The sequence below is a fragment of the Enterococcus sp. DIV1937 genome, assembly GCF_050535975.1.
Lineage (GTDB): Bacteria > Bacillota > Bacilli > Lactobacillales > Enterococcaceae > Enterococcus > Enterococcus faecalis.
Genome location: NZ_CP172909.1, coordinates 247,501 through 362,843, shown reverse-complemented (window position 1 = coordinate 362,843; position 115,343 = coordinate 247,501). Strand labels below are relative to the sequence as shown.

Below are 115,343 nucleotides of genomic sequence, written 5' to 3'. Positions count from 1 at the left end.
CCATTAGCCGCTTTCTCGGCGTTAAACGATCAACTGGGTTATCTTTAAAGCCATCTGGCACCCAAAAGTTATTGACAGCTACTTGTCCTAATTCTCTTCCAAAATATTCAGCAATTCTTCGTGAACGTTTCCCATGCTCAATCCAAAAGTCTCGAACTTGCGGATTCGGATGAGCTAAAGTAAAGCCATCGCGGTACATTGGATGCGAGAAAAAGGTTGGATTAAAGTCCAATCCTAAGCCATTTTCTTTTGCCCAAGTCACCCATGGTTCAAAATGCTTTGGTTCCAGTTCGTTTAAATCCACCCTTTCCTCTGTGTCTAAATAAATAGCATGCAAATTCAATTTGTGTTTTCCTGGAATTAAAGAAAACGCTTTTTCTAAATCTTGACGTAGTTGCTGGGGACTTCGAGCAACGCCTGGATAATTCCCTGTAACTGAAATACCACCAGAAAGTTCATCCTCACTTAAGAAGCCTCTCACATCATCTCCTTGCCACACATGCATTGAAATTTTGACATCAGCCATTTTTTCCAATACAGCTTCGGTATCTACGTCAATGCTGGCATATTTTTCTTTCGCTTCTTCATATTTTTGTGTAATGGTTGTCATAATGAGCTCCTTTTCATAAATGCTTGATAGCGATTTTTTATTGTTGAATCAATTGGATTTGCTTGATAGATTTCCGTGGGAAAAGATGTTTGGATACAAGTACGAGCTGCTGGAATATCTTTAAGTTCACCTGTTGCAATCATCTGCATCAAAAGATTACCTAAAGCAGTTGCTTCCCCAGGTCCCGCTTTCACTGTAACATTAGCAACATCCGCAGTTAGCTGGTTCAATAAACGATTATTGGAACCACCACCGACAACATGTAAAGTTGTAATTTTCTGTTCGATTCCTGTTAATTGAGCTAATTTTTCTAGTTCTACGCTGTAACACAATGCTAAATTATCATAAATACAACGAGCGAGTTCACCAGGGCTTTCAGGAACTGTTTGTTGTGTTTCACGGCAATAGGCTTGTAATTCAGTAATCATATTTCCCGGATTTAAAAAACGAGGATCATTTACATCAATAAATTGTTGAAATGCTGGTTCTTTTTCAGCTAAGGCGGCCAATTCAGCATAGCTATATTGGTAGTTTTGGTGCCGTGCCACTTCTTGAATTAGCCACATACCCATAATATTTTTTAAGAAACGAATTGTGTTCTGGGCGCCCCATTCATTCGTGTAATTTTCTTGGAAAGCTTCAGCAGAAATTGTTGTAACAGTCGTTTCAATGCCTAATAAAGACCAAGTACCACTGCTAATGTACGCCCAGTCATCGCCAATGCCTGGCGTACCTAAAATTGCTGAAGCTGTATCATGACTAGCTATCGTAATCAACGTTGCATTTGGTAAATCATAGTCTGGAAAAGCCGCTGTTTGCAGGTCGCCTAAAATCGTGCCCGGCTCTACTAATGTTGGAAATAGTGTTTCATCAATTCCTAGGAAATCCAGTAATTCACTTTCCCATTGTTTCGTTCCAGCATTCAACAGTTGCGTGGTGGAGGCGTTGGTTGCTTCGATGACTGCTTTTCCAGTAAAGACATAACCTAAGTAATCAGGGATTAACAACAATTGACTGGCTGCAGCCAAACGTTCCTTTTCCTCTACAAATAACTGAAAAATGGTATTAAAAGGTTGAACTTGAATCCCCGTTTGTTGGTACAATTTTTCTAATGAATAGCCTTTTGAAAAATTTTTTACAGCTGCTTCTGTCCGTCCATCTCGATAAGCAATCGGTTCGTCCAAAAGTTGTCCAGATTGATCCAGCAGACAATAGTCAACACCCCAAGTATCAATTCCAATAAAGCATTCCTTGATACCTAATTGTTTAACTTTTTGCAGACCAAGCAGTAACTCATGAACTAAACTAGCCATATCCCAACGCTGATACCCATCTTTTTGATGAAAACCATTTTTAAAACGATGAATTTCTTCTATTGTTATCTGACCATTCGCTAAGCGTTGACTTTTCATTATGCGACCGCTAGAAGCGCCAATATCAACCGCTAAATAGGTTCGTTTTTCAACTTGTTCTTTTTTCACTTTGTTGATAGTTGTCAATCCTTTCACTATTTTTATTTTTTGTACGTTAGACTAACTTTATGTATTCATCATAAACAAAAAATAGCGCTTTCACCTCTCACAATTTTGAGATATAATTGTACTATCTTGGTAATTAGGAGGTTCTTATGGATTATTGGGAAAAAGCCGACTACTCTTGGTCAGACGATTCTAAGCGACATATTTTGACACCTAGCAGCAAAAGTCGCACACTTTTTTATTACATACAGGAAATTGGACAGTTTAAAGCCTCGCGCCCTTATTATACGGAGCGGGCACATTTACCATCATACTTAATTAAATTCACGCTAAATGGTACTGGGGAATTACGCTATCGTTATCATACATACAGCTTACAGAGAGGTGATTTATTCTTTATTGACTGTCGGGATTATCAATACTATCAAGCAACCAGCGAAGATCCTTGGGAAATGGACTGGATTCATTTTGAAGGAGGAAATTCTGGTGCTTTTTTCCAAGAATTTATGAAAAATGGTTCACCAGTTTTCTCCACTAATCAGCTTCCAGAAGATAATCCTATTCATTTAATCATTCAGCAATTATTACAATTACAAGATTTACAACATGCGCAAACTGATTACCAATCTTCCGTCTTAATTCATCAATTACTGAACGAATTATTGTTGCAAAAGTATCGTCAAGACTTTACCTACGAAACGATTCCATCATTGGTTTTGGAAATGAAAGCTTACATTGATCAACATTTCAAAGAAACAATTTCTTTAGAAGACTTGGCTCAACTCTTTCATTTAAATAAATATCAATTGAACAAAGAGTTCTCCAAATACATTGGATTACCGCCAATTAAATATCAAATTAGTAAAAAAATTTCTTATTCAAAAGATTTACTACGCTATTCTAATCAAACAGTGAAAGAAATTGCTGTAGATGTTGGTTTAGAAAACTATGCCTACTTTAGTCGATTATTTAAAAAGCGAACTGGATTAACTCCTAGTCAATACCGTAAAAGTGGCTTCTAAAAAATCTCTCTATGACACATAATGTCATAGAGAGATTTTTTATTTCTATGCCTCCTAAACTCAATATTTTATAGTAAATTACCAAATCTAGTTGATTGAACAACTTATATTTCGCTCAATTGGGGTTGTTAGACAATTTGTATTGAATTAAGAAATTAGATTTGGTAACCACATGACAAGTTCAGGTACATATGTGATTAAAAGTAAAATTGCTAAGATTACCAGATAAAATGGAACTAGTGGTTTCAGCATTTGCTCAGCTTTAACACCCCCAACACTAGCACCAACATATAATCCTGTTCCAACAGGTGGTGTAATTGAACCAACACACAAGTTCATAATCGCAAATAAACCAAAATGAACTGGATCCACCCCAACATTCATAACAATTGGTAAAAAGATTGGCGTAAAAATCAAAATAGCTGGACCAACATCCATAAACATTCCCACAAACAATAGGACAACGTTTACTAATAGTAGAATTAAGTATTTATTGTCTGTGATTCCTAAAATAGCTGTACTGATTGCTTCTGGTATCCCTGTAAAAGCCATCGCAAAAGACATCATTGAAGAAGTTGCCAACAAGAACATAATGGTTCCACTCATCAAGACAGCCTCTTTTAACATTTTAGGTAAATCGTTTATTTTCACTGTTTTGTAGTAAAACATTGAAATCAATAATGAGTATGCAACAGCAATTGCTGATGCTTCAATCGCTGTAAATAACCCCGTCAAAATACCACCAATAATAATGACAATTAACAATACACTGGGAACCGCTTCTCGCAGAACCTTGCTGACTTCTCCTTTTTTTGCTTTTGCCACAGTAGGATAATTATGACGTTTTGCAATAACATAAGCTACCACCATAATTCCTAACGCCCACAAAGAACCTACCAAATAACCTCCTAAAAATAAAGAAGAAATAGAGGCCCCACCAGCCACCAATGAATACATAATAAACGCTGTACTTGGTGGAATAACCATTCCTGTAGGAGCAGAGGCAATATTTACAGCCGTTGCAAATTTCCGATCATAGCCCTCATTTACTTGTTGCGGAATTAGTACGCCACCAATAGCAGTAGATGCTGCAATTGCAGAGCTAGAAATCGAACCAAATAATGCATTCCCTAACACATTAGTATGTGCTAGCGCGCCGGGAACACGACCAACAAATAACATAGAAAAATTTACCAACTTTTGGGCAATTCCCCCATTATTCATAATCACACCAGAAAAAATAAAAAACGGAATTGCTACGAGAGAGAAACTATTTAAACTAGAGACCATTTTTTGAGCTGAGGTAAATGCAGCTGCTTCAAAAGGAATTACTAATAACAATGTTGCAATTGAAGATGCCGCAATGCTCATACCAATTGGCATACCAACTACCAATAAGACTGCAAAAACTACAAATAAGATAATGCCTGCTTCTAAAGCCATATTTTTACTCCTATTCTTTTTCTTCTATAAACGCATTAAGAATCTTTTGATTGCGTGAATAACTCTAGCAAATTCATCAAACTATAAATAAACATCAAAACACCTGCTACTGGAACGGCTAAATAGACATAACCCATAGGAATTGCCAAAGATGGTGAAATTTGTCCTAACGTAATTACTACACCATTCCAACCGCCAAATATCATAATCACTCCTGCAAAAAGTAGGAACAACAATTGAACAATAAATTCTAAAAAGCGTTTTTGTTTCCCTTGTAATTTTTCACTTAACAAAGTTACTGCTAAATGTCCCTTTTTTCCAACCACATAAGCAGAAGCTAACATCGCCAGCCAGACCAATGCAAAGCGAACAAATTCTTCTGTTAAGGTACTAGGATTTTTTAACACTGTCCGGGCAAACACTTGGTACAAAACGACCAAAACCATTGCAGCAAGAATGATTGATCCAAGTATTTCTAAAAGTCGATTTAAAAATTTTCTAAAACCTTTCATAATTACCTCCTTAATTAGTCCGCCAACTGGCGAATAGCCTGATACAGTTCGCCATGTTCTGAGCTATTTTTGAATGATTCATGCAACGGTTGAACAAGTTTTTGGAATGGTTCACTGTCTACTTGATTGAACACAACACCATATTCTGCTTGTGCTTTTTTCTTTTCTTCTTCAACCGCTTCTTTAAAGACCGTTTTTTCAAAAGCGGTCGATTCTTTTGCTGCTTCTTCAATCGCTTGTTCTTGTTTCGCTGTCAAACGTTCTTTTGTCCCCTCGTTCATAATCACAATATCTGGCACTCGAGTATGCTCATCATAAGAATAATACTTAGCCACACCACCATGACCAGCTGTATATAAAACGAACTCATTATTCTCTGCACCGTTGATTAGATTAGATTGTAGAGAAGTATATACTTCCGAACTACCCATAGGTACTGGCGAACCCCCTAAAAGTTCTACCATTTTGATGGCGGTTTCACTTTGCATGACCCGAATTTTTTTACCTTTCAAATCATCTGGAGATGTAACAGGCCCTTTGCTCATATAAAAACTTCGTTGACCAGAGTCATAATAAGTTAAACCAACAAATCCTAATTTTTTTGTAGAATCATACACTGGTTGCATTAGCGCTTGATTATCCATTACTTTAAAAAAATGTTTTTCATTATCAAAAATATACGGAATGGCAAATACAGAATAATCTTTAGAAAAACTTTCTAATGCTGATCCACTGACCTTTGCAAAATCAATTGCTCCTGTTTGTGTTAATTCAATTAGTTCTGTTTCTCCCCCTAACTGACCATCTGGAAAGTATTCAATTTGAACTTTACCATCTGTTTTTTCCTCTACCAATTCCCCGAATTTCTTCATAGAATCGATAACTGGTTGGCTATTACTAGCATACGCATAGCGCAAGACTACCGTATCATTTGCCGAAGCTTCTGTTTTGCCGCAACCACTTAGCAACTGTAATCCTGCCAATACCATAACTGCTGTAAATAAAACCTTTCTTTTTTTCATGAACTTTTCTCCTTACTTTTCTAGCAATAAGAAACAAGCAATTCAGTCAAACATAGGATTGTTAATGATTGACCATAAGGCATCGCTGTCATTCCAATTGTGCGATAAAAATCTAAATTATCACCCATTCCTGTACCAACTGACACATGTTGTACTTCTCCCGTTTCATCAATCTCATTTAGTAAGCCAGCAATTGCTTTGTTTGCCACTTCTTCATATTCAGAAGAAATATATTTTTTATGAACCGCTTTTAAAATCCCATAAGCGAATCCCGCTGTCGCAGAAGATTCTAAATACGAATTTGAATCATTAATTAATGTATGCCATAAACCAGATTCATCTTGGTATTTCGCTAAAGCTGCCACTTGCGCATTGAGGGTACTTAATAAAAATTCCCGTAAACTATCACCTTTTGGCAACTCTAAGATTTCAATAATTTCTGGAATAGCAATCGTAATCCAGCAGTTTCCTCTTGCCCACAGTGCTTCCGCATAGTTATGATTTCCCTCAAAAGTCCAACCGTGATACCATAGACCACTTTTTTTATCTTGTAAATATTTAATATGGATTAAAAATTGATGCTTTGCTTCTTCCAAATAATCGAGTCGATTCAACAACTTACCAATTTTTGCCAAAGGTAAGACAGTCATCATTAACGTATCATCCCATAATTGATTTTTATTTTCTGGTCCATATGTCGCATGTTGCAAGCCCCCTTCATTCGTTCGGGGCATTTCTTCCATCACCCATTCCGCCCATTGCTCTAAGTAAGGTATATATTTAGAGTCTTTAGTGTCTTCATATAGATAAGCCATTGTTAAAAGCGGAGCCATCGTATTCACATTCTTAGGCGGCGCGCCTTCTTGCATCCGACCTTCAAACCAGTCGTTAACTACTTGTAAAGCTTTTTCACTTTTAGTATTTCGATAATTCTTATATATACCATACAACCCAACGCCTTGCGGCCAGTTCCAAATCGTCCAACTTTTGTCATCAACTTTTAAACCATCAAAATCTAACAGAAATTCACCTGTGTTATCTTTAATCGTTGTTAAATTTCTAATTAATAAGTCAATCGTTGTTTCTACTGTATCTTTTGGTATGAATTGTTCCTGTTTAATAATCATCGGCAATCAAAACTCCTTTTCCATCCCACTAGCGCAAATGAAACGCTTTCATTTTTTTGTAATTTTAGTTTAGCAAGGAATGTTAGCAAATTATATAGTTAATCTTGACGAATTACTGTCAAAAATTGACTTTTTTAAAAATTAGATACGGTTTTTACCAATTCAATCAATGAGTAAATAACAAAAAACGGACATCCTTTTTAGGTATGTCCGCTTTTTGTTACTTATTTATGGTTGTTTTCCAATATAAGCTAAAATTCCACCATCGACATATAAGATATGTCCGTTAACAAAGTCAGAAGCGTTAGATGCTAAGAAAACTGCTGGGCCAGCTAAGTCTGCTGGTGTGCCCCAACGATTAGCAGGTGTTCGTCCCAAGATGAATTCGTTAAATGGATGCCCTGGTTCTCTTAATGGCGCCGTCTGTGGCGTTTCAATGTAGCCAGGTCCAATCCCATTACATTGAATATTATATTGTCCATATTCAGAAGCAATATTTTTCGTTAACATTTTTAGTCCGCCTTTTGCTGCCGCGTACGCACTAACTGTTTCACGACCTAGTTCACTCATCATTGAACAGATATTGATAATTTTGCCATGACCCTTTTCAATCATATCTGGAATAACCGCTTTTGCCATAATAAATGGCGCATTCAAGTCAACATCAATCACTTGACGGAACTCTTCTGCTGACATCTCCACCATTGGAATTCGTTTAATAATTCCCGCATTATTGACTAAAATATCAATAGAGCCGACTTCTTCTTTAATCTGAGCAACCATCGCTTGAACTTGCTCTTCATCAGTGACATCACACACATAACCACGTGCTTCAATCCCTGCGGCCCGATAATTTTCCAAGCCTTGTTCAACTGATTCAGGAGATAAGTTATTAAAAACAATTGTTGCTCCTGCTTCAGCTAGGGATTTCGCAATCTCAAAGCCAATCCCATAAACAGCACCTGTAATTAACGCTACTTTTCCATCTAATTGAAAATCATTCATTTTAAATTCCATGTTTTCTCCTCTTTCTTTGGTTTATTTTAATTGATCCATTGCAACCATATCCATGTCTGTGTACGTAATATTTTCTCCGCACATGGCCCAAATAAAGGAATAATTACTTGTACCAACCCCAGAATGAATTGACCAGCTTGGTGAAATAGCTGCTTGTTCATTACTCATTACTAAATGTTTCGTTTCGTCTGGTTTACCCATCATGTGGAAAATCCGCGTATCTTCTTCCATATCAAAATAAACATACGCTTCCATACGACGTTCATGTGTATGACAAGGCATTGTATTCCAAGCGCTACCTGGTTCTAAAATGGTGTAGCCCATTTGTAACTGGCAACTTTCACAAACGTTTGGATGAATGTATTGGTAAATTTTACGTTGGTTCAATGTTAATGGATCACCCGTTTCCATTGGGGTAATTTCATCAATACTAATTTTTACGTTGGGATATTTATGATGTGCTGGGACACAACTAATGTAAAATTTCGCTGGATTATCAGGGTTTTCTGAAGAAAAACGAACATGTTTTGTTTCTTTCCCAATATAATAGCCATCTTGTTTTTTCATTGTTTCTTTGGCGCCATCAATTTCAATAAAGCCTGGTCCCCCAATATTAATAACCCCTAGTTCACGGCGTTCTAAGAAATAGTCAACCCCTAATTCTTTGTCCAAAATAATTTCTAATTCTTCTGTGGTCGGTGTCACACCACCAAAAATCATCCGATCATTATGTGTGTAGGTTAAGCTGATTGCACCTGGAATAAAAACTTTCTCTACTAAAAATTCATCTCTCAATTGTTCTGTTGAATAGTGACGGATATCCGCCGGACTATGTGTATAACGTGTTTCCATATTTTGCATAACTAAAATCTCCTATCTATTTATTTTTCCTGAGCCCGTTGCCAAAAAAGCAAGGACTTCTTTTTGACTAAATTGATTACAATCACCATGGACAGTATGTTTTAACGCACTAGCCGCTGTCGCAAAATCAATGCAGGTTTGTGGATCATAGGCAGCTAATATGCCATGTAAAACCCCACCAGCAAACGCATCACCGGCACCGACACGGTCAACAATCGGTTGTAATCGATGACATTTGGACGTATAATACGCACCTTTGTACCATAGCGTTCCGATTAATTCATTATCTGTCGCTGAATGAACTTGACGTTTGGTTGAATAAAATACTTGAATGTTGGGATAACGTTCTTGCATTTTTCGGTAGTACCACGTTAATGCGTCTTCAAGTTCTTCCTCTGGTTCTGGAATCTCCAGTAAATAACGAGCATCTAATACCCCAGCTGAACAAATATCAACAAATGGAAGAATGGCCTTCAATGCCACGCTCGCTTCTTTCTGGGACCAAAGTTTCCCTCGATAATTAATGTCAAAACTTACTTGGCACCCTGCTTGCTTCGCTGCTTTAACTAACGCAACCGTCATACTTTGCCAATTTTTTGATAACGCCGCTGTAATCCCTGAAATATGAAAGATCTCTACTCCTGAAAACAGCTCATGTAAGTCCCATTCCATTTCTTCGATTTGAGCAAAGCTTGAATAGGCGCGATCATAGACAACACTGGCTGCTCGTTCTCCTGTACCAGTTTCCAAGTAATACGTTCCTAGACGTGTTCCGCCAGTTCGTACAAATTCCGTTGAAACCCCATAACGACTTAAATGCTTTTTGGCGGCTTCTCCTAATGAATTATCGGGCACTTTACTAGCAAAAGTCACTTGGTGGCCATAGTTCGCTAACGAAATCGCTACATTCGCTTCACCACCGCCGTAATGTACAGCGAAATTTTCTGTTTGTGCTACGCGTATTCCGACAGGCGTTGACAAACGCAACATGATTTCTCCCAATGTTACGACTTTCCCCATGTGCCTACACCCCTTTGATTGCTTGGAATTTTTCCATATAGGCTTGGGCAACCTCACGAACTTTTTCAAAATCCCCAGTTGCTGCTGGCGCTAACAGATTGCCACCAACACCGACGGCCGTCACACCTGCGTCAAACCACTCGGCCATATTTTCCAAACTGACACCACCCGTTGGCATAATATTTAACTGAGGCAATGGCGCTTTAAATGCTGAAATAACACTCGGTCCATAAACACTTCCTGGAAATAGTTTAATAATATCTGCTCCGCTTTTCAGTGCTTCTTTCATTTCTGTGATGGTCATACAGCCTGGCAAGTAAGGAACTTGATATAAATTGCAAATTTTAGCGGTTTCTTCATCGAAGCTTGGACTCACAATATATTCAGCCCCTGCTACAATAGCTAAACGAGCAGTCGTAGCATCCAAAACTGTCCCCGCACCAATGACTACGTCAGGATTCTCTTGGTATAACGCAACTAATTCCTGAATCACTTCTGTTGCTTGAGGAACAGTAAAGGTTAACTCAATCCCCCGCATACCGCCTGCTACAATGGCTTGACTAGCTTTTAGCGCTTCCTCTTTTGTCTTTCCGCGAACCACAGCAATCACGCCAGCATTTTCTAATTTTTGTAAAATTGATACTCGCTTCAACAGACTCCCTCATTTCTTATTTAGAAATATATATTTATTATAAAGAAATTCACAACTTCATTATACAGATAAAAAAAGAAAATGCAAACGTTTTTACAAAAATAAAAAAAGAAAGACAAACAGAAATCCCAATCGACTTTTGTTTGTCTTTCTTTTTCTACTATAATTTCGCTTCAATCGCTGCTTTTGTTGCTAAAAGTGCTTGATTAATCGTCGTTTTATTTTCCTCTGTCAAACGATATTTCGGCATGCTTACACTAAAAGCACCCGCAATTTCGCCATCTTTCATTAAAGATACTCCGCTACAGAAAATATCTTGTTCAATTTCTTCATCATCGTAAGCAACCCCCGTTTGTTGCACTTGTTTTAATTCTTTTTTCAAACGCAAGGGATTGGTAATCGTATTTTCGGTATAGGGAATTAATGTCTGCGTGTCTAAATATTGTTGCACTTGTTCTTCCGAAAATTCTGCTAAAACGGCTTTACCCATTGCCGAATTATACAAAGGTCGAGTAATTCCCACTTTTGAGGACATGCGAATCGTTTGATTTTTCGGTTCTAATTTATTGATATACAGAATTTCATTATTATTTAAAATCCCTAAATGAATGGTTTCATCGACCGTATTTTGAAGGTTTTCTAAATAAGGTACCGCAATTTCAGCTAAATCGATTTGCTCCACACTTTGATTCGCATAGCGAATCAATTTTGTTCCTAAGCGGTACGTCTTGTTCGTGTCTTTTTGAACATAGCCAATTAATGTTAAGGTTTCTAAAATTTTGATTGCCGTTGATGCCGTCATTTCGGTATTCTTTGCAATTTCCTGTAAGGTTTGATCGGGTTGTAAACTTAGACAGTCCATGATTTTAGCCGCTTTTAACAAGACTGTTCCGTAAGGTTTTGTTTCTTTCATCGAAACCCTCCTTTTCCATATAAGAAATTATATAGAAAAATAAAGAAATTGCAAGAAAAAAAGAACTCGAAGATTCATTCAGTAACGTTTTACTTTCACTTCAGGTCTTTCTCCCAGTCCTATTTCATTCTTATTTTCTTTTCTTTAACTCATCAGAAACATCTGCATCCTTAGGAATTAAAAGATACTCACTGACTTCTGTGGTTTCATTAAATACAACATATAATTTTTGTTCTTCATCGAAATCGCCCAAATCAATCGCTACGTAATTGGGACAAACTTCTGAGATACCATGAAACATTTGACTAAAGATTTTTTTCGTCATCCCCACATTACGATGCTGCTCTTCTGCTTTTTCCACCGCACTTTGTAACGTATATCCTTCATCTAAAAAACGCTTGATCCAATGCACTTTGACGACTGTATGTAACCGATATTTCCGTGGACCGTTTGCGTCTTTCGCAATAGAAGAAATATACCCTTTTTCTTCCCAATAACGAAGTTGACGTGGCGAAACTTCAGCAATTTCACTTAGTTCACTAATTCCTATCAACAAATTTTCTTCATTTAACAAACGCTGAATCATTTTTGACCACATTAGTTTAACTTCCTTTCCCTTATCCTTTCCTTAATTGTAGTTTTTTTTACACCTTTGTCAAGTAAGTTGACAAAGATTCTAATTAGTTGTAAAGTAGTTAATGCAATTTAATTTGAAACTTACAGAAAAAGGAGCGATATATGTGACTTCACAACAACCTGTGGATATTCACGGAAAACCTTATAACCGGTCGTTACTAGTCGGTGTTTTACTAATCGGAACATTTTGTACGATTTTAAACCAAACGCTTTTAACGACGGCCTTACCTACATTAATGAAAGAATTTGATATCTCAGCTTCAAGTGTACAGTGGCTAACCACTGGATTCCTACTTGTGAACGGCATTATGATTCCCATCAGTGCTTGGTTGATTAACAAATTCAGTTCAAAAAAATTATACATAACAGCGATGTCAACGTTCTTAATCGGAACCATCATCTGTTTTGTAGCGCAAGACTTCGGCATGTTATTGACTGGACGTCTTGTTCAAGCCGCAGGGGTCGGTGTATCTATGCCTCTTTTACAAACAATTATGCTTTCAATTTTCCCGCCTGAAAAACGTGGCGCTGCCATGGGCACAACGGGAATTGTTATCGGATTAGCACCCGCTTTAGGTCCAACATTATCTGGTTGGATTATTGATTCTTATACATGGCGTGACCTTTTTGGGATGGTCATTCCAATTGTCGTTTTAGTCCTAATTTTAGCTTCATTTTTAATGAAAAATGTCATTCAATTATCTAATCCAAGTATCGATGTCTTATCGGTCATTCTTTCTACTCTCGGCTTTGGTAGCTTACTTTACGGTTTCTCAAGCGTTGGTGATAAAGGTTGGGGTAGCCCGCAAGTCTATGGATTCTTAATTGTTGGTGCGATTGTTTTATGTCTTTTTACATATCGACAATTGCATTTAGAACAACCTTTCTTAGAACTACGCGTTTTTAAATCAAAAGTCTTTACTGTTGCGGCCATTTTATCTGGCGTAACCAACATGGCAATGATTGGCGCCGAAATGGTTTTACCTTTGTATATCCAAAATATTCGTGGCGAATCTGCCTTCCATTCAGGGTTAATGCTTTTACCAGGAGCGTTAGTCATGGGACTTATGATGCCAGTAACTGGTCGCATTTTTGATAAAATTGGTGCCCGTCGTCTTGCGATTACTGGGATGTTTATTTTAACAGCTGCAACGTTACCGTTTGCTTTCTTAACAAAAGCAACACCTATTATTTATATCATTGTCCTATATGCGATTCGGATGTTTGGTATTTCGATGGTCATGATGCCTGTGACAACTTCTGGCATGAATGCTTTACCAATGAATTTATTAAGTCACGGGACTGCTGTAAACAACACCTTCCGACAAGTAGCCAGCTCAATTGGAACAGCTGTTTTGATTAGTGTTTTAACAAATGTTACCAAAGACGGCTTACCTGCATCGGACTTATTAAAAACAGCCCCACTCACTTATCGCGACCAAGCAACAAACGCAACACTAAACGGTTATCACGCAGCCTTCTTCGTGGCAACAATCTTTGGCGTTCTCGGCTTGGCGATTACTTTCTTCTTAAATAAAAAAGAAGCGATGCCTGTTAAGGAAGTAGGTGCAATGAAATAATGATTATTTTCCTTTTAATCCTTTGCGTGTTAGGCTTTGCCTATACGAATGTATTTGGCCGAAAAGTTTGGCATAAATGCTGTATGGTTATTTTTGGTTTAGGGTTCTTAGCTTCGTTAAGTCTTATCGTTTTAAACGATAAAGATCATTTTGGTATGACCGAAGTTACTCAGGACAAAACGTTTGAACTAAAAAGCAGTAGTTCAAGCAAAGATGGCCCCAACATGTTATTGTACCAGCCGTTGGGCGATGGTTCCGAAAAAGTTTATTTATATAACACACCAGATAAAAAGAAACTACAAAAAACAGGAACGGAAAACGTCACAAACACGGTTCAAAAAGATGCTCAAAAAGCCACATTAGTCCAAAAAACGACGAAATGGTCCTATCAAGAGTCTTGGGCCAAAACACTATTTGGCCTTGCTGACAACGATAACCAATTTGCAAAACAAGAAAACACCTTCAACGTTGCTAGTGACTGGCTAGTTTTAAGTGCTGATCAAGCCAAAAAATTAGGCGAATATATGGAACAACATGCCGCTGATATCAAAAAAGAAGGGACTGAAACAGTTGGCAAAAAAATGATGGCTGCTATGATGGCGAATCCATCAATGTCCCAAGAAGAACAAGCGAAACTCACCGAACAATATACCAAAGAGTTTCAACAAGAATTGATTCAGAAAATTCTTAGTGACATGAAATAAAAAAGCGAGCTTGATAGGATCATCAAACAAGATGTGACTACCAAGCTCTTCTTTTTAATTATAAATCGCTTTAATCGGATCCATCCTCGAGGCACCAATGGCTGGAATAATTCCGAAAAAGATACCTGTGAAGACCGAAACCAATGTTGAAATGGCAAAGATGGACGGCGTAATAATTGGCGTAATCGAAATATACCCACCGACCACAGTTGCCAATAAGTAGCCGCAGCCGACACCAATCAAACCACCAATCAATGTGATAAACGCTGCTTCCATTAAAAATTGGAATAAAATGACTCGTGGTTTAGCACCAATGGCCCGACGAATCCCAATTTCTCGTTTCCGTTCCGTGACAGACACATACATGATGTTCATGACGCCAATTCCCCCGACTAATAGGGAGATTGCAGTAATTGCCATCAGAAACATTGTCATACCCGTGACCATTTCTTCCATTTGTTGTTGGAGTTGTTGGTCTTGGTCGTTTTCTTTAAACGTTCCTTTCACTTCAGGATGATTTTCACTTAAAATGGTGATTGCCTGTCCTAAAATTGCTTCACGGTCCGCTCCCTCACGAACCTTAATATTGATGCCACTAATTGCTTTTGTTTTCGCTAATTTATTGTATGATTCTCGAGAAACAAAACTACTCATAGCAGTTGCCCAATCATCGTTCATACCCAAACTATCTAAATCTTTTGGTGCTAAAATACCAATCACCTTGTACATATAACCACCAATTGAAACAGCTTTTCCAATGAGTTGGCTAGGATCATCAAGCCGAATTTGCGCTTCAAAGATATCATGATTTAAGACAATCGCATCTGTATTTGCATCGCTCGGTTGAAAATCACGACCATATAAAATATCATTCTGCCCTTTAGTCGACGTAATGGATAAATTCGCTTGCGCCCCAAAATAATCCATTGGTACAAACAAATTGTCTCCGCCCCCCATCATTGATTCACCATATTGAGGATAAATACTTTCAATTCCTTGAATGTCTTGTAATTTTTTCAAGTCCACTCGGCTAAACGTATAATCTGGCTCTTCATAGGACATAAAATTGTCACTGCTACCATCCGACATTGTATAATGAATCTTCAAAACATCCGCGTTCACTGCACTGGATGCCTTCACAACTTGACGCTTCATCCCTTCACCTAGCGCAGAAATCGTTACGACTGATGTAATCCCAATAATAATCCCGACCATCGTTAAAAATACCCGCAACTTATGTGCCTTTAAGCTTAAAAAAGTACTAACAAATAAATTAGCAATCATCTAATCACCTCTTCTTCCAAAAAGCGACCATCTTTCATATGAATCACTCGTGAGGCATATTTTTTCATATCTTCATCATGTGTCACCATGACAATTGTTTTGCCTTGTTCATTCAATTCTTTCAATAATTCCATAATTTCTGTACCCGTTTCACTATCCAATGCCCCAGTCGGTTCATCAGCCATAATCAATAATGGATCATTCACCAAGGAACGAGCAATGGCTACTCTTTGTTGCTGTCCTCCAGAAAGTTCAGTAACTTTTGATTTGGCTTTTGTTTCCAAACCGACAATTTTTAGGTATTTTTCAGCAATCGCTTTTTTCTCAGCGCGGCTTTTTTTCCCTTCATAAACACAGGGCAATTGAACATTTTGACTAACATTTAAGGAATTAATCAAGAAAAATTGTTGAAAAATAAACCCTAGATATTCATTGCGAAAGGCTGATTTTTTATTTTCAGACAATTTTGAAACATCTGTTCCTGAGAAATGATAACTTCCGTCTGTTAAGCGATCCAAGAAACCAATAATGTTCATCAGCGTTGTCTTACCGCTACCGGACTTCCCCATGATTAAAATGAACTCTCCTTGATGGATGGTCAAGTTCAATTCTTTTAAAACATGTAGTTTTTCCTTACCTACTGGATAGAACTTGTTAATGTCCCGCAATTCAATGAGGGGTTGATTTGTATTGTTTGCTTCCACCATCAAGCCCTCCTATTTCGACGCATCTGTCATTGATTCGTTGGTTGCTGATTCATCAGAAGCAATCGCTGCATCTGATTCCACAATATCACCGACTTTTACTGGTTTTTTTGAAGAAATAACCACTCGGTCGGCTGATTCTAAGCCAGATTCAATCGCCATTTTGTCGCCATTTTCTTGCCCGACTTGGACATCACGACGAATGATGGTTCCAAAATCATTCACTAAAACGTAGGCCTGTTCACCCTCTTTTTGAATTGCTTTTTTCGGTAACTCAATCGCCCCTAAATCGCCTAAATCAATGGTTGCTTGCATATGATAGCCATTTTTGACTTTGTCTAAATTGGCCAACGCAATTTTGACGCTATAACTAGACATCGTTGTGCCGCCCTCTGGATTGCCACTCGCGGCATCGCTGTTGCCTTCAGGAGGATTATCATCGATGTAAGAAATTGAGCCATCCACAACCACATTGTTGGAAACAGAAGTTAGTTTAGCTTTTTGCCCAACACTAATTTTAGTCAAGTCCTTTTCATTCACTTTTCCAGCTAAATAAAGATCTTCTGAAGTTAACCGTAAAATCGGTGAATTGGCATCTTTTACTTCTGGAATTGATACGCGACCTTTGAAATTAGCCTTTGTGGAAATATATTGCTTCGCTCCTAAATCCGCTAAGGTTTCATTGGTAAAGGTAATCTCTTCATCTACCGCATCGACTTCTGTTTGATATTGTTCATTTAAATCATCACCAGACATCGTGCGGTCTTCTTCTTTAGTTTTATTAAATTTATCAATGGCCCGATTCCACTTATTATAGATATTCGCCCGCTTCGTTTCTAATTTGGCTAAGCTATTTTGTTGTGCCTCAATTTCTTTAGTGACCGCCTCATCTTCATAAGTAAATAATTCTGTGCCTGCATCTACGACATCGCCGTTTTTCACCTTAATCTCTGGATCCTTTGTTATTTTTTGATCACGCGCAAAGGCTTCCATTTGTTCCGGTTGGATGACACCGTTAATATAAATTTGTTGCAAGTCGGGAACGTCAAAATAGTCAATTCCCCAGTCATCTTTAGGCGCTTGCTTGACAGCTACTTGTTGTGCATTTTTATTTAACGCATTCACAGTTACGATGCCCCCAACCGCAATTACCGCAACTGCCCCCAATATAATTATCGTTTTCTTCTTCATTTTCTTCGTTTCATCTCCTCATTCTGTCTATTTTCCCCAACAAACTAAATTGCTCGGTCGTTCACTTATAACTATTTAACCATGCTTGAATTCAAGAAACAAGGGCATTTCTCTAGGCCTTTAGTCTGATTTATTTCATTTTTGTTCATTTTTTTATTTATTTCACGACAATAAATAACCATTGTTGGGTCTTTGTATTTCAACAATCTAAAAAGGTTATTTTTATGTTATTTATAACTAAACTATACGCAATCGAGATTTTTTGCTTCTTTTTTTATTTAAGGTACACTAGAAGAAACAATTGAAAGTGAGGGCTTGCCATGAAAGTCATTATTTTTGGCGGTAGCGGTTTTTTAGGTCAACAAATCGCGAAAATTTTAGTCCAACGCCAACATCAAGTCATCAGTGTTTCACGTCATGGAAAGCCTGCCACGCTCTCCGCATCTTGGAGCCACCAAGTGCAGTGGGTATGCTCCGATGTTACTCGTGACACGAATTGGCAAGAACAAGTCCAGCGTGCTGACTGGGTCATTGATACAGTAGGTATTTTATTTGAAAATCCACGAAAAAAGAAAACCTATCAACGGCTAATTCTGACGCCAGTGAAAAAAATCAGCTCTTTTTTAGCACAACAAAAAAAGCCAGCTAAGTTTTTATTTATTTCAGCCAATACTGTTCCTTTCCCTTTGAGAAAATATATGGATGCCAAATTAGCAGCGGAGGAACTAATCCACCAAGAAGTCGCCGAAGCAGTGATTTTTTATCCTAGTTTACTTGTAGGTCAAGAACGTACCGGCACCATACTTTTTAGTAAATGTATTTATTTTTTTAAGAAAATCCCCTTTTTAAAGAACTTATTTATTGGCTATGATCCTGTGCCTGTGGCAGAAATGGCACAAGAAATTGTTCACGTTTTAGAAGGCGGCAATTCTATTTACACACACAGAAGGACCCGTTAACAAGTTATCTCCCAATCGTCTCTGTCTAGAGGCGGTTTTTTTGTGTTACAATACAACTGTTCGAAGGAGAGAAGAAGCATGAAAAAAATTGCCATTATTGGCGGCGGCATTATCGGAATGACGTTAGCTAATTATTTAGATCCACAAAAATTTGACATTACCGTTTATGATGAAGGGCTCGGCCAAGCGACTAAAGCGAGCGCTGGGATTATTTCCCCTTGGCTATCCAAACGTCGGAATAAGAAATGGTACCAATTAGCGCGAGAGGGCGCTTCCCTATTTCCAAAGCTAGTCAAAGATTTTCAGCTGACGGAGGATATTTATCGTCAATCAGGGACAGTCATTTTGCGCCCGGCAGCCGCTTTGGCAGACTTAGCCCATTTGGCAGAAGAGCGTAAGCAAACTGCACCTGAAATTGGAGAAATCACGATGTTGTCAGCGGTTCAAACAGCGAAGTTCTTACCGCTACTTAAGGAAACTCCCTCACTTTTTATTTCTGGCGGCGGTCGCCTAGATGGACCAGCTTATCTAAACCATCTTCAGAAACGCGCCGAAGCTAAAGGGGTCACTTTTTGCTCACAACGGGCGCACTTTCGACAACTGAATCAAGGGTGGGAAATTGTCACAAATTCAGAAAAAAAGAGCGTTGATTTTCTCGCTTTAACACCTGGTCCTCATTTAAAGGAATTACTAGCTACTTTAAATTTATCTGTGGACATTCGTCCCCAAAAAGGACAATTATTAGTTTTCGAGACCCCTTTTACAAACAGTCAGCAATGGCCTGTTGCTATGTTAGATGGCGAAGCCGATTTAATTCCTTTTAATCAAGGAAAAATTTTATTAGGTGCCACCCACGAAAATGAACAAGCCTGGGATTTAGAAGAGACTGTTAGCGCTTTTCAACAACTAACTTCTGGGACTGCACCATTTCTAAAAGAAGCAGAGCAGCTTTTTAAGCAACCCATGCATTACCGCGTCGGTACACGTGCTTATACATCTGATTTCGCTCCGTTTTTTGGCCCTTTGCCAGAAATGCCCCACCTTGTGGTTGCTAGCGGACTTGGTTCATCAGGACTCACTACTGGCCCATTCATTGGTTACCAATTAGCTGAATACTTCAATACAGGTGCCTTCAAAGGAGAGCTTTATCAAAAACCACTTAGTCAATATGTTAAAAACAACCCCTCACTTTAATCAGCGAGCGGTTGTTTTTTTCCTTTAAATTAAGAAATGTGAAGTATCTTGGTAGAAGGATTTTGTTATTATGCTACTTGTGGTCGCGCATAGCGTTCTACGTTTTGTTTAATATTTTTAACCGTTTCTGGATCTTCAATGCCCGTTACTTCAGCGATCACTGTATCAACGCTTTCTTGGTCAAGCATTTCCTGTAATTGACGGCTTTGTTCATCTTCTGGATCATGATAATTAAAAACAATACCAATCATTGCTAATAAATGCGGCGACACTAGATTGCGTTCCTGTAATTCACGGATTGGTCGAATAAACCGTTCTTGCGCACCTAATTTTCTGATTGGTGTCCGTGCTACACGTGTAATAGCATCTGAAATATATTTATTTTGGAAACGTTGAATAATTTTTTCAATATAGGCTGCATGTTCTTGTTCATCAAAATTCCATTTGGCCACTAAAAGTTTACCGGTTTCCTGCAAAACTGATTTGAGTTGTGCTACTACTAAGGCGTCCTGCATCGCTTCGTCAATGGTTTGATAGCCTAACAACGCCCCTGTATAGGCAACTGTAGCATGGCCAGTGTTTACACTAAATAATTTTCGTTCAATATACGGCTCTAAATCAGCAACGTAATGAACGCCTTCTAACTGAATCTCTTTGGCTTTTCGGTTGGTATCATCAATGACCCATTCACAAAAAGGCTCAACTTGAACAAAAAGTGGGTCTTCATGTTTTTGTAATGGAACAATCCGATCAACTGCCGCATCAGGAAAACCAATCCATTGTTCAGCATAAGCTGGATTTTTCAAATATTTGGCCACTTCTTCTGCTAAAAAGGTTGAACCACCAATCATATTTTCACAAGCGATAATATCCAGCGGCTTTTGACAATTTGCTTCAGCACGTGCATCAATTCCTTGGGCAATTAATTCAGCAATTCTTGGTAAAATATTGGGACCAATCGCCGTCGTGACTAAATCAGCTTCCGCAATTGCTTCTACTACTTTTTCTGGTTCTGTCATGTTATTTAACCCGGTCACATTTTCAACGTTAATTTGTTGATGTGAGGCATCGGCCAATTCAATTGTATAACTTTTACGTTCTTTTAACGCTTGAATGATGGTTTCATTAACATCCACAAACGTAATATGAAACCCGTTTTTAGCTAAAATTTCGCCGATAAAGCCGCGTCCAATATTTCCTGCTCCAAAATGTACTGCGTTCATTCTTATTCTCTCCTTTAAGCAATGGCTAAATTTTCTGTTATTTCTTCTTTACTTAATGCGTCGGCAAGTTGCACCACGTTATCCATATCACTACAATAAAGTGCAATTTGTTGGACTAATTGCAAATGTTCTTCACCGACTCCGGCAATCCCAAATAATACGGTAGCAATTTTTTCATCTTCTTCGGTGCCAAAATTAACGCCTTCTGGGACTTGCACTACACAGATTCCTGATTTTTTCACTAATTTTTTGGCTTCTTCTGTTCCATGAGGAATGGCAATAAAATTCCCCATATAAACAGATAGCAATTGGTCTCTTTCAATCATTGCTTCGATATAAGCGGGCTCAACACAGCCTGCCTCTACTAGTTTTTCGCCGCAAAAGCGAATAGCTTCTTCTTTTGTATTAAACTGTTGATTTAATTCAATTGAAATATTCGTAAGATTTTCCATTGTTTTCTTCCTCTCTAGGCACTTTCTTTTAAGAGCGAAACTACTGTTTCATATTTTTTGGGATTAACCATACTTTTTACTGATAAGTGTGTCGCTTTCGGTGCTTTTTTACGGGCTTGTTCCGTTAGTTCAGCTTTTGTGACAATTAAAGCCTGTGTTTGTTGAGTTAATTCATTAATATTAATTTTTCGAATCGGCATTGAAATTTTCTCTTTATCTAAAATTTCTTCTAAGACTTTCATTCCCATCGTTGCTGACCCGACACGGTCATCGTGAACCAAAAGAATTTCATTGACATTTGCTAAATCTCCCTCAATTTCAGAAGCAGGTGTTGCTTTGGAGGCTGTTGGTTGTGCGTCGTTTTTTTCTTTGGTACCTGATAGTTCAGCCACAATTTCATCATAACGTGGTGAGTTCAAGAAATTTTCAACTGCTACAAAGGTTGCATTAGGTGCTTTCTGTTTGGCCCGTTCTTGCAATTCCGCTTGTGTGACAATCAATGTATTTCCCTCATCGGTCAAATTATTAATAGCCCGATTCGTCACAGTTTGTACTAAACCAGCCTCTTGGACCTTTTTCCGTAAGATAGACGCCCCCATTGCACTAGAGCCCATCCCAGCATCACAAGCAAAAATAATTTGTTGAATTCCTGACAATGAAGCACTACCATTTGTGACAGTTAATCCTTTTGATGCTGCTTTAGCAGCTTGGGTTTCTTTCACTTTTTGGGCAAATTCATCACTTTCTTCTTTCGCATCTGCTTTTAAAATGACTGCGGATACTGCAAAGGAAACAGCAGTTGCTGCCAAAACACCTAAAATAACTGGTAAGTAAGAACCCATTGGTGTCATCGCTAAAATAGCTATAATGGAGCCTGGTGAAGCGGGCGCACGTAAACCAGCATCTAACGTTTGGAAAACCAAACTACCTGTCGCACCACCTGCAATAACCGATAAGAATAATAACGGTTTCATCATTACATATGGGAAGTAAATTTCGTGGATACCACCAAGGAAATGAATAATTATTGCTCCCGGCGCAGAAGATTTTGCCGCACCTTTTCCAAAAAACATAAATGCTAATAAGACACCTAACCCAGGACCAGGGTTTGCTTCTAATAGGAAAAGAATTGATTTACCAGCCGATAAGACTTGTTCTGTCCCTAGGGGTGTTAAAATGCCATGATTAATCGCATTGTTTAAAAAGAGCACTTTTGCCGGTTCAATAAAAATACTCGTTAATGGAATCAAATGAGCATTTAAAATGATTTCCACACCACGTGCCATTGCAGCAGTCAGCGCATCGACAATTGGGCCAATCGCTGAAAAACCAAGTAAAGCTAACGCAAAACCAATTAATCCAGCTGAAAAATTGTTTACTAACATTTCAAAACCAGCTTTAATCCGATGTTGGAAATACTGATCAAATTTCTTAATTGTAAAGCCACCAAGTGGACCCATAATCATGGCACCTAGCATCATCGGAATATCGGTTCCCACAATCACGCCCATTGTCGCAATTGCGCCAACTACGGCACCGCGATCACCTGCAATTACTTTCCCACCAGTGTAGCCAATTAATAATGGAATTAAATAGGTCAACATTGGGCCAACCATCGTGGCAAAGGCTTTATTTGGCAGATATCCATCTGGGATAAATAGCGCTGTCAAAACGCCCCACGCAATCAACGCCCCGATATTGGGCATCACCATGCTAGATAAGGTACTGCCAAGTCTTTGGACTTTCGCTTTAATTGATACTTTATTTTTTTCTGGTACTTGTTCCATTTTTATTCCCCTTCTCTCAAGTAACTTTTCTTGTTGACTAAATTGTATCCGCTTTCCGAATCTGGAAAAAGTCGTACTTTGGCACAAACCATTGTGCCAAAAGTTGAAAGAAAAAAGCACGTGTTCTCTAGTTACGAAAACCAGAAAACACGTGCTTATTCCATTTCTAATAATTTCAATAATAAATGAACAACTTTTTATGCTATACTCAAATTGGCGACTTGCCTCGAAAGGAGGTGCATCACATGTACGAGATTGTCACAAAAATTCTTGTGCCGATTTTTGTCGGGATTGTCCTGAAACTTGTAACCATTTGGTTGGAAAAACAGAACGAGGAATAAACAAGTTGCTTCCAACCGCTGCTGTCTAAACAGCAAAAAAAGACACCCTACTACTGATAGGGTGTCTTTTTAGTGCATCCATGCACGACTTTGTCACAAGTTACCTTAAATTTATCATAGGTCCTATTTTTTGTCAAGGAATCTTCTTATCTTTTTTGTTTAACCTCTTAAATTAAAATATTTTATTTTTTTAATATAAAATTATTTCAATAATTATTGAACATTTCAGAATGAATTGATTTTTTTCAGACGTAACTTTAGGCTTGAGCCAGAATTTTTTGTGCTTCATCTATTGTTTGACAATCACTGAGCCGCTGAATGTTTTCGAGATCTGAACAGAAAAAAGCTAATTCTTGAAGCATGCTTAATTGCCGTTGACTTTTTAGAGCAACGACAAATAACAAAGTAGCTATTTTTCGATCTGCTTCCGTACCAAAGTTGACCCCATCAGGCACTTGAATAAAGCAAATCCCTTCTTTTAAAACTTGTTCATCTTGTCCTTCCGCATGAGGCAATGCCACGAAGTTACCGATATACACGCTGACTTTTTGTTGACGTTGATACATTGCTTTGACATAGTCAGGCGTGACCAACTGATTTTTTAGCAGTAATTCACCAGAAGCTGCAAGTGCTTCCTCCCAACTAGCATACGATTGATTCAACATTATTTGCTCCGCTGTAATTTCAAACATCTCTCAACACCTAGCCTTTCATTTCTTCAATTAATAATGACGAAAGCAACTGATAAACAATGGCTTCATTTCCTGAATGAAAAATTTCTGTATTTAAATCATTCATAATAATCGCACCACTGATTTTTCCTAAAATTTTCCCGATTGTTTCATCAATCGGCATCGGCGCTAGCATGAGTAACATACGTTGTAACTGCATCGGCTTTTTATCCATCCCTTCAATCATAAGTGGCTGGGCCAGATTAAAAATACAAAAAACAGGCTGTGTCACTGCTGTACTTGAGGTATGGAATAAGGCCATTTCCGTCTGAGGAATCCCAATAGGCGCTTGCTCGTAACGTTTCATCAATTGCTGACAGACGATTGCACTATCGGTGATTAAATCTGCGGAAAGTTGCGCGAGAGCTTGTTGAACGGTTTCTGCTAAATCCGCTTGATTATTTAAATCTGCTATGAAAAATGTTTCTAATAGTTTACTAATTTCTTCCATGAAAGCGACCACTGTTTCGTAGCTTTCTTCGCCACCTATTTTTTTCACAGGCGCTTTCCTAAGCGAGCGTTTTTCGTGACTAATCCGCTTAAACTCTTCTTTCAATTGGCGGATTTCATCGTCTAAAAGTAACGGTGAGATCAATTTATATTTACCATTGTATCCTGGTAATAACGAAGTGGAAATCACTAAGTCATAGTTTTCCTCAACATTCACCTTACCTAAATCCGCAATCCGAAAAAAATGAATCTGGTTGATAAAAGGAAAGTAGCGCCGTAATCGCATTTCCAGCATACTTGTCGAAGCCAAACCGCTAGGAGAAAAACCAGCAATATCAACTTCCATAATTTTGGGACTCCGCTCTAAAGAATTGGCAAAATGAAGCACCATGTAGGCAATTTCCTCTTCCGATAGATTCTTTTGCGGAAAAATTTGCGGCAACGCTTGGCGTAAAGCCGCAGCTATTTCTTGATATTGATTCATGATCCGTTCTAAAATGGGATTCGTTAAATCTTCTTCTTGTAAAACCGCCCGCGAAAAAACACCTGATAAATGCGTCAACAACATTTTATACAGATTGGTATCTTCGAAAAAATTAACTTCTGTTTCTTGACTTACTGCTTCAATCAGTTGTTTCACTGCATAAGCCAGCTGAGTGTCAAAATGTTCATCAAAAAAATCTTCATCAAAAGAATTAGAAAAATCACTTAATAAGCTAGCAAAAAAAACAATCTCACTGACAGCGTATAGTTGTTTCGTTTCAGCAGCGACTTTTGAAAAAAGTCGTTTAGAACAATTTAGAAAGGCCTTATTCATCTGCCCAGTATAGGTCTCATCAGCTAAATAAAAACCTGCAGTGACCCGATCCATCGCAATTGTTAACATTAAAATCAAATGTTGTAATTTGCGATCACTTAATGCTGGAAATAAAGTTTCTACTTCTGGCTGAACAATTTTTTGTGCAAATGCTAAATGTTCTGCATGAATAAACTGAAAGAAAAAATGGTCGTTTGTTGTTAATTCGGTAAAATGAAAAAATTGGTACTCATTAATTTCCATACTTAGAATATTCGCCATTAGAAGACGGCGATATTTTTCAGAACCAGTCACTTCATAACCTTGATTCCGAGAAATCGTCAACGGAATCCGAGCAATCCGTGTTTCTAATTGTTTAATATCGGCATAAAAAGTCGTATTACTAATACAATACGTTTCCAGAAAATAATGCATAGAGACTGGCTCTTTTGTTTGAAGTAATGTCAATAAAATCGCATGTTGCCGCGCCAAAGTAGAAAGTTCCTGTGTCTCTTCTCCTAAAATAGCAGCCTGAATTTCCGTCATCGCTGCTTCATCTGCTTGAATCGAAAAGCGCCCACGAGCTACTTTTTCCAACGTCGCGCCCATCGATGCTAGCGAGGTTTCTAAATTTTCTAATTCACGATATACCGTCCGGCGGCTAACCTTTAACAAATTCATCATGCGGTTTACTGAAACGGGGGTAGGACTATTCACTAATTCCGTTAATAGAACAGTTTCTCTTGTCGTTAAAAACATCTATCAGCTCCTCCTTCCAGCCATTCTTGATACTCTTTCTTATTCAAAAAACTAGTAACTACGTATAAATTTTGTTGCGTTAGATCTAAATGATAGGCTTGCGCCAGTTCACGAGTCACTACGTAGGTTGTCTCCTTGGTAAAAAAGACTGTTTCCAGTGGCTCTTTAGATACTTCAATCGCGACTCCTTGTTTCGCCGCTTGTTGCCGCAATAATTCCATTCCCATTGTTTGCGATCCTCGAACATTCTCGGCATATAAAAAAACAAGCTTCTGTATTTGTTTGGTCGGGTTCGTTCCAGTAGACTCTGAACCAAGTGAAGATTGCTCTTGAGAAGAAGCAGTCAGTTTGGCTAAAACTTGCGGGTAATAGGATTTAATTTCTAAAAAATTTTGAACACTCACCATATCCTTTTCTGGGACGTACTTTTGTGCTAACTGTTTCAATTCTGCTTGAATTACCACTAATGTCTTTGGCTGCCACTTCATCTGATGAACGGACTTGTAAGTCACAGGCATCTCCAAGTCCACAGCTTTTAATTGTCGGCTTAGCAAACTAGCCCCCATGGCACTTGAGCCCATTCCTGCATCACAAACAAATAAAATTTGCTGATAGTTAGGTGTGACTGTTTCCACTTGGTCTTCCTCCTTCATCTTTATCATTGAAACTGGTTCAATTCCTCGTTGACGTTTTAATAACAAGCTTGCTATTGCAAAAGAGCACAGAAAGCTAACAAAAATTCCACTAAAAACCGCCAGCCTCGCATCAGTCGGGGCATTGGCTAAAATCGCAACCAATGAACCTGGCGAAGCTGGAGCACTTAGCCCCACATTAAATATTTGAAAAACAAGCGTACCACTCATTCCTCCAGCAATTACTGCTAAAAATAAGCGCGGGTCCATCAAAACAAACGGAAAATAAATTTCATGAATGCCCCCAATCAGTTGAATCATGGTGGCACCTCCTGCTGTTTTTCGTTGTCCTACAGACCCAAACAGCAGAAAAGCAACCAAAACGCCCACGCCTGGTCCAGGGTTTGTTTCCAATAGAAATAAAATGGACTGACCTGTTTGACTAGCACCTTCTAAACCTAGAGGCGTTAATAAGCCATGGTTAATCGCATTATTAAAAAATAACACTTTTAAAGGTTCTAAGAAAACGTGAACCAATGGTAAAAGATTGGCTTCAATTAACCAAGAAGAAAATTGATACAGCCAAAAACTAGCGCTTTCAACAGCCGGAGCTACAACCAGAATACCAAAACAGCACAGCAGTCCTCCCACAATTCCTGCTAAAAAGTTTTTAGTCAGCATCTCATAGCCTTCTTTAACTTTCGGTAAGAGAATTTGTTCAATTTTGGCGAAAGTATATCCTGCTAAAGGACCAATAAACATAGCACCAAACAACTGTGGAACATCTGTGGAAACAATCACGCCCACTGTCGCAATAGCAGCAACAACGCCGCCACGTTGTTCCTCGAACATTTTTCCGCCTGTAAAACCAATTAGAATCGGTAAAACAACTCGAATCATTATCGTTTCGACTTCAGAAAGAGCTAGCCGTAGATTCCCTGTCGTATAGCCAGCCACCAAAGACAATAAGCTCCACGCAATAAAAATACTCAAATTTGGCATAATCATCCCACTCAAACGATGACCAAAACGACGTAAATAGGGGGTTACTTTCACAAACTTATGTTTAAAAAAGAGCGAATGCATTTCTTTTTCCTTCATATTCCTTGTCCCTCGCTCTCTATGTAGATAATTAGAATACTTCTATTATATGAAATTTCACAAAAAAATAGTATAGATTTTTGTAAAATAATTCTTTTATACACCTCACAAGAGAATCCGTTTACATTAATAGAAAAAACTTTTATACTAAAAGAAAGAAACTCTTCGGATTGGAGGCCAATTATGGCAATCAAAGCAATTGTAATGGATATTGATGGTACCTTGTTAACTTCAGAAAAAAAGATTTCACCAAAAACGCGACAAGCATTAGTAGATGCACAAAAGCAAGGCCTATCACTGATTTTGGCTTCTGGCCGCCCGACTAACGGTATGCGGCCCTTAGCAGATGAATTGGAGATGGCTCATTATAATGGACACTTACTTTCCTATAACGGCGCTTGTGTCACCCACCATGGCAGTCAGCAACAACTATTTAATCAGACAATTTCAAAGTCATTGAGTCAACAAATTTTAGAGCATTTGAAACAATTTGACGTAATTCCAATGATTAATGATGAAACATTTATGTATGTCAATGATGTTTTTCATAACACCTTACATTTAGAGACTGGTGATTTTAATATTATTGAATATGAATCACGGGGCGGCAACTTTCAATTATGTGAGTGGCATGATTTAGCCGCCAGACTAAACTTTCCCTTGAACAAAATTTTAATTGCTGGTGAACCCGCCTATTTACAAAAATATCATGAGGCCATCTACGCGCCTTTCAAAGAAACCGTCACCGCTGCTTTTTCCGCTCCTTTCTATTTTGAATTTACCGCTAAAAATATTGATAAAGCGCGTTCTTTAGAAAAACTAACCCTACAGTTAGGCATAACTGCTGAAGAAGTAATTGCTTTTGGTGATGGTCACAACGACTATACAATGTTGGAATGGGCCGGCACGGGGATTGCTATGGAAAACGCCGTTGACGAGCTTAAAAGCATCGCAACGGAAGTCACTTTATCCAACGACAATGACGGCATCGCTGTTGCATTAGCCAACTTTCTTTAAGATCGTTGGTTAATGCAAGCGTACGCCGTCATTTTTTATTGCCTATTCAAATGTCGTGATTTTTTCTGGTGCTAAACGAACAGATTCATAGCCAGTTTCCATGCCCTTACCCACAGATAAAATCATTACTGGGACATAGCGCTCTTGATCTAAACCAAATGTTTCGGCTAATTTTTCCGATTCAAAACCACCGATTGGATTTGTTTCATATCCGTGAGCTCGGGCCACTAACATAAATTGCATAGCTGCTAAACTCGCATCAATTTTTACGATGTCATTCATTTGTTCTCTACTTAAACTTTCATAATGGGGAATAATGGCTGCTAATTGTTGGTCCCGTACTTCTTTAGGCATTTTACCACTAGCATAGGCTTGATTGTAAATCTCCTCTCCTCGCTCATGGCAGTTTAAATCACCAAAAATTAAGAGCATTGCAGAAGATGTTTCATTTTGACGCGTATTAAAGCGAATTAAGGGTTTTAATTTTTCTTTGCCTGCTTCACTTTCCACTACGACAAAACGCCATGGCTGCATGTTAACAGAAGAAGGGGCAGTGGTCGCTTCTTGAATCATTGTTAACATTTCTTCATGAGAAATTTTATGGGTTTCATCGTACACCCGAACCGATTTGCGGCCAAAAACAATCTCTGAAAAATCATTCGTTGTATATGTTGTCATTCTATCATACCTCTTTCGTTGTAATACTTTGATCTAGTTTTGTCAAAAGTTCTTTTAATTGGCGACAGTCGTCCTTTGTAAATGTACTGGGAATAATTTCTGTTACCGTTTGTTGCTTGGCTGTACATTGCTGTAGTTCTTGTTGTGCTTTTTCTGTTAAATGCACTAGCACTTCCCGATTATTTTCTGGATTTCGCTGTCGTGTCACATACTGTTTCTCTTCTAAAATTTTCAAATGGCGAGTGACCGCACCACTATCGATTTTTAAGTGTTCTTGAATCTCCGTTTGAAGACACGGCTGACGTTCTTTTAAAATCATCAGCAACTCATAACGAGTCAAACTCAAGCCAACTTGCTCTTCAAAAACTTTGGTAATTTTTTGATCTAATACCTTTAACTGACATAATAATTGGCTGACTTCCCGTAATGATAACGACATAGTTTCCTCCTTAAAAAGATGACTCGTCAACAATTGACTAGTCAACTATAACTGTTTCTTTCTAAAAATGCAACCTTTTTTACAAGAAAAATAGAACAATTGACAGGGAGAAACTACAGTATTCCCCATCAACTGTTCTATTTTAATCAATCTATTTTTCGGTAACAGGTTCTGCTGATAACCGCTTAATTCCTAAACCAGTAAATGCACTGACCATTGAGAAGACAGGCGATAATAAGCTAAAGAAAACAAATGGTAAGTAAGTCAACGTTGGTACGCCAAAGGTCCCCGCTACGAAGCTACCTGCAATCCCCCAAGGAATGAGGTAGTTAATAACCGTCCCACCATCCTCCAAGGTTCTGCCTAAAACAGTCGGATCCAAACCTTCTTTTTTGTAAACTTCTTTAAAGGCATTCCCTGGTAAAATAACCGATAGGAATTGTTCACCAATAAAAATATTTACGCCAATTCCTGTTAATAACGTTGATAAAATCAATTTCGGTGTACTGCTCATTTTCTGAGAAACAACTTCCATGACCGCAGAAATCAATCCTAATTCCATTAATAAGCCACCTAGAGACAACGTTAGAATAATAAGTGCCACAGTCGGCATCATACTCATAATCCCGCCACGACTTAATAATTGATCAATTTGTGCGTTCCCCGTTTGAGAAACAAACCCATTTTCCAACGTGTTTCCTAATGCCTGCAACGATACTTTCGGATTTTGAATAATAATCATAATTACTGCCACAATAATGTTCAACAAAATCGTGATAATCGCTGGAATTTTGCGCCAGGCACAGATTAACATTAAGGCTAATGGTAACAATGACCAAATTGAAATGGTAAAGTGGTCTTCCAATACTTGAATAACTTGAACTACTTCTGTCAGACTAGTATTCGCGTACGTTTGTCCTAAAATCATAAACAAGATTAAAGAGACGATAAATGCTGGTACAGTCGACCACATCAAGTTTTTTATATGTTTAAACAAATCCGCTTCAACAATCGCTGCGGCTAAGTTTGTTGATTCTGATAAAGGTGACATTTTATCACCAAAAACTGAACCAGAAACAATCGCCCCCACAACTAAAGCAGGATTTAACCCTAAGGTACTGCCAATACCGAAAAAGGCAATTCCAATTGTTGACATCACTGTAAAAGCACTACCTACTGCACTGCCGACAATCGCACAGACAATAAAAACTGACGGCACAAACCATTTAACACTAATCATTTTAAAACCAAAAACCATAATCGTTGGAATAATTCCTGCTTGAATCCAAACGGCAATCAATGCCCCCACTAAAATGAAAATAAAAATTGGAATAATTCCTGGCTTCAAGCCATCAACAATCCCTTTATGCATTTGATCAAATGGTACTTTACGAAACATTGCGTAGCCTAAAATCAATGCAATCACAAACAAAATAGTAATATTTGGCGATATCTTTAAGCCAATTACTCCTGTTGCAATAGCTGCCACAATAATTAATAATACGATACTTGCTTCTCGAACACTCACGGTCTTCTTTTTCTGTTTTTCTTTCATTTCGTTACTCTCCTCTAATCTTTTTTCTGAATACTCTGACATTAAAGGATCTTATGATAACGAATAACCCCTCCACAACTCATTGAAAACGCCTCCTAAAGCTACATAAAAAGAGAGATTCATCCTTAAAGAATAAGGACGAATCTCTCCGCGGTACCACCTTAATTAGAAGCTTACTTGCTTCTCGCTTATGTATTATGTAATTGTTACTACTTATTAGTGTAATTCACAAATAGACTTGATCGATTCGCAGCAACCATCGACTTTCTGAACAAAACATCTATTTCCTACTGGGCTAATAATTTATGAATCTCAATATACCAAGAAGAAACCGACTTGTCAACGAAAATAGTATAAAAAATTTTTTCACACGCCAACAAAAATTACTTTTTCTTTTTGTAAAAATAGAAAAGCGCCTCCGTTCTCACGAAAGCGCCTGTTAATTAATGGGTTGTGCCACCTTGTAGTTGAATATCTTCTTGCGTTTTTACTGCTGCTTCAATCATATAGAACAAAGAATCTGTGATTGCTTCTAATGACATAGAAGCAAACGTTGGTTTATCAATTGTTTGTTCTGGTAGGAACGGAACATGAATAAATCCGCCACGAATAGTTGGATATTTAGTGTTAATTAAGTGTAGTAAGTGATACATAATATCATTACATACAAAGGTTCCTGCTGTATAAGAAATCGCTGCAGGTAATTGATGGTCATGACAATTTTTTACCATCGCTTTAATCGGTAAATTTGTAAAATAGGCTGTTGCTCCATCTTCAACCAACGGCACATCGCTTGGTTGTTGTCCTGCATTATCCGGGATACGCGCTTCCGCTAAATTAATCGCCACTTTTTCAACAGTGACTGTTTGACGGCCGCCTGCTTGTCCAACACAAATCACCATATCTGGTTGATGGGTTTCAATTGCTTCAGCCACTTTTTCACCACTAGTGCCAAAAACAGTTGGCACCTCAACTTTAATAATTTCAGCTCCTGCAATTTCAGCAGGTAATTTTTTGACTGCTTCAAAGGCAGGATTGATTGCTTCTCCTCCAAATGGATCAAAGCCAGTAACGACAACTTTCATTTCGATCATCCTTTCTTATTTGAATAGAATCATATAAACAATTTGGAAAATTAACATGAAAAGTGCAATCGGCAATTGATTTTTAATGACGCCGTACTTATCTTTCATTTCCAACATGGCTACAGGTACGATATTAAAGTTCGCAGCCATCGGTGTTAACAGTGTACCACAAAAACCACATGTTAAGGCAACCATCCCAACTAATGCGGGATCTGCACCTAAAGAAAAGACAAACGGCACACCAATTCCGACTGTCATCACGGTTATTGCTGCAAAGGCATTGCCCATGATAGCCGTAAAAATAACCATTCCCACAGCATAAATAATAATCCCTACATTGACATTTCCTGCTGGTACTACGGCACTAACCCCTTTTGAAATAATCTCACCAACACCAGCGCTAGTAAAAACAGCACCTAAACAAGCTAACAGCATTGGCAACGTACTAAGAGGACCGACTGTTTCTAACATTTCCGCCGCATCATCAAAAAATACTTTCGGCGTATTATTTTTAGAAAAGAACATCATGATGAAAATCGCTACAAAGACACCAACACCGACACCGACTAAAGCTCCTAAAGTAGTCAATGTGGCAAAAAGAATTGCAAAAACCCCGATACTTAGTGCGGGAATAAAAATCTTCATTCCTAATTTTTGAGACATTTTTTCCATGTATTCTTTCGAAGGTAAGCGACTTTCTCCTTTTGTCACTTTTTGAAGAATTGCCGGAATTGTCATCACAAAAATAAGTACGCCACAGGCAACTGGTGGAATAAACCGACCAAAACCGATTAAGATTCCTAAAATTCCCCAGAATAAACTAGTCCCATACGCATGTTGATTGGTTTTATCACGAAAACTACGAAAACTCGTATATAACAAGATAATCCCCATAAAAATGTAAAGGACTTCCAATAACTTTGCACTCAAATCAATACTTGGATCTGTGAAAAAACTCATTTCAGTCCCTCCTGTCCATAATATTTTTTACGTAATCTTTTTTCTTTTAAAGTAAAGTAAATACTTGCCGAAATTAAGGCAACTAAGGCGACTGGTACTTCCACTAAAGCCAGTTTACCTAATGTCACTTCATAGCCTAAATCTTTCAATGTTGATTGAACAAGCAATGCCCCAGCCCCACCAACAAACAAAACTTGACCAAAGAACCAACAGATATTTTCCATGGCTGAAGCCATCCCTTTTAGTTCTTCTTCATACTCTGGCACCATTGGTAAATTTTTTGATTCAATTGTTCCTAACGCCATTGGCAAAATAATCGGACGCACAAAACCTGCTACCCCACCGAAACTTACGTTAAAAGCGGCGAAGATAATCCGAAAGACACCATAAATGTCAATAATCACACCAGCAGATACCTTTTTGAATCGTTTAATCAACGTAGCTGCTGACTCTTTCAAGCCATTTCTTTCTAACGTTCCTGTTGCTAACATAATAATAATAAAGATAGCCATGCCTCGATTATTCACAAAGGTTGTTCCTAGTGTTTCTAGCATTGATGTCAAACCAAGCCCGCCAGTAAAAGCCGTCACTATTAAAGCAACCATCACAATCAAGATAGCATCAAATTTCAATGCGAAGCCGACAATGACGATCAATACGCCTAATAAAGGTAATAAATCCATCAAATCTCTCCTTCTTAAAATAAAATTTCACTTTCCATTATATGCCAATTTTCGCTCATTTGTAAGACTTTTTTAATTTTTAATGTTATTTTTTCTAAAGACACAGTTTCCAACACTTTTTAGAGCTACCACTCGCACTTTTTTCTTTTTTCCGCTAGAATAAAAGAAACAATAACATTGAGGAGGATTTTTATGTTCCAAACTTTTAGAGAAAATTTTCGGCGCCATACCCTATTGCGCGACGCCGTCTTTATCGTTATCGGAAGTGCCATTGTCTTTAATCCCGGTGCTTTCTTCCAGTTCGTCGGTTATTTAATTGCTGGTTATTTGATGCTTTTAGGGTTAATTAATATTTATGATGACTACAAAATAAAAAAACAAACGGGTAGCTGGGGACTTGGTTTCGTAACAGGTTTAATCTTTGTCGTCTTAGCAGTAGCCTTTTTATTTTTTGCACCAGTGATCGTTTCGATTCTGCCGTTTTTATTAGGGATTAGCATTGTTATAAACGGCCTCGTTCAATTGACTTTTGCTTTAAATACTCGTCAAACAGGCGCGCTTATCTACAGTATTCTGGTTTTAATCGCTGGAGCTGTTTTAGTTTTCAACCCCTTCAAAAGTCTCTTAGTTTTGATGCAAGTCTTTGGATTTATCCTGATTTTCATGGGTGTCATTGAAATTATTGGTCATTTTAGAAATAAAGCTTAACGAAAGGAGCAACTTATGGATAAAGAAAGTACCAAGTGGATCCGCTTTTTAGGTGGGAAAAATTTACTTTACACATTAACTATCCTTTGTCTAATTGCTGTAACTATCTTTTTATTCAACACTGTTTCATTTATCTTTAAACCAATTTTTGTTATTTTTAGTGCCGTCTTAGGCCCGGTACTTTTTGGTATTATTCTATTTTATTTGCTTAATCCAATGGTGAAACGCCTTGAGAAAAAAATTCCCCGTGTTTGGGCGATTGCGATTCTCTATGTCTTAATTATTGCATTATTAGTGTTAGCTGGACTGCAACTTTTCCCAATTATCCAAGACCAAACGGAAGAATTAATCAAACAATTCCCAAGTTTTTGGAAAAGCACGCTCCAAACAGTACAAGAATTTATGGCTAAAACACCTTTTGCAAAAGATTTAGAATCTGCTAATGAGTCGATTAATCAGCTCTGGGGCAAACTTGCAAACTCCTTTAAAGACTTTGCAGGGGATTACCTACAAACAGGCGCACAAGGTCTGGGAAGCGTCTTTTCTGCAGTCTCTTCTACTTTCCTAACCTTGTTTACAGGACCTATCATCGCCTTTTTCCTTTTAAAAGACAAAGAAAAGTTTTATCGCTTTGTAAAAGGCATCATTCCCCCAGCTTTTCGTCCTGATTTTGATGAATATAGCCAAATTGCCAACATTCAAATTGGCGATTATCTAAAAGGTCAAGTCATTGCTTCGTTGGTTTTAGGGATTATGTATTGGCCAGCTTTTCTATTAATTGGTTTACAATTTGGTAGCATTTTAGCTTTAGCTGCGGGTATTTTATGTATTATTCCTTATATCGGGCCATTTATTGCCTTTATTCCTGGATTGATTATTGCCTTTCAGGATTCCACATTTATGGTAGTTAAATTTGTTATCGTCTGGTTTGCCATCCAATTGATTCATGGTGATTTTGTTATTCCTCGTGTGATGGGCGATAAATTAAAAGTCCATCCGATTACTATTTTACTTGTCTTGTTAGTTATGGGTGAACTGTTTGGTTTAATGGGCGTTATTTTTGGGATTCCAATGTATTGCCTAGTTAAAGTGACAGTCATTTATTTATTCCGCAAATTCAAACAACGCTATAACCGCTTTTATGGTGACAACGGCGAGTATGAACACACGAATTTTACTAAAGATCAATATTTAAAATAATACAATGAAAAAACTGGGACATAAGCCGTTTAGACTTATGTCCCAGTTTTTTACCATACTTCTCTAGCAATTTCTTGAAGTAATTGAACTTTGCGCCATTGTTCTTTCTCCGTCAAACGATTTCCTTCTTCCGTTGAAGCAAAACCGCATTGCGGACTAATACTTAAGTTTTCTAAAGGAACAAACTGTTGGGCTTCTTCAATTCGTGCTTTCACTTGTTCAGTCTCTTCTAATCCAGGAAACTTAGAAGTAACTAAACCTAAAACGACTTTGCTGCCATTATTTTGCCAATGTCTTAATGGTGAAAAGTCCCCTGCACGATCTGAGTCATATTCCAAGAAAAAACCATCATAATTCGTAGCAAATAATTCTTTTGCTATCGGTTCATAACCACCTGAAAATAACCAAGACGAAGCATGGTTCCCACGGCAAATGTGTGTGGTTACAGTTAAATCTTCTGGCTTGCCAGCTAAGGCTTCATTAATAATCGTGGTACACACTTGTGCAATTTCTTCTGGCTGTATTCCTTTGGCTCGTAATTCTTCTTGTTTTGTCTGATCCGCTAGAAACGCCCAATTTGTATCATCAAATTGCAAATAACGGCAACCTCTCTCGTAAAAGGCCGCAATTGCATCTTTATATGTTTGTGCTAAATCCTTATAAAAATCACCAATCTCTGGATAAATTGTTTGAATACGCGAGGTGCCGTCGTTGGATAAAATTTCTTGACGTAAAATCATGGTCGGACTAGGGATCGTTGCTTTGGCTACCGTGCCATCACCAACTTCCACCACCTCTTTTAAAAATGAAAAGTCCTCTAAAAATGGATGTTGCGCAGGAAAAGATATTTTATCCACTACGCGGATATTATAGGCTGGAGCTGCTTTTCCATGAAAGGTTTGGTTATACCCCGTTTCTGGGATATAGCCTGTCACACCATTTAATCCTTCTAAGAAATCAATATGCCAAAAACCGCGACGAAATTCACCATCTGTGATTCCCCGTAAACCGCCAGCTTTTTGTTTTGCTACTAATGCTTTGATTTCCTCATCTTCAATAAGACGTAGCTCTGCTTGAGATAAAGCACCTGCTTGGACCTTTTTCCGTGCTTTCTTAATTGTTTCCGGACGTAAAAAACTTCCCACATGATCAACTGTAAAAGGAATCTGACTACTCATTTGCCTCACTCTTTCCTATTTTTATTTATAAAAAAACGCCCTTTTACTAGCCGTAACTAGTAAAAGGGCGATTATTATCGCGGTACCACCTTTTTTCGGAAAGATGACTCTTTCCCTTCAACTGACAATCATAATCAGCGGTCTTGTTAACGAAAGACATTACGTTTTTGCCTACGTTTCGACAAAAATTCCTCCTAGGCCATTTTTCGATACAGACATCTAACTTTTTTCACCAACCAAAGTCTCTCTACCAACTGTCTTGTATTTACTTTCCTATTCAACGGAAATTATTAGATTATAATTAGAATACCACGTTTAGCAAATTTGTCAACGGAGATGGATGAAATAGTAATGAAAAAAGCAGCTTCTTTTCAGAAGCTGCTTACGTCTATTTTTATCATTGCTGATTAGGCTGAGTGTCCTACGATTGTGCTACCTGAGTAACCAAAACCGACACGTGTAATACCTGGGTTAATTTCCCAATCACGGTGACCGCTACCTGAAGCTGTTACCATACCTGTTTCATTGTACCATGCCATGATTACTGAGTTACCTGGCGCCCACATAATTGCGATAACTTCATCTCCACGAGACCAGTGATCATTTGGAATGCCACCTGCTTCAACTTGTGCTGCACGAGCAGTTGCAGAAGCTGCTAAGCCTGCATCCCATACTACTGGACGTAAACCTAATGATTGACGTAGAACGTTCAATGCATCAAGCGTCACATCACCTGTAGCTGGTGGTGGTGTTGGAATTGGATCTTTTTTATCTGGTTCTGGTGTTGGTGGTGTAACTGTTCCCTCACCATTACTTTCACTACCACTTGGTGTTGTTGATTGTTCTGAAGAAGAGCCAGTATTTTCTGTTGCACTATTATCTGTACTTGGTGTAGTTGTTTCAGTTGTTTGTTGCGTGCTTGATTCAGTTGCTGAGCTTGAGCTTGCTGGCGCTTGCGCTTCTGTTGTTGAAGAAGAGGCAACTGGTGCTTCTGCTTTTACTTCTGCTTTAGCTTGAACTGGTTTTGCAGCAGCTTGTTTAGCTTTTTCAGCTGCAGCTTTTTGTTCAGCAGCTAAGCGTGCTTGCTCTGCTTCAGCAGCTGCTTTTTGTTTTTCTAAGCCAGCTTTAGAACTTTCAGCTGATGATTGTTCTAATGCTAATGAAGCTTTCATTACGTTTAATTCAGATTGTTTAGAAAGTAAATCTTGACGTTTTGTTTCTAATTCAGCTTCTGTTGCTTCAAGTTGTTTCACTTTTTTCTCGTTTTCAGCTTTTTTATCAACAACCGCTTGTTTGTCTTCTTTTTGTTGTTGCATTAAGTCGTTGTTGGCACTTACGATTGTTGAAACAGCTTGAACACGGCTGATTGCATCTGCAACTGAGTCCGCATCTAAAACTGCATCTAGCATTGTTGTGCTTTGTCCATTAACTTGAACATCACGTGCTTGATTTTTGATTGCTTCGTTACGTTTTTCAATACGTTGATTCAAGTTTGTAATTTCTTGTTGTAATTGTTCTGATTTTGCTTTTAGTGTTTGCTTTTGTTCACGTAAAGCCATGCTTTCATCAAATACTGAAGATACTTCTGCTTCTAAAGAAGATACTTGTGAAGCTAAATCCCCTTGTTTTGCTTTTAATGATGAAATTTCTTGATTTTTTTCTTCAATTTTTTTATCAACATTGTCCGCCAAAGCGATGCTTGGGGTAGCAATTGCTGATAGCGTTAATGAACATAGTAATACTGATGCAAATAGACGTTTCTTCACTTGTCATTCCTCCGAATTAATTTCTAAAGTTTATTTAAAATATCTTAATCTTTTCTTACGACAAAAACATTCTACCACACCCATATTTCAATTAAGCAATAGAAATGTTACAAAAACATTTCAGATCACTCCTTCTTTCTCCATAATAGGTAAACTTACCTTTTGTAAGGCTTTTACACCTTGTCACGACTAGTTTTCACGTGTTTTCAATTGTTAAACAATTCTTCGATTTTTTTTCATATTTTTTCTTTTTTTATTCAAATTTTGCTTCTTTTTTGTCGATATATGCTTTTTTTCGTAAAATTAATCATTTTTCCTTCTTTTTATTAAACGTTTTTGTTACAAAATTCGTTATATTTTGGTAACGAATCAAGAAAAAGGCCGCTTCGTTGAGCCGCCTTTTATTATTTCTATGCAATATTTTTGATCAAACTATTCAATTTATTTTTTATGGACTTATGGGCCTGTCACTAAATTCCAAGTCACCATTGCTTGATAAGTTTGATCTTTTCTACCTTGATTTGCTGGAATTTCTAATTTGATTTGATCAAAAGAAAAATCAAATTGATAAACATCACTTTCGTCAAACTGACCATTGGCAACAATATGGCTAGCTACACCGTTGGCAACTAATTGAATAGCGGTTGTTTTGCCAAGAGCAACTTTAGTTTCCGTTGGTTGATTGTACTGAATAAAACCTGAAACATTGGTTGTTCCTAACAATAACTTTGTCATTGATGATAGTTGATCCACTCTTCCTTCAAAGGGGGATAGTTCTGCAGTTAGTGCCCAATTGGGTTGTGATTTTTTCAAACGTAAATATGGATTTTCCTGACCATTTTCATAATAATCTGCTGCCTGCTTTAAACCATGTTGCTGCGTGTTGCTAGAAATGGCGACTTTGCCAAAATCAAAAGTTGGTGTGCTGATAAAACCTTCCTCATCTGGTGCCACAATTTCTTGATTTTTAGGTTGGATTCTGACAGTATCAGCTGCGTGAACAGCAGAAAAATTTCCATTCATTTCAACAGCCGCTTGTAACACTTGATCTGGTTCACCTGTAGCAATTGTTGTCATCATAATAGTTGCTGTCTGACCAATAGGCACTTCCGTATTTAAAGCAATGCCAACTCGCCAATTTTCATCAGTAATAGGAACAATTTTGTTTGGTTCAGATCCAACACGAATCGTGACTTGGATTGGCCGAGCTAGACCTGGTGACCAACCAATTGCTGGCTTTAAGTTTATTTTTTTTAACGGTACTTCTCCCACATTTGTAAGCATAATCTGCCAAATTTGTATATAACCACTTGGCATGACTTTGACTAGTCCTTCTATTTGCATTTCAGCTTTTGCAGTTATTTCCTTATACACTGCTGTAATAGCGTTCATTTCATTAAAAACAGGGGAGTTTATGGGTCGCTTCGTTTTTTCTAAGCTCTCTTGTTTTGTTTTATCTTGATACCAACCTTGATATAAATAAGTTTTACCGTTAACGCTGTATTGTTGTGGCAGTTTTTTTCCAGCTAAATAGCGAAAGCCATCCGTAGTTATTGGTTGTTGGTGATCCTGAATAAAATCAGATGGTGGTGCAATTTCAACACCATTGACATCCTCAAATGTATAATTTTTTTGAGGTATCTCCTTATAGACAACAGTTAAATCATCATTGTCGTCATAGGTAATATCATAACTGGGCGTTACGCTTTTTTCTAAATTTTCAGGTTTCGTTTTCCCTTTATACCATCCTTGAAATTGATACGTTTTTGAGTCAATTTCATAGCTACTTGGCAAAAGATCTTTCTGTTTAAATGCGTAAGGGTCACGCTCAATAAGTGTTTGCTTTCCTTGTCTAAACCCCGGTGGTGGAGGGATTGGTTTCCCTTGAGTATCCACAAAATGTTCTGTCACTTTGCGATTGGTAACATGATAATAAACCGGCCCTGAAAATTTAAAGTAATTCAATAGCCCAGATTGATTCGATGAATCAACCTTCACTTGGTTGTACAAAGGAACGATTAGTTTTTGACTCTCGCTAATGTTAAACGTTACTCCTGTTTTCTGACTATATTGTTGTGCAGACATTTTTTCCAATTCAAATTGCGAAATTGTTGTTGGATATTGGTTTCCTGATGCGTCGGAAATAGTTGGCAGCGGATAATTGGGATCAATTTCCCCTTTCTTATTGTATAAGCTTAAAGAAGTATAATATCTTGGTAAAAAAAATGTTTGATTACTCGCTGCAAGCACCGTTGACATGTCGGAATAGACGGCTACTTTCTCACTTGGAATTACCACTTCTTTTAAATTAGCCACTGTAGATGCTGTCACTGGTTGACTTTCACCTTCCCACACATTTATGCCATCTGGGGAATTGCCTTGCCAACTATGATACTGTAGAAGGATCTCATTGGCGTTTACTGGCTGCCCCTCTTCATTAATAAATCCATAACGATAAGTTAGGTTAGGCGTCTCAATTCTTTCTCTAATCGTTTGACTTGTAACATTAGCCTCATTATCGATTAACTCACTTTTTGGCAATGCTAGTGGTTCTTCATCATGTAGTTTATCCTTTGTCTGTGGTTGTTCACTTTCGGCTTTTTCTGCTGTTAATGAATGATTGGTTCCTTCTCTTACTTGTTTTGTACTTGGTAATGTTTCTGCAAAAACAGTTGTCTGTATTAGTATGGGGAATACTAATATATGGCAGATGCCCGTTACTATCAATTCTTTCCATTTACTTCGCTTCATATTGTCCCTTCTTTCTAAAGAACAATCCAACAATTCTTAGTTAACTAAACATTAAGACACTAAACTTAGCAGAATGATCACTTACCATTTTCAGCAACAGTCTTGTCTTGTGGTATCGGTTTCATTTTTCTTTATACTTTGGATCATTCACTTGTTTCAGCGCTATTCGTCCAATACTTCTTTTTACTAACCAGTTATAACTAGTTTAGCAAAAAAGAATAATTTCTGAAATTCCGAATTTTAAACAGATAGGAGCATTTCCTGAAGATTCTATATATATCAAGGAAAATCGACCAAAAATAAACTGAAAATAAACTTTTCAATAGAGAATCATAGCTAAAACAGGATAAATTAATCATATTTTCACCTTCCTAGCTTTACCTTTATCAAAAAAAGCTCAAAATGTTAGTTTTGACAACTAACATTTTGAGCTTTTTGTTTTTTTTCTTAACGAATGATTTCGACTTTTTTGTCTGTCTTGACTGTAACACGGCCGTTTTTAATAACATATAACCGTTCTGGAATATCAATAATCGCATGTTCAACCACTTTTGTGTCTAATAAGACTAAATCTGCTTTATTCCCAACTGCGACACCGTATCCTTCTAGTCCCATCGCACGAGCAGGACTTGTTGTTACCATTGGTAGCACTGTTTTTAAGTCATCCGCTCCACCTAGGTGCCCAACAGGAATGGCTAACATCGCTGTTTGAACAATATCCCCTGTGCCATATGGTGTAAAAGCATTGCGAATATTATTCGTAGCAATACAGACATTCACGCCACCATCGCGTAATTTACGGATTGGCGTAACCGCACGTCGAACATTGTACTGATCACCACGAGCCCCTAAATGTAAATCCGTTGCTGGTAAAGCCATCACGCTAATATTTGCTTCCGCCATTTTTGCAATAATAGGCGCCAATTCTGCTTCAGGTAAGGCATGCAATGCCGTTAAGTGGCCCACTGAAACACGGCCTTGGTAGCCTTCAGCGATGGTTTTTTCACATAAATATTCAATACTCATATCATCAGCTTCATCGGCAAAATCTTGGTGTAAATCTACATCTTTATCATATTTTTTAGCAATTTCAAACACTAAATCAATATGTTCTTTCGCTGGTGCATCATTATAAGGAATACCGCCGACAACGTCTGCGCCCATATCCATTGCTTCATACATCATTTGTTCTGTTCCAGGGGCTTTAAAAATTCCTTCTTGCGGAAATGCAACTACTTGCATGTCAATTAACTCTTTGTATTCTTCTTTCAAACGCATAATTGTTTTGAAGCCAGTAAAACCTTGCGCTGGGTCAAATTCTGCATGCGTTCTTAACGCCGTGGTCCCATGAACGATTAACATTTCTAAAGCACGTTTGGCACGGTCGTAAATGTCTTCTTCGGTAAATGTTGGTTTTAATTCTGCGGTTACTTCAATTGCTTCTTTCAACGTACCTGATTTATTTGGTTTACGATCAGCAATTAATGCCTTGTCCAAATGTAAATGGCTTTCTACAAAACCTGGGATTAAAACACGACCATCTGCTTCGATGACTTCTTTGGCATCGCCAGTAATAACTGGGGCGATTTCAATGATTTTACCTTCTTTAATAGCTACATCTTGTAATGCTTCACCGTCTTGAAGACGAACTTGTTTAATTAATAAATCCATGTTTTCCACTCCCTAAATTGTTTTTTATCCAAAGATTAAACCGATAACTAATAATAGTACAGAGGCAATACTTAACCATTTCACGTTTCCTTTAACAACATCCAAAATTGGAATTTGGAAGCCTGAAGATAAAGCTTGCATAGTAATATTAACGAAACTCATTTGACTACCTAAACCAACACCCATTGCTACAAAACCTAATGCTAACGGCGGGAAGTTCAACGATACAGCAACTGGTAGCACTAAAGTTAAAACAGAACCTACGTAGGCCCCAGCTGGAATCCCAATTAAAATCCCTGTTAAAATGGCAACTGGCACGACAATAAAGGCTGGTGCATTTTCAGCAACACCTGCGATTACAGCAAACGTTCCTGTTTGTGCAATAACATTAATAAAGGCTAAGAAAATCCCTACTTGGAATAAACGAGTCAAAATATATGTAGACCCATCTACCATCGCTTCGACAGATTTGTTCATTGAGAAATCTGTACATAAGAAAATTAAAACTAATGTTAAAATCATGTATACAAGTGGCGTAAAGAAGGCAAAACCAATTAAATCATTCACAATTGGTCCAAAAATTACAGCAAACAATAAGAAAATGGCTGGCAAGGTAATTTTAAATAATTCACCATTGCTCTTTTTATCAAATTCATCATCTGCCGACTCTTTAAAGCCAACATTTCTATGTTTCGTTCCCCAAAAGGCTAACACAATCGCTAATGCTACGAAGAATAACCAGTAAGGTCGCATGGTTGAAACATATGAACCGACACTGATATCGCCTAATTTTGAAACAATACTTGATTCTAATGAAGCGGGTGATGTTGTAAATGATACCGCAGCAGCTAAAGACATTGCTGCAATTAATTCAGGAACAACCCCAACTGCAGCAAAGGCCAATGGCGCAATAACCATCGCACTTCCGCCACCAATTCCTGACATATATGTGGCTGCGGCTAATAAGATAACAATAAAAGCTGAAACATACTCGACTTTTCCTTTTGTGCCTCGTTTGGCTAAAGTTAATGCAGCTGAATAACTACCTGCTTTAAAGACCGCCATCGCAACAGCTGAATTAATGATGGGAACGGTAATTCCTAACATCATTGGGATAGCTTCCAACATCTGTTTATTCGCTTCTTCTAGTCCAATGCCACCAATCAGCATCGCTAAGACGCCACCAATTAAACCAGCGATAATCATATCGACTTTCATAAACAATAGAACCAAAACAACAATCAATGGAATAATCACAACTAATGCCATGATTCCTGTCGGGGCAACTACATCCCCAATCTCATCAGCAAAGGCCGCAACTGGCACAAAAATACTAACTAAGAATGCAAAAATAAGTGCTACTTTTGACGATTTTTTCATCTTACTTTCCTCCAATAGAAAGAAGGCGAGAGCAACGCAGTAGCGAATACTCTCTGCGCTCCTCATTATTTGGCAAAGGCACCTTGCCCGCCATATTTATCGTAATGTACAATCTCACTAACTAAATAATCATAAATACTTTGTGGAATTTCAATGCCTTCTGACATGGCTTTTTGATAGTTTAGCTGACCAATTTCTCCTGGATAGTAAACTTGTTGAAACCCTTCTGCTGTAGGCACACTATGAAGCTCTTCCACCATTTGATTAATATTTTCTTTAAATCGTTCAGAATCTGTAAAGCGGCTTGGATCAATGATTAAAAACATCTGTCCCAGATTCCGTTTCTCCGTTAAATCCGCATACATGGAGCTGACATGTTTGCCAAAAGGTAAGCCTAACAACGAACCAGCTAAGACATCGACCATCATCATTAGTCCATATCCTTTTGGTCCTGAAATCGGCAATAAACCTCGTACTTCATAAGGATCAGTCGTTGGCTGGCCTTTTTCGTCTACTGCCCATGTGTCGGGAATTTCAACATCTCTTGAACGTGCATCTAAAATTTTCCCCCAAGCCTGTACTGTCGTAGCCATATCAAACACGACTGGTTCATGACCTGCTCTAGGTGCTGCAAAAGCGATTGGATTTGTTCCAAAATAATTGCTTGTACCACCAAACGGTACCACCATTGGATCAGATTGACACATCGAAAGAGCAACCATGCCTTGTTCCGCTGCTTTTTTAACATAATACGATAACGTCCCGCTATGACTCGTTTGAGAAACGCCAACATATGCTAACCCTGAATCTTTGGCTAGGTCAACTGCAGCAGCTAATGCTTCGTTACAAACAAATTGACCCACGCCATTATCGCCATGAAAAATGGCAGTGGACGGTCCAGTTTTTTCAAATGATAATTCGGGGTCAATCGTGATCCCGCCTTTTGCAATCCGTTCCGCATAATAATCCATACGAACCGCCCCGTGTGAATGAATACCGCTAGCATCTGCAAAAGTTAAATGTCGAGCAACTTCTTCGGCATGTTCAGAATGTAAACCAGCAGCTTCTAATTTTTGTTTCATCAGCTTTTCTAATTTTTCCGGTGTAACGACAACCATTTCTTCCATTGCGCTTGCTCCTTTATCATTAATCTTAAAAAAGGGAAAGAAAACAAGTGATTTTCTTCTTCGTCCTTGCATTTCCTCCCCTTTTTTCACTACTTATTGCTACTGTTAAAGACAGTATAGTCAATTTCATCCACTGATTTTGCAACTAGAATAGCAGAGTAAACATCTGAATTGACATTTAAAATTGTTCGTAACATGCCAACAAACCATTCGACGCCTGCAAAAATTGCAATACTCTCAATGGGTAAACCCATTTGCGGAACAATCACTGCCAGTGAGACTAAGCCCGCACCGGGAACAACTGCGTTTGCTAGTGAGACAAACGTTGCTGTAATTGCTAAGTAAATCATTTTCGTAATATCAAAATCTAGCTGATACATCTGAGCGATAGTCATTACAGTAAAAGCCATATGCATCGCTGAACCGTTACTGTTTAATGACATACCTAACGGCAACACTAAGTTAGTAATTCGCTTACTTAAACCTAATTTTGTTTCTGTTTCTTCCAAAGCTACTGGTAAAGTAATTGCTGAAGAAGTTGTCGCCAAGGCCATCACAGACATATTTTTCATGTTTGTAATTAAACGTAGTGGACTTACTTTACAGTACAATGTGATAACCAAAATCCAGATGCCCAAAAATAAAATAGTTCCTAATCCATAGACCAATAGATACTTCACTAACGGTAAAATAATTTGAAGGCCTAAGTGACTAATTGTTGAAGCAATTAAAGCAAAAATCCCCAGAGGTGCTAGATACATGACATATCGAATGACTGTAATGATAACTTCATTAAAGTCCACAATTATTTGGAAGAGTTGTGTCTCTGGATGGCTTTGTAAGTATTTATTCAGTGCTAAACCAAAAAATAATGCAAAGACAATAATTTGAATAATCGATCCTTGAGTCAGTGAATCAAAAATATTTTTCGGAACGAAATTTAAAATCGTATCAGTGATTGAGATTTCTTGCGCTTTAATAGAAGCATCTTGGAAGCCAGTCATTTTAACACCATATCCTGGATTAAAAATGACTGCCATTAGGACGCCCCATAAAGCGGCAGCTAAGGAGGAAATCCCGAAAACAGCGATTGTTCTACCCCCAAGGCTCGTTAATTCTTTTGGATTAATACTGCCAACTGCTTGGACAATTTGCCCTAAGATCAAGATAGGAATAGCCATTTGCATCAGTCGCAAAAAGACATCTCCAACTATTTTCAAGTAATTGCCGCTAGCAGGAATCAAGAGTCCTACGAGGATTCCTACGACAACAGCAATTGCAATTTGGGTGATCATGGACGGTTTTTTCATGGTAAACTACCCCTTTTGACTGATCACAGTTCCTGCTTCTTTATCGATGTTTTCTAAGTTTTCGATAGAAGTAATGATTGCTTTCCGTTTGTCATCACCTTTTACGAAGTCTAAGGCAGCTTCGATTTTTGGTAGCATACTACCAGCAGCAAAGTGACCTTCTTTAATGTATTCTTCTGCTTCGGCTACACTGATTTGTTCTAATGCTTTTTGATCTGGTTGATTGTAATTAATGTAGATGTTATCAACGCCTGTCAAAATAATCAAACGGTCTGCATCAACGTTTTCAGCTAAAACACGTGCAGAGAAATCTTTGTCGTTAACCGCTTCCACACCTACGTATTGTCCGTCTTCTGCTACGACCGGAATGCCCCCGCCACCAGAACAGATAGTTAAAACGTCCGCCTCTACTAAAGCACGAACCGCCTCTTTTTCAACAATTTCTTTAGGCATTGGTGATGGAACAACTTTTCGGTAGCCACGGCCAGCATCTTCCACATACGTAGAGCCATCTTTGGCTGCTTCCGCGTCAGCTTCTTCTTTTGTATAGAATGGACCAATTGGTTTGGATGGTTTTTTAAACGAAGGATCTTCTTTGTCCACACGCACTTGCGTAACTACAGAGATAACTGGTTTAGCAATGTTACGTTTTTCAAACTCATTAGTTAAAGCATTTTGTAACCAGTAACCGATGCTTCCTTGTGTCATCGCAACACAAGTATCCAATTTCAACGCTGGATTTTTTTCACTTTCGCCTGCTTTTTGTTGTAAAAGCAAATTCCCTACTTGTGGTCCGTTTCCGTGACAGACAATGACTTGTTCCCCTTTAGCAACAAATTCTGCAATATATTTGGCCGCGTGATTAACGACGGCTTTTTGGCCTTCATCTGTTGGATCCGTATCTAAAATAGCATTCCCACCTAGGGCAATTACGTTTAAACTCATTGATTGATTCGCTCCTTTTTAGTAAAGCAAAGACAAAATCTTTTCAGTATCGACGGATAAGAAATAATTTGTTTACGAAATGAAAGATTTTGTCTTGCTCATTTTGATTGTTTCAGTCATTATCGAAGGGATAATTAACCTAATTTCGGTTTACTCTCATCTTTAGCTAAGAAAGCAAAAGCTAGTAAACCAATAACTAATAGTACACAAGAAAGATAGAAGCCAACTTGCATTGAGCCTGCTGTATCTGCTAAATATCCTGTGACATACGGTGCTAGGATTGACCCTGACATCCCGATAAAATTATAGGCACTTAACGTTGTTCCTAAGGCCGCTTTTGGTGCATGTTTGGTAACAAAAGTCACCATAATTGGATCTAACGCTAATTTCCCTGTTAACCCATAAAGAATTAAAACAGAAATTAACAATGTCCGATTTGTTACAAAAGCAATCGCAAAGACAGATAGGATTGCTAAAGGTACTAATGTAAAGACTAATTTTTTCGTCGCACCTGTTTTATCATTCAAACGAGCGAAGATTAAGGCTCCTGGAATAGAGGCCCATGGTACAAGTGATGAAATGAAACCAACGCTCGCTCCTGTAAAGCCACGTTCAGCAATTAAAAATTGTGGCAACCAAGTAATAATGACAAAGTTTGCATAAATACTTGTGAAACATAAAATAAATGCGGCTAATAAATTACGATTTGAGAAAATTTCTTTTAATGAGATCTTTTCTTGTGGTCCTTCTTCAGCAGCTGCTCGTGCAGCTTCTTCACCAGGACGAATCACTTTTTCTTTCAAAATTGTATAGAAAAGAATTCCTACGATAAACGTTGGAATCGCCATGATAAAGAATGGTTTGCTCCAATGTTCACCATTTTCTAAAACCAACTTACTTGAAAGTAAGTACCCACCTGATGTACCGAAGGCCATCCCACTATTGATGATGGCATTACCGATGGTCCGTTTACTTGCTGGAATCGCTTCTGTCGATAGCGCATATTGCGGGCCATAGTAAGCTCCTTGACCAATACCAGCAATTGCACGAATGACTAAAAACATAACAAAGGTTGTCGCTAATCCACTAAAATAAGTAGAAATAGCAAGAACGATAAACCCAACAGCAATGACTAATTTCCGCCCAATTTTATCGCCAATCATCCCAAAAGGAATCTGTGCAACAGCATAGGTTAGAAAGAAGATACTATTGGCTAAACCAAGTTGTGTGTTACTTAGACCAAATTGTTCTCCAATGACCCCCATCACTGGATTAAAAATAGTTCGTGTTGCGTACATTAAAATCCAGCCTACGAAGAAAATGGCTACGACTTTAATCCAGTAACTATTGCTCACTTGCACTGCTTGATTTTTTTTACTATTCTCCATGTCTTCTCCTCACTTCTCATCTAACTCTACAGATTGTAAAGCTAGTAACATTCCAAATGACATATCTTTACCAGAGGAATGTCCGATTTGTATAATTCTGTCAATATTTTCGTCAACTCTATTATCCCGATGGTTCTCCAAATCCAAGAGTAACTGATACAACAATGAATTTACATATCCCTTAGCCGAGCTTGCAATATAGCCTTTACTAACATCTGTTGTGGATAAATTTGCTGCCGAAAGAGTAGCGGCTAACGCCGCAGCTCTTTCATCAGCAAGTATGAACAGAATTGTTTGATACGCTACTAAAATGTCATCACCACTCGGGGTTAACCCTTTGCCCCGACCAATCAGATAATTCGTTACTTCTTGCCATTCCGATAGTGTCCAAACTTTTTGTTTTTGGCTCATTTTTTTGAAAATATGCTTCGCTCGTTCGTCTAAAGGCAGGCCAATTCTACGTTCTAAGTTTCTCGCTAATAAGCGGTCTCGCAACAAGCGTAATTGGTCTTTTTCTAACTTGAAATGAGTAATGTTTAAAGAAACGACCTCAGCAGGTGTGAGTTGGATCGTTTTCACGCCGACTGTACTGTAAAAGGTCAACTGATTTTCTGTGATTTTGACTTTATTACCTTGTTGTACATACGGAAAGATTTCTTGAAACAATTGATCTGGCAAAAACATACCAAAGCTTGATAAATAATTATGGAAGTTTGCAACATTGATTAATTGATCCTGGACTTTCAGATTAAATGAACGTTCAAAAACACTGTGAATGGTTCCCATCTTGCCATATTGGTGGATAGGAAAAATGTAGTCACTAATGACTAGTTGGTTATTCAACCGTAATGCCTAGTTTCTCAGCATACGCTTCTAGGGCTTTTTCAAAACAGCCTAGAGGTGCTCTAACTGTCCCTGCACCAATTTGACCAACACCGGCATTTTTGTGTGCAATCCCTGTATTGATGATTGGTGTAATTCCCAATTCCACCACTTTACGGATATCAATTCCTAAACAAGTTCCTTGGAAATCCCAAGTTGGAATTGAGAATGTTGGGTTGTGTCCTTCACAGATTTTTGCCATTTCATTTGAGGTTGCTAACGCATCTTCAAAGCCACCTGCACCAACAAACCGTGTTACGCCAGGTGCAGCTACCATAGCCATTGCTCCAACGCCTACTGTTTCAGTAATTGCACTATCCCCGACATCAGGATTTCCGTCTTCTTCGCTGAAACCAGTGAAGTAAAGACCTTTTGGTGTATTTACTGGTGCGGTATGCCATTGATCGCCTGTTTCTGCAATCCGGACCCCAAAGTTCACGCCGTTACGAGTCATCGTTGTGACAATCGTTCCGTTGGTATCTTTACGGGCACCATCAACAATTGCTTTTCCAGTTGCCATCATGACATTTAAGAAGAATTGATCTGTGTCAGCTAAGAATTTGATTACTTCGTATTTTTGATCTTCTGGAATATCTGTTTTGATAATTAATGGAGACAATTCTTTTAAGAAGTTCAAAGATGCGGCAATATTTCTTTGGTGGAACTCGTCACCCATTGTAATAGAGCGCGCAATCAATACGTTTAAGTTCAAGCCTTCTTCAGAAAGTTTCAAGGCTTTCGCAATAGTTGGTCCTAAAACATCTTTAATCCAATCTAAACGATCAACTACTTCTTGTGAATAAGCACCAAAACGCAATACTTTACCGATACCTTCATTCAAGATACAGTATGCTTCGTTACCTTCTAAGCGATTTTCTACAACAAAGACTGGCATATTACCAGAAGTAATACCGCCCATTGGTCCTACTGCTTTTACATGGTGACAAGGAATGAAACGTACTTCGCCAGCTTCAAAAATCTTCAAAGCATCTTCTTCGTTGTCTGCCCAACGTTCGAATAATGCTGCACCGATACAAGCACCTTTCATTGGTCCAGTCATTTCAGACCATTGGATTGGTGGTCCAGCATGAAGTAATGTTTTTTGTGCGTCATCATTTAATTCTGGAATCACTGATTTCGCAGGTACCACATCTACTAAGAATGGTTGTGCATTTTTAATTTTGTCTGTTACTTTGTGATTTTCAGCTTCGATTTGTTCACTGTAATCTTCCAAAGCATCCAAAATTTTAATCATTTTTTTATTGCCGTTAGCACGTGGACGCCAGTTAAATTGAACAGTTTCGCCACCGTAATCAACGATTGATTCTGTAAAGCTTTGCAACCCAACGTTAATGATTCTTGGTTTGGTTGTTAATAGTTCCATTACTTTTTCGCCTGGTTTTGGTACATCGACAGTTGGTCCGTTGTAAGCAACCACTTCTTTATCGTCTTCTGAAATTTCGATTCCTTTTAGCAATAGAGCTAATTGAACAGCTTTAGCATTGCTTTCTGCAACTAAAACGCCGCCTTCTTTCAAACGATCAACCGATGATTGGTAATTTTGCGGATCTTTCGTCGTCCCACAAACAGTTGCAACAAAGTAAAGATCACGTCCGGCTTCTTTGGCTGTGGCACGCGCTTCTTCAATTGCTGGTAACAATGCACCAACCATGTCTTCATGAGCACCGTAGCCTAACACCACATCGAATAAGATAATCCCCGTTTTTTCATCTTGTGCGTATTCACGAATTTTTTCGATACGAACATCTGGGTCAATCATTGGGTGCGGACGACCTTGTGTATACATATCATCGCCTAAGTCAATGACTTCATAACCGTGAGATTTCAAGACATAACCTTCTGCTTTCACTAAACCGCCAAGGTCTAAAGCTTCAGAAATTAACATACCTGCTTCAGAAGCTAATGTACCACCTGAATATAAGCCTTTTACAACTTTATCTTCTGGTAATGTTGGTACAGCTGGTTTTGCTAATGCTTCAAAGTAATTTTTCTTCACGGCCACATCATTTGCTAAATCAACAGCAATTTTAGCTGTTTCTTCTAATGTATGAGCTAGATAAACTTTGCCTTCGTGACTTGTTGGTTTTTCTCCTAAGAAAATCGCAACGACTGGTTTTGAAATGCTTTGTAATAATTCAACCACTTCATCACGAACTTCTTTTGCAGGTGGTTTAGAAATAACTGTAATCACATCGGTTGGTTCGTGATTTTCTAAAGCCACAATAGCATCTTTCACTGTGATAGCGCCTACTTTGTCGCTTAAGTCACGACCACCAGTTCCAATGGCGTGAACAACTCCGCCACCTAAGCGGTCAATAATCGTTGTAACTTCTTGAATCCCTGTTCCTGAAGCACCAACAACGCCAATGTTTCCTGGAGAAACAACATTTGTAAAGGCGATTGGAATACTTGAGATAATACCAGTTCCACAGTCAGGCCCCATCATTAGTAAGCCTTTTTCATGCGCTAATTTTTTCAAACGTACTTCATCTTCAATTGACACATTATCCGTGAAAGAGAACACGTGTAAATCATTTTTTAAGGCACGTTCCATTTCTGGCGCACCATATTCACCAGGAATACTGAATAGCGCTACATTCGCCTCTGGTAAAAGATCAAACGCTTCTGACCAAGAAGTTGCTGCTTGTGCTTCTTCACTAGTTCCCTTTGCTGATAAATCATCTAAGAATTCATCAATCGCTGGCATAACTTCTTCCATGATGTTTTCTTTTTCACTGTCAACCACAATCATCATGTCGTTTGCAGATGCACTATTGGCCTCATCCGTTAACAAGTTCGTGTTGTTAAGGATGTCTTTGTTGGCATCTGTTCCCATCATGATTTGACTCATGGTTACACCATCTAATGCATTGATTTTATTGGTCAATAACATTAAATTGATGGAGTCTTGGTAATTGTTTTTCAAAATTACTGTGTGTAACATTGTTCATCCTCCTATCTATTCCTTACAATGCTATTGTATCGAAACGAGAAAGTGTTTTCATCGGACATAATTCTAAAAAAATGGTATAATTTTTATCCATAAGAGGAAAAAAGGAGAAAACGATGAAATTAAGAGAGTTATTATCGATAGGTGACTTAAAAAAAGGTAAAATTTTGACGAAAGAGATTGGTTTAGACAATGAAGTTGATTCGGCAATGGTCTTAGAAGCGATTGATATCGAGAACTGGAGTAGAAAGAATCAGTTAATTTTGACTTCTTTCTACGCATTGCATGATTTACCAGAAAAAGAGTTGGAAAATTTTTTCGTAAAGATGCGCCGAATTGGCATCAGCGGCTTAATTTTGAAAACAGATCGATTCATTAAAATGATTCCAGAGTGGTTTATCGAATTATGTTTCAATTATGAAATTCCTTTAATTAAAATCACACAAGACATTAGCTATGAAAAAATTCTGTTTACGATTTACGAGCCTTTGTTGAATTATCAGTCGCATGTCTTACGTACGTATTACGATGTGCGCCAACGTTTCACCAAATTAGAGCGCCACTACCCAACGGTTGAGACGATTATGCAAGAATTTTATGACATCATTAAATTACCCTTCGCTTTAAAAATGTTGGATAAACATCTGGAAATTAGCGATGGCGACTTACCCCATGATGCGATTGTGCTCTCAAGAGAAAAACTAAAAAACAGTGAGTTCACTAAAAATGATTACTCTCTTTTAACACTTTATTCTCATGCCAACCCCAAAAAACAGTTGGCACTAGAAGTTTCTATTTTCAATAGTTATTCCACTAATTGTTTACTTCTGGTTTATTTACAAGATGAAAAGGTTAAAGAAACGGATTTAGTGATTATCGAAAATGCGATTGATGTCTTACAAGAAAAATTCAATACCGAAAATTTGTTAAAAAAAGAACGGTATACTCGTTTGAACAACTTAGCAGATGCTATTTTACAAAATACACCGCAAAATCCTGACGAGCTAAACAGTTTGCTTCGTGAAGTGCAAATGCAAGAGCTAGATTCTTACCAAGCGATTGCTTTTTCTACCAAAGACACCAATACACAACTCATGAAAGAACGAATTATTGCCTTACTTCGTACCCTGCGTGTGAAATCCATCTTCTTCGATCAGCTAAATTATTCGGCGGTCCTTTTTAACTTCAATGAAAGTGATGGAAAAATTACAAAGCTGCAATTAAGTCGTTTATTAGCTGAACTTTTAGAAGAAAACGACACGCTTACCGTTGCCGTCAGCAGTTTAAAATCACGAGAAGGGATTAAAGAGCTACTGATTGAATGTCTGGACATTCTGCGCTTTAATGAAACTTTTTATAACGGACCAATTGTCACCTTAGCCGATATCGGGGTATTTAAAAATTTTATCCGCGAAGACCAATTGGAAAATTTAGACGAATTAATTCCTCGCGCACTTTATCAATTAGCCGAAAACAACTACGATTTATTTGAAACTTTGTACAGTTTTTTCCAAAATAATCGCAACTATAAACAGACCTCTGAAGCGATGTTCCTTCATTCAAAAACGATTCGTTATCGTTTAAACAAAGTGGAACAACTTCTTGATATTGACTTAGCCAATCCCTTGCAATTGTTAAATTATGAAATTGCCACATACATTATAAAGATGAGGAGACGTGCACTTGAAAAACAATCAAACACTCGCTAATGGCGCAACAGTTACTATCTACCCCACTACGACTGAACCAACGAACTATGTCGTCTATTTACACGGTGGCGGGATGATTTATGGAACCAAAAGTGATTTACCAGAAGAACTGAAGGAGCTGTTTACAAGCAATGGCTATACCGTTTTAGCACTGGACTATTTGTTGGCTCCAAATACAAAAATCGATCACATCTTAGGGACGCTAACAGAAACCTTCCAATTGCTAAACGAAGAGATTATTCAAAACCAGCCCTTTGGTTTGTGCGGGCGTTCCGCTGGCGGTTATTTAATGTTACAGTTAACCAAACAATTACAAACACTAAATTTGACGCCACAATTTTTAGTCAATTTTTACGGCTATACAGATTTAGAATTTATTAAAGAGCCACGAAAATTATTAAAGCAAGCCATTTCCGCTAAAGAAATAGCTACCATCGACCAAACAAAGCCTGTTTGGGATGATCCTTTTCTTTCTCGCTATCTGCTGTATCATTACAGTATTCAGCAAGCGCTATTGCCGCACTTTTACGGATTACCAGAAAATGGGGACTGGTCTGCTTACGCACTGTCAGACGAAACATTAAAAACTTTTCCACCTTGTTTCAGTACAGCTAGCAGTTCAGACGAAGAAGTGCCGTTCCGCTATAGCAAAAAAATCGGACGGACCATTCCTGAGAGTACCTTTAAAGCGATTTACTATTTAGAACATGATTTTTTAAAACAAACCAAAGATCCTTCGGTCATCACTTTATTTGAGCAATTGGATAGCTGGCTGAAGGAACGATAAGCAATCAAGAAATTTTATTAAAGTATTAGACTTGTGATAGAAACTTTTTTATGATCCATGATATACTGTATATACAATGTATACGAAAGGTGGGTTACTAGTGGAAATCAAAGAAAGAAAACTTAGAAAAGTTGGGAATTCTGTTGTTATGACATTGTCAAAAGAGTTTCTAGAAAGCATTGGTGCGACTGCGACAGACACCGTTTATGTAGACGAAGAAAAATTAAAAGATATTATTGTTAAAAAAAATATGTCAGAACATCAAAAAAAATTACAACAAATGATGGAGAACTCAAAACAAAAACATAATGAGCTGTACAAAGAATTGGTTACTAAATGAAAAGTATTTATTATTTATCAGCGGATGATCTATTTCAAATGAATACTTTCTTGATCCAAACGTATTCTCCCGCAGAACAAATTGGCATCAAAGATCGTAATGCATTAGAAATGGCTAGCAACCAACCAGCACAATTCGTCTTTGACGTTGACCTGTACCCAACAATTGAAGAAAAAGCAGCTATTTTAATGATTAACATTGCAACAAAGCATTGTTTTTACAATGCAAATAAACGGACAGCTGTAATGGCAACCGACTTATTTTTACAATTAAACGGTTATGATTTCCAATTAGATACGCAAGAAGGCGTTGATTTATTGGTTTTTATTGCTACTTATAGATCAGATTTTGATCAGTTGAAAAACGATGTATCAAAAGTAATCAGAGCTAAATTAAATCATACTTCTTCTCACTAATTTCATCAATGAAATATAAGATGGATGTCGTTTTCAATTGTAAAATTAAGCGTCTAATCCAAATAAATTTAATAACAAAAAAAGAAGCGAGAAATCTCGCTTCTTTTTGTTATTTTTGATAAAGTGTGGTTCCTTTTACCACACTGATTTCCACCGGTGTCTGACGAGCGACAAAAGCCGCCGCACATTCTGCTTCAGTGAGTAAGTAAGTTGCTTCAGCACCAACTTGCGGCCAATTTGCTTGCCCTTGTTCGTCTAAAGTTGTGACACCATCTGTCACTAAGCCCAATAATTGGGTTAAAGCATCTTGATCTTTCACATTAAAAAGTTCACCTAAACGAGCCAATTTTTCTTGTAATGAACCATCACCATAGGGAGACCAGCAATCGTAGATATTGTCACAACCAAGATGGACATTGACTCCATGACGTAACAATTCCATAATTGGCGGAATCGTGTTAGGTGTGATTGGCACGCTGGAATTAATATGAATTTTTTCTGCTGCTAAAGCATCATAAACTTCGTCACGTTCTTCACCAATGAAATCATTTAACCCGAAGGCATGGCTGATAAATACTTTGTCTTGTAGGCCATATTCTTTCGTTAAACGGATAATTTCTTTAATCGTTGTTGTCCCAGCTTCGTGACGGTCATGTAAATGAATATCCACACCGACACCATGTTTATCTGCTAAGCGGAATGTTTCAGCCAATGATTTTTTGTAATCACCATCTAGTGAATAAGGATCCACGCCACCAATAAAATCGGCACCTTTTGCCAATGCTTGATCAACTAATTCAACGGAATCTGAACGCAGTAAGCCGTGCTGTGGAAAGACGACAATTTCTACCGCAAATGGTTTCGTTTGGGCCAACGCTTGGACTTCATCAAAATAACGTAAGTCTGTCATCGGTTCCACGTCGACATGTGTTCTGAAGGCTGTCGCGCCATGTGGTAATTCTAAGTCAATTAAATGGTTGGCGCGTTCTGTTAAAGAAAGTTCTAAACTATCTAAATAAGGGATTTCTGTTTCGACACGTTCCACAATTGACTTCGCTGGCGTCACCGGATACCACGGAACACCTAGTTTACTTTTATCAAAGTGACAATGTTTTTCAATCAAACCTGGTAAAATCAATTGATGGTGACCATCAATAATTGTCAACCCAGGTTCTTCTACCAATTCTTCATTGGGGATGATTTTTGTAAATACTCCATCTGTTACTTCAATTGCCACTTCTTTGGTTACTGTCCCAGATAACCAGTCACCTTCTTTTTGATACCCTGTTTCAATTCGAACATTTTTTAACCAATAATTCATGCTTTCCTTCACTCCTACCTGTATTTATTCCTTCCCGAAAGGACACAATACTTAGTTGTACTGTGCTAAAATTTTACTAATTTCCGTATAACCTTTTTGATTGGCATAGTCCATTGCTGTTCGACCAGAATTGTCTTTAATGGATTGATCCGCACCATTTTCCATTAACAATTTTACAATATCTTGGTAAAGTTGGTTCCCTTCACGTAACCCCACTGCCTCAATCAATGCTGTATAGCCAAAGTCATTTTGGAAATCTATGTCTTCTCGTCCATCTTCTAACAAGAGCTTCACATTGTCAATATGTCCTTTTTCAGCTGCCGGAATTAACGCATTGCCACCGTAACGGTTATGCTTAGTTAAATCTGGTGTCGCATTTTTTAACATATACGCTAAAATCTCCGTACGTCCTTGCGCTCCCGCATAAAGATAGGGACTATCACTAATGCTATTTTGCAGATTAATATCGGCATCCCGATCAATCAACGCTTTTGCAATCTCAATGTCATTATTGTGCACAGCAATATTGAGCGGTGTATTGCCTTCTGTGTCGACTTCATCCACTTGATAAGTAGTATCTTGTAAAATTTCCTTGACCTTCTTCGTATCTCGTTGATTGGCTGCTTCTAAAAGCGCACCCACTTCATAGGTCTTCATCGGTTCTTTCACTTCCTCTTTTGATGTTGTTTGAGCCACCGAACGGGTTGTACTGGTGCTTTCAGTTTTTGCACTACTTTGAGTAGTCACCGTTTGACTATTTTTTGACGCTGCGGAAGGTGTTTCTCCTCCTTGACACGCAGCAAGTAATGGAATGGTCACGACACTTAATAGCCCCATTAAAATTTTTTTGTTCATTGTGCTCAACTTCCTTTCCTCGAGAGAAATATGAGATTTTTCTCCAGTGGTTCTAATCTAACGAATCTTTTTTTATTTGTCGATTAAAACGCTTTCTCTGTTTTTCTATTTTAAAAAGAGAGAAACCAAAAGAAGTCGAAACTTTTTTTGGTTTCCATTCGTATGATTTGTTCTTAAAAGGTAAATTCAGGATTAAAAGTTCCTTGGTATGGTTCATGTTCCACATAGACTTGGATATCGTTTCCTTCGTTATCTTTACCCATTCGTGTGTACGTAAAACGATTATCATTCAATTCTGTTAACTCTAAGACAGCGCCATAGCGATTGGTTCCAATGGAAACATGGGCACGGAATTTATTTTGATTTCCTACTTTAAAGTAGCCATAGTCGCCACGAGTTTCACCAGTTTGTAAATTGAAAAATTCATATTTGCTGCTGTCTTGGTCAAATTTCGCTAAGCTGATAAAGTTTTGGTTGGCCGAAGTTACGTCATTGCCATCTTTATCCACTACTTTTGTGCCATTCCAAAGAAGTTGCGGTGTCCCATCAAAGGAAGTTTTACCAATAATTTCATCCCCTTGTCGATTTACATCAATCTGGCCTGTTTGTTCTGTCATGGCACGGCGTCCATTCGTGAATTCTAGTGTTCTGGGACGATTATTGGGGTATGGCTGCGGACGACCATAAACTGGTCCTGAGGTTGCTTTGTTTTCTACGAAAACTTCAATATCATTTCCGTTTTTATCTTTCCCCATCTGTCTATACGTAAAAGTATCTTGGTATAAAGTTCTAAGTGGGTATACACCTTGATAATTTTTGGTTTCAGAAATAATTACAAGACGGGAAACATCTGTAATACCAGCGGTCATAAAGAAGGTTCCTTCATCTCCTGTTGATTCTCCAGTCTCTTTATCAAAAAATTCATAGAAACTAGTGGTTGCATCAAATTTGATTGCATGTAATAGGTTTTGATTTTCATCTGTTAAGTCATTCCCGTTTCGATCATAAACGCGTGTTCCAGCCCAATCTTTTTCTGATAATCCTTCATCTTGTCTAATACCAACTGAACGTAAATACTCAGGTAAATCCCCTAAATTATTGGGATTGTCTACGCTTTGAGGAACGTATGCTTCTGCCGTCAAAGCCCCTCCTGCTCCACCAACTAATAACGCACTTAAAGCCAACAACGTAATTGTACCAACGATTTTTTTCTTCATAAACGACTACTCCCTTTCCTTTTGATAATTTAAGGATAGCAAGTAGTTATTAACTCCACCTGTCCATAATATGAACAAATTATTAAATAATAATCATTATAATTATCTTAATAATAATATTTAATTATAACTAATAACAATTTATTTATAGAGGAAGAGAAAACAAAAGAACGTTGGGGGACGTTCTTTTGTTAAATAAGAGAGAAGACAAGAGACTTTTAGAAAGTAAAGGCTGGATGATATGTGCCTTGGTAAGGTTCATGTTCCACGAACACTTGAATATCATTACCAGCATTATCTTTACCCATTCGAGTATACGTAAATCGATCATTGTTTAGTTCCGTTAATTCTAGCGCTGCACCGTAGCGATTCGTACCAATAGATACATGAGCCCGGATCTTGTTATTGTCCACCACTTGGAAGTACCCAAAGTCGCCGCGGGTTTCACCTGTTTGTAAATTGAAAAATTCATATTTACTTGTGTTTGGATCAAATTTCGCTAAACTAATGTAATTTTGATTGGCCGCTGTCACATCATTACCGTTTTTATCTACGACTTTTGTGCCATTCCACAAGGTTGTTCCTAAAATTTTATCCCCTGATTTATTTGTCACAATTTTGCCAGTTTGATTGGTTAATGCTTCACGTCCATTTGTAAAAGCTAATTTTTTCCCATGATAAGGGATGTGTTCCACGTAAACTTCAACATCATTCCCCAGTTTATCTTTCCCTAAACGCTTGTAAGTAAATTTGTCTTTACTCACTTCGGTTAAATCCACTACGGCTTGATAATTTTGTGTCCGCGAAATTAAAATTCGTTTTGTGCCATCACCTGTCACAAAAAATGTTCCTTCGTCACCACGGGTTTCCCCAGTATTTTTGTCGAAAAACTCATAAAAACCGGTTTCACCATCATATTTTGCTAAACCAATAAAATTAGCATTTTCTGCCGTTAAATCATTACCAGCAGCATCATAAACACGGGTTCCTTGCCAGTCCGTGCCAGATAAAATCTTAGTCGCCTTGTCGCCTCTTGTTTGGCCATTGTTTTGATGTTTGCCTAAATTTGCTGTAGCACTATTTGGATTGGCTGCATGACCTGCAAATGCTGGACTTGCATAACCTGCTATAAGTAACGTACTTAATGTTACTAAAGTAATCGAACTTAATACTTTCTTTTTCATAAAGCATCGCTCCTTTTCTTTGATAAACCTATCTTAACAAACGATTCTAAACTACCACTGTCAGAAAAATGAACAATTTATAAACGATTAAAAACAACTATAAACTATTTTTTTGTTAAAAATGAAGCGGTCAAAAGAATCCTTTACTTCCTTTTGGCCGCTTCATCCACTCGTGATTGACTAATTAGAACGTGAAGTCTGGCGTAAAGTCTCCTTCATATGGTTCATGTTCTACAAAGACTTTAATTTCTTTGCCATTGTTGTCTTTACCCATTCGTGTATACGTAAAACGTTTATCATTTAATTCTGTTAATTCTAACGCAGCTCCATATTTATTGTCACCAATTGAAACGTGGGCCCGGATTTTGTTATTATCAATTACTTGGAAGTAACCAAAATCTCCACGGGTTTTACCCGTTTCTAAATCAAAGAATTCATATTTACTTGTTTTATTATCAAATTTCGCTAAACTAATAAACATTTTATTTGCTTCAGTAACATCGTTACCGTCTTCATCTAAAACTTTCGTGCCATTCCATAATGTAGCCCCTAAAATGTCATCCCCAGGTTCACTGGTAACAATCTTGCCAGTTTCTGTTTCTAAATCTTTACGGCCATTCGTAAAGGTTAATTTCTCGTCAGAATAAGGGATATGTTCTACAAAGACTTCTACATCTTTCCCGTCTTTATCTTTACCCATTCGCTTATAGGTAAATTTATCTTTCGTCACTTCCGTTAAATCGACCACCGCTTGATAGTTTTGTGTATCCGAAATTAAGATACGCTTTTCGCCATCGTCTGTCACAAAGAATGTGCCTTCATCGCCACGGGTTTCACCTGTTTCTTTGTCGAAAAATTCATAAAAACCTGTTTCACCATCATATTTTGCTAAACCAATAAAATTAGCATTTTCTGCTGTTAAATCATTATTATTTTTGTCGTAAACTTTTGTGCCTTGCCAATCAGTACTGGATAAAATTTCTGTTAATTCTTGTCCTTTTGATTGCTCTTTAGCTGCTTCTGCTGAACTAGAGACTGCAGTGCTTGAGCTAGCTGCACTTGATTTATCTGTTGCAGAGTTGGCTCCGCCAGCACAGCCTGCAATCAACAACGTACTAAAGGTTAATAAGGTAAGCGCACTAAAAACTTTTTTCTTTTTCATGGTTGGTAATCCCCTTTTTCTTTTTGATATATTTAGAATAGCAAAGCCTTATAAACTCCTACTTGCCGAAAAATGAACAAATTATAAACAAATGAAAAAAAGTTAATAACAATACTAGCTTTTTTTTGTTCACTTGTAATACACTATAAGTAAGAAATAGATTAAAACCACTAGGAGGGACGCTTTTGACCATTAAACGCCGCTTTTTTATTTCTTATATTAGTGCCATCATTATTACTTTAGCCTCTGTTTTAGCTGTTTTATCCTTAGCTTCTTACATCACGTTAGGAACTGTTCCCAGTTTGCCCCAAGCTTACCGAATGATGAATAAGCAACGACCATTGACCGCTAACGAAGAAGAAAGTTATTTGGCCTTAGATCAATTGTTAAAAAAGTCACCGAAATTACTAGATACACCTTTAAGTAAAGAATTAAAGGAAACGATTCAAACAATTGAAGCAAAAGGATTAAGTGTGATTATTCGAAAGAATGCACGGTTTCCTTATTATTCGGATAATTTAGTAGAAAAATCTTTGTCTGTACATATTCCAAACTACGAAATGAATAATATTATGCCAACTGGCACACTGGATAATGCAGGGCGTCTATATCATTATGTCAAATCCGATTTTCATTATTTAGATGGTTCTAACGGGAGCTTTATTGTCTTGAAACGCGAAAGCAGCCTTTTTGAATTCTTCACACGCTGGATTATCTGGATGATTTTGTTAATTATCCTTGTAGCAATTGCGGCAGCTTGGCTCATTAATAAGCGCTTAACCAAAACCACTATCGAGCCATTAGAAGCATTAGAAAAAGCGACTAAAACATTGGGCAAGGATGCCCAAAAAGAAAATCCATTTACACCAACTAGCCACCAAACCGTCTCAACGGAAGTCAAACAGCTCCAACTTAGTTTTGAACAAATGTGGCAAGATTTAGAAGAAGCCAATGCGGAACGCGAAAAATATGAAGCTAATCGGAAAGAATTAATTGCAAATATTTCTCATGACTTAAAAACACCAATTACTTCTATTATTGGTTACGTTGAAGGTTTGATGGATGGCGTTGCCAATACTGAAGAAAAAAAACAGCGCTATTTAACGGTCATTCATGAAAAAAGTTTAGGCCTCAATGATTTAATTGAAGAATTATTTTTGTATTCTAAATTAGACCTAGATCGTGCTGTCTTTACAATGGAAAAGACCAATTTCACTCGTTTTATTGCACATATTCTTGAAGAATACCGTTTGGAACAAGAACTCGTGATTACTTCTGTCCTTCCCACCGAAGCTTTATACGTTCAAATGGATCCCACGCAGATGAATCGCGTGATTACCAATCTAATTCAAAATAGCATTAAATTTGCGGATCCCACTAAAGAACAACTAGCCTTTACGATTTCTTTAACGCATAATCAAACAGACTTAGTTTTAACCATTACAGATAACGGCATTGGTATCGATAAAAAAGAATTACCTTATTTATTCGAACGCTTCTATCGTGTAGACAAATCTCGAACCCCAACAGTTAAAGGAAGCGGCTTGGGATTAAGTATTGTCAAACAAATTATTGACTATCATCAGGGAACAATCACTGTCACAAGTAAAAAAGGAGACGGCACCAACGTGATAATTACGCTGCCGTTGTTGGAGGATGAAAAATGAAACCACATGTATTAATTATTGAAGATGATCCAAGCATTGCTGATTTGCAAAAAGATTATTTAGAAATTAACGATATGACTGTCACAATTGAACATGATGGAAAAAAAGGATTGGAAGCAGCTTTAAATGAGCCCTTTGATTTAATTATTTTAGATGTGATGCTGCCAACTATGGATGGTTTTGAAATCTGTCGTGCAATTCGGAAAAAAAAGCAAACGCCGATCATGATTGTTTCGGCTAAAAAAGAAGATATTGATAAAATTCGTGGGCTTGGCTTAGGTGCGGATGATTATATAATCAAGCCGTTTAGTCCCAATGAATTAGTCGCTCGAGCAAAAGCCCATATGAACCGTTATCAATTGTTAAGCAACGCAGAACAACCACCACAATTACTAAAAATCAATGAAATCGCCGTCGACACTGCCGCCCACAAAGTGTTTGTTTTAGAAAATGAAGTTATTTTTACTAGTAAAGAATACAAATTGCTGGTTTTCTTGATGGAACATCCTAACCGTGTGTGGAATAAAGAAGAACTTTTTGAAAGTGTCTGGGGGTTTGATGCCTTAGATACTGAGGTTTCGACTGTCGTTGTTCACATTAAACGGATTCGGGAAAAATTAAAAAAAGCCAATCTTTCTGACTCTCCAATTGAAACACTCTGGGGAAGTGGCTACCGCTTCAATCGATAAAGAGAGCAAAAATAAGTTGGAGCCTATTTCTAGGCTCCAACTTATTTTTTATTAATTTACACGAGAAAATTTTTGATAAAGTTGGTTGAAAACAATCATAAATTGTTCAATTTCTGCCATTGTATTGCTTTCATCTAAACTAATGCGCACAGCGGAAGTCGCTAATTCCCCTGGCACATGCATGGCATACAAGGTGCTACTAGCCATTTTTTTTCGGCTAGAACAAGCACTCGTAGTCGAAATATAAATCTGTTTTTCTTCCAATGCATGGACTAGCACTTCGCCGCGAATCCCTTTCAAAGCAAAACATAAAATGTGTGGCGCAAAATGTTCATTATCTTGTGAAAAAACAGTCACATTTTGAAATTCTTCTAGCGCCTTTAATAAATAACTCCGTAATGTCGCCACATGTTGCGGCCGTTGTTGTTCGTTCTCTAAATGCAAACGCAACGCTTTGGCCATTGCCACAATTGCTGGTACGTTTTCTGTCCCACTGCGTTGGTTGTTTTCTTGTCCGCCTCCTGTTAAAAGCGGCGCTAAACGTTTTCCTTGTTTCCAATACATAAAACCAATGCCTCGTGGTCCATGAAATTTATGTGCAGAAAATGTTGCAAAATCCACCCGATCCGTTAACCACTCTGAGTAATTAACTTTCCCAATTGCTTGAACGGCGTCTACATGAAAATGAATTTTAGGAAACTCCGCTAAAACCTCGCTGATTTCTTTAATTGGTTGAATCGTTCCCACTTCATTGTTGACTGCCATAACAGAAACCAAAATCGTTTCTTTTCTAATTAATTTCTGTAATTCCTCGACTTTCACACGACCTTCTTTATCCACTGGCGCATAAGAAAGTTCAAAACCTAGTTCGACTAATTGTTCCGCTGTTTCTGTAACTGCTGGATGTTCCACTGCAGAAATAATAATATGATTACCAAATTCTCGTTTTTCGATTGCCGTTCCTTTTAAAACCCAGTTATCTCCTTCAGTTCCGCCACTTGTAAAATAGATTTCATTTGCTGAAACATTGATTAGCTCCGCAATCTGCTTCCGTGCTTGTTGTAAGAGCCGATTCGCTTGGTTGCCTAAGTCATGCAGACTAGACGGATTGCCAATAATCCGCTGACTGGTTTTTACATATGTATCTAAAGCCTGGGGGTAAATCGGTGTAGTTGCACTATTATCAAAATAAATCATTTGTCACCCTTCTTTTTTAAAATTCTTTCCCATTATATACTTTCTAAAGTATCACTTCAAGTCACCACCACGCCATAAAAAACAGAGGCTTGTCTGTCGACAAACCTCTGTTTAGTGATTGTTTAATTAAATTGCTGTTAAATTAGGGTTATTGATATTTTTAAAATAAAAATCTTCGATTCGTTTGAACGCCCCTGGCTCAACAGCTTCCAATGCCGTTCCAATTTCATCTAATGCATCTTGATAACGGAATTCTGTCGAGAATAAATACATGCTTTTATCTAAAGCCGCTCGGATGTTCTCGTGAGTATGACGATAGCGGTTTGCATATTGCATCATTTGTTCTGTCAGAGCTGCTGCATTGACTAAATCTTTTGTTTTCTTATCTAATAACTCTAAATCATCTTCGCATAAGTCACACAAACGATTGATTTCATCCATATTAATGCGCATTTTATTTAAGGCTCGGCTTAAATCTTCAATTCGATCCGTTGCCACATAGAAAAATTCTAAGTAATCAGCAGACAAACCTGGTAATCGTTGCTTTTCAACATACCGTTTGATACTCCGTAAACGGAATTCGTATTCGTCGACTTTTTCTTGGGCGACTTTTTCGCCTTTTCTTAGTTCTTTCAATGAAGCATCAATTTCTAATTGTTGATTTTCAATATCATCTAAAATCTTATAGCATTCTTTATAGAACGCTTGAATTTCAGAGTAAGGAACGGTATGTTCTTTCATTCGAGGTTCTAAGTCTTTTTGACGGCGGATAATTTCTTCAATTTCCGTTTGGAAACCACGACTACGTCCTAACTCGTTGTTGTTTAAGGTGTAGCTTTGTGATACATGGTCCAATTCAATCATTAATTGACGGTTATTTTTTAAGGAATGAGAAATATAATCGTCAATAATTTTTTGATTGGTTACGACATATTTCTTCGCTTCAATTTCACGTTCCATCACTTCATATAATGCATCAATCGCCGTTGCTGTGTCGCGATTTGCGACCTCTACTGCAGCAATCTCTGTTTTCTCTAAATCAGCCATTGAATTCTCGACACGTTTTTTCGCATGTTGAATTTCTTCAGCAAAGTTTTGTTCAGGGAACACATAATCGTCAGCTAATAATTGGTTGTAGCCTTCTTCGATTTCTTTTAATTGATCTGGGAAAGTTTCATTTAATTCTTCATACATTGGTGGAATCCGTTTCATTAAGTCTTCCAATTCATACGTATGACGTTCCGCATCTTCTAGGACTTCTCGAGCCTCGATTGGGTCCCCCGATGTATTTAGTGTGACAAATTGTGTGAATTCAATTTCGACGTTTCTTAATTGTTTTTGGATTTCGGAGTAAGCTGGACCAAAGCTAGCTTTATCATCTTTTAGTGATTTACTTAATTCTTCATAGACATCCAAAGCTTTTTGAACTTCTAATGAATTGCGCTCTTCACTTTCACGTAATTCTTTCAAGCCATTACGAATGACTTCCACTTCGGCTTCCATTTCGGTCATCGTTTCATTCGCTTCCACGACTGCTTTCTTCGCTTTCATGAAACGGAAAATTTCATTTTGATTTTCGACTTCATAAATTTGACTCTCTAGTTCGGCGAAAGAACGCGTCGATAGTTCTACCCAGCGTTGATTCCATTCACGGAAACTATTTTGACTCTGTCCAACTAGATGCATTTTTTTAATGTCATCGATTTCTTCAAAGACTGGCAAGTCAAACAGGGCTTCTTTACGAACTTCTAATTCATCTAATTGTTCTTGATTTTTTTTGCGCATAAAATAACCAATTAAGTATAGCACCGCAGCAATAATAACGATTACTAGTACTAAAATGATAATCCAATTATTCTTCATTTTGGCTCCTCCGATAATTTTTCTATAATAAAAGAAAGGTTGTTTGTTCTCTTCACACGGTTATCTATTGTTCCTGACCCTTGAAAAAGGGCATTCTTGCAGAAATACCTATAGAAAATTATAGCACAAACTGTATATTCATTCACTAGTTATAACAAACTTTTTTAAGAAAACCCGCGATCTTCTTACGAAGGGGTTGATTCACTGCTTTCATCGATCCGATTTTCACTAATTTTTTTACAAATATCACTTAGTTGTGTTAAGAAGGCATCCGCTTGACTTTGATCCATCCCAAAGTGTTCATCGCGCATAGCCCAAACTTCTAGCCCAGCTTCTTTGGCAGAGGCAATGCCTTTTTCTGAATCTTCAATGGCTATACATTCCTGTGGCGCAACAGCTAATTCTTGTAACGTGTGCAGATAAATATCCGGCGCCGGTTTACTTTCTTCGAAATCTTCCCCACTCACGACCGCATCAAAATAACTACTTAATTGCCCCACTGTCAAAACCTCTTCAATTGCGTCTTTTGTGGAAGAAGAAGCTAATCCGATTTTATAGCCTTGTCTTTTTAAAAATTGTAAAACACGTTTCGCATTTTCATCAAGCACAGCTAAATAATCTATCGGATGCGCTTTTTTATAGGCTATGTATTGTTCATTTAAAAAAGCAATATCTAGCTCTTTTTTGTTGACTTGTTCAATCTTTTGCCATAATGAACGCATATCCGCACCGACTAATTCTGGCAAGGTTAGGCCCTCAATGGTCAAATCAAATTCCGCTAAAAATGCTTTACGTCGCTCATAATAATAAGCTTCGCTATCTACTAGGACACCGTCCATATCAAAAATAATGGCAGTTTTGGATTCTGTCATACTATTTAACTCCTTCGTTACGACTCATATCTTTACAGTTTAACAAAATTTTAAGGAAAAATGAAGAACAAATATTTTCATGATTTCCTAACTTTCTGAAAATAAGTGGTTGCTTTTCTAAATGTTTTTCGGTATCCTTTTACTAATCTACAAATGAGAAAATAATTAAAAACAGGAGTGATAAACGTGAACGTAGTTAAATTCGGCGGTAGCTCGCTAGCATCAGCACCACAGTTACAGAAAGTCTTACAAATCGTCAAGGAAGAGCCGCGCCGAACGTTTGTCGTTGTATCCGCTCCTGGAAAGCGAACCCCGCAAGATATTAAAGTGACTGATTTATTGATTCAATACTATCAGCGCTACTTAAATAATGAGGAAATTGAATCGACAATCTCTGCCATCATTCGTCGTTATGAAGATCTTTTTGATGAATTACACTTGGATAAAGCAGTTTTAGCTGATATTGCTATTTCGATTCGCCAATTAGCCACTTTACCAAAAGAAAACAATGCTTTTCTATTTGACTATTTTTTAGCTAGCGGCGAGGACAATAATGCAAAAGTTGTTGCCAGTTTTTTCAATCAGAATGGCTTAGATGCTCGCTACATTAGTCCAAAAGAATTAGGTCTCCTAGTGACACCTGAGCCAGGCAATGCCCGCATTTTACCAAAAGCTTTAGAGAAAATTAGTGCCTATCGTGAGACTCAACAAATCTTGGTTATTCCAGGTTTCTTTGGTTATACAGAAGCCGGCGAAATTTGTACTTTTTCTCGTGGCGGTTCCGATATCACAGGGTCCATTGTTGCCGCAGGTGTTCAAGCAGATTTGTATGAAAACTTTACCGATGTGGACGGAATTTATGTCGCCCATCCTGGAATTATTGAACAGCCTCAAACGATTCAAGAATTGACCTACAGAGAAATGCGGGAGTTAGCTTATGCAGGATTTGCCGTCCTCCACGATGAAGCCTTAATGCCTGCCTATCGCGCAAATATTCCAGTCGTTATCAAAAATACTAACAACCCACATCATCCTGGCACCCTAATTACTACTTCTCGCAAAGTGAAGCATGCCCCTGTTGTAGGAATTGCTAGTGATCAAGGGTTCGCAAGTATTTACATTAGTAAGTATTTAATGAATAGAGAGTTAGGTTTTGGGCGACGGCTCTTAGAAGTACTAGAAAAATTAGCCTTGAGCTATGAGCATATGCCCTCAGGAATTGATGACATCACGATTGTTTTAAGAGAAGACCAGTTAACAACTGAAATTGAAAATCGACTGATGGCCCAACTCCAAGAAGTTTTAGCGCCTGATGAGTTACGCATCACGCATCACCTTTCTATGATTATGATTGTCGGGGAAGGCATGCGCCAACGAATTGGGGTTACTGCTGAAAGTACAATGGCGTTAGCCAAAGAAAAAATCAACTTAGAAATGATTAACCAAGGATCTTCGGAAGTAAGTATTATGTTTGGTATCAAAAAAGAACAAGAGGAAAAAGCCATCAAAGCTTTATATCGGACGTTCTTCCATGATTAATGAAAAAGACGAATGAGTTTTCTCATTCGTCTTTTTCATTGGTTTCAGTAATTTTCAATTGGCGCTGAATTTCCGCTTTAATTTTAGCTTCTGGCGCAAAATCTTGTTCCCAATTTTCAGGTTTTAATACTTTATTTGTTTCTGGATCATAATGTGGCTGCCCATCTGGAAATAATTTCCCCATATTGGCTTGATGAACGATTTCAATAATTTTTGTTGGATTGACGCCCATTAAGCAAAACGAACCATAAGTAAAATACAATAAATCAACTAGTGCATCCACTTCCTCCACTAAAGGATCAGATACTGGTTTGCCTTTCGCCAAGACTTTCTGCTCTGCTTTATCGACAGATTTTTTTAATCCGTTGACCAATTGTTGAAAAAGTACTTGGTCATTATCAGCAGCACTATATAAAAATTCTACAAGTTCTTCGACTTTAAACTCTGCTCGTCGACTGGCTAGCTCTGGCGAAAAAGCAGTTGGTTGCTCTGGTTGTTGTGGATTAAAAACCTCGTGGAATGCACAAGCCATTTCATAAGGGGATTGCTTTTCAGACATTCAGCTACCTTCTTTCTCAAAATAAATCTAATTGTTTTGGATTCAAATCATCGTAACTCAAATTCAAGACTTTTTGCATCTGTAGAGCGTTTTCTGCGGCATCGCCGCCAGAATTATTATTAAAAATTACGCCCACTTCTTTAGCTTCTTGCGACATTTTTAAAACAGCTTCGCTTAAATCAGCGATTTCCTGCGTATTATAATGATAAAGGGTTCTTTTTTTTCGCCACTCTGCATCATTGGCTAACCAGCCAGCCGCATTACGTCCGTGAAACCGGAAGAGCACGAGATTAGGATTCGTTACATAAGGATAAAAGGGCACTGGATTCGTAGGAATCTGCGGTTCATCTACAATCACAAGTGAAAATTGATTTTCTTTCATAAATTGCAACATTTGTTTTACAAAGTTTGGTTGATACCATGAATTATTTCGTAATTCAATGGCGATGGGTAGGTCTTTAAACCAGTGACGAATTTTTTGCAAGTAAGCGACATTTTCTTTCGTACAACCAAATGTTCCTGAAAATTGTACCAGAAAGGCAAATAATTTTTTACTTTCAATTAATGGGGCCATACTTTCTAAAAAGGCGGTGATCATTTCTTCTTCACTTGCATAATAGGTCTGCCACTCACCTTGACAACTGATTCCACTATAAACTTTCATGACAAAGCGAAAGTTTTCGGGAACTGCTTTGACCCATTCAGCTACTCGTTCTTTGGGAGGAATCCCGTAATACGCCGTGTCCATTTCAACTAGCGGTAAATGACTGGCATATTCATAAAGCGTGGACCGTTTTTTTCCAGTTAAATAGTCGTGTTCACTAAAAGATGTTAATCCTAAGCGAATCATGTCCTTCCTCCTCTGCGTAACTTTTTATTTTTCTAAACCGTCATCTCAACTTAGTTGGTCCAATCGATATTCGCTTCACAATAGGTTTGACCATCAATCCGAATCTCATGGCGCGTTTTCAACTGATTTTCTTGTTCGACAATTTCGTAATGACTTTCGACTTCTTGGCCATATTCTACTTCTTTATCAAATTTCACAAGAATTTTTTTCGGTTGATGCGTTGTTAAAAAGTCATACCCTAACACATCCAATAACCAATTAAAGTAAATCGCATTATTAACATGTTGATTGCCATCAATATCAAAAAAACGCACACGATAAGGTAAAAAGTTCCCCTCTGTGACCTTTTCAATTTTTTCATGGCGATAAATTTTAGTGATTTTTTCAGAATCAAAAGGTGCAATAATTTCTGGTAACACACTACTGATTTTCCGATTTTTTTGATCCATTAAGACAAAGGTTGATTTCACAAAGACACATTCATTGCCTTCTTCATCATGAACCCAAAAGTTACGATAACAAAAATATTTGTTATAACTCATAGCTTGCGTTGTAATTGCTACTTTTTCACCAACTTTTGGTAAGCGATGAATCTCTATTTCATAATTGGTGATGACCCAGCCTAGACCAAATTGAGCGACATAAGCCGCATCTCTTCCTAGTAATTCTGTTTGTTCTTCTGATACTTTAATGACAACCGCTAACAAAGCCGGTATCTTCATTGCACCAGTAAAATCGCCGTCATAGTAGGCAACTTCATAAGAGGATGTATGTTTTTTTCCCACGAAATAATCTCCTTTTTCCAATGGCTACTTTCGTGTCATTGTTTCTCCTTAAAAGTATACCACGTGATTTCTTCAATTGCGATTCCGAATGAAAAATTAACAAAACTTTGAAAAGCACTATTATTTATATTATTTAAAAACGTTCTTAATATTACTTAAAAAATATTGTTTTATTTTTAAAAATAACATTTCTTATTATTTGTATCCGAAAGATTATTATGTTATATTCCTATCTGTAAGCGCATACAAAATAATTTTTTAGGAGGTTTTTTTCGTGAAAAAGAGTTTATTAACAATCGTCCTGGCTTTTAGTTTTGTTTTAGGTGGCGCTGCATTGGCCCCTACTGTTTCGGAGGCTCATGGTTACGTAGCAAGTCCTGGAAGTCGTGCTTTCTTTGGTAGTTCTGCTGGTGGTAACTTAAATACAAATGTTGGTCGTGCACAATGGGAACCTCAAAGTATCGAAGCGCCCAAAAATACGTTTATTACTGGTAAATTAGCCAGTGCAGGTGTCTCAGGTTTTGAACCTTTGGATGAACAAACAGCTACTCGTTGGCACAAAACAAACATTACAACAGGTCCCCTTGACATCACTTGGAACTTAACTGCCCAACATAGAACTGCTTCTTGGGATTACTATATTACTAAAAATGGCTGGAATCCCAATCAACCATTAGACATTAAAAACTTCGACAAAATTGCTTCAATCGACGGCAAACAAGAAGTTCCTAATAAAGTTGTTAAACAAACAATTAATATTCCGACAGACCGCAAAGGTTATCATGTCATTTACGCTGTCTGGGGCATTGGTGATACGGTGAACGCCTTTTACCAAGCGATTGATGTGAACATTCAGTAAAAATACTCACATCTTAAACTAAATTAAAGGAGTTCTCAAAAAATGAAGCTAAAAAAAATAATTCCTGCTTTTCTCCTTCTTTCAACCGTTGCAGTTGGCTTGTGGTTAACGCCTACTCAAGCTTCTGCAGATGCTGCGGATACGATGGTAGATATCTCTGGCAAAAAAGTGTTGGTTGGATATTGGCATAACTGGGCCTCAAAAGGACGCGATGGTTACAAACAAGGAACATCAGCATCACTGAACCTTTCAGAAGTAAATCAAGCCTACAATGTCGTACCGGTTTCCTTCATGAAAAGCGATGGCACGACACGGATTCCTACGTTCAAGCCTTATAACCAAACAGACACTGCCTTCAGACAAGAAGTCGCACAATTAAATAGTCAAGGTCGCGCAGTTTTATTGGCACTTGGTGGAGCAGATGCACATATCCAATTAGTCAAAGGCGATGAACAAGCCTTTGCGAATGAAATCATTCGTCAAGTGGAAACATACGGCTTTGATGGTTTAGACATCGACTTAGAGCAATTGGCGATTACTGCTGGCGACAACCAAACCGTCATCCCTGCTGCGTTGAAAATAGTCAAAGACCATTATCGATCACAAGGAAAAAATTTCATCATTACGATGGCGCCAGAATTCCCTTATTTAAAACCTGGTGCCGCTTATGAAACATACATTACTTCCCTAAATGGTTATTATGATTACATTGCCCCACAATTATATAACCAAGGCGGCGACGGTGTCTGGGTTGATGAAATTATGACTTGGGTTGCTCAAAGCAACGATGCTCTAAAATACGAATTCCTCTATTATATGTCTGATTCATTAATCCATGGTACGCGCGGCTATCTACAGATACCAAACGATAAATTAGTCCTTGGTTTACCAGCAAATCGGGATGCGGCTGGTAGCGGCTATGTCGTTGAGGCTACCCCTGTAGCCAAAACTTTTGATCAGTTAGCAAAAGACGGTAATCCTATCCGTGGCTTAATGACTTGGTCTGCAAATTGGGACGTTGGTCAAGATGTCAACGGCAAGTCCTACAACAATGAATTTGCGACACGTTATAGTAACCTCGTAAAATAAAAGCTATTTTGAGACAGAACACCGCATTTGGTTCTGTCTCTTTTTAAATTTTACTCACCGATCTTTCAATAATCCAAACAATGTTCTCTCGCTTTCTAACCAATTAATTTTAAACCAATCACAGAAACAATGATTAAAAAAATAAAAAATATCCGGCGTGGGTCTTTTGATTCACCTAAGAGCATTCCTAAAATAGCGCCTCCTGCTGTACCAATTCCTGTCCAAACTGCATAAGAAACGCCCATCGGTAATTGTCTCATCCCTAAATATAAAAATAAGAAACTACCACTAAACGCTAGAATTAAAATTAACAATGAACGTAAGTCTTTTTTTGTTGTAAATAATTTAATTGAACCTACGCCAAAGATTTCAAAACAGCCTGCAATAACTAAGTATAACCAACTCATCTTGTTTCCTCCTCTTTATTTCCAGTTACCATTTTTAAGCCAATCACACCTATTAATAACAGCAACAGAAAAAGAACTTTTCCTATGCCCAATGGTGTGTGGAATAAAAAATGATCTGTTACAATAGTTCCAGCACTACCTAAGCCGACAAATACAGCATAGGCTGTGCCGACTGGCAATTCCTCTCCTGCTTTAATCAGCGCATAGAAACTGATAAAGATTGCGATTACTGTCCCTAAAATCTCCCACCATGTTGTGCTATGCTTCATGCCAATGACCCAAATCACTTCACAAAAAGCGCCAAAAATAACTTTTAACCAAGCTTTACTCATCTTGTTTTCCTTCCCTTCCAAACAAAAAAAGTGCCAACAAACAGTTCAGCTATGGCCTAAGAACTGTTCATTAACACTTTAGTCGCAAGCATCCGGCGATGTTTACGAAAGTTTATGTATTAAAATATCTCAGGTCATTATATTCTTATTTTTTTTAAAAATCAACTAAAAAACAATAGTTCGAATTCGAGACATTTCTTTTGCATTTTTAGGACTAATCATTTAAACTTACTTTTAGTAAGTTAGTTAATTAAAAAATTATTTTTCTTTTAGGAGGATTTTTATTATGAATACACAAATTTTAGGTTTACACCACGTCACTGCCATGACTTCAAGTGCTGAAAAAATTTATCACTTTTTCACCGATATTTTAGGTCTACGTTTAATTAAGAAGACTGTTAACCAAGACGATATTGAAACATATCATTTATTTTTTGCTGATGATGCCGGCTCTCCCGGAACAGATATGACTTTTTTTGACTTTCCAGGCTTACCTAAAGGAACCAAAGGAACCAATACAATTTCTCGTACTTCCTTCCGTGTAAAAGATGATGCTGCTTTGGATTACTGGGTATCACGCTTTAATGAATATGCAATTGATCATGGAGAAATTCAAGAACGTTTTGGTAAAAAGTATTTAGAATTTGAAGACTTTGACAATCAACGTTACCAACTTATTTCTGATGAAAAGAACCAAGGTGTTGCAGCTGGCACGCCTTGGAAAAAATCTAACGTCCCTAGTGAACATGCTTTAATCGGCTTAGGACCAGCCTTTGTAACTGTCGAAAATTACGAACATCTGCAACTAGTTTTAACTGAAGTTTTAGGGTTCAAATTGATTGATGCTGAAGGTAGTTTCCATTTATTTGAAGTTGGCGAAGGTGGGAATGGTGCCAGCATCATCGTAGAGCATCGGGAAGATTTGCCAGCGGCTCAAGAAGGCTACGGCAATGTCCATCACTTAGCCTTGCGCGTTGCCGATGAGGAAGCACTACGTTTCTGGATTGAAAAAATTAATCGTTTGGAATTTCCTAATTCTGGCTTTGTGGAACGTTTTTACTTTAAATCTGAATATTTCTTGGCAGCAACACATGTTTTATTTGAACTGGCAACCGATGGTCCTGGATTTTTAGAGGATGAAACCTATGAACACGCTGGCGAAAAATTATCATTACCGCCATTTTTAGAACCAAAACGGGCAGGGATTGAAGAATTTGTGCGTCCTTTCGATACTTCAGATGCGAATGTTCAAAGAAATTAGTATTTTTTCTAGGAGGCTCCTATGATTCATTACAATAGTAACGAGTTATCTGCAAAAACAGCGTATAAATTTTTATCAGGAAGTATTATTCCTCGGCCAATCGCTTGGGTTACAACACAAGATACAGCCACAGGTGTCGTCAACGCTGCTCCCTTTAGTTTCTTTAATGCGGCGGCAGCTGAAATTCCTTTAGCAACGTTATCCATTTTACGACCAGACAAAGCGCCTAAAGATACGGCACGAAACATCTTGGCTACTAAAGAACTTGTCATCCATTTCGTTAACGAAGACGTTCTTACTCAAATGAATCAGACTTCGGCACCTTTAGCAGCAGAGATCAGTGAAATTGACACATTTGGTATTGAAACCATTGCCAGCCAGACTGTTGCTGTTCCAGCAATCAAAGCCGCGCCGATTCGGATGGAAGCTCGCTTACATCAATATGTACCTATTGCTAACCATGAAGGTCAAATTATTACGGATTTATTCATTGTAGAAATTACCGATTTCTATTTTGATTCAGCCGTTTTTGATGAAGAACATCAGTACATTTTACCTGAAAAACTCCAACCGATTGCTCGTTTAGCAGGCAATGATTATACAACATTGGGCGAAATCCGTGAAGTTCGCCGCCCAACGTAAAAAGAAGGCCCCCGCCATGACGGCGGGGGCCTTCTTTTTCTGTTTTATGCTAATGCTCCCATTGGATCCCAAGGTGCCAAAACAGTTGGCGCTTGTTCCCAAGCTTTTTTCTGTTCATCAGTTAATAAATCTTTGTGCACAACGATTTGATAAGTGTATTCGTCCATCCACGCATCGCTCATAACGAAGAAGCCATTTTCACCGACTTTTTCGCCCCAGCTATTTTCCACTTTCCATTTTGTTGTTTGACCATCAACGATATCAACACCTGTTAAAACCATGGCGTGTGTCATTAAGCTTTCACCAAAGTCTAAACGTTCTGCTTTAGTCATCGTAAAATCAATATCAAAAAGATCGTTCATATCGTAAACGTCTAATGCCATAATTCCTGTGTCACGTGTTGAAGATTGTCCGACATCACAACCAAACCAAACAGATTCGCCTTGTTCCAATTGTGCAGCAGCTAATTTTTTGAAAGCAGCCATTTCTACATTTAAATATTTAACTTCTTTGCCGCCGACAACATTCCCTAACATTTCAACAGTGTATGTTTTGTTGAAGGGTTTATCTTCTGTAGGAGCATTAATAATACTTACATAATCATGTAAATTAACGCCAACGTATTTTTCAAAGAATGTTTGCGGTGTTAGATTTTGATCCAAATGATAATTTTTTTCTTCGTCACGGTATTCAAAATCAAAGGTTTCTGGCGGCGTTCCTAAAGAGATTGCTAAGAAATTATAAATTTCTTGTAACATTGCTTCTTTGTTTTTTTGGACTTCTTCAGCAGAAGCGCCTTTTTCAATTAAACTACGTAAAATTGTTGCATCTTTGCGTAATTTTTTATTTAAATAGTTGTTTAAATCACGTGAATTGGAGCTGTTGCTGCTTTCAGGCATTGCCGTTTTAGGCACTACGCCATATTTATCAAAAATTGAAACGATCATATCCCATTGCCCACCATCTTGTTGTGGTGTCGCTAATAAAAAGGCCACTTTACGACTAGTCAACGGTTGATCGGCTGTTGCAATAATATTTTCATAGAAATAGTTTGATTTTTCATATTTATCCCAGAAAAATGTATAGTTTTGTGATAATTCAAAATCTTTTAATTGAAACGCATTTAACATTCTATGTCTAAATGTATTTAATGCCGCAAACATCCAGCAGCGACCGCTTTGTTTTTGATTGGCCACTTTTCCAGTAGCTAAGTCGACTGAAAAGACGGGTACGTTATTCACGGCTCCTTGTACAGATTCACCTGAAGCGCTGATACCATTTTTTACTACACTACGTTGTAAGGCATTTTGTTTATTATTGTTCAAGAAATCTTGATGGAATTTCTCTGTTAATTTTGGTTCAATTGCTGTCATATTTTCATCGTCCTTTCATTTTACGTTCTTCTTCATTATATGCTTCTCTTTAAACAGAAACAACCATTTACTCTAAATTCCTTGCTTTCCAACTCTTTTTGTATTAGGATATATAATACAGATAACACAAATAAGACAGGAGTGATTCGATGCTTTTAGAAATAGATGAACAAAGCGAACAGCCCATCTATCAGCAACTCATTGATCAAATCATTGTAGGCATTGCCAAAGGTGAACTGGTTCCCAATGAAAGTTTGCCTTCTATCCGACAATTGGCGGACGAAATCGGGGTCAATATGATGACTGTTTCAAAAGCTTATAATAAGTTAAAGCAATCAGGTTATATTGTGACTGACCGTCGTAACGGCACCAAAATTGCCGCAAAGTTACCTGCTACCGCTGTTTGGCAACAGCAATTGCATGAGCGTTTAGAACTTCTGTTGGCTGAAAGTTTTTTACATCAGCAATCCGAAGCAGAAATCCAAGCACTTATTCAGAAAATTTATCAAAATTTTGATTCGAAAGGGCGTGCATTATAATGGCGGTATTCTTTTATTTCATCCTAGTTTCTGTCGCTTTTTTTATGGCATTTACTATGGGGATTTATGCAAATCCTCACAAAAATATTATTTTGGAAAACACTTTACCAGAAGATAAACTACAAGATCCCAGCGTTCAAGCAATCCGGAAACGTTATAAAAAACGCTTGGTTCAACTAGCAGCCGTTTTTAGTGTTCTTAGTTTACCTTTGTTATTTATTCCTTATGATTCGATTTTATTGTTCCTTTTTCTGTTACTTTTATTTAGTTTTATTGGCAGTGGCTACTATCTGCAAATCGTTTATATTCGCAAAATGGCCGCTTTAAAAATGCAAAACGGCTGGTTGCTACCTAAGCGTCCTCTCTTAATCGATACGCAATTAGTTTTAAATAAAAACCAGAAACTTATTTCATTTTGGTGGTTTTTACCTGCAATTATTCTTACTTTTGCTGGGGGCTTTTATTCCTTGCAAACGGCGATTGGTTCCTGGATTCTTTTCTTAATTACTGTTTTGATGTTAAGTTTGTTCATTGGCGGCTATTATTTTATTGCGCGCTTACCTGTCAAACCGCTAACTAGTGACTCAAAAATTAATCAGCAAATCAATGATTTATTTCGGCATCATTGGTCTGTTTTAATGGTTTTATCCTCCTTGGTTTTTGCACCGCTAACCATTTTACCAACTTTCACAATTGTAATTGATTATACGGTTGCGATGGCTCTTACTTTTTGTTATTTTATTCTTTTGTTTGTTTATGTAGGCTTTCTCTTCTACTACCTATTTTCAATGCGCAAAAAACAAGATCAATTCGTTTTACAGGCTGGCGATTATCGCTATGGGGATGATGATCAATATTGGCGGTATGGGATTTATATCAATCCAAAGGACCCCAAAATCATGGTTCCTGATCGCATTGGTATGAATTTATCCATTAACCTAGGACGGCCTGCTGGGAAAATTATTCTAGCCGCTACTGGCATTTTAACGATTGCGGTGCTGTTCTTTGCCACAGTGCCGATGTTTATAAATGATTTTTCTAGTCATGCCTTTCAAGCAACTATTGAAAATAAACAAATTGAGTTATCTGCCCCATTAGCAAAAACAAGGTCAATTCCTTTTAACCAAATCACTGCTGTTTCTTTGATTGATGACTTACCTCAAGAACGCATCCGCACAATGGGTGCTGCGACAGATAGTTACTTAACAGGAGAATTTAAAGTCGCTGGAAAACCTGCTTATTTACTAATTTATACAAAAAGTCATCCGATTCTGAAAATAGAAACGCGGGAAAAAGTTTATTATTATACTGCGCGTGAGGGTCAAGAAACGACTAAGATTTATCAGGAAATCAAAACAAAACTTCCATAACAAAAAAACAGAGCCTACTCATGATGGTAGGCCCTGTTTTTTGTTATTCGCTGACAACCTTAAATTTTGTATCTGCCAACGTGGTATTCAGTTCATCTTGGCTTACTTCACGATCTGCTGTCACAATGGCTGTTTGATCTGCCAAGTGAACCGCAACATTCGTTACGCCATCAATTCCACTAAATTTTTCAGTGACCGCTTGAACACAGCCATCACATTTCATCCCATCAATTTTTACTGTTTTTTCCATTTCACTTCATCCTTTTCAATTTTATTTTTGACTTCCACTAGTTTTTTTCACCGTCGAAGGTTTAAATCCTTTTAAGCGTAAAGCGTTTAGTAAGACAGAGACTGAACTAAAACTCATAGCTGCTGCTGCAATCATCGGACTTAACAAAGGTCCACCAAATAAGTGTAACACACCCATAGCCACTGGAATACCTAATGTATTATAAGCAAATGCCCAGAAAAGATTTTCTTTGATGTTTTTGATGGTCGCTTTACTTAATTCAACTGCTGTAGGCACATCCATTAAATCACTACGCATTAGCACAATGTCGGCCGATTCCATTGCAACATCTGTGCCTGAACCAATAGCAATCCCCACATCTGCTTGGGCAAGCGCTGGTGCATCATTAATACCGTCACCCACCATCGCAACTTTTTTGCCTTCTGCTTGTAGTTTTTTCACTTCTAATGCTTTATCTTCTGGTAAAACTTCACTTAAGACACGATCGATACCTACTTGTTTTGCAATCGCCTCGGCAGTACGCTTGTTGTCTCCCGTAATCATCACGGCTTCGATCCCCATTTTATGCAAACGTGCAATGGCTGTTTGACTGCTATCCTTCACAGTATCTGCTACCGCAATGATACCCGCAAACGAACCATCTTTTGCCACAAACATTGGGGTTTTCCCTTCTTCTGCCAAACGATCCGCTTGTTGAACAAACGTTGATAGCTCGATGGCCTCTTCTTTCATTAATTTTATATTGCCCAAAAGTAGGACTCGTTCGTTGACTGTCACACGGATGCCGTGACCTGGAATCGCTGAAAAATCGCTTCCTTCTGCTAATGGCAATTGACGTTCTTTAGCCGCCCCCACAATTGCTTCACCTAGAGGATGTTCTGATCCTTGTTCTGCAGAAGCTGCTAATGTTAGTAACTCAGCTTCTGAAAGTGCTGAATCAGCAACTAAAATATCTGTAACCACCGGTTTGCCTTCTGTAATAGTTCCTGTTTTATCAAACACGATTGTTTGAATTTTGTGAGTGGTTTCTAAAGCATCCCCACTTTTAATTAAAACGCCATTTTCAGCGCCCTTACCTGTTCCCACCATAATCGCAGTCGGCGTTGCCAAGCCGAGCGCACAAGGACAAGCAATCACTAACACAGAAATGGTAATTGTCAAAGCGAAAATCCATGACTCTTGTCCTAAAAAGAACCAAGCCAAGCCAGAAAGAACAGCCAAACCAATGACGATTGGGACAAAAACACCCGAAATTTTATCAGCTAATTGTGCAATCGGCGCTTTTGAGCCTTGCGCATCTTCCACTAATTGAATGATTTGGGCAAGGGCCGTCTCTTTTCCCACTTTTGTCGCCTTGAATTGAAAGCTGCCATTTTTATTGATGCTAGCACCAATTACTGCATCACCGACTTTCTTTTCAACAGGCAAACTTTCGCCCGTTAACATGGCTTCATCCACAGAACTACTGCCTGAAACAATCACTCCATCAACAGGGATTTTATCTCCTGGGCGAACAATCACAATGTCATCCAACTGAACAGCATCAACTGGCACTTCAATTTCTGCGCCATCACGTAAAATATGAGCAGTTTTCGGTGCTAAACCCATTAATTTTTTTATCGCATCTGAGGTTTTCCCTTTTGAAACAGCTTCGAAATATTTTCCTAATGTAATTAAAGTTAAAATAACACCCGCTGATTCATAATAAAGAGCCATTGTAAAACTTGTATCTCCTAAGAATATCATGACTGTGCCATATAAACTATACACAAAAGCAGCACTGGTTCCTAAAGCTACCAAAGAAAACATATTCGGATGCCCTTTAAATAATGCTTTAAAACCAACTGTGAAAAATTCTCTGCCGACATATAGGACGGGTAACGTCAAAATCAATTGAACCATTGCAAAGGTCGTCGCATGTGTCATTGGATTCAAAAAATCCGGCAATGGTAAGCCTACCATATGTCCCATCGCAATATAAAGAAGGGGTACTGTAAACACCGCTGAGATCCAAAAACGTTGCCACATCTCAGCAATATGTTTTTGTTTCTTTTCACGATCTTGGTCCGCTGTTGCACCTGCAGCGACTTCTTCTGTCGCTTGATAACCTGCATCCGTAACTGCTTTGATAATTTCAGCACTCGTTACTTGATGGTCGTCATAACTAACCACCAGTTTTTCCGTGGCTAAATTAACAATCGCTTGTTGAACACCAGATAATTGGTTCACAGCTTTTTCAATCGTTTGGGCACAGGAAGCACAACTCATTCCTTCAATCGCAAACGTTCGTTGCTGGGCTGGGCTAATCGCCTTGTAGCCAGCATCTGACACAGCTTCCTTAATTTCTTCTTCTGTGACTTCCGTCTGATCATACGTGACACTTAATTTTTCCGTAGCTAAATTGACACTTGCCTTTGCCATCCCAGGTAACTTCGCCGTAGCCTTTTCAATCGTTTGGGCACAGGAAGCACAGCTCATCCCTTCAATATCAAACGTTTTACTTTCCATTTTTTTCACTCCTTTTTAAATTAAATGACATTGGCATTGACCAGGAATACAGTTACAAGGGACAGATTCAACCGCCGTCTTGCGCTTCTCTTTCAAGAGTTCCTCTAATCGATCCAAATCGTCATAACTCAACTGACTCTCTGTCAAAATTGTTTCTACCACGGAACCAACTTTACGGCTGCACACCTTGGCTAAAAGTTCGTCTGCCACCGTTTCAACGCTCCGACGTTCTTCTACTAGCGGATAATAAATATATTTATTACCTGCTTTCTCCGTCCCAACTAACCCTTTATCTGTTAAACGACTTAGTAACGTCTTGACGGTCGTTGATTTCCATTCTTTTTTCTCATTTAAAAGTGTATGCACTTCACGACTCGTGGTTTTGCCTTGGGTCCAAATAACCCGCATGACTTCCCACTCTGCATCAGTAATTGTCGCTAATTTATCTTTTGCCATACTCGTTAAATTCCTCCTTCATCAATAAAAAAGAGTTCAAGATTATCGACTACAAACGTAGTCGTTTATCTTGAACTCATCATATAGCTATTTTATTTTTTTGTCAACAACTTCTGCTCATCTTTTTTTATTGCAACGCAGATTCTTGTTTTTTAACAAAGTATTTCAATAAGAACGGTGCAACTAAGGTCGTTAAGATAATTACCACAATCATGCTCGTATAATACGCTTCTGAAAGTAATTTAGATTGGTAACCAATTTGCGCAATGATTAATGCCATTTCCCCACGCGAAACCATCCCAGCACCGACCATTAAAGAACTTGTATTGGAGAAACCAACCATTTTCGCTCCCCAGGCGCCGCCCAGTAATTTCGTTAAAATCGCCATAATCGTCATTACCAAAATAAAAGGTAAATCTTTTCCTAACGTGTTAAATGTCACTGATAAGCCAATGCTGGCAAAGAAGACGGGAATAAACACGGCATAGCCAATAGCTTCAATATTGAAATCAATTTCTGTTTTTGCATCCGTTTGTCCCACAGCAATCCCTGCAAAAAAAGCACCTACGACAGAACTTAAACCAACTAAATCAGCCAAATAAGCCATGCCCAAACAGATAATCAATGACATGATAATAACAGACGACCCAATGTTCATTTTTTGACTTAAACGTAGTAAATAGGGAGCAATAAAGCGGACCAAAAAGAAAATCCCAATAAAGAATAAGCCTTGTTCAATTAACTTAACAATAAAGCTGACTTCTGTATTGCCGCCTGTACTTGCACCAATCATGCCGACAGCGACACTTAAAATAATCACGACCACGATATCGTCAACGACGGAAGCCCCAAGAATCGTTGCACCTTCTTTACTACTTAAAACATTCAACTCTCTTAATACTTCTACTGAAATGCTGACCGACGTTGCTGCTAAAACTAACCCAAGGAAAAAAGCTTCTTTCCAAGAAAAAGCAAACAGCTGACCAATCAACATAGTAAAACCAACCGGTAAAACGATGCCCAAAATAGCGACCATGACACTAGGTTTCGCATATTTTTTCAATAATTCCAATTCACATTCCATTCCAGCAATAAACATCAGCATAATGACACCAATTTCTGAAAAGTCATGCACAAACACATCTTGATGCACAATATTTAACATCGCTGGACCTAACACAATCCCTACTAGCAATTGCCCAATTACCGCAGGAATTCCTACTCTTTTACAAGCAACACCTGCTAAAGTCGTTGTAATTAAAATCAAACATAAAATACCTAAAAATTCCATTCTATTTCCCTCTTTCTCTATTAACCAATCATCACTGATTCTTTTGGATATTGAACTTTCGACTGACTTTCCAAGCCTTTCTTAATTAATGACAATAACACCGTGTACACACCCACACGACCGACGAACATTAGAAAAATAATCACCAGTTTACCAAAAACAGTTAAATCTGGTGTTAACCCCATTGTTAAACCGACCGTTCCAAATGCAGAAATCACTTCAAAAACAATATACTCAATCCCGTTTTTTAAAGGTAATGTTTCTGTAAACGAGAGAATAACCGAAGCAGTTACACATAAAAAAGTTGCCAAGAAGAACAAAGTAAATGCTTGGAGCACTACTCGCTCAGGAATTGTGCGTTCATGGAATTCCACTCGCTGTTTCCCTTTAAAAATTGCACGAAATTGTAAAAATAGCACACCAAACGTAGTGGTTTTCAAGCCGCCAGCGGTTGATCCTGAAGTGCCACCAATAAACATCCACAAAATCGTGACAATCAGGCCTGGATTACTCATTTTCAAATAATCAACTGAATAAAAGCCAGCCGTTCTTGGTGTAACCGACAAGAACCAACTGTTGACAAGACGCTGCCAAAAAGACATGTCAGCTGGAAAATGGCGATATTCTGAAATGTAAAAAATAACGGTCCCTAAGACTAAAAAGGTGGCGGTCACCGTTAAAGCAAGGCGTGTATGAATACTAACACGGTGCTTAATTTTATTTTTATAGCCTTTAATCATTGCAAAAATATCGCGCCACACAATAAATCCTAAGCCACCAGCTATAATTAAAAAGCTAATGACTAGTAAAAGATAAGGCGAATTTTGATAAGGAACCATACTATCCCCTAGCAAATCAAAGCCAGCATTACAAAATGCCGAAACGGCATGGAAGAGACTAAAAAACATCCCTTTTTTCCACCCAAATGTTGGCACAAATTGAAAGGACAACAAGAAGGCTCCAAGTAATTGAATAATGGCCGCAAACTTCATAATATATTTCATTAAACGAAAAACTCCGGAAACTTCACTAACATTTAAAGCTTCTTGATACAACATCCGTACACTTAGTGACGCTTTTTTCCGTAGCAAACTAAAGAAAATCGTGGCAACGGTTAAAAAGCCTAAGCCGCCTAATTCAATCAAAATCATAATAATAACTTGCCCGATAGGACTCCAATGTTCCGCCGTATTCAAAGGCGAAAGCCCTGTAACACAGACGGCGGAAGTTGCCACGAAAAAAGCATCAATCCATTGCGTTTTTTGTCCAGCTTGTGCAGAAAAAGGCATCATTAATAAGATTGTGCCTACAACAATTAATAGAAAAAAGCCTAAGACAATTGTTTGAACAGGTGAAATATACAACCTTCTTTTGATCTGATGTTTCATTTTTTTCTCCTCTACCATTTCTTTGTCAATCAAAAACAACACAAACGGCTAGACAACTGTTGCTTTGTTCCTCTCGCCCTATGAGAAACTCAAAACCTTGAAAGCAACTTGCCCAACCGAATAATTATTTTTTAATTTTTGTTTTCACGTTGATAAATCGAATAAACCAACTCATTTTTTTGATAAACCTGTTTTAAACGAACTGGGATTGATTGAGCCATTGTCTCGTATAGAGCAATGCCCTCACCCAGAAACAGTGGTATTGTCGTCAAAATGAAGGTATCAATTAAATCAGCTGCCAAAAGCGGTTGAACCACTTTTGGGCCTCCAACAATCCAAATTCCCGCGCCGTCTTCTTCTTTGAGACGACGAATTAATGTGACTGGATCTTCCTTGGTAAAAGTTCTTGAAGCAGTTGATGGTTCTGGATGAGAGGTAATGATATAAGAATGCTTGTCTTCATAAAAATACACATCTGGGGACAATTCTTGTGTCACTTGATCATAAGTAGTCCGCCCCATTACCACAGTGTCTATTTTTTCATACATTTCATCGTAACTACGATCTTCTTCATCGCCACGAATATTCTCTTCTAACCAAGCAACACCGCCCGCTTTGTCCGCAATGAAACCATCAATACTCGCTGCAATAAATAAAATTACTTCCCGTGCCACATCAACGCCTCCTTTTCTCTTCTTATCTATTTTAGCTTGTTTTCTCAAAAAACTCTAGGGGTGCGCATTGTTATTTTTAAAAGAAAAAAGAGAAAAACTAGGATAATTGGGCTACTTTTTGTAAAATAGGAAATAAGAAACTTTTTATTGAGTTATTTTACATTTTTTTCAAGAAAAATAAGAATTGGTTTATTTGATTTACACAAAAAAATAACATATTCAGTTTTTATATAAAGGAGGATTACTTTGTTTGATTTAGAGAAGGTTCAGACCTTGAATGAATTAGAAATGCTCGTTTACCATTATGTATTGGAACACCTGCACCAAATCCCTCAACAGACCATTCGCCAACTGGCTACTTCCTGTCATGTCTCCACCTCAACGATTCTACGATTTTGTAACAAAATGGGCTATGCTGGTTTTTCCGAATTAAAATATGCAGTGAAAGAAGAAGCCAAACAAACACAAACGTTTGAAAATTTTTATGATGCCACGGTTCACGTCGATGCTTTTTTAAAAAAATTAAACCAAGAAACCTATTACGAAATGCTTCGTCCAGCAATCCAAATGATTGTTCAAGCACGTCACGTTGCCTTTACTGGCATTGGTACTAGCGGAATTTTAGGTAGTTATGGCAGTCGTTATTTTGCCAACTTAAATATCAATTCTTACAGTATTGCTGACCCCTTTACGCCTATCCCCAAGCGCGGATTTGAAAATACATTAGCCTTGATTCTGTCTGTATCTGGGGAAACCAATGAAATGATTAAACAAATGACCGATTTTAAAACAGCTGGCGCCAAAGTACTAAGCATTACCAACAATCAACATTCAACTATTGCCCGCTTGGCTGACTACAACATCTCCTATTATATGCCCGACGAACGTTCTCCATTTGCAGATAAATCAGTTAATACAACCACTCAAATCCCTGTCATTGCTTTAATTGAACTCCTAGCTCATCAAGCAAGTCAACTTTTAAAGGAACTAGATGAAACACCTTTCTAGTTGTTTTTCACAAAAGCTCATGCTGTCTAAAACACCATGAGCTTTTTTGTTTTTTTTCTTGGTACATGTTTCTCATTCAGGCAAAAGTCTATTTTTTCTTCAAATAACCTTATATAGTAAATATGTAAACGGATACATTTGCATTTATATTATTCTTCAAAGGAGAGATTTTTATGAACGAATGGATTAACGAGAAATTATTACCTCCAGTACTAAAATTCGTCAATACCAAAGCAATTACTGCCTTACGGAACGGGATGCTTTACACGATGCCTTTTACCATTGTTGGTTCCGTGTTTCTTCTATTAGCGAATTTCCCAGTTACAGCTATTTCTGAATGGGTTAACGCAAGCGGTCTGGCTGTTTATTTCAATCAAGCATATGGGGCATCTTTTGCGATTATGTCGTTATTTGCGGTCATCGGTATTGCCTACTCATATGTAAAAAGCGAGGGATTTGAAGGCCTCCCAGCGGGCATGATTGCCATGGTGGTTTTCATTTTGTTTATGTCATCTGAAGTCAAAGATGCGGTTTCTGGCGCAGTAGTTGGCAATGTCATCAACAAAGATTGGACAGCTGGCAAAGGGATGATTACAGCTATTATTGTTGGTTTGTTAGTCGGCGTTGTATATAGTTGGTTTTTACGTCATGATATTCGTATCAAATTACCAGAAGCTGTACCAGAAAATGTGGCCAATTCCTTTACTGCGTTAATTCCTGCCAGCGTCATTGTAACTGGTGCAATGCTAATTTTCATTCTTCTAGATAAAGTCTTCAATACGACATTCTTTGACTTTATTTACGAAGTGCTACAATCACCACTTCAAGGAGTCACAGATTCACTAGGTGGCGCATTACTATTAGGTTTTGTCATTCCGCTCTTTTGGTTTTTCGGTGTTCACGGGTCAACAATCGTTGGCGGCATCATGGGTCCTATTTTACAAGCAAACTCTTTAGAAAACACCGAAATTTTGAAATCTGGAAAAGACTTAACACTGGCTAATGGCGGCCATATTGTTACACAACAATTTTTAGATCAATTTTTAACGGTCACTGGTGCGGGCATGACAATCGGGTTAGTCGTGTTCATGGTTTTCTTTGCCAAATCAGCTCAGTTTAAGCAATTAGGTCGGCTTTCAATTGGGCCAGCTGTTTTCAATATTAACGAGCCAATTGTCTTTGCTACACCTATCGTGATGAACCCAATCATGGCTGTGCCATTCATTATCACACCGATTGTTTCTTCTGTTGTGACATATTTTGCCTTGTACACAGGACTGGTTCCTCTCTTTACTGCGGTACAAGTTCCCTGGACTACTCCTCCAATCATTTCTGGACTTTTAGTTGGTGGTTGGCAAGCAGCGTTGCTTCAAGTAGTGGTACTGACGATGAGTTTCTTTATCTATTTACCGTTTGCTAAAAAAATGGATGCACTTAATTACGCAGAAGAAACCAATCAACCGATTACTGAAGAAACCCTTGAAAAAGTCGAAACACAAAACGTATAAAAATTTGAACAAAGGACTGAAACGATATGTCAATTTTGAAAAATGATTTTCTTTGGGGCGGCGCTGTCGCTGCTCATCAATTAGAAGGAGGCTGGGACCAAGGCGGTAAAGGGGTGAGCGTGGCGGATGTAATGACTGCCGGTGCACATGGCGTCCCTCGTAAAATTACCGCAGGCGTTTTACCAGATGAACACTATCCTAACCATGAAGCGATTGATTTTTACCATCGCTATCAAGAAGATATTCAACTATTCAAAGAACTTGGTTTAAATTGCTTCCGAACCTCTATTGCTTGGACACGAATTTTTCCTAACGGAGATGAAGAAACGCCCAATGAAGAAGGCCTTCGTTTTTATGATGCACTTTTTGACGAGTGTTTGAAAAATGGTATTGAGCCAGTTGTGACACTGTCTCACTTTGAAATGCCTTATCATTTAGTCACAAAATATGGCGGCTTTCGCAATCGCCAGGTCATTGATTTTTTTGTCAAATTTGCTGAAGTCTGTTTCACTCGTTACCAGAAAAAAGTCAAATATTGGATGACCTTTAACGAAATTAACAACCAAGCCAATTATGAAGAAGATTTTGCACCTTTTACTAACTCTGGTATTGCTTACCAGGAAGGAGAAGACCGCGAAGCAATTATGTATCAGGCTGCTCATTATGAACTAGTCGCTAGCGCACGTGCAGTGAAAATTGGCCACGCTATCAATCCCGACTTCCAAATTGGCTGTATGATTGCGATGGTGCCTATTTATCCTTATTCTTGTAATCCTGAGGATATGATGATGAGTGTTAGCGCAATGCAAAAACGTTATTGGTTTACCGATGTTCATGTCCGCGGTCATTATCCAAGTGCAATTCAATGCTATTTGAAACGAAAAAACATTTCATTAGATGTCACAGAAGAAGATTTAACTGATTTAGCTAATGGCTGTGTTGATTATATTGGCTTTAGCTATTACATGTCGTTTGCTGTGAAAGGTGCAGAAAAGGCCCCTACTTTTGACTACAATGAAGCAAAAGACTTGGTGCGAAATCCTTATGTAGCAACATCTGATTGGGGTTGGCAAATCGATCCTATGGGCTTACGCTATGCAATGAATTGGTTCAATGATCGGTATGAATTACCACTTTTTATTGTCGAAAATGGCTTTGGTGCTATTGATGAGTTAGAACCAGACGGAACGATTAACGACACTTACCGAATCGCTTATTTACGTGAACATATTGAGATGATGAAAGAAGCCGTTGCGTATGACGGCATTGATTTGATGGGCTACACACCTTGGGGATTCATCGATTTAGTGAGCGCTAGTACAGGCGAAATGAAGAAACGTTATGGCTTCATTTATGTAGATAAAGACAACGATGGTCACGGAACGTTGGAACGGCGAAAGAAAAAATCGTTTGCTTGGTATCAACAAGTGATTGCTACGAATGGAGAAGAATTATAAACAAAAGGCCTTCGTCTAAAGACGAGGGCCTTTTGTTTATGCTTGTAATCCCTTTTCTAAATCAGCCAATAAATCTTCGACTGCTTCAATTCCTACAGATAAACGAATGAGTCCATCTTTAATTCCCACAGCTTCACGATTTTCTTTGGGAATAGATGCGTGAGTCATAATGGCAGGTACTTCAATTAAACTTTCTACGCCACCTAAACTTTCCGCTAAAGTAAAAATTTCCAACGCTTCTACGAAAGGAACGACTTGCTCATCCTTGGCTAATTCAAAAGAAATCATGCCACTAAATCCCGACATCTGTTTTTGCGCAATTTCGTGACCAGGATGACTCGCTAGTCCTGGATAATACACCGTTGCTACCGCTGGATGCGCTTCTAAAAATTCTGCAATTTTTTGAGCATTTTGGGCGTGCGCTGCCATCCGGACGCCTAATGTTTTTAAACTACGTTGGACCAGCCAACTATCATGTGGTCCTAGAACAGCACCAATCGCATTTTGTAAAAAGGCAATTTTTTCTGCGCTTTCTGGATGATTCGTTACGACTAAACCAGAGACTACATCACTATGGCCCCCTAAATATTTTGTCCCGCTGTGAACGACAATATCAGCACCTAACGCTAACGGCCGTTGAAAATAAGGCGTCGCAAATGTATTATCGACAATAGTTAACAACTGATGTTTTTTAGCAAGCTTAGCCGCCGCTTCAATATCTGTAATTTTTAACAGTGGATTACTTGGTGTTTCCAAAAACAAGGCTTTTGTATTTGGCTGAATTGCGGCTTCAATTGTTGATAAGTCACTGGCGTTTACAATCGTGTAGCTTAACCCATTTGCTACAAATACTTTATCCAATAAACGGAAACTCCCCCCATAGACATCGTCACCTAATAAAATATGATCTTCGGGTCCAAACATAGAAATGATTGCATGAATACCCGCTAAGCCTGAGCTGAACGCAAAGCCATGGCTCCCACCTTCTAACTCAGCAATTAAGGTTTCTAACGCGTGGCGTGTGGGATTACCTGAACGAGAATATTCATATTCTTTTGGCTGGCCCACGCCATTTTGTTCAAAGGTTGACGTTTGATAAATAGGAACACTCACTGCACCTGTTGTTGTGTCTTTGCTAATGCCGCCATGAATTAATTTGGTATTGAATTTCATAAAAGTTTTCCTCCTAAGAATAAATATTTTTTGATAAATAACGGTCACTACCGTCAGGAAAAATAGTTACAATTGTGCTGCCTGCTGGTAAGCGGCGCGCCTCTCTTAATGCCGCCGCAAACGCTGCGCCGCTGGAGCTTCCCACCAGCAAAGCGCTTTTCTTGGCTAATTGTTTGACCCAGAAAAAACCATCCTCGTCTGAAATGGTATAAAAGCCGTCCACAGGAATCTGTTTAAGAAAAGGCGGCACGAACTCCACGCCAATGCCTTCGATTTCATGTCCGTGTGCAGGTCCGCCATTTAAAATTGAACCTTCTGGCTCCACGCCCCATAATTGCGTCTTACTATTTTGTTCTTTGAGATATCTGCCAACACCAGCAAACGTTCCACCACTGCCTAAACCTGCGACAAAGCTAGTAATCTTCCCGCCTAGGTCTTGAACAATTTCAGGTCCTAATCCTTCGTAGTAAGCAGCAGGATTATCCGGATTTTCAAATTGTAACGGCACGTAACTATTAGGAATTTCCTTGGCTAAGTCTTGGGCACTAGTTATCGCTCCGACAATCCCTTGCTCTGTTGGCGAAGGGACAATTTTAGCACCTAACGCTTGCATCAGCTGTTGTTTTTCCTGACTAAATTTTTCTGGCACAACAAAGATTGTCTTGAGGCCCAGTTGACTGGCAGCTAATGCAAGTCCAATCCCTGTATTCCCCGCTGTCGGTTCAATAATTGTTGTGGCTTGATTTATCTTTCCCGTTTTCATTGCTTCTTTGAGAAGATGCACACCAAGCCGATCTTTGACGCTGCCACCTGGATTCAAATATTCTAGTTTCGCATAAATTTTAGTGCCTTCTGGCATAGGATATTGTTCACTTGTAAATTCAAATAATGGTGTTGCTCCGATTGTGTCTAAAATTGACTGAACAATCATAGCGAATTCCTCCTTCTAATACATGTACATAAAACAAAAAGGTGCTGATCGCATCAGCACCTTTTTTGTTTATTTCTGGTTGTCTAGATTCAGAGAGGAATCGTGTTAGGCAATTTTTCAGAAATAACGGAGGTTTTCCCCATCACAAAAGAGTATGCTGCACTATTTTGCACCATACAACAACAGCTTTCCGTTTCTAAAAAAGGGCTAGCTTGTTTTTTCGTCATGGTTGATTTCCTCCTTCGTCATGTGTTGACCAAACTATACCATTTCCCATTTTCTAGTGTCAACGATTCTAACGATTGCTATTTCCTATCACACCAATGGTTTTCTTATAGGTAAAAGAATTAATAGACCAAAAAAACAGAAGGCTAGCCTTCTGTTTTTTTTGGTACTTATTTAGCACGTTTTAAATACGTACCTTCCGCAGTATTGATTTCTAATAATTCGTCTGCTTCAACAAAATCTGGAACGTTAACAACTAATCCTGTTTCCATTGTAGCGGGTTTACCAGAACCAGTTACTGTTGCACCTTTGATTGAAGGTTGTGTTTCAGCAACACGTAAGATTACTGTTGTTGGTAAAGTTAAACCAATGACTTCTTCACCATAAAATTGAATTTTTACTTCCATATTTTCTAGTAAATATTTTAATTCTTCTTCAATTAAAGCAGTTGGTACTTCATATTGTTCATATGTTTCTAAATCCATGAAAATAGCCATATCATCTTGGCTGTATAAATATTGAACCGGTTTTGTATCGATGTGCGCTTTTTTCACTTTTTCATCTGGGCGCATTGTTGTATCTGTTGTTGAACCCGTACGAACATCTTTTAATTTCATACGCATAACCGTGTTACCTTTACCTGGTTTGTGGTGGCTAGCTTCCATTACTTTAATTAATTTGCCGTCTTGCTCAAAAGTCATACCGGCTTTTAAATCGCTTGCTGCAATCATTGTAATTTCTCCTTTTCTCTGGTTAATTCTTCATTATTGTAGCAAATAACCTAGGATTAATCTAGGAAATCACGTATCTTTTTTAGAAGTTTATCACTCCCCAGACATTGAATTGGGAAATAAAACGAGTTTAACTTGCCTTTTTTCTTGAATTGCGTTAGAATTACCAAGCTTTCATCAATTATTTTCACTTTTTACATAGAAAAAATCAATCATTAAAGGGGGTGATGATATGATACGTCAAACGCTATCTTTATCAAAAACACATGAGGTTGTCTGTCACTAAACATACGTTGGTGAGACAAATTGCCTTTCAGCGTATGTACTCGGTCTATTTGAAAGGAATTTAAAATCATGAACCCAACTATTCAACCTTACCAATTTAACATAATTAAAGAACAAGTCGCTGTGTTACTAAACACCTATACGTCTGTTAACGATGCTACGACTGTCAAAACTGTCCAGGCCCTATGTGCCGAAAAAATCAATGGGTTATTTCCAGAAGAACACCCTGCTGTTACGATTTTGTTGGACAAAGTGATGGATCGTCGTTTAACACGCGCACGTGCTGAAAAATATTTAGATGAATTAAAAGAAACCGTGTTGCCCTTTAAAGAACCTTCAACACCACAAGTCACGAAAGTCTTTCGCAAAGTGAAAAAGTTAAAGATTCCTGAGTGGGAAAACATGGATTTACGGAACAATACCTATGTCGGTTGGAACGACGCTGGGACTCAGAAAAAATTTATCTTAGCTTATCGAGAAAATAAATTAATCGGCGTCCACGGCACCCTTTCACCCACCATTGTTAAAGGTGTTTGCTCCATCTGTCAAACAATCACGAATGTGTCTATGTTCCTAGCTACCACCAAATCAGGCGGCGACGGAACCTACACGAAAAAAGGCAATTACATTTGCCATGATAGCGACACCTGTAACCAACAATTAACACAACCTGAATATTTGGAAGCCTTTATGGAAAATGTTAAGGCTGTGAAATAACAAAAAACCGTCAAGAAAATTTCTTGACGGTTTTTTTGTTACATCTCTTTCAATTTCCCACGAAATTCTTCAATACTTTCATAACCTTTTGCTGCCATGATTTCTTGTAATTCTTTGGCTAGACGTTCAAAAACTTGTGGACCTTCTTGGTGCAATTGTGTGCCAACTTGTACTAATGTCGCACCACATAAAAGATGCTCAAAAACATCTTTTCCACATGTAATACCGCCCGTTCCAATAATTTTGATTTCTGGTTTCAAACGTTGCGCAAACGCACGAACATTGGCTAACGCTGTTGGTTTGACATATTCGCCGCCCAGTCCACCGAAGCCTCCTTTTGGTTTAATGACCACTTCTTCCTTGTCACTGTCAATATATAAACCATTACCGATGCTGTTAATACTATTCACGTATACTAAAGGGAATTTATTTAAAATTTCAGCCATTGCGTCAAAATGTGCAATATCAAAAAATGGGGGTAATTTTACACCTAATGGTTTAGTAAAAAATTGGAAAACTTCTGTTAAAAGCTTTTCTGTTAATTCAAAATCATAAGCAATTTGCGGTTTACCAGGCAAATTGGGACAAGACAAATTAAATTCTGTCACTCCTGTGTATTCACTTTCTTGCACTTTTTTTAAAATAGCGATATTTTCCTCATAATTCATACCAGATACAGATAAAAAGCGTAACTCCTCAGGAAATTCCTTTTGACGTGCAATCTGATAATCTAAATAATAATCAATCCCTAAATTAGGCAAGCCCATTGAGTTAATACTTCCTAATGGTGTATCAAAATACCGTGGTTCCTCATTGCCCTGACGAGGATTAGGTGTTGCCGTCTTAGCGACAAAAGCACCTGCTTGAGAAGCCGCTAACTCGTCCATTTCCTTAATTGTCATACAATGAATGCCTGATGCGTTCATTAACACATTCGCCAATTTATGTCCCGAAAACTCTACTGAAATATCCAAAAGAAAAACCCTCCTGTAAATTGTTTTACTCATAAGCTTACCACCTTCACGTAAGCTTTTTATGATTATAGCATGTTTTTTTACGTTAGTGTTATTTATATAAATTTAAAAAGGAATAAGCCATTGTGACTTATTCCTTTTCTTAGGGAAACTAACGTATCCAAAATTGATTGATTCTTATCGTCCCACAATAAACGTCAATTCACATTCGCAGACCTTTTTATCTTCCACGTAAGCAGTCGCTTTGCCGATGCCGACAAAGTCACGTAATTTGACGATTTCAAAATGTAATTTCAAGACATCACCAGGGACCACTTTTTGACGGAATTTGGCTTTGTTGATACCGCCAATATAGGCTGTTTCACCTTCAAATTGATCCATTTTTAAGATTAAAATCGAACCTACTTGTGCCAATGCTTCAATAATCAAAACGCCTGGCATTGTTGGATTTCCAGGGAAATGTCCTTGGAAAAATTCTTCGTTAATTGTTACATTTTTTGTTGCAATAATCTTTTCATTTGGAATAATTTCATCCACATAATCAATATAACAAATCGGATAGCGATTAGGAATCATTTCCATAATTTCTGTTGCAGTCATTACTTTTTTCATACTAGTTTTCCTCCCATTTCTTCAAGCAAATTACACCATTATGGCCACCAAAGCCAAACGAATTACTAATTGTATAGTCCGCTGTAATGTCACGTGCACCTTCTGTGACATAATCTAAATCACAATCTGGATCAGCAACTTGGTAGCCTACTGTCGGATGAGCTTTTCCTTCTTGCAATGTTTGTACACAAGCAATCGCTTCGATACCGCCAGCCGCGCCCAATAAATGTCCAGTCATACTCTTTGTACTTGAAATTGGAATTTGCGATGCTCGCTCACCAAAGACACGTTTGATGGCCGTTGTTTCCGCAGCGTCATTCGCTGGGGTTGACGTACCATGAGCATTGATATACCCAATTTGTTCCGGCGTAATCCCTGCTTCCGCAATCGCCATTTCCATCGCAGCCGCCGCGCCACTACCGTCTTTTAAAGGAGCGGTCATGTGGCTAGCATCACAGTTGCTGCCATAGCCAACAATTTCGCCGTAGATAGTTGCGCCACGTTTCTGTGCATGCTCGAGTTCTTCTAAAACCAGCATTCCTGCGCCTTCACCCATCACAAAACCTTTTCGTTCTTTATCAAAAGGAATCGAAGCCCGAGTCGCATCTTCTGTTGTATTTAAAGCATTCAATGCTGCAAAGCCTGCAATCCCAATTTCACATACTGTGGCTTCTGTCCCACCAGTTACCATCATGTCCGCTAAACCATATTTAATCGTGCGAAAAGCTTCACCAATCGCATTCGTCGCAGAAGCACAAGCAGTCACGATAGTTTGAGAAGGTCCTTTTGCACCTAAACGAATCGAAATATTTCCCGCTGCCATATTAGCAATTACCATGGGCACGAAAAATGGTGTTACGCGTTTTGCGCCTTTTTTATCCATTACCCGTACTTGGTCTTGTAAGGTAGTCATCCCGCCAATCCCACTACCGACAATCACACCTAAACGAGTCGGGTCAATCGTTGCTTCTGTTAAACCACTCATTTCCCACGCTTCTAAAGCAGCGACCAAGCCATATTGAGAAAATAAGTCCATTCTTTTTTGCTCTTTGCGTTCTAAAACAGCACTTGGGTCAAACTCTTTCACTTCGCCAGCCAAAGCTACCCCAGTATCTTCAGAATCAAATTTAGTAATTTTGCCAATTCCTAGTTTGCCATCCACTAGATTATGCCAAAATTCTTTTACGGTATTGCCTAATGGTGTTACGGCACCCATGCCGGTTATGACCACTCTTTTCATACTGTACCTCCGAGTTTATTTTGATTATCAAACTATTATTTCATGCGGTTTCCAGCACTTTTTCTCAAAAAATAAGAAAAATAGTTTGACTTTCAAAGTATTTTGGTTAATAATTCAGACATCAGGAAAAATGTCTGTTTTTTTCAAGATTAGAAAATTGAGAAGATTTTGTTATCATTCTCACACAGATAATACCAGTTGAAATTTTATTCGTCAACTCAATAAATGTAACTTTTACATTTTGATGAAGAAAAGCCTATTCTATCAACAAAAATTTTTTATTAAAGGAGATTTTATATGTTTTTACAAAATAAGAATGTCGTCGTAATGGGTGTTGCCAACAAAAAAAGTATTGCTTGGGGCTGTGCAAAAGCATTAAAAGATCAAGGGGCCAATGTTATTTATACGTATCAAAACGAACGCATGAAAAAGCAAGTGGTTAAATTAGCAGATGAAAATGATTTGTTGGTGGAGTGCGATGTTGCTTCTGATGCGTCCATTCAAGCAGCCTTTGAAACAATTAAAAATGAAGTGGGCACAATCGATGGACTAGTCCATGCGATTGCTTTTGCCAAAAAAGAAGAATTGTCTGGAAACGTTAGTGACATCACTCGTGATGGTTTCCTATTAGCACAAGATATTAGTAGCTACTCTCTTTTAGCAGTCACTCATTATGCGAAACCTTTGTTAAATCCTGGTTCAGGAATTGTCACATTGACGTATTTAGGTTCCGAACGTGCGATTCCTAACTACAATATGATGGGGATTGCTAAAGCTTCTTTAGAAACTGCCGTGAAATATTTAGCTTTTGAATTAGCTGCAGATAAAATTCGTGTCAACGGAATCTCCGCAGGAGCGATTAAAACATTGGCTGTGACTGGTGTAAAAGACTACGATCAATTGATTAGTATTTCTAATGAGCGGACACCAGATAAAACAGGTGTAACCATTGAAGAAGTCGGAAACACTTGTGCCTTTTTAGTCAGTGAGCTAGCTAGTGGTGTGGTCGGTGACATCATTTATGTCGATAAAGGCGTTCACTTAACTTAATCATTTTTTGTCTTTATTTTCTATTTATACATTAAAAAACAGAGATTGGACGATCTCTTTCACTCATTGATTGTCCAATTTCTGTTCTATTTTGTACTTTATTCTATAATAAAATTGACAGTTCCAATTCCAAAAACAGTTGTTAGGATTTGATTAACTTGTTCAAAAAGTTTTGGTAAATCTTCCAGTTTATTTTTAGATTGGATTTTTTCAGAACCGTTATCGTAGCTTAAATGATTGTACGTTTCTTTAAAAGTTACTGCTGTGTCTTCTTTTCGATAAAGGATATATTCGTCATCTAGCATATCCATTTGTAGCTCCTGTTTAAATCCATTTCTGGCAACAACAGCAGAAACTAGATGAGCAACTGTCAAGCCATCTAACGGAATGTCCACTCCATTCATTGCTAATGTGTAGACGGTATCTTCCACTAAACCACAGGCGTTGCAACCACCACTGGTTAAATCTACTGTACTTGTTATAATTGCCTCTTGCATCGTTTCTTCCCCCATATTGTTTTTTAAAGTTATTCTTTCATTTGTTATTTACGAACGTAATTCACATCATAATCGTCAACTTCAATATAGATATAGATTTTTTTATCAGGCATTTTACTGCGAATGTCTCGTTCAATCGCATTCACAACATCAGGTGCATCTTCTTCCATTGGTTCTACCACATCAATTTTTGCCGCTACTAAAATTTCAGTTGGACCTAAATGAACGGTCTTTACATCAATTAGTTTTTCAACATCCGCCCGATCAAATGCAGTTTTAATTTTTGCTAAATCTGTAGCGGTCACACTTTCTCCTATAATCAAACTATAAAATTCTTTCGCTAAGAAAATGGCTGCACACATTAATAGTAAACCAATCAGTAAACCACTGATAGCATCAAATGCAGCAATCCCAGTTACCATTGTTAAAAGGGTTCCCACCAAAGCTAAACACAAACCAATAACCGCACAAAAGTCTTCTGTAAAAATAATTAAAATTTCACTGTGACGACTTTCTCGCAAAAATTTTAAGAGCGATAACTTCTCTGTATTCAATTCTTTGATTTCTTTCATCGCTACACGCAAAGAGCTACCTTCCACAAGCAAACCAAAAATTAAAATACCAATGACAATAGCCACATTTTCTACTTCATGAGAGGGATGCAGTAACTTCTGAATAGCCTCCATTACGCCTAACGCGCCCCCACCAAAAAAGAGCATCGTTGCAACAATTGTACTAAAAAAGTATTTTGCACGGCCTTCTCCAAATTGATGTAACGCACTTTGCCCACGAGAAGCGCGCTTATTCCCAAAAAGTAATAACACCTGATTACTACAGTCCACGACACTGTGGATACTTTCATTCATCATAGCGGTACTACCACTTAAAGCAAAACCAACAAATTTACTAATCGCTACTAAAATATTCGCAATCAGTGCGGCAATAACTGCAAACATGCCACTCGATTTTTTTGTCTCCATAATTACCTCCTATATGTAACGTAAAACTAAGATAAACCACCCGTTTATTCATCCATCATTTTACCACTTCTGAGGTATTTGTAAAAAAGAGTTCTCTTAAAATTCAAAAAGAAATGTACTGACTGTTTTAGTTGGCCCTCATTTATCGGTGTCCATCCCACTCTTGATAAAATTCCTCCAGATAAAGTTCCATAAATTGATGACGCTTTTCCGCCAATAAGCGACCATAATTTGTATTCATTTGTTCCTTTAACTTTAAAAGTTTCTCGTAAAAATGCATAATAGCAGTATCTTCCCCATTCCGGTATTCTTCTTGGGTTAACTGTTCACGAGGTTGTTTGTGAGGATCGTGAATTAAACGGCCTTTATTTCCCGAATAAGCCATCACCCGTGCAATTCCAATCGCACCGATGGCATCTAATCGATCCGCATCCTGGACCACTTTTCCTTCTAATGTAGTGACTGTTTTCCCAGTATTTCCTCCTTTAAAGGACATATTAGCAATAATGGAAAGGATGTGATTCGTTTGCTCTGTTGATACGTTATTTGCTTCCAACCATTGTTGCACCTTTAGTAAGCCAGCCTCTTCACTTTCGTTAAATTTTTCATCGCCAATATCATGTAACAATGCTGTTAATATACATAAAAATAAATTTGCTTGTTCTTTCTCTGCAATTGTTTTTGCTAATTGTGTCACCCGATAAATATGCCACCAGTCATGGCCACTTGCTTCGTTGGCTAATTCTTGTTGAACATAACGCTCTGCTGCTTGAATAATTGTTTGTTCTTCAAAACTAAGAGATTCATTTTCAAACATCCTAACACTCCTTTATTCTGGATTTAAAATTTCCACCTGGATAATCCCGCTAGCTTTCAGAAACATATTGGTGACAATCGGACCTACAAAAGAAAATCCTCTTTTTTTTAAGTCTTTTGCTACGTTATCTGACAAAAGCTGTGTGCGTGGGACTTGGTATGCTTCTTCATAAATAGATAAAACGGGGACGTTTTTTACAAATTGCCATAGATAATTGGCAAAACTGCCAAATTCTTCTTGTACTTTTAAAATTGCTTGCGCATTTTTAATGGTTGCTTCAATTTTGCGCCGATTGCGAATCATATCTGGATCAGCTACTATTCGATCGACTTCGTCAGGCAACAGCGCGGCAACTTTTTCCGGCTTCATTTGGCAAAAATTTTTCATGAATGCTACTTTTTTCCCTGCTGCTGCTTTCCAACTTAAACCAACTTGAAAAACACCCACCGTCAACAATAAAAACAGCAAATCATCCTCTCTTGTAGGTTTTCCCCATTGTTCTGTATACCATTGATAGTTGTTCATCGCCGCCTCCTTTTAAGACTGTTCAAATGTTAATAATGCTTGTTTCATTGCTAAACCACCACGGTAACCGGTTAATTGTCCCTTGCTGCCGATGACTCGATGGCAAGGAATGACCATTAATAAAGGATTTTTCCCAATCGCTGTGCCAACTGCTCGAACCGCACGTGGACGCCCAATTTTTTCTGAAATTTCTTGATAGGTTATTGTCTCACCATAAGGTATTTCTTGCAACGCCTGCCAAACTTCTTTTTGAAAGGGCGTTCCTTCGATGTCTATGGGGCAAGCAAACGTTGTCGAATGTTGGTTAAGATAACTTATTAGTGCTTCTTTATAAGGCGCAGTTTTCTTTTCAGAAGCTTCTAATTGTGCTTGAGGATACCAGTTTTTCAGTTCTTCTATCGATTGATTGGCTGAACCTACAAAAGCTAGTCCAGCGTCTGTCACACCAAGATAATAGTGATCGTTCTGCCATTCTTGTTGCGCATAATAAATCTTTTTTGCCATATTTCTACACTTCTTTCTCGTGTTTTTCTTATCTTCATTATAATTCTTTTGGCTTTCAAAATCTTGCGCTCCTATCACTTTTTACTTGTTTTTATTAGGGATTCTTTTACAATGAAGAAAACGGGAGGTGTGCTTACAATGAAAACAACGTATCGACTTACTCAGAAACGTTGGGAAGCCATTCAAAATAATAATACGCAATTTGATGGTGATTTTTTTTATGGTGTGACCACAACTAAAATTTTTTGTCGTCCTTCGTGCCCTTCCCGTGTGCCCAACAAGAACCACGTTCTGATCTTCAAAACGGCTCAGGAAGCTTTAACACTTGGTTTTCGTCCATGTAAAAGATGTCAACCAACCGGGCAAGTCGTTCCTAACGAGGAATGGGTTGCTCAAATTAAGCAATTTATTGATCTGCATTCAGCGGAACCTTTAAGTTTAGACTATTTAGCGCAAGCCTGCCACGGTAGTCCCTTTCATTTGCAGCGAACCTTTAAGGAACAGACAAAACAAACCCCATTAGCTTATTTAACAAGTATCCGAATTAGGCAAGCCCAAGAATTGCTTCTCCATTCACCCCTTACGATTCAACAAATCGCGAAAAAAGTTGGCTTCCAAACCGCAGCATATTTTGCCACCACTTTTAAAAAAGAATCAGGCGTAACCCCCTCTGTTTATCGCAGTAAAAATGAGCCGAAAAAATAACATTTCGGCTCATCGGATTATTTATTGGGGCGTAATTGTAGCCACGCTACAATCAATTGACTGATTTCTATTTGCTGTTGCTCGTTAGAAATTGTCGCTTTGTTGTCTCCTTTTTGGACACCGTAATTACCAAACCCTGCATGGTTACCACCTTTGATAGATACATACTGCGTATCTTTCGGCAAGAACTGTTTGGCTTTTTGATAGCTAGTCCAATTTAAAACACCATCGTTTGTAGCTGTTATTGACAGAACCGGCAGATCTTGCTTGTTTAGTGCACCTTTTTCGTCAGGATAGCTGGCTAAATAAATCATGCCTTTGATTCGTTGCTCATTTTCCGCTACAAAACGACTAGCCATCACACCACCCAGAGAATGTCCAGCCAAAACGAAGTTTTGTTGTGGATGATCCTTTATAATTTGTTCTGCAGCATTTGGTGCAAGAACCGCTAAATTCAAAGGAAAATGAACAATATAGACATCATAACCTTTCGTAGCAACTTCTTGCGCCCATTCACTATAACTAGCGGGCGCAACCAATGCACCTGGATAAAAAATCAGTGCTGTATCATTTTTTTGCCCGTTTGTGTAATAATCATAGTTTTTTTCTTGCGTGGCACTTTGACTTATTTTTAAGGCCGAATCGGTTGCTTGATACGTACTATTTTTAATAAAAATAGTCAAACCGATGACTAAGATTACTAAAAAAAGCCCAAGTCCTAGGACAATTTTTTTCCAACGTGATTTTGTTCTATTTTTCATCTCATTTCCTCCCAATGAAAAAATTCTTCTTTCTGATTCTACCTTTAATAAAAAAAGAACACAACAATAGGAGTTGGTGGAGCAACCCTTTTCTTGCTCCACCAACTCCTAAATAGACTGTTTCTCTAATCCAGGGATTATTTTGATTCTTTTTCGCCTGCTTCTAAGTAGCTGATAATAACCGTCTCAAATCATCATTTATTTTTCCTACACTTCCCTTATTAAAATAACAATGAAGCTGAAAGCAGAAATATCAACACCGAACAGATCAATAAAGCCCTGTTATTTGATAAAGTATAGTCTAAATAGATATACTCGCCAATGAAAAATACTATCAGAGCTAACGAAGCCCTCAATAAACCAACATTTTCAAAAATATATTCTTTGAAAATGAAGGAAAGGACTCCTAAAATAAGGAATGATAGTAACATTGACTTAACAATAAACCGTTGCTTCCTCGCCATTCTAACACTTCTCTCTAAGGAATATTAATTGTATAGTTCCAATTCCAGCCACCGATATATTTCCCTAAACTTATTCTTCTAATTCCGTTTTCTACTGCCCATTTTGCTGTTGCAGCTGCTCCAGCTGTTATAACTGCTGCTACACCTGCACCGACTGGTCCTGCTGCTGCAAATTGCTTGGCATACCAGCCCACATATCCACCTACAAATGCGCCAGCTGCCCATGCATTCATTTTTCTTACTTTTGGTCCTAAATTAATATATACACCTACAAATCTGGATAATTGTGGTGTATTTAAATCAATTTCATTTGTAGCATCAATCATCAATTGCGCATCCGAAACTGAAATATTTAAATCCGAAGCTAAAGTCTCAACATCTGTGTTAATTACAAGAACACCATTAACAGTATCGAAATAGCCTTCTAATTTTTCACTAGCCTGCAACATTTCCTTATCTAAAGTTCCATATTCATTTTCAATATCCGTAATTGTTTCATTAATTTTATCTACTGAAACAACTCCAAAATCCAAAATACTTGTTGAGTCGGTTGCTAAAGCTCTCATAGGAATTATAGTCATTCCTAAAATGCCTAAGACAGCTACAGAAATTAAAAATTTATTTTTCATAATTTAAAGCTCCTCCTTTTACTTTGATATCCGATTTTTTAATACCTAACAACTGTTAATTTTTGCTGATCAACAAACATACTATGGTACTTTCTTCATCAATTCCCTCCCTTTCATAAATTTGTCTGTTGTAAAAAATAGTAGCATACACTATTTTAAATAGACATAGCTATTATTCTATTTTATAGGGACACATTACTAATATAAGCAAACATAGTAACAGCCTTATACAATTTAGATAATAAATAACAACCTATTTCATTAACTAAAACAACAATAGTCATAAAAAGGACTGGTTTTTAACAGATACATGTCACAATGTTTTCATTCTATTTATTTAATAGTTGATTCACTAATTAAAAAAATAATTTCTAATTTTTACTTAATATAAATGTAAAAATACCCCATCAGAACATGCTTTTATTCAGTTAGTAAAAAAACGGTCCAAAATCTAGTCAGCATAGTTATGCGATAAATCATTTTTGAGCTCGAACCACTTCTATTTAAAAATGTGATGAGGTAAGCCTTCACTTTTAATAAAAAAACAATAGGAGTTGGTGGAGCAACCCTTTTCTTGCTCCACCAACTCCTAACTAGACCGTTTCTCGATGCCTTAGATTATTTTGATTCTTTTTCGCCTGCTTCTAAGTAGCTGACATCATTGACTTTATCCAAAGTATATTCGCCATTTTTGTAATGAATTGTTGTGACACTAGCATTCTTCAACCCGCCTTCTGGGACTTTAAAATCATCAAATAAAGTTGCTAACAACGCTGAAATACTCAAGCCATGAGAGACAACTAAAACATTGCCATTTCCGGGATTGGCTGATTCTGTGGCAACAATTTTATCTAAGCCTTTTTTCAAACGTTTGGTAATTGTAGCATAGTCTTCTGCAGGCCAGTTATTCTTGCTTTCCTCGCGCTGTTGATCCAGTTTAGCTACACTGTTGGCAAAAGATTCAGGGGTCATGTTTTTCATAAATTCTTCTAAGGAAACACCTTGATCATCAGCAATATCCTGCCACATTGTCTTGTTTAAATCCCCTTCATAGCTACCAAAATTAAATTCACGTAAATCTGGGTCACGCACGACTTCAAGGTCTTTGCCTGCTTTATTTTGATCTAAAATAAGTTGAGCAGTTTGCAAGGCGCGGCCACTATCACTACTATATGCATTTTGAAAGGCAACATCTTTCAAACCAATCCCAGTTGCTGTCACAACTTTTTCACCTTCTGGTGTTAAGACCGCATCTGACCATCCTTGTACGCGGTCCGTCGTATTTAACATGGTTTTTCCATGGCGCACAATGTAAAGAGTTAGTTCTTCAGGTTTTGTCTCTTTTTCTTTTGTCGTTGCTTGCTGATTTTTACCACAACCAACCATTACTAAAATGGCCAGAAAAAGCATCCCCACAATCGTCAATCGTTTTTTCATTTTTTATTTCCCCTCATTTTCTACTCAGTTGTTAAGTTTTCACCATTACTAGCGATAACTTGTTTGTACCAATTAAATGATTTTTTCTTAGTTCGTTTCAAGGTTCCCTGACCTTGGTCATCCATGTCTACATAGATAAAGCCGTAACGTTTTTTCATTTCGCCAGTCCCTGCTGAAACTAAGTCAATACAACCCCATGGCGTATAACCAATTAAGTTAACCCCGTCTTCTTCTACTGCGGTTCTCATGGCTTCAATATGTTGTTTAAAATAATCAATGCGGTAATCGTCGACAATCGAGCCATCCTCTTGCAATGTATCCACCGCACCAAACCCGTTTTCAACCACAAACAATGGCATATTGTAACGATCTGACAACTGACACAATGAAATTCTTAACCCTAAAGGATCGACAGCCCAGCCCCATTCAGATTCTTGCAAATAAGGATTTTTAACCGCAGGCATTTGGTTGCCTCCGACATATTTTACTTCTTCGGGATAAGCAGTCGAAACGGTCGACATATAATAACTAAACCCGATATAATCAACTGTTCCTTTTTGAATAATCGCTAAATCCTCTGACTCCATTTGAATTGTCATTCCTTCACGCTCAAATTCTTTGAGCTTATGCGCTGGATAATAGCCCTTAGCCTGGACATCCATATAAAATTCTTGCTCTCGGTTAAATTGAACAGCTGCCATCACGTCCTCAGGTTTGCAGGACAAAGGATAACTTGGAATATAAGCCACCATCATACCAATTTGGAAATCTGGATTGATGGAATGTCCTAATTCAACTGCTTTCGCACTTGCTACAAATAGATGATGCACTGCTTGATATTTACTTTGTTTATCATTATTGTGAATCCCAATTTGCGTCCAACTTCTTAAAAAATTAATTTCATTAAAAGTCATCCAATACTTCACTTTATCCTGGTAACGTGTAAAAATGGTTTCGCAAAAGAAAACAAAGAAATCAATCACTTCACGATTTTTCCAACCATCATATTCATCGGCCAAATACATCGGAATATCAAAATGGTTAATCGTCACAACGGGCTCAATTCCATGGCGCAGCAAAGTATCAAAAACTTTATCATAAAAGGCTAAGCCTTCTTCATTAATCTCTTTTGTTCCATTTGGGCAAATCCGGCTCCAGGCGATAGACAGCCGAAAACATTTGAAACCCATTTCTGCAAATAAGGCGATATCTTCTTCGTAATGATGGTAAAAGTCCGTCGCTACATGACTAGGGTAGTATAATTCTTCATCGATATAGCCAATCGCTCCTTCGGGTAATGCTTGATCGCGCGTACACGAAGCTTTTTGGCCCTCTTTAGTTAAATACGTAATCCGTCGCGGTTCTGTTTGACTACCACCAGTAATTGCATCTAATGTACTCAGACCTTTGCCTCCTGAAAGGTAGCCACCTTCATATTGGTTAGCAGCTGTTGCGCCGCCCCATAAAAAATTTTCTGGAAATCCCATAAAATCCCTCTTTCCCTCTGTTTTTAGGCATCACAAAGAAACCATCAAGGGAATTGACGCTGGCAGAAGAGTCCTTGTTTTTTCTACCAACGTCAAACGCCCTTTAATAGTTGCTAATTTTATTAATTACTTAAATCTTCACCATTTGTTGCGATTACTTTTTTGTACCAATCAAACGATTTCTTCTTGCTTCGTTTTAACGTACCATTTCCTTCGTTATCGCGATCCACATAGATAAAGCCATAGCGTTTTTTCATTTCACCTGTTCCAGCTGATACTAAATCAATACAGCCCCAAGTCGTATAACCTAACAAGTCGACACCATCTTGTTCAACGGCATCTTTCATCGCTTGAATATGCGCCGCCAAATAATCGATACGATAATCATCGACTACATAACCATTTTCGTCTGGTGTGTCTACCGCTCCTAAGCCATTTTCAACAATAAATAGTGGTTTTTGATAACGATCATATAAGTCATTCATCGTAATTCTCAAACCAAGTGGATCAATTTGCCAACCCCATTCACTGGCCTTTAAATAAGGATTTTTCACAGAGGCAAAGATGTTACCAGCTGTTTGCTCATTAATTTCTGGATCTGTTGATGTGACACGAGAAGAATAATAAGAGAACGAAATGAAGTCCACCGTATGTTCTTTTAAAAGTTCTTCGTCGCCTTCTTCCATTTCAATTTGAATACCTTTACGTGCCATTTCTTTTAAAGCATACGCAGGGTATTCCCCACGTGATTGGACATCAATAAAGAAATAATTTTCACGATCTGCTTGTCGAGCAGCGAAAACATCTTCTGGTTTACAAGTATAAGCGTAGTTGGAACCAGCCGCTAACATACAACCTACTTGGTTTTCAGGATCTACCTCATGAGCAATTTTTGTCGCAATTGCACTTGCTAGTAGTTCATGATGGGCCGCTTGGTATTTCACTTGTTCTTTGTTTTCGCCTTCTTCAAAGTATAGACCTGCTCCCATAAATGGTGCATGTAAAATCATATTAATTTCGTTAAATGTTAACCAATATTTGACTAATCCTTTATATCGGTTGAAAATTACACGGCAAAGATTTTCATAGAAACCTACTAACTTACGACTACGCCAAGCGCCATATTCTTCCACTAAGTGCATTGGACAGTCAAAGTGTGTAATCGTTACTAGTGGCTCAATCCCATATTTATGACATTCTTTGAATAAGTCTTCATAGAACTTCAAGCCTTCTTCATTCGGCTCTGTTTCATCTCCCATTGGAAAAATTCGACTCCAAGCAATGGATAAACGGTATGTTTTAAAACCCATTTCACCAAACAAGGCGATATCTTCTTTATAGCGATGATACATATCAATCGCCTCTTGTGCAGGATAGAAATGTTCCTCATCAAAGTTAAACATTTTCTTTTCACCAGTGATTACTGGAAAACGATCTGGACCAGTTGGCGCTAAATCGACGTTTGCCAAACCACGTCCGCCTTCGTTATAGCCACCTTCACATTGATTGGCTGCTGTTGCGCCACCCCATAAAAAGTCTTTTCTAAATGCCATAAATTCTCTTCCTCCACATCTTTTTATATTAAAGCGGTCAGCAAATCATCACTTGTTGAAACTTCATTACTGCCGACTTCCAAAATATCTAAATAATCCGCTGTATTCGTCACAACGATTGGAATTTGTGTACTAAACCCAGCTTTTTTAATTCCTTCTAAATCAAAGGTTACTAATGTTTGACCTTTTTTCACGCGGTCACCTTGTTTTACAAAAGCTTCAAAGCCTTCGCCTTCTAATTGAACTGTATCAATCCCAATATGAATCAATAATTCTGTGCCGTTATCTGAAATCAAACCTAATGCATGTTTTGTTGGGAATAGTGTGACAATCGTTCCATCAAAGGGTGCAACCACTTTACCTTCCGTTGGTTCAATCACGACTCCATTTCCTAAAGCTCCATTTGCAAAAGCAGGATCCTCTGCATTTTTTAAAGATAACACTCGTCCTTTGACTGGACTTGTAATATTTTCTTTTTTAATCGTTGTTTTATCAATAATCACTTCTTCTTCCTCAACTGTATTGTCTTTCCAGAAGAAGAATGTTAGACCAAAACCAACGACCGCTGCAATGGCAATTGCAATAAAGGACTGAATCATCCCACTTGCATCATCACCATTGATAAAGTTTAGCACACCGAAAATTCCTAAACCACCCATTGTATAAGCTGTCACATTGTTGATCATCAAATATAAACCACCGACAGCGCCACCAATCATTGAATAAATAAATGGCCATTTTTTTGGTAAAGTGATTCCATAAATTGCTGGCTCTGTTACACCAAAAATACCAGAGATAATTGCTGGCGGACACAAAGCTTTTAACTTTTTATCTTTCAATTTGAAGAACATCGCTAAAACAACCGCTGTTTGCGCAAAACTAGCTGCAAATGATCCCGTTAATACTTGGCTTGAACCTTCTTGTGTCACTTGCATAATAGCTAATGGCACAACGCTCCAATGTAAACCAAAAATAACTAAGACTTGCCAGAAGAAACCAAGAATCAAACCATACAAAGCTGGTGAGAAACTCATTAATGCTGTAAAGCCAGCGCTTAATAAATCTGTTAGCATGCTAACGATTGGCCCAATTACTAAGAAACCAATTGGTAAGGCAATCAACAAGACGAAAAACGGTACTAAGAACGTTTGAACAACTTCTGGAATAATACGTTTAAACACTTTTTGAACTTGTGCCGCAAAAGCAATAATGAAGATGATTGGTACGACACTACTTGTATAGTTCGCACCGACCCAAGGAATCCCCATAAATGTATTATAGGCAGGTAAGCCGAATAAATTATACGGTGCTGCGGCTCCGGCACCCGCTGTTGTTTCAAAGGCCGTTTGTAATGCACTTCCTTGAATCGTTGGGTAACATAAAGCTGCGCCAATCACGATCCCTACCATTGGATGCAACCGGAATTTTTTAGCTGCTGTATAACCTAAAATAACTGGCATAAAGTAGAAAATTGCATCGCCAATCCCATTTAACATGGTATAAGTCCCTGACGTAGCCGTATAGAGCTTTAAGAAAACCAATAAGGCATTTAACCCTTTGACCATCCCAGCCGCTGCTAACGCCCCTAAAAAGGGTTGGAAACAACCACTTAAAATATCTATTAAGCGATCAAATAAATTCCCACTGGAAGCTTCTTCTTCACGTTCTCCTGACAAGCCTGCAATACTAACTACTTCTTCGTAAACGGCTGGAACATGGTTCCCAATAACGACTTGGTATTGTCCACCGCTTTTCATAACAGTTACCACACCGTCCATATTTTTTAAGACATCATCATTCGCTTGACTCTCATCTTTTAATTTGAAGCGAAGACGTGTGATACAATGTGTCAAACTATTAATATTCTCTTGCCCACCGACATTTTTTACAATTTTTTCTGCTAGTTCATGATATTTTCCCATCTTTTTTTCCTCCAAAAATTTATTTTCATTTGAAGGTTTAGCCAACTGAATGTCACTATCCAAAGTGGTGCGTTTATTGTTCCGTTGTTTGTACAATTCGTGCAATGTGAATCGTTAGGTACAAGCGTTCTTCATTTGAAACTTGATAGTCATAGTTCTCATTTAAATACAAGCTGATCTTTTCCACGCAACGATAGGCGTTGAGATATTTCTTTTTAATTACCGCATACAGTTCTTCATCATCATTTTCGACAACTTCACGTTGGTGTAATAAGCGATAACAGAAAAATTTTAAATGTGTGCTAAATCGATAAAAGTAGACAGAGTCTTCATCAAAACTTACCTTAAAATAGTATTTCACGATATTTGTAATCTCTTGCATCAACTTTGTCAATTCGTAAATATTACCGACTTCTTCCTCCATCTCCGCATTCACCAAGTGCAATGCGATAAAACCTGCCTCATCCGTTGACAATTCCATTCCTACGCGCTTTTGTACCATTTTTAAAGCATTTACTCCTACTTCGTACTCTTCAGGAAAAAAACGTTTAATATCCCATAATAATAAATTCTTAATTGCAATTCCTTGTTTTTTTCTTTCTAAAGCTGTGTACAAATGATCCGTCAGAGAAATATAAATGGTATCATTCAAACTCTTTTTCAACGTTGATTTTGCATAAACAATAATGTCATCCGAGAGTTTCATCATCTCTAAAGGAATATTTCCTAACAATTCTTGAAACTTAAGTGATGTTTCTTGATTGGCTAAATAAAAAACTTGATCGATACTTTCATCAGGAACCCAATCACCAATGCGTTTCTTAAAAGCAATTCCTTTGCCCATAACAATTTGCTCTCGTTTATCATCATCTAATGTAATAACCACATTATTGTTTAAAATTTTGTGAATAATCAATGCCCCACCTCCTTTGTGTTTCGTTGAAAAAAGAAAAACCCAATTTCTTCAAAAAGAACGACACATATGTCGCTTCATGAAAAAATTAGGTTTAGCTTGTCTTTAAACAATCACTATCCATCTATTTACTTATCCCTACATCCAAAGAATAACATATTTACAACAAATGTCAACGCTTTCAACGACATTTTTTTGTAATAAAAATAAAAAAAGCATACAAACAATGTTTGTATGCTTCACTATGACCCGTACGGGACTCGAACCCGTGTTACCGCCGTGAAAGGGCGGTGTCTTAACCGCTTGACCAACGGGCCATTAAAAAGAAAAAACGGAGAAGGAGGGATTTGAACCCTCGCGCCGGTTTCCCGACCTACACCCTTAGCAGGGGCGCCTCTTCAGCCACTTGAGTACTTCCCCAAGAAATAAATGGGCCTAAATGGACTCGAACCATCGACCTCACGCTTATCAGGCGTGCGCTCTAACCAGCTGAGCTATAGGCCCCAAATAAGAAAAAAGCGGGTGACGAGAATCGAACTCGCGACAACAGCTTGGAAGGCTGTGGTTTTACCACTAAACTACACCCGCAAATTTTTCTTGGATGGCGCGGGACAGAATCGAACTGCCGACACATGGAGCTTCAATCCATTGCTCTACCAACTGAGCTACCGAGCCAAAAACGGTCTGGACGGGACTCGAACCCGCGACCTCCTGCGTGACAGGCAGGCATTCTAACCAGCTGAACTACCAAACCAATTCGTTTTTGCTTTATGCAAATGTATGCTTTAAAAAATAAAAGCAATTGCGGGGGCAGGATTTGAACCTACGACCTTCGGGTTATGAGCCCGACGAGCTACCTGACTGCTCCACCCCGCGATAATTAGACCAAGGAAACTTAATTCCTAAGAAAGGAGGATAAGGGATTCGAACCCTTGCACGGTTTTACCCGCCTGACGGTTTTCAAGACCGTTCCCTTCAGCCGGACTTGGGTAATCCTCCGTAACAAAACTATGACCCGTACGGGACTCGAACCCGTGTTACCGCCGTGAAAGGGCGGTGTCTTAACCGCTTGACCAACGGGCCATTTTATAAAATTATGGGCCTAAATGGACTCGAACCATCGACCTCACGCTTATCAGGCGTGCGCTCTAACCAGCTGAGCTATAGGCCCAAAAAGAAAAGCGGGTGACGAGAATCGAACTCGCGACAACAGCTTGGAAGGCTGTGGTTTTACCACTAAACTACACCCGCATGGCGGTCTGGACGGGACTCGAACCCGCGACCTCCTGCGTGACAGGCAGGCATTCTAACCAGCTGAACTACCAAACCATACTTTTCTTTTTATGTGCTTTTGAAATCAAAAGCAATTGCGGGGGCAGGATTTGAACCTACGACCTTCGGGTTATGAGCCCGACGAGCTACCTGACTGCTCCACCCCGCGATAATTAGACCAAGGAAATTTAATTCCTAAGAAAGGAGGATAAGGGATTCGAACCCTTGCACGGTTTTACCCGCCTGACGGTTTTCAAGACCGTTCCCTTCAGCCGGACTTGGGTAATCCTCCATGATAAAAATAAAACTATAAACAACGTCACAATGGACCTTGTAGGACTCGAACCTACGACCGGACGGTTATGAGCCGTCTGCTCTAACCAACTGAGCTAAAGGTCCAGGCTCTTCCAAATGTATAATCGCGGCGGAGGGGATCGAACCCCCGACCTCCCGGGTATGAACCGGACGCTCTAGCCAGCTGAGCTACACCGCGAAACTCTTATATTAAAATAAGAATGGAGCCTAGCGGGATCGAACCGCTGACCTCCTGCGTGCAAAGCAGGCGCTCTCCCAGCTGAGCTAAGGCCCCATGAAAATTATTATCGGGAAGACAGGATTCGAACCTGCGACCCCTTGGTCCCAAACCAAGTGCTCTACCAAGCTGAGCTACTTCCCGTATATAACTAATGCACCCAAAGGGAGTCGAACCCCTAACCTTTTGATTCGTAGTCAAACACTCTATCCAGTTGAGCTATGGGTGCTAAATATAAAACAATGCCGAGGACCGGAATCGAACCGGTACGGTGATCACTCACCGCAGGATTTTAAGTCCTGTGCGTCTGCCAGTTCCGCCACCCCGGCGTAATGAATTGGCTAAGCGGAAAACGGGGTTCGAACCCGCGACCCCCACCTTGGCAAGGTGGTGCTCTACCACTGAGCTATTTCCGCAAAATGGTGCCGGCTAAAGGACTTGAACCCTCGACCCTCTGATTACAAATCAGATGCTCTACCAACTGAGCTAAGCCGGCTAAATATGCGGGTGAAGGGACTTGAACCCCCACGCCTTGCGGCGCTAGATCCTAAATCTAGTGCGTCTGCCAATTCCGCCACACCCGCAAATGAAATATGAATATGAGCCGTACAGGGCTCGAACCTGTGACCCTCTGATTAAAAGTCAGATGCTCTACCAACTGAGCTAACGGCTCAAAAAATGGAGGTTAACGGGATCGAACCGCTGACCCCCTGCTTGTAAGGCAGGTGCTCTCCCAGCTGAGCTAAACCTCCAAAAACAACAATTCGCGTGGCGACGTCCTACTCTCACAAAGGGAAACCCTTCACTACAATCGGCGCTAAGAAGCTTAACTTCTGTGTTCGGCATGGGAACAGGTGTATCCTTCTCGCTATCGCCACCACACTGGGTGTTGTTTCTTATTGAGTTGAATCTTCATTCACTCAAAACTGGATTGAAGTTTGAATCAAAATAACCAAGTTGCTTTTACTTATCCATTCTTTGGTTAAGTCCTCGACCGATTAGTATTGGTCCGCTCCAACTATCACTAGCCTTCCACTTCCAACCTATCTACCTGATCATCTCTCAGGGGTCTTACTTTCTTAAAGAAA

105 protein-coding genes, 25 tRNA genes, 2 rRNA genes and 2 other annotated features (2 of these 134 only partly in view) are annotated in these 115,343 nt (G+C 38.2%); of the genes, 28 read left to right on the top strand and 104 right to left on the bottom strand.

Features of this window, described 5'->3' with window-relative positions; genetic code table 11:
• Together rhaA and rhaB are read right to left on the bottom strand one after the other, a co-directional pair.
• Positions 1-610, bottom strand: the 5' portion of a protein-coding gene (gene rhaA, locus IGL13_RS01840; RefSeq protein WP_002377913.1) for an L-rhamnose isomerase. 677 nt of this gene lie to the left of the window's left edge; 610 of the gene's 1,287 nt are visible here — the first part of the coding sequence; it begins with the start codon at positions 608-610; its stop codon lies off the left edge, out of view.
• Positions 607-2,118, bottom strand: coding sequence for a rhamnulokinase (gene rhaB / locus IGL13_RS01835; protein ID WP_002377912.1), 1,512 nt, complete (start codon positions 2,116-2,118; stop codon positions 607-609). The genes rhaA and rhaB overlap by 4 nt, the downstream gene beginning before the upstream one ends.
• A gap of 119 nt (positions 2,119-2,237) precedes the next feature.
• Between rhaB and IGL13_RS01830 the strand changes: the two genes are divergently transcribed.
• A complete protein-coding gene (locus IGL13_RS01830; protein WP_002355307.1) occupies positions 2,238-3,110 on the top strand; it encodes a helix-turn-helix domain-containing protein in 873 nt (290 codons plus the stop codon).
• A 147-nt stretch (positions 3,111-3,257) separates the two neighbouring features.
• Here IGL13_RS01830 and IGL13_RS01825 read toward each other — a convergent pair whose 3' ends face one another.
• The 10 genes from IGL13_RS01825 to IGL13_RS01780 form a co-directional block, all read right to left on the bottom strand.
• Positions 3,258-4,553 carry a TRAP transporter large permease gene (locus tag IGL13_RS01825; RefSeq protein WP_002355306.1) on the bottom strand — a complete coding sequence of 432 codons (1,296 nt, stop codon included), beginning with the start codon at positions 4,551-4,553 and terminating at the stop codon, positions 3,258-3,260.
• Between the two features lie 35 nt (positions 4,554-4,588).
• Positions 4,589-5,065, bottom strand: coding sequence for a TRAP transporter small permease (locus IGL13_RS01820; protein ID WP_002355305.1), 477 nt, complete (start codon positions 5,063-5,065; stop codon positions 4,589-4,591).
• 14 nt (positions 5,066-5,079) lie between these two features.
• Positions 5,080-6,087: a TRAP transporter substrate-binding protein gene (locus IGL13_RS01815; protein WP_002358408.1), complete on the bottom strand. Its 1,008-nt coding sequence runs from the start codon at positions 6,085-6,087 to the stop codon at positions 5,080-5,082.
• A gap of 20 nt (positions 6,088-6,107) precedes the next feature.
• A complete protein-coding gene (locus tag IGL13_RS01810) occupies positions 6,108-7,214 on the bottom strand; it encodes a glycoside hydrolase family 88/105 protein (RefSeq protein WP_002385348.1) in 1,107 nt (368 codons plus the stop codon).
• A 228-nt stretch (positions 7,215-7,442) separates the two neighbouring features.
• Complete coding sequence (locus IGL13_RS01805; RefSeq protein WP_002355302.1) at positions 7,443-8,231, bottom strand: gluconate 5-dehydrogenase; 789 nt, start codon at positions 8,229-8,231, stop codon at positions 7,443-7,445.
• A gap of 21 nt (positions 8,232-8,252) precedes the next feature.
• The gene (gene kduI, locus IGL13_RS01800) at positions 8,253-9,092 is read right to left on the bottom strand and encodes a 5-dehydro-4-deoxy-D-glucuronate isomerase (RefSeq protein WP_002355301.1); all 840 of its coding nucleotides are present in this window, start codon (positions 9,090-9,092) and stop codon (positions 8,253-8,255) included.
• Between the two features lie 12 nt (positions 9,093-9,104).
• Positions 9,105-10,112: a sugar kinase gene (locus IGL13_RS01795; protein ID WP_002385349.1), complete on the bottom strand. Its 1,008-nt coding sequence runs from the start codon at positions 10,110-10,112 to the stop codon at positions 9,105-9,107.
• A gap of 4 nt (positions 10,113-10,116) precedes the next feature.
• Positions 10,117-10,764 carry a bifunctional 4-hydroxy-2-oxoglutarate aldolase/2-dehydro-3-deoxy-phosphogluconate aldolase gene (locus IGL13_RS01790; RefSeq protein WP_002364953.1) on the bottom strand — a complete coding sequence of 216 codons (648 nt, stop codon included), beginning with the start codon at positions 10,762-10,764 and terminating at the stop codon, positions 10,117-10,119.
• 160 nt (positions 10,765-10,924) lie between these two features.
• Positions 10,925-11,677 carry an IclR family transcriptional regulator gene (locus IGL13_RS01785; RefSeq protein ID WP_002355294.1) on the bottom strand — a complete coding sequence of 251 codons (753 nt, stop codon included), beginning with the start codon at positions 11,675-11,677 and terminating at the stop codon, positions 10,925-10,927.
• Positions 11,678-11,807: 130 nt separating this feature from the next.
• Positions 11,808-12,275: a MerR family transcriptional regulator gene (locus tag IGL13_RS01780; RefSeq protein WP_002383688.1), complete on the bottom strand. Its 468-nt coding sequence runs from the start codon at positions 12,273-12,275 to the stop codon at positions 11,808-11,810.
• Positions 12,276-12,375: 100 nt separating this feature from the next.
• On the opposite strand from IGL13_RS01780, the gene IGL13_RS01775 reads away from it, so the two are divergent.
• Together IGL13_RS01775 and IGL13_RS01770 are read left to right on the top strand one after the other, a co-directional pair.
• On the top strand, positions 12,376-13,893 hold the full coding sequence (locus IGL13_RS01775; protein ID WP_002385351.1) for an MDR family MFS transporter: 1,518 nt from the start codon (positions 12,376-12,378) through the stop codon (positions 13,891-13,893).
• Positions 13,893-14,597, top strand: a complete 705-nt coding sequence (locus tag IGL13_RS01770; RefSeq protein WP_002364955.1) for a DUF4811 domain-containing protein — start codon at positions 13,893-13,895, stop codon at positions 14,595-14,597. The genes IGL13_RS01775 and IGL13_RS01770 overlap by 1 nt, the downstream gene beginning before the upstream one ends.
• Positions 14,598-14,651: 54 nt before the next feature.
• Here the strand turns inward: IGL13_RS01770 and IGL13_RS01765 are convergent, their stop codons facing one another.
• Genes IGL13_RS01765 through IGL13_RS01755 form a run of 3 tightly spaced genes read right to left on the bottom strand, consistent with a single transcriptional unit; the run spans position 14,652 to position 17,776 of the window.
• A complete protein-coding gene (locus IGL13_RS01765; RefSeq protein WP_002355288.1) occupies positions 14,652-15,881 on the bottom strand; it encodes an ABC transporter permease in 1,230 nt (409 codons plus the stop codon).
• Positions 15,878-16,588, bottom strand: a complete 711-nt coding sequence (locus IGL13_RS01760; protein WP_002383683.1) for an ABC transporter ATP-binding protein — start codon at positions 16,586-16,588, stop codon at positions 15,878-15,880. Before IGL13_RS01760 ends, IGL13_RS01765 begins: the two co-directional genes overlap by 4 nt.
• Before the next feature lie 9 nt (positions 16,589-16,597).
• Complete coding sequence (locus IGL13_RS01755) at positions 16,598-17,776, bottom strand: efflux RND transporter periplasmic adaptor subunit (protein WP_002355284.1); 1,179 nt, start codon at positions 17,774-17,776, stop codon at positions 16,598-16,600.
• 320 nt (positions 17,777-18,096) lie between these two features.
• Here IGL13_RS01755 and IGL13_RS01750 point away from each other — a divergent pair, with 320 nt between their 5' ends.
• A complete protein-coding gene (locus IGL13_RS01750; RefSeq protein ID WP_002358396.1) occupies positions 18,097-18,735 on the top strand; it encodes an NAD(P)H-binding protein in 639 nt (212 codons plus the stop codon).
• A 78-nt stretch (positions 18,736-18,813) separates the two neighbouring features.
• On the top strand, positions 18,814-19,929 hold the full coding sequence (locus IGL13_RS01745) for an NAD(P)/FAD-dependent oxidoreductase (RefSeq protein ID WP_002377910.1): 1,116 nt from the start codon (positions 18,814-18,816) through the stop codon (positions 19,927-19,929).
• Between the two features lie 68 nt (positions 19,930-19,997).
• On the opposite strand, the gene IGL13_RS01740 is transcribed toward IGL13_RS01745, so the two are convergent.
• The 3 genes from IGL13_RS01740 to IGL13_RS01730 are packed head-to-tail and all read right to left on the bottom strand — an operon-like array spanning position 19,998 to position 23,391.
• Positions 19,998-21,152: a mannitol-1-phosphate 5-dehydrogenase gene (locus IGL13_RS01740; RefSeq protein WP_002355280.1), complete on the bottom strand. Its 1,155-nt coding sequence runs from the start codon at positions 21,150-21,152 to the stop codon at positions 19,998-20,000.
• Positions 21,153-21,166: 14 nt separating this feature from the next.
• Positions 21,167-21,604 carry a PTS sugar transporter subunit IIA gene (locus IGL13_RS01735; RefSeq protein WP_002355279.1) on the bottom strand — a complete coding sequence of 146 codons (438 nt, stop codon included), beginning with the start codon at positions 21,602-21,604 and terminating at the stop codon, positions 21,167-21,169.
• Positions 21,605-21,618: 14 nt separating this feature from the next.
• Positions 21,619-23,391: a PTS mannitol-specific transporter subunit IIBC gene (locus IGL13_RS01730; RefSeq protein ID WP_002391520.1), complete on the bottom strand. Its 1,773-nt coding sequence runs from the start codon at positions 23,389-23,391 to the stop codon at positions 21,619-21,621.
• A 245-nt stretch (positions 23,392-23,636) separates the two neighbouring features.
• Between IGL13_RS01730 and IGL13_RS01725 the strand changes: the two genes are divergently transcribed.
• Positions 23,637-23,732, top strand: a complete 96-nt coding sequence (locus IGL13_RS01725) for a type I toxin-antitoxin system Fst family toxin (RefSeq protein WP_015543884.1) — start codon at positions 23,637-23,639, stop codon at positions 23,730-23,732.
• Between the two features lie 257 nt (positions 23,733-23,989).
• Here the strand turns inward: IGL13_RS01725 and IGL13_RS01720 are convergent, their stop codons facing one another.
• Genes IGL13_RS01720 through IGL13_RS01710 form a run of 3 tightly spaced genes read right to left on the bottom strand, consistent with a single transcriptional unit; the run spans position 23,990 to position 28,201 of the window.
• Positions 23,990-24,424, bottom strand: a complete 435-nt coding sequence (locus IGL13_RS01720; protein WP_002355276.1) for a PTS sugar transporter subunit IIA — start codon at positions 24,422-24,424, stop codon at positions 23,990-23,992.
• A gap of 10 nt (positions 24,425-24,434) precedes the next feature.
• A complete protein-coding gene (locus IGL13_RS01715; RefSeq protein ID WP_002355275.1) occupies positions 24,435-26,468 on the bottom strand; it encodes a BglG family transcription antiterminator in 2,034 nt (677 codons plus the stop codon).
• Positions 26,459-28,201, bottom strand: coding sequence for a PTS transporter subunit EIIC (locus IGL13_RS01710; protein WP_002401739.1), 1,743 nt, complete (start codon positions 28,199-28,201; stop codon positions 26,459-26,461). The genes IGL13_RS01715 and IGL13_RS01710 overlap by 10 nt, the downstream gene beginning before the upstream one ends.
• 183 nt (positions 28,202-28,384) lie before the next feature.
• Between IGL13_RS01710 and IGL13_RS01705 the strand changes: the two genes are divergently transcribed.
• Positions 28,385-29,218, top strand: coding sequence for a Cof-type HAD-IIB family hydrolase (locus IGL13_RS01705; RefSeq protein ID WP_002377907.1), 834 nt, complete (start codon positions 28,385-28,387; stop codon positions 29,216-29,218).
• Positions 29,219-29,260: 42 nt separating this feature from the next.
• Here IGL13_RS01705 and IGL13_RS01700 read toward each other — a convergent pair whose 3' ends face one another.
• The 6 genes from IGL13_RS01700 to IGL13_RS01675 all read right to left on the bottom strand — a co-directional run bounded on the left by IGL13_RS01700 (position 29,261) and on the right by IGL13_RS01675 (position 34,618).
• Entirely contained in the window at positions 29,261-29,896 is a 636-nt protein-coding gene (locus IGL13_RS01700) for a nitroreductase family protein (RefSeq protein WP_002355272.1), read from the bottom strand.
• Positions 29,897-29,900: 4 nt separating this feature from the next.
• Positions 29,901-30,335, bottom strand: coding sequence for a MarR family winged helix-turn-helix transcriptional regulator (locus IGL13_RS01695; RefSeq protein WP_002362972.1), 435 nt, complete (start codon positions 30,333-30,335; stop codon positions 29,901-29,903).
• Between the two features lie 151 nt (positions 30,336-30,486).
• Positions 30,487-31,932: a Na+/H+ antiporter NhaC gene (gene nhaC / locus IGL13_RS01690; RefSeq protein ID WP_002383673.1), complete on the bottom strand. Its 1,446-nt coding sequence runs from the start codon at positions 31,930-31,932 to the stop codon at positions 30,487-30,489.
• Positions 31,933-32,021: 89 nt separating this feature from the next.
• Positions 32,022-32,197, bottom strand: a binding site (T-box leader).
• A gap of 136 nt (positions 32,198-32,333) precedes the next feature.
• Positions 32,334-32,975, bottom strand: a complete 642-nt coding sequence (gene pcp / locus IGL13_RS01685; RefSeq protein WP_002355269.1) for a pyroglutamyl-peptidase I — start codon at positions 32,973-32,975, stop codon at positions 32,334-32,336.
• A gap of 15 nt (positions 32,976-32,990) precedes the next feature.
• Positions 32,991-33,935: a DUF979 domain-containing protein gene (locus IGL13_RS01680; RefSeq protein ID WP_002355267.1), complete on the bottom strand. Its 945-nt coding sequence runs from the start codon at positions 33,933-33,935 to the stop codon at positions 32,991-32,993.
• Positions 33,932-34,618 carry a DUF969 domain-containing protein gene (locus IGL13_RS01675; RefSeq protein ID WP_002355265.1) on the bottom strand — a complete coding sequence of 229 codons (687 nt, stop codon included), beginning with the start codon at positions 34,616-34,618 and terminating at the stop codon, positions 33,932-33,934. Before IGL13_RS01675 ends, IGL13_RS01680 begins: the two co-directional genes overlap by 4 nt.
• Before the next feature lie 192 nt (positions 34,619-34,810).
• On the opposite strand from IGL13_RS01675, the gene IGL13_RS01670 reads away from it, so the two are divergent.
• Both IGL13_RS01670 and IGL13_RS01665 read left to right on the top strand, forming a co-directional pair.
• Complete coding sequence (locus tag IGL13_RS01670) at positions 34,811-35,326, top strand: HdeD family acid-resistance protein (protein WP_002381189.1); 516 nt, start codon at positions 34,811-34,813, stop codon at positions 35,324-35,326.
• A gap of 15 nt (positions 35,327-35,341) precedes the next feature.
• Positions 35,342-36,526 carry an AI-2E family transporter gene (locus IGL13_RS01665; protein WP_002355262.1) on the top strand — a complete coding sequence of 395 codons (1,185 nt, stop codon included), beginning with the start codon at positions 35,342-35,344 and terminating at the stop codon, positions 36,524-36,526.
• 50 nt (positions 36,527-36,576) lie between these two features.
• Here IGL13_RS01665 and IGL13_RS01660 read toward each other — a convergent pair whose 3' ends face one another.
• The 11 genes from IGL13_RS01660 to fdrA form a co-directional block, all read right to left on the bottom strand.
• Complete coding sequence (locus IGL13_RS01660; protein WP_002377905.1) at positions 36,577-37,704, bottom strand: 5-methyltetrahydropteroyltriglutamate--homocysteine S-methyltransferase; 1,128 nt, start codon at positions 37,702-37,704, stop codon at positions 36,577-36,579.
• Positions 37,705-37,764: 60 nt separating this feature from the next.
• Positions 37,765-37,994 (bottom strand) — a binding site (T-box leader).
• Between the two features lie 117 nt (positions 37,995-38,111).
• Positions 38,112-39,470 carry a PcsB-like coiled-coil domain-containing protein gene (locus IGL13_RS01655; RefSeq protein WP_002377904.1) on the bottom strand — a complete coding sequence of 453 codons (1,359 nt, stop codon included), beginning with the start codon at positions 39,468-39,470 and terminating at the stop codon, positions 38,112-38,114.
• A gap of 456 nt (positions 39,471-39,926) precedes the next feature.
• Positions 39,927-42,221, bottom strand: a complete 2,295-nt coding sequence (locus tag IGL13_RS01650; protein WP_002401740.1) for a WxL domain-containing protein — start codon at positions 42,219-42,221, stop codon at positions 39,927-39,929.
• Between the two features lie 447 nt (positions 42,222-42,668).
• The gene (locus tag IGL13_RS01645) at positions 42,669-43,892 is read right to left on the bottom strand and encodes an amidohydrolase family protein (protein WP_002389547.1); all 1,224 of its coding nucleotides are present in this window, start codon (positions 43,890-43,892) and stop codon (positions 42,669-42,671) included.
• A 24-nt stretch (positions 43,893-43,916) separates the two neighbouring features.
• Positions 43,917-45,338 (bottom strand): hypothetical protein, encoded by a 1,422-nt coding sequence (locus IGL13_RS01640; protein ID WP_002385370.1) that lies wholly within the window; start codon positions 45,336-45,338, stop codon positions 43,917-43,919.
• Complete coding sequence (allD, locus tag IGL13_RS01635; RefSeq protein WP_010710125.1) at positions 45,338-46,399, bottom strand: ureidoglycolate dehydrogenase; 1,062 nt, start codon at positions 46,397-46,399, stop codon at positions 45,338-45,340. Before allD ends, IGL13_RS01640 begins: the two co-directional genes overlap by 1 nt.
• An 89-nt stretch (positions 46,400-46,488) precedes the next feature.
• A complete protein-coding gene (locus tag IGL13_RS01630) occupies positions 46,489-47,709 on the bottom strand; it encodes a dicarboxylate/amino acid:cation symporter (RefSeq protein ID WP_002355253.1) in 1,221 nt (406 codons plus the stop codon).
• 6 nt (positions 47,710-47,715) lie between these two features.
• On the bottom strand, positions 47,716-48,654 hold the full coding sequence (gene arcC, locus IGL13_RS01625) for a carbamate kinase (protein ID WP_002355252.1): 939 nt from the start codon (positions 48,652-48,654) through the stop codon (positions 47,716-47,718).
• 134 nt (positions 48,655-48,788) lie between these two features.
• Complete coding sequence (locus IGL13_RS01620) at positions 48,789-50,042, bottom strand: MFS transporter (RefSeq protein WP_002355251.1); 1,254 nt, start codon at positions 50,040-50,042, stop codon at positions 48,789-48,791.
• A gap of 9 nt (positions 50,043-50,051) precedes the next feature.
• Positions 50,052-50,885, bottom strand: a complete 834-nt coding sequence (locus IGL13_RS01615; protein WP_002355250.1) for a DUF2877 domain-containing protein — start codon at positions 50,883-50,885, stop codon at positions 50,052-50,054.
• Complete coding sequence (fdrA, locus tag IGL13_RS01610) at positions 50,878-53,889, bottom strand: DUF1116 domain-containing protein (protein WP_002355249.1); 3,012 nt, start codon at positions 53,887-53,889, stop codon at positions 50,878-50,880. Before fdrA ends, IGL13_RS01615 begins: the two co-directional genes overlap by 8 nt.
• A 122-nt stretch (positions 53,890-54,011) precedes the next feature.
• Here fdrA and IGL13_RS01605 point away from each other — a divergent pair, with 122 nt between their 5' ends.
• The 4 genes from IGL13_RS01605 to IGL13_RS01590 all read left to right on the top strand — a co-directional run bounded on the left by IGL13_RS01605 (position 54,012) and on the right by IGL13_RS01590 (position 57,147).
• Positions 54,012-55,604, top strand: coding sequence for a PucR family transcriptional regulator (locus IGL13_RS01605; protein WP_002355248.1), 1,593 nt, complete (start codon positions 54,012-54,014; stop codon positions 55,602-55,604).
• Positions 55,579-56,391: an alpha/beta hydrolase gene (locus tag IGL13_RS01600; RefSeq protein WP_002393705.1), complete on the top strand. Its 813-nt coding sequence runs from the start codon at positions 55,579-55,581 to the stop codon at positions 56,389-56,391. Before IGL13_RS01605 ends, IGL13_RS01600 begins: the two co-directional genes overlap by 26 nt.
• A 100-nt stretch (positions 56,392-56,491) precedes the next feature.
• The gene (locus IGL13_RS01595; RefSeq protein WP_002358371.1) at positions 56,492-56,731 is read left to right on the top strand and encodes an AbrB/MazE/SpoVT family DNA-binding domain-containing protein; all 240 of its coding nucleotides are present in this window, start codon (positions 56,492-56,494) and stop codon (positions 56,729-56,731) included.
• Positions 56,728-57,147 carry a type II toxin-antitoxin system death-on-curing family toxin gene (locus tag IGL13_RS01590; protein WP_002355245.1) on the top strand — a complete coding sequence of 140 codons (420 nt, stop codon included), beginning with the start codon at positions 56,728-56,730 and terminating at the stop codon, positions 57,145-57,147. Before IGL13_RS01595 ends, IGL13_RS01590 begins: the two co-directional genes overlap by 4 nt.
• A 109-nt stretch (positions 57,148-57,256) precedes the next feature.
• Here the strand turns inward: IGL13_RS01590 and IGL13_RS01585 are convergent, their stop codons facing one another.
• The 5 genes from IGL13_RS01585 to IGL13_RS01565 form a co-directional block, all read right to left on the bottom strand.
• Entirely contained in the window at positions 57,257-58,468 is a 1,212-nt protein-coding gene (locus IGL13_RS01585; RefSeq protein ID WP_002391512.1) for an amidohydrolase family protein, read from the bottom strand.
• Between the two features lie 51 nt (positions 58,469-58,519).
• Positions 58,520-59,323, bottom strand: a complete 804-nt coding sequence (locus IGL13_RS01580) for an ankyrin repeat domain-containing protein (RefSeq protein WP_002364973.1) — start codon at positions 59,321-59,323, stop codon at positions 58,520-58,522.
• Between the two features lie 173 nt (positions 59,324-59,496).
• A complete protein-coding gene (locus IGL13_RS01575) occupies positions 59,497-60,540 on the bottom strand; it encodes a DUF4822 domain-containing protein (protein ID WP_002387660.1) in 1,044 nt (347 codons plus the stop codon).
• Positions 60,541-60,758: 218 nt separating this feature from the next.
• A complete protein-coding gene (locus tag IGL13_RS01570; RefSeq protein ID WP_002364974.1) occupies positions 60,759-61,724 on the bottom strand; it encodes a DUF4822 domain-containing protein in 966 nt (321 codons plus the stop codon).
• Between the two features lie 184 nt (positions 61,725-61,908).
• On the bottom strand, positions 61,909-62,886 hold the full coding sequence (locus IGL13_RS01565) for a DUF4822 domain-containing protein (RefSeq protein ID WP_002358366.1): 978 nt from the start codon (positions 62,884-62,886) through the stop codon (positions 61,909-61,911).
• A 323-nt stretch (positions 62,887-63,209) separates the two neighbouring features.
• Here IGL13_RS01565 and IGL13_RS01560 point away from each other — a divergent pair, with 323 nt between their 5' ends.
• Together IGL13_RS01560 and IGL13_RS01555 are read left to right on the top strand one after the other, a co-directional pair.
• Complete coding sequence (locus tag IGL13_RS01560; protein ID WP_002385380.1) at positions 63,210-64,553, top strand: sensor histidine kinase; 1,344 nt, start codon at positions 63,210-63,212, stop codon at positions 64,551-64,553.
• The gene (locus IGL13_RS01555) at positions 64,550-65,242 is read left to right on the top strand and encodes a response regulator transcription factor (protein ID WP_002358364.1); all 693 of its coding nucleotides are present in this window, start codon (positions 64,550-64,552) and stop codon (positions 65,240-65,242) included. The genes IGL13_RS01560 and IGL13_RS01555 overlap by 4 nt, the downstream gene beginning before the upstream one ends.
• 51 nt (positions 65,243-65,293) lie before the next feature.
• Here the strand turns inward: IGL13_RS01555 and IGL13_RS01550 are convergent, their stop codons facing one another.
• The 3 genes from IGL13_RS01550 to IGL13_RS01540 all read right to left on the bottom strand — a co-directional run bounded on the left by IGL13_RS01550 (position 65,294) and on the right by IGL13_RS01540 (position 69,174).
• A complete protein-coding gene (locus IGL13_RS01550) occupies positions 65,294-66,439 on the bottom strand; it encodes a cysteine desulfurase family protein (protein WP_002355234.1) in 1,146 nt (381 codons plus the stop codon).
• A 126-nt stretch (positions 66,440-66,565) separates the two neighbouring features.
• Entirely contained in the window at positions 66,566-68,302 is a 1,737-nt protein-coding gene (gene ezrA / locus IGL13_RS01545) for a septation ring formation regulator EzrA (protein ID WP_002355233.1), read from the bottom strand.
• A gap of 185 nt (positions 68,303-68,487) precedes the next feature.
• Positions 68,488-69,174: an HAD family hydrolase gene (locus tag IGL13_RS01540; RefSeq protein ID WP_002355232.1), complete on the bottom strand. Its 687-nt coding sequence runs from the start codon at positions 69,172-69,174 to the stop codon at positions 68,488-68,490.
• A 186-nt stretch (positions 69,175-69,360) separates the two neighbouring features.
• Between IGL13_RS01540 and IGL13_RS01535 the strand changes: the two genes are divergently transcribed.
• Positions 69,361-70,713, top strand: coding sequence for an aspartate kinase (locus tag IGL13_RS01535; protein ID WP_002385384.1), 1,353 nt, complete (start codon positions 69,361-69,363; stop codon positions 70,711-70,713).
• Positions 70,714-70,735: 22 nt separating this feature from the next.
• On the opposite strand, the gene IGL13_RS01530 is transcribed toward IGL13_RS01535, so the two are convergent.
• The 3 genes from IGL13_RS01530 to IGL13_RS01520 are packed head-to-tail and all read right to left on the bottom strand — an operon-like array spanning position 70,736 to position 72,907.
• Positions 70,736-71,272 (bottom strand): haloacid dehalogenase, encoded by a 537-nt coding sequence (locus tag IGL13_RS01530; protein ID WP_002355230.1) that lies wholly within the window; start codon positions 71,270-71,272, stop codon positions 70,736-70,738.
• A gap of 16 nt (positions 71,273-71,288) precedes the next feature.
• Positions 71,289-72,122: a DUF72 domain-containing protein gene (locus tag IGL13_RS01525; protein ID WP_002355228.1), complete on the bottom strand. Its 834-nt coding sequence runs from the start codon at positions 72,120-72,122 to the stop codon at positions 71,289-71,291.
• A 50-nt stretch (positions 72,123-72,172) separates the two neighbouring features.
• Positions 72,173-72,907, bottom strand: coding sequence for an acyl-ACP thioesterase domain-containing protein (locus IGL13_RS01520; RefSeq protein ID WP_002355227.1), 735 nt, complete (start codon positions 72,905-72,907; stop codon positions 72,173-72,175).
• 274 nt (positions 72,908-73,181) lie between these two features.
• On the opposite strand from IGL13_RS01520, the gene IGL13_RS01515 reads away from it, so the two are divergent.
• Together IGL13_RS01515 and IGL13_RS01510 are read left to right on the top strand one after the other, a co-directional pair.
• A complete protein-coding gene (locus IGL13_RS01515; protein WP_002355225.1) occupies positions 73,182-73,766 on the top strand; it encodes a lytic polysaccharide monooxygenase in 585 nt (194 codons plus the stop codon).
• A 42-nt stretch (positions 73,767-73,808) separates the two neighbouring features.
• On the top strand, positions 73,809-74,855 hold the full coding sequence (locus tag IGL13_RS01510) for a chitinase (protein ID WP_002361149.1): 1,047 nt from the start codon (positions 73,809-73,811) through the stop codon (positions 74,853-74,855).
• 95 nt (positions 74,856-74,950) lie between these two features.
• Here IGL13_RS01510 and IGL13_RS01505 read toward each other — a convergent pair whose 3' ends face one another.
• Together IGL13_RS01505 and IGL13_RS01500 are read right to left on the bottom strand one after the other, a co-directional pair.
• On the bottom strand, positions 74,951-75,262 hold the full coding sequence (locus IGL13_RS01505; protein ID WP_002361148.1) for a DMT family transporter: 312 nt from the start codon (positions 75,260-75,262) through the stop codon (positions 74,951-74,953).
• The gene (locus IGL13_RS01500) at positions 75,259-75,615 is read right to left on the bottom strand and encodes a DMT family transporter (protein WP_002386054.1); all 357 of its coding nucleotides are present in this window, start codon (positions 75,613-75,615) and stop codon (positions 75,259-75,261) included. Before IGL13_RS01500 ends, IGL13_RS01505 begins: the two co-directional genes overlap by 4 nt.
• 265 nt (positions 75,616-75,880) lie before the next feature.
• Here IGL13_RS01500 and IGL13_RS01495 point away from each other — a divergent pair, with 265 nt between their 5' ends.
• Together IGL13_RS01495 and IGL13_RS01490 are read left to right on the top strand one after the other, a co-directional pair.
• Positions 75,881-76,855, top strand: a complete 975-nt coding sequence (locus IGL13_RS01495) for a ring-cleaving dioxygenase (protein ID WP_002355221.1) — start codon at positions 75,881-75,883, stop codon at positions 76,853-76,855.
• Between the two features lie 21 nt (positions 76,856-76,876).
• Positions 76,877-77,497 (top strand): flavin reductase family protein, encoded by a 621-nt coding sequence (locus tag IGL13_RS01490; RefSeq protein ID WP_002361147.1) that lies wholly within the window; start codon positions 76,877-76,879, stop codon positions 77,495-77,497.
• A gap of 44 nt (positions 77,498-77,541) precedes the next feature.
• Here IGL13_RS01490 and IGL13_RS01485 read toward each other — a convergent pair whose 3' ends face one another.
• Entirely contained in the window at positions 77,542-78,870 is a 1,329-nt protein-coding gene (locus IGL13_RS01485; RefSeq protein WP_002358357.1) for an aminopeptidase C, read from the bottom strand.
• A gap of 149 nt (positions 78,871-79,019) precedes the next feature.
• Here IGL13_RS01485 and IGL13_RS01480 point away from each other — a divergent pair, with 149 nt between their 5' ends.
• Together IGL13_RS01480 and IGL13_RS01475 are read left to right on the top strand one after the other, a co-directional pair.
• Positions 79,020-79,409, top strand: a complete 390-nt coding sequence (locus tag IGL13_RS01480) for a GntR family transcriptional regulator (RefSeq protein WP_002358356.1) — start codon at positions 79,020-79,022, stop codon at positions 79,407-79,409.
• Positions 79,409-80,779 (top strand): DUF5808 domain-containing protein, encoded by a 1,371-nt coding sequence (locus IGL13_RS01475; RefSeq protein ID WP_002370182.1) that lies wholly within the window; start codon positions 79,409-79,411, stop codon positions 80,777-80,779. Before IGL13_RS01480 ends, IGL13_RS01475 begins: the two co-directional genes overlap by 1 nt.
• Before the next feature lie 43 nt (positions 80,780-80,822).
• Here IGL13_RS01475 and IGL13_RS01470 read toward each other — a convergent pair whose 3' ends face one another.
• From IGL13_RS01470 to IGL13_RS01445, 6 genes are all read right to left on the bottom strand, one after another.
• A complete protein-coding gene (locus tag IGL13_RS01470) occupies positions 80,823-81,029 on the bottom strand; it encodes a heavy-metal-associated domain-containing protein (RefSeq protein WP_002370181.1) in 207 nt (68 codons plus the stop codon).
• Positions 81,030-81,050: 21 nt separating this feature from the next.
• On the bottom strand, positions 81,051-83,537 hold the full coding sequence (locus tag IGL13_RS01465) for a heavy metal translocating P-type ATPase (RefSeq protein WP_002377899.1): 2,487 nt from the start codon (positions 83,535-83,537) through the stop codon (positions 81,051-81,053).
• Between the two features lie 15 nt (positions 83,538-83,552).
• The gene (locus IGL13_RS01460) at positions 83,553-83,993 is read right to left on the bottom strand and encodes a CopY/TcrY family copper transport repressor (protein WP_002358353.1); all 441 of its coding nucleotides are present in this window, start codon (positions 83,991-83,993) and stop codon (positions 83,553-83,555) included.
• Between the two features lie 127 nt (positions 83,994-84,120).
• Positions 84,121-85,284 (bottom strand): cation:proton antiporter, encoded by a 1,164-nt coding sequence (locus IGL13_RS01455; RefSeq protein WP_002355211.1) that lies wholly within the window; start codon positions 85,282-85,284, stop codon positions 84,121-84,123.
• A gap of 20 nt (positions 85,285-85,304) precedes the next feature.
• Entirely contained in the window at positions 85,305-86,672 is a 1,368-nt protein-coding gene (locus IGL13_RS01450) for a TrkH family potassium uptake protein (protein WP_002362943.1), read from the bottom strand.
• Between the two features lie 131 nt (positions 86,673-86,803).
• Positions 86,804-87,394, bottom strand: coding sequence for a dihydrofolate reductase family protein (locus IGL13_RS01445; protein WP_002386047.1), 591 nt, complete (start codon positions 87,392-87,394; stop codon positions 86,804-86,806).
• 198 nt (positions 87,395-87,592) lie between these two features.
• On the opposite strand from IGL13_RS01445, the gene genR reads away from it, so the two are divergent.
• The 3 genes from genR to genA all read left to right on the top strand — a co-directional run bounded on the left by genR (position 87,593) and on the right by genA (position 91,319).
• Positions 87,593-88,354, top strand: coding sequence for a MurR/RpiR family transcriptional regulator (gene genR, locus IGL13_RS01440; RefSeq protein WP_002355208.1), 762 nt, complete (start codon positions 87,593-87,595; stop codon positions 88,352-88,354).
• Between the two features lie 173 nt (positions 88,355-88,527).
• On the top strand, positions 88,528-89,862 hold the full coding sequence (gene genB, locus IGL13_RS01435; RefSeq protein ID WP_002377898.1) for a PTS sugar transporter subunit IIC: 1,335 nt from the start codon (positions 88,528-88,530) through the stop codon (positions 89,860-89,862).
• A gap of 26 nt (positions 89,863-89,888) precedes the next feature.
• Entirely contained in the window at positions 89,889-91,319 is a 1,431-nt protein-coding gene (gene genA / locus IGL13_RS01430) for a 6-phospho-beta-glucosidase GenA (RefSeq protein WP_002355206.1), read from the top strand.
• Positions 91,320-91,355: 36 nt separating this feature from the next.
• Here the strand turns inward: genA and IGL13_RS01425 are convergent, their stop codons facing one another.
• From IGL13_RS01425 to efp, 4 genes are all read right to left on the bottom strand, one after another.
• Complete coding sequence (locus tag IGL13_RS01425) at positions 91,356-92,492, bottom strand: cystathionine gamma-synthase (RefSeq protein ID WP_002358342.1); 1,137 nt, start codon at positions 92,490-92,492, stop codon at positions 91,356-91,358.
• A gap of 13 nt (positions 92,493-92,505) precedes the next feature.
• On the bottom strand, positions 92,506-93,423 hold the full coding sequence (locus tag IGL13_RS01420; protein ID WP_002361143.1) for a PLP-dependent cysteine synthase family protein: 918 nt from the start codon (positions 93,421-93,423) through the stop codon (positions 92,506-92,508).
• Positions 93,424-93,512: 89 nt separating this feature from the next.
• Complete coding sequence (locus tag IGL13_RS01415) at positions 93,513-93,650, bottom strand: hypothetical protein (protein WP_002355203.1); 138 nt, start codon at positions 93,648-93,650, stop codon at positions 93,513-93,515.
• A gap of 168 nt (positions 93,651-93,818) precedes the next feature.
• Entirely contained in the window at positions 93,819-94,379 is a 561-nt protein-coding gene (efp, locus tag IGL13_RS01410) for an elongation factor P (RefSeq protein WP_002355202.1), read from the bottom strand.
• Positions 94,380-94,733: 354 nt separating this feature from the next.
• Between efp and IGL13_RS01405 the strand changes: the two genes are divergently transcribed.
• A complete protein-coding gene (locus tag IGL13_RS01405) occupies positions 94,734-95,381 on the top strand; it encodes a FusB/FusC family EF-G-binding protein (RefSeq protein ID WP_002355200.1) in 648 nt (215 codons plus the stop codon).
• Positions 95,382-95,419: 38 nt separating this feature from the next.
• Here the strand turns inward: IGL13_RS01405 and IGL13_RS01400 are convergent, their stop codons facing one another.
• The 3 genes from IGL13_RS01400 to fabF all read right to left on the bottom strand — a co-directional run bounded on the left by IGL13_RS01400 (position 95,420) and on the right by fabF (position 98,207).
• Positions 95,420-96,388 (bottom strand): dihydroorotate oxidase, encoded by a 969-nt coding sequence (locus tag IGL13_RS01400; protein WP_002386045.1) that lies wholly within the window; start codon positions 96,386-96,388, stop codon positions 95,420-95,422.
• Between the two features lie 144 nt (positions 96,389-96,532).
• The gene (fabZ, locus tag IGL13_RS01395; RefSeq protein ID WP_002355197.1) at positions 96,533-96,967 is read right to left on the bottom strand and encodes a 3-hydroxyacyl-ACP dehydratase FabZ; all 435 of its coding nucleotides are present in this window, start codon (positions 96,965-96,967) and stop codon (positions 96,533-96,535) included.
• A 1-nt stretch (position 96,968) separates the two neighbouring features.
• The gene (fabF, locus tag IGL13_RS01390) at positions 96,969-98,207 is read right to left on the bottom strand and encodes a beta-ketoacyl-ACP synthase II (protein WP_002358339.1); all 1,239 of its coding nucleotides are present in this window, start codon (positions 98,205-98,207) and stop codon (positions 96,969-96,971) included.
• A 297-nt stretch (positions 98,208-98,504) separates the two neighbouring features.
• Here fabF and fabI point away from each other — a divergent pair, with 297 nt between their 5' ends.
• On the top strand, positions 98,505-99,257 hold the full coding sequence (fabI, locus tag IGL13_RS01385; protein WP_002358338.1) for an enoyl-ACP reductase FabI: 753 nt from the start codon (positions 98,505-98,507) through the stop codon (positions 99,255-99,257).
• A 98-nt stretch (positions 99,258-99,355) separates the two neighbouring features.
• On the opposite strand, the gene IGL13_RS01380 is transcribed toward fabI, so the two are convergent.
• The 5 genes from IGL13_RS01380 to IGL13_RS01360 form a co-directional block, all read right to left on the bottom strand.
• Positions 99,356-99,769 carry a DUF4809 family protein gene (locus tag IGL13_RS01380; RefSeq protein ID WP_002377895.1) on the bottom strand — a complete coding sequence of 138 codons (414 nt, stop codon included), beginning with the start codon at positions 99,767-99,769 and terminating at the stop codon, positions 99,356-99,358.
• 29 nt (positions 99,770-99,798) lie between these two features.
• Positions 99,799-100,734: a cation diffusion facilitator family transporter gene (locus IGL13_RS01375; RefSeq protein ID WP_002355191.1), complete on the bottom strand. Its 936-nt coding sequence runs from the start codon at positions 100,732-100,734 to the stop codon at positions 99,799-99,801.
• A 142-nt stretch (positions 100,735-100,876) separates the two neighbouring features.
• A complete protein-coding gene (locus IGL13_RS01370) occupies positions 100,877-101,551 on the bottom strand; it encodes an HD domain-containing protein (RefSeq protein ID WP_002355190.1) in 675 nt (224 codons plus the stop codon).
• A 12-nt stretch (positions 101,552-101,563) separates the two neighbouring features.
• Positions 101,564-102,076, bottom strand: a complete 513-nt coding sequence (locus IGL13_RS01365; protein ID WP_002355189.1) for a DNA-3-methyladenine glycosylase I — start codon at positions 102,074-102,076, stop codon at positions 101,564-101,566.
• Positions 102,077-102,088: 12 nt separating this feature from the next.
• Positions 102,089-102,580 (bottom strand): methylated-DNA--[protein]-cysteine S-methyltransferase, encoded by a 492-nt coding sequence (locus IGL13_RS01360; RefSeq protein WP_002362939.1) that lies wholly within the window; start codon positions 102,578-102,580, stop codon positions 102,089-102,091.
• A gap of 111 nt (positions 102,581-102,691) precedes the next feature.
• Here IGL13_RS01360 and IGL13_RS01355 point away from each other — a divergent pair, with 111 nt between their 5' ends.
• Positions 102,692-103,285 (top strand): bifunctional transcriptional activator/DNA repair enzyme AdaA, encoded by a 594-nt coding sequence (locus IGL13_RS01355; protein ID WP_002377894.1) that lies wholly within the window; start codon positions 102,692-102,694, stop codon positions 103,283-103,285.
• Between the two features lie 17 nt (positions 103,286-103,302).
• On the opposite strand, the gene IGL13_RS01350 is transcribed toward IGL13_RS01355, so the two are convergent.
• The 34 genes from IGL13_RS01350 to IGL13_RS01185 form a co-directional block, all read right to left on the bottom strand.
• Positions 103,303-104,046, bottom strand: coding sequence for an alpha/beta hydrolase (locus IGL13_RS01350; protein WP_002401743.1), 744 nt, complete (start codon positions 104,044-104,046; stop codon positions 103,303-103,305).
• Positions 104,047-104,524: 478 nt separating this feature from the next.
• Positions 104,525-105,139, bottom strand: coding sequence for a hypothetical protein (locus IGL13_RS01345; protein WP_002377892.1), 615 nt, complete (start codon positions 105,137-105,139; stop codon positions 104,525-104,527).
• A gap of 618 nt (positions 105,140-105,757) precedes the next feature.
• Positions 105,758-106,576 (bottom strand): histidine phosphatase family protein, encoded by an 819-nt coding sequence (locus tag IGL13_RS01340; protein WP_002358330.1) that lies wholly within the window; start codon positions 106,574-106,576, stop codon positions 105,758-105,760.
• Positions 106,577-106,596: 20 nt separating this feature from the next.
• Positions 106,597-108,063 carry a glycoside hydrolase family 1 protein gene (locus IGL13_RS01335; protein WP_002377891.1) on the bottom strand — a complete coding sequence of 489 codons (1,467 nt, stop codon included), beginning with the start codon at positions 108,061-108,063 and terminating at the stop codon, positions 106,597-106,599.
• 122 nt (positions 108,064-108,185) lie between these two features.
• Positions 108,186-109,616, bottom strand: a complete 1,431-nt coding sequence (locus tag IGL13_RS01330) for a 6-phospho-beta-glucosidase (protein ID WP_002355183.1) — start codon at positions 109,614-109,616, stop codon at positions 108,186-108,188.
• A 23-nt stretch (positions 109,617-109,639) separates the two neighbouring features.
• Positions 109,640-111,538, bottom strand: coding sequence for a beta-glucoside-specific PTS transporter subunit IIABC (locus IGL13_RS01325; RefSeq protein WP_002358327.1), 1,899 nt, complete (start codon positions 111,536-111,538; stop codon positions 109,640-109,642).
• A 73-nt stretch (positions 111,539-111,611) separates the two neighbouring features.
• The gene (licT, locus tag IGL13_RS01320) at positions 111,612-112,454 is read right to left on the bottom strand and encodes a BglG family transcription antiterminator LicT (protein ID WP_002355181.1); all 843 of its coding nucleotides are present in this window, start codon (positions 112,452-112,454) and stop codon (positions 111,612-111,614) included.
• A 242-nt stretch (positions 112,455-112,696) separates the two neighbouring features.
• Positions 112,697-112,768, bottom strand: a tRNA-Glu gene (locus tag IGL13_RS01315).
• 15 nt (positions 112,769-112,783) lie between these two features.
• A tRNA-Ser gene (locus IGL13_RS01310) sits at positions 112,784-112,871 on the bottom strand.
• A 10-nt stretch (positions 112,872-112,881) separates the two neighbouring features.
• Positions 112,882-112,955, bottom strand: a tRNA-Ile gene (locus IGL13_RS01305).
• Between the two features lie 13 nt (positions 112,956-112,968).
• Positions 112,969-113,039, bottom strand: a tRNA-Gly gene (locus tag IGL13_RS01300).
• A gap of 14 nt (positions 113,040-113,053) precedes the next feature.
• Positions 113,054-113,126, bottom strand: a tRNA-Phe gene (locus IGL13_RS01295).
• A 5-nt stretch (positions 113,127-113,131) separates the two neighbouring features.
• A tRNA-Asp gene (locus IGL13_RS01290) sits at positions 113,132-113,205 on the bottom strand.
• 48 nt (positions 113,206-113,253) lie between these two features.
• Positions 113,254-113,327, bottom strand: a tRNA-Met gene (locus IGL13_RS01285).
• Positions 113,328-113,360: 33 nt separating this feature from the next.
• Positions 113,361-113,450: transfer RNA gene (locus IGL13_RS01280), tRNA-Ser, on the bottom strand.
• Positions 113,451-113,462: 12 nt separating this feature from the next.
• Positions 113,463-113,534, bottom strand: a tRNA-Glu gene (locus IGL13_RS01275).
• 14 nt (positions 113,535-113,548) lie between these two features.
• Positions 113,549-113,622, bottom strand: a tRNA-Ile gene (locus tag IGL13_RS01270).
• A gap of 9 nt (positions 113,623-113,631) precedes the next feature.
• Positions 113,632-113,702 (bottom strand) — tRNA-Gly (locus tag IGL13_RS01265).
• A gap of 1 nt (position 113,703) precedes the next feature.
• Positions 113,704-113,780, bottom strand: a tRNA-Asp gene (locus IGL13_RS01260).
• A gap of 38 nt (positions 113,781-113,818) precedes the next feature.
• Positions 113,819-113,892: transfer RNA gene (locus tag IGL13_RS01255), tRNA-Met, on the bottom strand.
• A gap of 33 nt (positions 113,893-113,925) precedes the next feature.
• A tRNA-Ser gene (locus IGL13_RS01250) sits at positions 113,926-114,015 on the bottom strand.
• A gap of 33 nt (positions 114,016-114,048) precedes the next feature.
• Positions 114,049-114,122, bottom strand: a tRNA-Ile gene (locus tag IGL13_RS01245).
• Between the two features lie 20 nt (positions 114,123-114,142).
• Positions 114,143-114,216 (bottom strand) — tRNA-Met (locus IGL13_RS01240).
• 23 nt (positions 114,217-114,239) lie between these two features.
• A tRNA-Ala gene (locus IGL13_RS01235) sits at positions 114,240-114,312 on the bottom strand.
• A gap of 13 nt (positions 114,313-114,325) precedes the next feature.
• A tRNA-Pro gene (locus tag IGL13_RS01230) sits at positions 114,326-114,399 on the bottom strand.
• 11 nt (positions 114,400-114,410) lie between these two features.
• A tRNA-Arg gene (locus tag IGL13_RS01225) sits at positions 114,411-114,484 on the bottom strand.
• 14 nt (positions 114,485-114,498) lie between these two features.
• Positions 114,499-114,584 (bottom strand) — tRNA-Leu (locus IGL13_RS01220).
• 15 nt (positions 114,585-114,599) lie between these two features.
• Positions 114,600-114,671 (bottom strand) — tRNA-Gly (locus IGL13_RS01215).
• A gap of 4 nt (positions 114,672-114,675) precedes the next feature.
• Positions 114,676-114,751 (bottom strand) — tRNA-Thr (locus tag IGL13_RS01210).
• Positions 114,752-114,757: 6 nt separating this feature from the next.
• Positions 114,758-114,839 (bottom strand) — tRNA-Leu (locus tag IGL13_RS01205).
• A gap of 16 nt (positions 114,840-114,855) precedes the next feature.
• A tRNA-Lys gene (locus IGL13_RS01200) sits at positions 114,856-114,928 on the bottom strand.
• 6 nt (positions 114,929-114,934) lie between these two features.
• Positions 114,935-115,007 (bottom strand) — tRNA-Val (locus IGL13_RS01195).
• Positions 115,008-115,021: 14 nt separating this feature from the next.
• Positions 115,022-115,137: ribosomal RNA gene (gene rrf / locus IGL13_RS01190) — 5S ribosomal RNA — on the bottom strand.
• A gap of 96 nt (positions 115,138-115,233) precedes the next feature.
• Positions 115,234-115,343: ribosomal RNA gene (locus IGL13_RS01185) — 23S ribosomal RNA — on the bottom strand (it continues 2,803 nt past the right edge of the window).

What these genes read in the sequence shown, in the direction of transcription:
- IGL13_RS01720 (WP_002355276.1), bottom strand. Translation starts at nt 24,424, where the DNA reads ATGTTTGAAATTACAGCGGAGCAAATAATGTTGAATCAATCGTATGCT.
- IGL13_RS01510 (WP_002361149.1), top strand. Translation starts at nt 73,809, where the DNA reads ATGAAGCTAAAAAAAATAATTCCTGCTTTTCTCCTTCTTTCAACCGTT.
- fabF (WP_002358339.1), bottom strand. Translation starts at nt 98,207, where the DNA reads ATGAAAAGAGTGGTCATAACCGGCATGGGTGCCGTAACACCATTAGGC.
- IGL13_RS01530 (WP_002355230.1), bottom strand. Translation starts at nt 71,272, where the DNA reads ATGTCTGAAAAGCAATCCCCTTATGAAATGGCTTGTGCATTCCACGAG.
- fabI (WP_002358338.1), top strand. Translation starts at nt 98,505, where the DNA reads ATGTTTTTACAAAATAAGAATGTCGTCGTAATGGGTGTTGCCAACAAA.
- IGL13_RS01750 (WP_002358396.1), top strand. Translation starts at nt 18,097, where the DNA reads ATGAAAGTCATTATTTTTGGCGGTAGCGGTTTTTTAGGTCAACAAATC.
- efp (WP_002355202.1), bottom strand. Translation starts at nt 94,379, where the DNA reads ATGATTGCAGCAAGCGATTTAAAAGCCGGTATGACTTTTGAGCAAGAC.
- IGL13_RS01805 (WP_002355302.1), bottom strand. Translation starts at nt 8,231, where the DNA reads ATGGAATTTAAAATGAATGATTTTCAATTAGATGGAAAAGTAGCGTTA.
- IGL13_RS01360 (WP_002362939.1), bottom strand. Translation starts at nt 102,580, where the DNA reads ATGGCAAAAAAGATTTATTATGCGCAACAAGAATGGCAGAACGATCAC.
- IGL13_RS01325 (WP_002358327.1), bottom strand. Translation starts at nt 111,538, where the DNA reads ATGGGAAAATATCATGAACTAGCAGAAAAAATTGTAAAAAATGTCGGT.
- IGL13_RS01785 (WP_002355294.1), bottom strand. Translation starts at nt 11,677, where the DNA reads ATGAAAGAAACAAAACCTTACGGAACAGTCTTGTTAAAAGCGGCTAAA.
- IGL13_RS01470 (WP_002370181.1), bottom strand. Translation starts at nt 81,029, where the DNA reads ATGGAAAAAACAGTAAAAATTGATGGGATGAAATGTGATGGCTGTGTT.
- IGL13_RS01680 (WP_002355267.1), bottom strand. Translation starts at nt 33,935, where the DNA reads ATGAGTTTTTTCACAGATCCAAGTATTGATTTGAGTGCAAAGTTATTG.
- pcp (WP_002355269.1), bottom strand. Translation starts at nt 32,975, where the DNA reads ATGAAAGTTGTCGTTACTGGCTTTGATCCATTTGGAGGAGAAGCAATC.
- IGL13_RS01675 (WP_002355265.1), bottom strand. Translation starts at nt 34,618, where the DNA reads ATGGATTTATTACCTTTATTAGGCGTATTGATCGTCATTGTCGGCTTC.
- IGL13_RS01725 (WP_015543884.1), top strand. Translation starts at nt 23,637, where the DNA reads ATGTACGAGATTGTCACAAAAATTCTTGTGCCGATTTTTGTCGGGATT.
- IGL13_RS01830 (WP_002355307.1), top strand. Translation starts at nt 2,238, where the DNA reads ATGGATTATTGGGAAAAAGCCGACTACTCTTGGTCAGACGATTCTAAG.
- IGL13_RS01715 (WP_002355275.1), bottom strand. Translation starts at nt 26,468, where the DNA reads ATGTTTTTAACGACAAGAGAAACTGTTCTATTAACGGAATTAGTGAAT.
- arcC (WP_002355252.1), bottom strand. Translation starts at nt 48,654, where the DNA reads ATGAGTTTAAACGTAATTGCCCTAGGTGGGAATGCTATTTTAGATACG.
- IGL13_RS01590 (WP_002355245.1), top strand. Translation starts at nt 56,728, where the DNA reads ATGAAAAGTATTTATTATTTATCAGCGGATGATCTATTTCAAATGAAT.
- IGL13_RS01640 (WP_002385370.1), bottom strand. Translation starts at nt 45,338, where the DNA reads ATGAGGAGCGCAGAGAGTATTCGCTACTGCGTTGCTCTCGCCTTCTTT.
- IGL13_RS01575 (WP_002387660.1), bottom strand. Translation starts at nt 60,540, where the DNA reads ATGAAGAAAAAAATCGTTGGTACAATTACGTTGTTGGCTTTAAGTGCG.
- IGL13_RS01825 (WP_002355306.1), bottom strand. Translation starts at nt 4,553, where the DNA reads ATGGCTTTAGAAGCAGGCATTATCTTATTTGTAGTTTTTGCAGTCTTA.
- kduI (WP_002355301.1), bottom strand. Translation starts at nt 9,092, where the DNA reads ATGCAAAATATGGAAACACGTTATACACATAGTCCGGCGGATATCCGT.
- IGL13_RS01550 (WP_002355234.1), bottom strand. Translation starts at nt 66,439, where the DNA reads ATGATTTATTTTGATAATAGTGCAACTACACCGATTTACCCCCAGGCT.
- IGL13_RS01415 (WP_002355203.1), bottom strand. Translation starts at nt 93,650, where the DNA reads ATGACGAAAAAACAAGCTAGCCCTTTTTTAGAAACGGAAAGCTGTTGT.
- IGL13_RS01745 (WP_002377910.1), top strand. Translation starts at nt 18,814, where the DNA reads ATGAAAAAAATTGCCATTATTGGCGGCGGCATTATCGGAATGACGTTA.
- IGL13_RS01370 (WP_002355190.1), bottom strand. Translation starts at nt 101,551, where the DNA reads ATGTTTGAAAATGAATCTCTTAGTTTTGAAGAACAAACAATTATTCAA.
- IGL13_RS01620 (WP_002355251.1), bottom strand. Translation starts at nt 50,042, where the DNA reads ATGGAGAATAGTAAAAAAAATCAAGCAGTGCAAGTGAGCAATAGTTAC.
- IGL13_RS01540 (WP_002355232.1), bottom strand. Translation starts at nt 69,174, where the DNA reads ATGACAGAATCCAAAACTGCCATTATTTTTGATATGGACGGTGTCCTA.
- IGL13_RS01460 (WP_002358353.1), bottom strand. Translation starts at nt 83,993, where the DNA reads ATGGCAAAAGATAAATTAGCGACAATTACTGATGCAGAGTGGGAAGTC.
- nhaC (WP_002383673.1), bottom strand. Translation starts at nt 31,932, where the DNA reads ATGTCAGAGTATTCAGAAAAAAGATTAGAGGAGAGTAACGAAATGAAA.
- fabZ (WP_002355197.1), bottom strand. Translation starts at nt 96,967, where the DNA reads ATGAAAAAAGTAATGACTGCAACAGAAATTATGGAAATGATTCCTAAT.
- IGL13_RS01780 (WP_002383688.1), bottom strand. Translation starts at nt 12,275, where the DNA reads ATGTGGTCAAAAATGATTCAGCGTTTGTTAAATGAAGAAAATTTGTTG.
- IGL13_RS01345 (WP_002377892.1), bottom strand. Translation starts at nt 105,139, where the DNA reads ATGAAAAATAAATTTTTAATTTCTGTAGCTGTCTTAGGCATTTTAGGA.
- IGL13_RS01735 (WP_002355279.1), bottom strand. Translation starts at nt 21,604, where the DNA reads ATGGAAAATCTTACGAATATTTCAATTGAATTAAATCAACAGTTTAAT.
- ezrA (WP_002355233.1), bottom strand. Translation starts at nt 68,302, where the DNA reads ATGAAGAATAATTGGATTATCATTTTAGTACTAGTAATCGTTATTATT.
- IGL13_RS01755 (WP_002355284.1), bottom strand. Translation starts at nt 17,776, where the DNA reads ATGAAGAAGAAAACGATAATTATATTGGGGGCAGTTGCGGTAATTGCG.
- IGL13_RS01465 (WP_002377899.1), bottom strand. Translation starts at nt 83,537, where the DNA reads ATGGAAAGTAAAACGTTTGATATTGAAGGGATGAGCTGTGCTTCCTGT.
- IGL13_RS01375 (WP_002355191.1), bottom strand. Translation starts at nt 100,734, where the DNA reads ATGGAGACAAAAAAATCGAGTGGCATGTTTGCAGTTATTGCCGCACTG.
- IGL13_RS01585 (WP_002391512.1), bottom strand. Translation starts at nt 58,468, where the DNA reads ATGAATTATTGGTTAAAAAATGTTCGAATTGAAACAGGGTATCAAAAA.
- IGL13_RS01355 (WP_002377894.1), top strand. Translation starts at nt 102,692, where the DNA reads ATGAAGAAAACGGGAGGTGTGCTTACAATGAAAACAACGTATCGACTT.
- IGL13_RS01810 (WP_002385348.1), bottom strand. Translation starts at nt 7,214, where the DNA reads ATGATTATTAAACAGGAACAATTCATACCAAAAGATACAGTAGAAACA.
- IGL13_RS01380 (WP_002377895.1), bottom strand. Translation starts at nt 99,769, where the DNA reads ATGGGGGAAGAAACGATGCAAGAGGCAATTATAACAAGTACAGTAGAT.
- IGL13_RS01665 (WP_002355262.1), top strand. Translation starts at nt 35,342, where the DNA reads ATGGATAAAGAAAGTACCAAGTGGATCCGCTTTTTAGGTGGGAAAAAT.
- IGL13_RS01820 (WP_002355305.1), bottom strand. Translation starts at nt 5,065, where the DNA reads ATGAAAGGTTTTAGAAAATTTTTAAATCGACTTTTAGAAATACTTGGA.
- IGL13_RS01555 (WP_002358364.1), top strand. Translation starts at nt 64,550, where the DNA reads ATGAAACCACATGTATTAATTATTGAAGATGATCCAAGCATTGCTGAT.
- IGL13_RS01760 (WP_002383683.1), bottom strand. Translation starts at nt 16,588, where the DNA reads ATGGTGGAAGCAAACAATACAAATCAACCCCTCATTGAATTGCGGGAC.
- IGL13_RS01645 (WP_002389547.1), bottom strand. Translation starts at nt 43,892, where the DNA reads ATGGATTTATTAATTAAACAAGTTCGTCTTCAAGACGGTGAAGCATTA.
- IGL13_RS01475 (WP_002370182.1), top strand. Translation starts at nt 79,409, where the DNA reads ATGGCGGTATTCTTTTATTTCATCCTAGTTTCTGTCGCTTTTTTTATG.
- IGL13_RS01495 (WP_002355221.1), top strand. Translation starts at nt 75,881, where the DNA reads ATGAATACACAAATTTTAGGTTTACACCACGTCACTGCCATGACTTCA.
- IGL13_RS01650 (WP_002401740.1), bottom strand. Translation starts at nt 42,221, where the DNA reads ATGAAGCGAAGTAAATGGAAAGAATTGATAGTAACGGGCATCTGCCAT.
- IGL13_RS01815 (WP_002358408.1), bottom strand. Translation starts at nt 6,087, where the DNA reads ATGAAAAAAAGAAAGGTTTTATTTACAGCAGTTATGGTATTGGCAGGA.
- IGL13_RS01670 (WP_002381189.1), top strand. Translation starts at nt 34,811, where the DNA reads ATGTTCCAAACTTTTAGAGAAAATTTTCGGCGCCATACCCTATTGCGC.
- IGL13_RS01505 (WP_002361148.1), bottom strand. Translation starts at nt 75,262, where the DNA reads ATGAGTTGGTTATACTTAGTTATTGCAGGCTGTTTTGAAATCTTTGGC.
- IGL13_RS01525 (WP_002355228.1), bottom strand. Translation starts at nt 72,122, where the DNA reads ATGATTCGCTTAGGATTAACATCTTTTAGTGAACACGACTATTTAACT.
- IGL13_RS01560 (WP_002385380.1), top strand. Translation starts at nt 63,210, where the DNA reads ATGAATAAGCAACGACCATTGACCGCTAACGAAGAAGAAAGTTATTTG.
- IGL13_RS01330 (WP_002355183.1), bottom strand. Translation starts at nt 109,616, where the DNA reads ATGGCATTTAGAAAAGACTTTTTATGGGGTGGCGCAACAGCAGCCAAT.
- IGL13_RS01770 (WP_002364955.1), top strand. Translation starts at nt 13,893, where the DNA reads ATGATTATTTTCCTTTTAATCCTTTGCGTGTTAGGCTTTGCCTATACG.
- IGL13_RS01580 (WP_002364973.1), bottom strand. Translation starts at nt 59,323, where the DNA reads ATGAACAAAAAAATTTTAATGGGGCTATTAAGTGTCGTGACCATTCCA.
- IGL13_RS01710 (WP_002401739.1), bottom strand. Translation starts at nt 28,201, where the DNA reads ATGAAGGAAAAAGAAATGCATTCGCTCTTTTTTAAACATAAGTTTGTG.
- IGL13_RS01335 (WP_002377891.1), bottom strand. Translation starts at nt 108,063, where the DNA reads ATGGGATTTCCAGAAAATTTTTTATGGGGCGGCGCAACAGCTGCTAAC.
- IGL13_RS01490 (WP_002361147.1), top strand. Translation starts at nt 76,877, where the DNA reads ATGATTCATTACAATAGTAACGAGTTATCTGCAAAAACAGCGTATAAA.
- IGL13_RS01695 (WP_002362972.1), bottom strand. Translation starts at nt 30,335, where the DNA reads ATGTCGTTATCATTACGGGAAGTCAGCCAATTATTATGTCAGTTAAAG.
- IGL13_RS01730 (WP_002391520.1), bottom strand. Translation starts at nt 23,391, where the DNA reads ATGGAACAAGTACCAGAAAAAAATAAAGTATCAATTAAAGCGAAAGTC.
- IGL13_RS01605 (WP_002355248.1), top strand. Translation starts at nt 54,012, where the DNA reads ATGAAATTAAGAGAGTTATTATCGATAGGTGACTTAAAAAAAGGTAAA.
- IGL13_RS01365 (WP_002355189.1), bottom strand. Translation starts at nt 102,076, where the DNA reads ATGAACAACTATCAATGGTATACAGAACAATGGGGAAAACCTACAAGA.
- IGL13_RS01405 (WP_002355200.1), top strand. Translation starts at nt 94,734, where the DNA reads ATGAACCCAACTATTCAACCTTACCAATTTAACATAATTAAAGAACAA.
- IGL13_RS01350 (WP_002401743.1), bottom strand. Translation starts at nt 104,046, where the DNA reads ATGAAAAATAGAACAAAATCACGTTGGAAAAAAATTGTCCTAGGACTT.
- IGL13_RS01765 (WP_002355288.1), bottom strand. Translation starts at nt 15,881, where the DNA reads ATGATTGCTAATTTATTTGTTAGTACTTTTTTAAGCTTAAAGGCACAT.
- IGL13_RS01740 (WP_002355280.1), bottom strand. Translation starts at nt 21,152, where the DNA reads ATGAACGCAGTACATTTTGGAGCAGGAAATATTGGACGCGGCTTTATC.
- IGL13_RS01570 (WP_002364974.1), bottom strand. Translation starts at nt 61,724, where the DNA reads ATGAAAAAGAAAGTATTAAGTTCGATTACTTTAGTAACATTAAGTACG.
- fdrA (WP_002355249.1), bottom strand. Translation starts at nt 53,889, where the DNA reads ATGTTACACACAGTAATTTTGAAAAACAATTACCAAGACTCCATCAAT.
- IGL13_RS01450 (WP_002362943.1), bottom strand. Translation starts at nt 86,672, where the DNA reads ATGAAACATCAGATCAAAAGAAGGTTGTATATTTCACCTGTTCAAACA.
- IGL13_RS01425 (WP_002358342.1), bottom strand. Translation starts at nt 92,492, where the DNA reads ATGAAATTCAATACCAAATTAATTCATGGCGGCATTAGCAAAGACACA.
- IGL13_RS01565 (WP_002358366.1), bottom strand. Translation starts at nt 62,886, where the DNA reads ATGAAAAAGAAAAAAGTTTTTAGTGCGCTTACCTTATTAACCTTTAGT.
- IGL13_RS01700 (WP_002355272.1), bottom strand. Translation starts at nt 29,896, where the DNA reads ATGACAACATATACAACGAATGATTTTTCAGAGATTGTTTTTGGCCGC.
- IGL13_RS01705 (WP_002377907.1), top strand. Translation starts at nt 28,385, where the DNA reads ATGGCAATCAAAGCAATTGTAATGGATATTGATGGTACCTTGTTAACT.
- genA (WP_002355206.1), top strand. Translation starts at nt 89,889, where the DNA reads ATGTCAATTTTGAAAAATGATTTTCTTTGGGGCGGCGCTGTCGCTGCT.
- IGL13_RS01630 (WP_002355253.1), bottom strand. Translation starts at nt 47,709, where the DNA reads ATGAAAAAACCGTCCATGATCACCCAAATTGCAATTGCTGTTGTCGTA.
- IGL13_RS01480 (WP_002358356.1), top strand. Translation starts at nt 79,020, where the DNA reads ATGCTTTTAGAAATAGATGAACAAAGCGAACAGCCCATCTATCAGCAA.
- IGL13_RS01340 (WP_002358330.1), bottom strand. Translation starts at nt 106,576, where the DNA reads ATGAAAAAACGATTGACGATTGTGGGGATGCTTTTTCTGGCCATTTTA.
- IGL13_RS01775 (WP_002385351.1), top strand. Translation starts at nt 12,376, where the DNA reads ATGCAATTTAATTTGAAACTTACAGAAAAAGGAGCGATATATGTGACT.
- IGL13_RS01660 (WP_002377905.1), bottom strand. Translation starts at nt 37,704, where the DNA reads ATGAGTAGTCAGATTCCTTTTACAGTTGATCATGTGGGAAGTTTTTTA.
- IGL13_RS01485 (WP_002358357.1), bottom strand. Translation starts at nt 78,870, where the DNA reads ATGACAGCAATTGAACCAAAATTAACAGAGAAATTCCATCAAGATTTC.
- IGL13_RS01795 (WP_002385349.1), bottom strand. Translation starts at nt 10,112, where the DNA reads ATGGGGAAAGTCGTAACATTGGGAGAAATCATGTTGCGTTTGTCAACG.
- IGL13_RS01400 (WP_002386045.1), bottom strand. Translation starts at nt 96,388, where the DNA reads ATGAGTAAAACAATTTACAGGAGGGTTTTTCTTTTGGATATTTCAGTA.
- genB (WP_002377898.1), top strand. Translation starts at nt 88,528, where the DNA reads ATGAACGAATGGATTAACGAGAAATTATTACCTCCAGTACTAAAATTC.
- IGL13_RS01455 (WP_002355211.1), bottom strand. Translation starts at nt 85,284, where the DNA reads ATGGAATTTTTAGGTATTTTATGTTTGATTTTAATTACAACGACTTTA.
- allD (WP_010710125.1), bottom strand. Translation starts at nt 46,399, where the DNA reads ATGGAAGAAATGGTTGTCGTTACACCGGAAAAATTAGAAAAGCTGATG.
- IGL13_RS01420 (WP_002361143.1), bottom strand. Translation starts at nt 93,423, where the DNA reads ATGATTGTTCAGTCAATTTTAGACACAATCGGAGCAACACCATTATTT.